Origin of the sequence: Acinetobacter qingfengensis, assembly GCF_008693185.1 — a bacterium.
Classification (GTDB): domain Bacteria; phylum Pseudomonadota; class Gammaproteobacteria; order Pseudomonadales; family Moraxellaceae; genus Acinetobacter; species Acinetobacter qingfengensis.
The window spans coordinates 1-115,343 of the sequence record NZ_VXKN01000006.1 but is presented as its reverse complement, the minus strand read 5'-3'; the positions used below and the strand labels follow the sequence as shown (position 1 = coordinate 115,343).

Here is a 115,343-nt window from a genome sequence, read left to right as displayed (position 1 = left end):
TGAAATGATACTGTTCCATTTTCTGCCATACGATAAATTCCGGATTCAGGCGCAGTAGTAATGATATCAACCTGATCTTCAGTGTATTTAATGACCAATTGACTCCAACTGTCGATAAACACTGGATCAGCCCAACGGGCATTTAATTCATTGACGTCCAGTTCATATTCTACACCAGAAAATTCCAGTAAATGAAATAGAAACAAAGGTGCATCAGCGTAGGCAAAAGCTACGTGATTGGTCATTGGACTAGCGCCACAAATTCTTGGATTCAATTCACCTAAATAAACTTCACCATCATCTTTATCAATCAGAAAGTCCAGATCAAAACAACCACGATACCCTTCTTCTTTTAACTGATTACCAAAACGGGAAGCCATTTCACGTGCTTTAGTGCGGATTGTTTCGGAAAATGCTTCTGGAAATATTTCATTACCACACCAGCCACCACGATAAGGGGTTAATTCAGGCTCACCGACAACTTCTGTCAACAATGGCCCAACCAGTGTACCTGAACGTGTAACACAGGCTTCCATGGTTGCACCACGGCAATTGATTCGTTTCATAATCTTGACTTCAGGATCGTTAATGATCTCATCGGCATGTTGATTAAACTCATCTTCGCTGGAAATAAAAAAGGTGGTGTGTCCTGAATCTCCAAACGCTGTCTGAACAACAAGATTTTCCCCCAAACCATGCATTTTTGCCAATTGTTGTAAATGTTGATAACTGTCTACTTTGGCCAAAACATTTGGTACGGAAGGAACACCTGCCTTGTTACCAATACGCACAGTTTCCATTTTATTGTCACATCGTGAACGTAAGGCTGCATCTGGAAACCAGACATCTATACCGATTTCTTTACATAATTGCTCGGTTTGTTCATCAAACATCAAAAAAACCGCAACTGGAGGTTGTTGTGATTTTTCTGCCAAATCAACAACAGATTTATGTTGTAGTAAATAATTATTAATATCCTCAATTGAAGTAAATTCATCATGATCTGTTTCTTTAGGCACAAATACGTTTGGATGACGTCCATCAAAACAATCAATATAGTTAATATATTTAAAGTTTCTAACCCATTGTTCCAGCCCTAACAAATTAAAATTTGTTGCACTGATAAAGTATATTGGCCGTTCATTACGATGAAACAATAACCTTAATTCAGAAATATTGCGTATTTTAGTCATAGATGCCTCATTAATGGCCATTGATTCTGGAGGATTGTCGCTGGGTATACATGCCGATGGCATGTTTTGGTCCTTTTTACCCAGTGTTCGAAACCATTCAAGGATTCTTTGTATCAAAGATTCTGTCCTGTCTATGATTTTTTATCAAAATCGTTTTTATACATTGATTAATACTTATTCCCATACTGGCCAATCACTGGCTGGTTGCGCCTGTGATAAGTCTTTTTCTGTGACATAAGATTGTGGTTGTGTAAATAAGCTATTATTTGCAACAGGTTTTTCCAATGTACCTAAAGTATGTAGATAGCTTTCTGTATGACTTCCTTTTTGATAAACATCAAATTGACAGACACGATCTCTAAAACTTTTAAGTGGTTGTCCCAAACCACGTATTCCCTTTTCTCGCTCATGGCGAACTTTTTCAAAATCTACTTCTATCGGCATAATTTCTGTACCATTGGCTGCCTGATGTAACACATAACCAGAAGGATCTACAATGATTGAACGACCAACACCGCCATCTCCAACGCCATTAATATCAAAGAAATAAACCTGATTTGTCGCCGCAGATGCCCGTGCAATTGCTAACTCTACATCTCGATCAATGGTGTCTGTCATGGTTGGATGAATAATGACTTCTGCGCCCATTGCCACCAATGTGCGTGTGGTTTCCGGAAACCACATGTCATAACAAATTGAAACACCAATTCTCCCCGCATTAGGTACATCAAAGACCACAAACTCATTACCGGAATTAATGCCAGCTTCATAGGGTAGAAATGGAAAAAGTTTACGAAAACGAGTCACCACTTCACCCTGAGGATTAATGACTGGTGCAGTGTTATAAACACCATCTTCCCGTTGTTCAAATAAAGAACCTGGAATAAGCCAAAGGCCAGTTTTTCGGGCAATTTCCTGCAATCGTTGTTCAGCATTTCCCGGCATAGGTTCTGCTTTAAATGGACTAGGACCTAATGCACATAATTCTGAAAATACCAGCATATTGACCCATGGAAAACGCTGTTTGATATGCTCGGCATATTGCGCCATGCGTGTAATATTTTCTTCGTAGGCTGATACAGCCATTTGCACACCTGCAATTGCGAATTTAGTCATATACTTAATCATCCTCTTGCAATTCATGTTTATGCAGGTATTGATCTATTCAATTGCCTTAATCAAATAGAAAAAAGCAATTGATATGCCAAACTCTTAGATTAAAACGATTAAATATCATCCATTTGGTTATAGATTGAAATTATTTATGGTGAAATATACTTTTCTTATTTTTGATAACAATAATAATTTACAATATTTCTAATAGGACTAATTGATTAAATAAAAATCTCTAAATCACAAATTGCATCATTTTAGTGCTTAATTATTTCTATATTGTTTTAAAACCAATCTAATTTAAATCTAAAAATTAAAATTATGTTCTTGTTTGAAGCAATAAATTTTTTCCCTCTAAAAAATGCATCTTATTTATTCATTGATTTTTTTAAGAAAATATTTATAGCACCCTGTTTTTATTTTGTCTTCTACACCAGAAGTTTAAGTGTCTTTATCAAAATGTCATAATCAAAAAAAGCCGAATACCATACAAGTATTCGGCTTTGAGAACAGAAAAACTACAGATTCATGTAAATTTTATGTTTGTTTATTACATACCACGTGCAGCACGTTTACGATCATTTTCACTTAAATAACGTTTACGGATACGAATTGATTTAGGTGTTACTTCAACCAATTCATCATCTTCAATAAATTCAAGTGCTTGCTCAAGTGTATATTCGATTGGTGGAACCAAAGTCAACGCATCATCTGTACCAGACGCACGCACGTTGGTTAATTGTTTTGCTTTAGTTGGGTTAACCACCATATCATCTGAACGGGAGTTGATACCAACGATCATGCCTTCATAAACTTCTAATTGAGGTTTCGCGAACAGACGACCACGATCTTGTAAACCAAACAATGCATAGCCCAAGCAAGTACCCTGAACCATAGAAATTAATACACCGTTTTGACGTTTAGCGACAGTACCTTGTTTCACAGGACCATAATGCGAAAAGCTTGAAGTCATAATTCCTGTACCAGAAGTCATGGTCAAGAATTCCGAACGGAAACCAATCAAACCACGTGATGGAACAGTCGCTTCAATACGGATACGACCTTTACCATCAACTTCCATATTGGTCATTTCACCTTTACGATGACCCATTTGTTCCATTACTGCACCCTGATGTTGTTCTTCTACATCAAAAGTAACATTTTCGTATGGCTCTTGTTTTTCACCATCAACTTCCTTGATGATCACTTGTGGACGTGAAACACCCATTTCAAAGCCTTCACGGCGCATGTTTTCGATCAAGACAGAAAGATGTAACTCACCACGACCAGATACTTTGAAACGATCAGGACTATCAGTATCTTCAACGCGAAGTGCAACATTATGAATCAATTCACGATCCAAACGCTCACGAATATTACGTGAAGTCACAAATTTACCTTCTTTACCAGCAAATGGTGAATTGTTTACTTGGAATGTCATGGATACAGTTGGTTCATCCACAGACAATGGAGGTAAAGCTTCAACATTTTTAGGATCACAAATGGTATCTGAAATATTAAGGGCATCAATACCTGTAATACATACGATGTCCCCAGCAGATGCTTCTTCAACATCAATACGCTCAAGTCCATGATAGCCCATAATTTTTAAGATACGGCCATTACGGGTTTTACCATCTTTATCAATGACGGTAACAGGTGTATTTAAAGTCACTGATCCACGTTGGATACGGCCAACACCAATCACACCCACAAAACTATTATAGTCAAGCGATGAAATTTGCATCTGGAAAGGACCGTCAACATCAACTGCTGGTGGTTCAACAATGTCAACAATTGTTTCGAACAATGGCGTCATGTCTTCAGCAAGTTCTTCTGGTGCCGGACCTGCAACACCGCGTAGACCTGATGCATAAACAATAGGGAAATCCAATTGTTCGTCTGTTGCACCAAGATTATCAAATAAATCAAATACCTGATCAATCACCCAGTCTGGACGTGCACTTGGTTTATCAACCTTGTTGATAATCACGATTGGTTTTAAACCACGAGCAAAGGCTTTTTGAGTCACAAAACGCGTTTGTGGCATTGGACCTTCTTGTGCATCAACCAGAAGTAACACGCAGTCAACCATAGACAATACACGCTCTACTTCGCCACCAAAGTCGGCGTGCCCCGGAGTATCAACGATATTAATACGATAGGTGGTATCGGTACGTTTATCCAACCAAGTAATGGCAGTGTTTTTGGCAAGAATGGTAATCCCACGCTCGCTCTCAAGCGCATTCGAGTCCATGACACGCTCAATCTCGCCTGCACGCTCACCAAGCGCACCAGACTGCTGTAAAAGTTTATCGACAAGTGTTGTTTTACCATGGTCAACGTGCGCAATGATTGCGATGTTGCGGAGATTTTTAATATCTGACATGAACGTGAATACTACTAAATGAAAAATTCTGAGGGCAAATTATACAGCAAAAAGCATAACGAGGGGTAGTGACAGTTTCACGACAATTTGATAACTTTTTTGCAAATCAATAGATTTTTACTTTGCCTGATCAAACTGAACGATTAGAATACAGCTCTTCTCCTCCCATCATGATTGATATGCCATGTCAGATCAAGATACAACTTTAAATTCAGCAAACAACCATGAACTGGTTTATGGAATTAATGATCGTCCAAAACCAGTGGCCGCATTTTTTGCCGCATTACAACATCTATTGGCAATTTTAGTTCCAATTGTTACTCCTGGTTTATTAATTTGTGGTGCATTAAATGTTCCCGCACATGAAACCACCATGATTTTATCCATGTCACTGGTCATTTCAGGAATTGCAACTTTTTTACAATGCAAACGCGTTGGACCATTTGGTGCTGGTTTATTGATTGTTCAAGGTACCAGTTTTAATTTTATTGGTCCGATTATGGCAATTGGTGGCACCATGATTGCCAATGGAACACCATATCAACAAGTAATGGCAGCAATTTTTGGTGTGGTAATTTGTGGCGCATTTATTGAAATGGGTGTTTCCCGTATTTTGCCATGGATTAAACGATTGATTACCCCTTTGGTTACTGGAATTGTCGTGCTATTGATCGGCCTCACACTAATTAAAGAGGGTTTGATCAGCATGGGGGGTGGTTATACTGCCATGGCAGATGGAACATTTGCCAATAGCGATAATCTCATTATGTCCTGTAGTGTTTTAGCCATTATTATTTTATTAAACCGATTGGCCTTTGTCTGGGTCAAAAGCGCTGCAATTTTATTGGCACTGGTAATTGGCTATATTCTTGCTGCTTTTATGGGACATCTGGATTTTTCTGCCTTACAGCAGGCACCAGTGTTTCAATCACCGACACCTTTACACTTTGGTTTGAGTTTTTCCTGGTCGTTGTTTATTCCACTTGCTTTTATTTATCTGGTGACCTCACTCGAAGCCATTGGTGATGTTACAGCAACCAGTAAAATTTCCAGAGAACCTGTTTCAGGTGAAACTTGGATGCAACGTATTAAAGGTGGCGTATTGGTCAATGGGGCAAACTCCTTACTGGCAGGAATCTTTAATACATTCCCAAGCTCAGTGTTTGCACAAAATAATGGTGTAATCCAGCTCACTGGTGTTGCCAGTCGTTATGTTGGAATCTGGATTGCAGCTTTATTAATCATTTTGGGCTTATTTCCAAAAATTGCCGGGATTATCCAAGCTGTCCCTCAGGCAGTTTTAGGCGGTGCCGTAATGGTCATGTTTGGTGCTGTTGCTGCATCTGGAATTAATATTCTTTCAGGAATTAAATTGGACCGCCGTGCTTTATTGATTATTGCTATTTCCTTAGGATTAGGTTTAGGAATTGCTCAGGTTCCTGATTTCTTGAAGCATCTTCCTCAGTTGATTCAAAATATTTTTAGTTCAGGTGTCGCTACTGGTGGTATTGCCGCACTTATTTTGAACATGTTACTTCCTGAACAAAAAACAGAAAATCCTTAACATTTACAGATAGAACCCACTTTCTAGTTTAATGATTGGAAAGCGTTTTATCATGAATACTTACCAGTCTGGAGATCAGTTATGGATGCAAAAAGTGAAGTTATTCTTCGTCAGGATCATGACTGGCTTGGGACAACCCTTTTGGTTAATCCGCCACAAGATATTTTAGCCACACATTTTCAACAGTCTTTGATCTGGACATGGAATTATGCAGATCATCATTATTTTACACATCAGAATTTTACCTCATATTTTGATATTGTCCCGCCACAACAAGCATTTCAGCAAATTATTATTTTTATTCCCAAAGCCAGACAACAGCTTCAATATGTATTAGATCAATGTGCTGCGCTACTACAACAAGGTCAACAAATTTTTCTTGTGGGAGAAAAAAAAGCCGGAATTGAAGGTGCAGCCAAACAATTGGCTGATTATGGCAAATATCTGAAATTAGATAGCGCACGACACTGCCAACTTTGGCAGCTTACTTTATGTAAAGAACATCATGCAAAACCATTACAGCATTGGATCAGCACCTATAGTCTTGATATTTTTCAACAACGTATCACAATTTGTGCTTTGCCGGGCGTATTTAGCCAGCAACATCTGGATATCGGTACTGCGGAATTATTACCCTACCTCTCTCAGGTTAAGTCTGGAGAAATTTTGGATTTTGGTTGCGGTGCTGGAATTATTTCTATCTTGCTGGCCATACAAAATACAAATAACTCAATGACTGCTGTAGATATTGATGCCTTTGCATTAGAATCCACGGCACGCACATTTGCAGAAAATGACCGCAGCACGCAATTAAAAACCATTGCAATTACAGATATTCAGGATATTCCTGAAAATTTTGATGCCATTGTAAGTAACCCGCCTTTTCATCAAGGGATTAAAACCCATTATCAGGCCAGTGAAAATTTATGTCAGTTTGCTTTTGATCGTCTTAAATCAAAAGGTGAATTATGGATTGTTGCCAACCGTTTTCTGAATTATGCCCCATTTATCGAACATCGCTTTGGGCATTGTCAGATTAAAACCGATCAAAACGGTTTTAAAGTACTTTATGCAAAAAAATAATCAGGCTTAGGACTATCTATGAGTGAAGTTTCAAATCAGCACCTTCAACGTCAATTAAGTGCTCGTCACTTAAACATGATCGCAATTGGCGGCTCAATAGGTACAGGTTTATTTCTGGCTTCTGGCTCAACTATTGCCAATGCAGGTCCTGGTGGCGCATTGCTTGCCTATGCTGTCATTGGAATAATGATTTACTTTTTAATGACCAGCCTGGGAGAACTTGCCACACATTATCCAAGTTCTGGAGCATTTTTTACCTATGGCAGCAAATACGTTGAAGAGGGTTTCGGTTTTGCGCTTGGCTGGAACTATTGGTATAACTGGGCCATTACCGTAGCTTTTGAGCTGGTAGCTGTTCAATTTATCATGAAATTCTGGTTTCCCGATATCCCTGGATTTTGGTGGAGCTTGATTTTTTTATGTATTATTTTTGGTATTAATGCCTTAACTGTTAAAGGTTTTGGGGAAAGTGAATTTTATTTTTCACTAATTAAAGTACTTGCGATTATTGTCTTTGTTGGACTAGGTATCTACATGATTATTCATATCATGAGTTCCGCTCCAGATCACATTCTCAAAAATTGGACACTTAAAGATGCGCCATTTGCAGGCGGTCTGCAAGCCATGATCGGCGTAGCCATGATTGCCGGTTTTTCTTTTCAGGGAACTGAAATGGTCGGTGTTGCTGCCGGTGAATCAAAAAATCCAGAAAAAACCATTCCTCTGGCCATTAAACAAATCTTCTGGCGAATTTTACTATTTTATATTCTATGTATTGCCATCATTGGAACACTGATTCCCTATGATGATCCATTACTACTAAAAGCAGCAGATAACAATGATATTTCACTTTCACCATTTACATTGCTGTATGAGAAAGCAGGGTTAGCATTTGCCGCCAGCGTAATGAATACCGTAATTCTAACCGCAGTGCTATCAGCAGGGAACTCTGGCATGTATTCATCAACCCGAATGTTATGGAATATGGCAAAAGAATGTCGTGCACCTAAAATTTTTGCAAAACTCGATCATCGTGGGGTTCCCATGAATGCTTTGTTCGCAACAACTATCATTGCTGCTTTTTGTTTACTTACCTATTTTGTCAGTGAAACAGAAATTTATTTCTGGTTACTCAATATGTCAGGCATGTGTGGATTCATTGTCTGGCTAGGAATCGCCATTTCACATTATCGTTTTCGTAAAGGCTATATTAAACAAGGCTATCGTTTGGAAGATTTGCCATACCGTGCCAAATTATTTCCATTTGGTCCATTGTTTGCGTTTGCACTATGTTTATTTATTACTCTAGGACAAAATTATCAGGCATTTATTTCTAATCAAATTGACTGGAAAGGTATCGTATCAACGTATATTACTATCCCAATGTTTCTGGCAGTTTGGCTAGCGTATCGAATCAAACATAAATCCCGCTTGATTAGCTATGCAGAAATGGATGTTACACCTTATAAAGACGATGATCAGTCACAATTACCTTCTTAATTATTTATGCCAATACTTACTGAATTACTCCAAAGGTAATTCAGTTGCAGGTACGGGTTTAGAAAAATAAAATCCCTGTATTTGCTGACAACCCAGCTTAGCTAAAATTTCAACTTGTTTAACATTTTCAACACCCTCAGCAGTTACAATCAGTCCCAATTTAGTTGCCAGTTCAATAATACTGGCTAAAATAATTTCCTGTTTATAATTCGACTCAACATCGACAATAAATCCACGATCAATTTTCAATTCATCTACAGGTAAATCCTTTAAATAAGAAAAACTTGAGTATCCTGTACCAAAATCATCAATTGCAATCAGAATACCCAACTCTCGAAGTCGTTTAAAATTCTGCACACTCTTATCAATTTTCCGCATTGCTGTGGTTTCAGTAACTTCAATCATTAAGTGTTTTGCCTGAATACCATATTTATTGATTACAGCACTTAATCGCTCCAATAAATATTGATGTTCAAATTGTAATGCGGAAAGATTAATCGATACCGGAAAATAATCCTTCTGTTCTTTTTCCCATTGCTGAATTTGTTTACAGGCCTGCTCCATTACCCAATAACCTACATCAATAATTAATCCGGTATTTTCTATAATTTCAATAAAATAATTTGGCCCGACAATACCAAGTTTTGGGTGCTGCCAACGAATCAATGCTTCTAGACCACTCAACACTCCTGCAGGTGTATATTTGGGTTGATAAAATAAAACAAACTGCCGATCAGCAACAGCCTTATTTAATTCATTTAATAATTGCGAACGCTCTTTAATCTTTTGAGTATCGATAGATGGATCATAAAAACTATAGCTATTACGCCCTTGATCTTTTGCTGCATACATTGCAATATCTGCATTAATCAACAATTCCTGCAAATTATTTCCATGTTCGGGATAAAGTGCAATTCCCATACTGGCTGAAATTTTAATTTCCTTATCGGCAATATAATAACTATGATGAATTTCACGTAATATTCGATTAGCAAGAATTTTTAAACGATCAATTCGTGTCACAGCCGTAATTAACAAAAACTCATCTCCGCCAAGATGAATAAAAGTCATATTCTTTAGCAAGACCTGATAAATACGCTCTACAACCTTTTGTAATAATTGATCACCAACTTGATGTCCATACGCATCATTTACAACCTTGAAATAATCTAAATCCAGATGTAAGAAAGCAATATGATTTCCTGCAATTAATATTTTTGGAACATTTTCATTCAAAAATGCCCGATTAGGCAGCTTAGTTAAATGGTTTTGTTGTATTGCTTTTTCTAATTGCTGATTAAGTGAATGTAATGCAATATCTTTTTCCTGAAGTCGACGTTCCAGTAAAGAAACAAAGATAATAATTGCACACACTAGACCAAGAATAAGAATGATACTAAATATAAAAATTGCATGATTTTGTATTGATGTTGGTAATTGAATATGGTCTACCCGAATAAATTCTACTGCAGACATGCCTAAATAATGCATACCAACGATACTCATCCCTAAAATTGAGGCAGTCAAAATTAGCATATATCGTGGAGAATCATTCGTAGTATGTTTGTATTTTGCTGAGAGAAAAAATGATAGTGTGGCACCACCAATCGCAATAAATACGGATAAGACAACAACAATTGGATCATAAGAAATTTTATAACCCGGAATATTCAGCCCCATCATACCAGTATAATGCATGCCAGAAATTCCTAATCCCAACAAAACAGCACCAATCATCAAACGAGGAAGTGATATTACTTGTCTGGAATTGAGCCACAATGCAAAAGTCGCTGCAATTGCTGCAATAAAATAAGAAATAATAGTAAACTGTATATCAAAGTAATAACCATCTGGGAAAGAGCAGGCCAGCATACCGATATAATGCATCAACCAAATTGCAAGCCCTAAAATCGCTCCACCACCCACCAGTATCCATTTTTCTGCTTTTTGATGAGGTTGCGTAAACATAAGTTGTCTAACAAGTAATGCTAGATAACATGCTACAATTGCAACAACAATTGAAATCAAAACCAACGGTATTGAGTATTCGATATGAATCATAAAATATCCGTACCAAGTTTAAGCATCATGTGTTAATCCGGACTCGATTAACTTACTCTAAAATTTCAAAAATATTTTCATCTTTTATCTAAGTTACTATAATAAAGTTCTGTTCTGAACTCTCCCTTGTATAAATAATGAAATACGCCTAATCTATAATTTGCTATATCAGAACATTCATGCATTTGAAGAACAGATAAAATGTACTCTTCATCAATTTTAGATCATATCGCTATTTTCAAAATATAACAGCAAATAAATTTTTTCTTTTAAATAAAAAAACCCATTGCATCATTTCTGATTCAACAGGTCTATTTTGATAAATTCAGGTTAATTATCTGTTACAAAAGCAATATTAGATAAACCTGCTTCTGTTGCATGCCCCATGACCTGAGCCACAGTATCATACTTTGCTTCTTTATCTGCCCGAAGTTGGATTGCTGGCTTTTCAGGGGATTGTGCTGCTTGCTGTAATTGTTGTGTTAACTGATCCATACTTACAACTGTACCATTAACTGCCACCTGATTATCTGCACTAATACTAATCGAAAATTCTTTTGGTGGCGGTGGCTGAATTTCAGCCGTAGTTTGTGGCAATGTCAATGGAATAGATGGATTCGCAACCGTTGCTGTCACCAAGAAGATGATCATTAATACCAGCATGATATCAATCAACGGAATGAGATTCATCTCCGTCATGCCTTGATTATCATCTTCTCCTAATGAGAATGCCATTATGCCTGACCTCCAGCATATTGAGTTTTACCATTCACTACAGCTTCTGCAACTGCTGATTTTTGATCCTGTAAAATAGTATCAATCAATAAACCATGTGCATAATCTTGTAGATCATTGGATAATGTACGATTTTGACGAACACAAATGTTATAAGCCAGTACTGCTGGAATCGCAACAGCCAGACCCAAACCGGTCATAATCAAAGCTTCACCCACAGGTGTAGCAACTTGTGCCAGGCCAGCCTGACCGCTACTACCTACCGCAACCAATGCATGGAAAATTCCCCAAACTGTACCGAATAAGCCGACAAATGGTGCAATTGAAGCGATCGTTCCCAAAACTGCTACACCTTTATCAGCTGCAGATTTTTCACGAGAAATCTGTTGTAATAGTGCTTGTTCAGCAGCAGATTTACGCTGATCATAAGTTAATGCACTGATTCGTGTTTTAAGGTTTTCAACCGCAGTTTGTAAATGCTGTTTTGCCTGTTGTTTAATTTGTTTGGTACCCAATAAACGGATCACAAAAAAAGTCCATGTCGTAATCGACATTGCAAGCAAGATAAAATACAGCGTTTTACTTACCGCATCTGCATGTTGCCAATACACTGAAAAGTTCATTATTCGAACTCCTTAATTCAAATATTTCGGTTTAGCCCTGCGGCTGATTATTGGATATGAATAGGAAGGTCTGCATACACAGGCACCCCAACACCACTAACAATATATGGATTAAAACTTGCTCTTCTCACCGCTCGTAACACTTCATTATCAATTCTGGAAACACCGCTACTTTTAATCAGTGTCACATTGGTAATCTTGCCTCGAGTATCAGCACTAATACGAACAACAACCGTACTACTATTCGCTCTATCCAGATCTGATTTTTGAATACTTGGCTTAGGGCGTGACTTCCAGCTAATTTCACCTTCAGAAATTTGACGTGGTGAAGTATCTACTGGTGGTTTTGTTTCCTTCGCAGGTTCTGAAGTCTTCTGAGGTGTTGTAACTTTGGTTTCAGATACAGTAGTAGAGCTCAACACTTTTGTTTCCGCTGGAGGCTGATCTACAACGGGTTTGTTCTGTACAGGCTGTTTAACCTGTTGAACTTTTGGTGGTGCTTTTGGTGGCTGAGGTCGTGGCTTCTCCACAATTTTAACTTTTTGTGGTTTAGGCGGCTCTTTAGGTTTTTCTGGCTGTTTTGGTTTTGGAAGCTCAGGTTTAGGCTCCACAATTTTTACAAAACGTACTTGTACGGGTTTAGGTGGTTCAATTGGACGTAATTCAATTGGCTTCATGTGTGCAAGCGCCCATAAAGCACCCACATGACCAACCAGCACAGCCGCAATCACAACAACCTTTTTGGTATTTGGTGTCGGATTGGGAGAAGATGCTACAGAAAGTTGACCCATTCGGGATATCCTAATTTGTAATGTCAAAATACTAAACTCATAATATATAAGTATAGCACTTAAAATTTTCGCCCATCATGATAAATGAGAAGTGTTTTCATTTTCAAGCTTTTTATTTATTTTTTTAAATCATAAAAAACGCAGTTTAGACTGCGTTTTTCGATAAAAGATTGCATTCAAAGAGATTATTTATTGAAAAACAACTGTTTTATTTCCATCAACAATAATTCGGTCTTCCAAATGCCATTTTACTGCACGAGCTAATACATTACGCTCAACATCTTCACCCATTTCACGTAATTGCTCTACTGTGCAATCATGGCTTACACGTTCAACGTCTTGCTCAATAATTGGCCCTTGATCCAGATCAGCAGTCACATAATGTGCTGTCGCACCGATCAATTTTACACCTTTTTCATACGCTTGTTTATAAGGGTTGGCACCCACAAACGCTGGTAAGAAGGAATGATGAATATTAATGATTTTCATTGGCCATTTGTTGACAAAATCCTCATTCAGAATTTGCATATAACGGGCAAGGACCAATAAATCATTTCCTTGCATTAATTCATCAATTCTTGCATAAGCTTCTACTTTATTGTCTTTATTCACAGGAACAACGGTAAACGGAATACCAAAATTCTCTACAGATTCCCTTAAATCTTCATGGTTTGAAATAACTTGTGTAATTTCACAAGGCAATGAACCACGAGCATGGCGCCATAATAACTCTAGTAAAGCATGGTCAACTTTGGAAACTAGAATACCGACTTTTTTGATATCACGTACACAGCTTAAATGCCATTGCATGGCATATTTTTCTGCAACATTTTTTTGAAATGTATCAATTAAAGCATCCTGACGAGTTTCCAGATGATCCAGCTCAAATTCAACACGCATGAAATAACGCCCACCTTGCGCCTCAGTTGCATATTGATCCAAAGCCGTAATGTTTGCACCTTGATGATATAAAAAACTCGATACCGCCTGCACAATGCCTGGGCGATCCTCACATGTAATCAACAAACGTGCTGTATTCACTGTAGACATATTCATTTTGCTTTAATTCACATCAATTTGAAAAACGCACTAGTTTACTCTTTTTTAGCTTAGATCGTTCTGATTTTTTCGTTATTGATTGACTTTAGCTCGGCAAGCTTCACAAAAAAATTAAAATTTTTGGTTCCTGCCATAAGTTGCTGATCATTTAAATGGCTTTCTTGAGTCAAATAAGGTGCTTCCAAAAATAAAATTTGTCGCAAGCCATACCACATCCAGCGCTCAGAGAGCTGTTCCTGTTTATTTAACCCGATTCCCTGCAAAAAATTCATCCAGTTAGTCAAAATTAACCAAATATTAATAATCAATGCCTCAATTTCTTCAGAAGAAATTCGCATTAATCCAGCAACAACAAAAGCTTCATAAATTCGTCTTGCCTGCAACATTACCTCAATCAAAAAATGCTGATATTTTTCTTTAAACTGTTCATTATAATCAAGAAGATACTGAACATCGCGATGCAAAAAACGATAATGCCATAACTGATGATTCAATTGCCGAAAATATTGAATTTTATCTTCACCAGTGACTTGACGATTTTCTGGAATTGCCAATACATTGAAAATACTCTGTTGATATTGCTGAAATAATGCATCAATAATCTGTTGTTTATTTCGATAATGGTAATACAAATTACCCGGACTCATTTGCAATGCTTCAGCAATATGATTGGTGGTCACCAAACGTTCGCCACGCAAATTAAACAACATCAAACTCACATCCAGAATTCGTTGTTTGGTTTTTGATGCTTTCACCAATATGATCCTTCCATATTTTTTTGCTAAGGTAGATGACACTGCTTAAAACTTGACTAATTAGAGCTTTTACTCTAAAAATAAATTTATCTTATCTTTTTCCTCATGGCAAACCATAATGAATAACTTAACTTCTCATCATTCAGAATCATCCATTATTACCCTGAATGCTCAAGTGTTAAATGATTTGCTAATTGAACAAAAACGAGCATATAACCGCTTACCCAATGCTTCTTACGCAGAAAGAATCAAGCGATTGTCTACCTTACAAAGAATTATTATTAAATATCAGGATGATTTTGCTACAGCAATTAATCAGGATTATGGTAACCGAGCAATTGGTGAAACAAAAATAGGCGAAGTCCTGACCTGCCTTGAACAGATCCAATACTATAAAAAGAATATCAAACAGTGGATGAAACCATCAAAACGCCATATCGCCCTAATCCATCAACCAGCAAAAGCTTGGGTTGAATATCAACCATTAGGTGTAATTGGCATTATTGCACCATGGAATTATCCCCTGCTTCTTTCTGTCGGCCCTTTAATTTGTGCCTTAGCAGCCGGCAACCACGCCATGCTAAAAATTTCCAGTGCGTCCTATAACTTTGGCAAACTACTAGAAAAAGCTTTAGCAGAAGCATTTCCCAAAGAATTGGTTTGTGTAATCAATGGTGGTGGTACAATTTCTGATGCCTTTAGCCATTTAGCCTTTGATAAAATTGTTTTTACTGGTTCAACAAGTGTAGGCAAAGTGATCATGCGCGCTGCATCGGATCATCTAGTGCCAGTAATTCTTGAACTTGGCGGGAAATCTCCTGCAATCATTCATCAGTCCATGTCATTACAGGATGCTGCACAACGCATTGTGGCAGGGAAATTATGGAATGCAGGGCAAACCTGTGTTGCGCCAGATTATTTATTTCTACCTCGTGGACAAAGTGCTGAATTTATCCAACATTACAAAAAATATGTTAAAGCGCTTTATCCTAGTCTAAAAGACAATCAGGATTACACCTCAATCATTAATGACAAACAATATTTGCGTTTACAGCATTATCTAGAGGATGCACAAAAAAATGGCGCACAAATTATTGAAATCAATCATGATAATTCAGATTTAAGTACAACTCGAAAAATTGCGCCAACACTCCTTACACATGTTTCATCCGATTTACAAATTATGCAAAATGAAATCTTTGGTCCGATTCTTCCACTGTTAGAATATGATACAATAGACGACGTAATTGAGTTTATTAATGCTCGTCCCCGCCCTTTGGCATTGTATTATTTTGATTACAATAAAGATCGGGCAAATTATGTTGCCAGTCATACCCACTCTGGGCACTTTGGTCATAATCAGGTGTTAACACATGTTGCACAGGACGACTTGCCTTTCGGTGGTGTAGGTGCATCAGGAATGGGAAAATATCATGGCCCTGAGGGTTTCGTCAGTTTTTCGCACGAACGCTCCATGATGTCCAACCCAAGATTTTATTCTCTGAAATATATCTTGCCACCTTTTAATAAATCAATTCACAACTTCCTGTATAAGACACTTTTAAAAAAGTGAGCTTTCTATAGGTTTTGATCATTATATAAACCATTAATCAGGTTTAATGATTGATTTAGGCGGGTGTACTTGTGTTTTAGCTCATTTTTTGGTATAAAACGCCCCTTGAATAAGTTCACCCAGTTTTACTTTTACTGATGAGCTTAACAATCGATTATTGTTTAGCTGAATCAATGGAGTTCACCATGTCTAAGGTTTGCCAAGTTACCGGCAAGCGTCCAATCGTTGGTAACAACGTTTCGCACGCAAACAACAAAACCAAGCGCCGGTTCGAGCCGAACCTGCACCATCACCGCTTTTGGTTAGAAAGCGAGAAACGCTTTGTTCGTTTACGCTTGTCTAGCAAAGGTATGCGTATTATCGACAAATTGGGCATTGAGAAGGTTGTTGCCGATCTTCGCGCTCAAGGTCAAAAGATCTAAGGAGTCATTGCCATGCGTGATAAGATTCGTCTAGTTTCAAGTGCTGGTACTGGTTATTTCTATACCACTACTAAAAACAAACGTACTATGCCGGAAAAAATGGAAATCAAAAAATTTGATCCAAAAATCCGTCAACACGTAATTTTTAAAGAAGCTAAAATCAAATAATTTTAGCTTTTGGAAAAAAGCGGCTCTTTGGAGTCGTTTTTTTTTGCCTATAATTTCACATATTTGTTAAACTTTAAAAATTAGAATATTGGCATTATTCATGCTTATATTATCCCCCCTTAACCCATTCTGATTAAGGAGATATCAGTGCCTCATGATGTAGATCTCATAATATTATTAGCTGTTGGTTTTGGTTTGGCGCTGATTTTTGGCTATATTGCTGCCCGCTTACGCCTCCCCCCTCTGATTGGTTATTTGATTGCTGGAGTTTTGATTAGTCCGAATACTCCAGGAGTTGTTGGAGACATCCATCTTGCCAATCAATTGGCTGAGCTTGGTGTAATGTTTTTAATGTTTGGCGTAGGCATGCATTTTTCACTCAATGATTTAATGCAGGTTCGTCGTATTGCCTTGCCTGGTGCCATTATACAAATTGCTGTAGCAACAGTATTGGGAATAGGGGTTACCATGCTATGGGGTTGGTCATTTGGATCGGCGCTAGTGTTTGGTTTAAGCTTATCCTGTGCTAGTACGGTTGTACTCCTAAAAGCTTTGGGCGATCGTGGTGTCCTTGATTCAGTTAATGGAAAAATTGCAGTAGGGTGGTTATTGGTTGAAGATCTGGTTATGGTACTGGTCTTAGTCTTATTACCAGCAACAGCAGTTTTATTGGGTGGTGAAGCACTGACCAATGGTCCCGATAGTTCAAGTAACATCTGGCTTACTTTAGGGATTACCTTATTAAAAGTTGCAGGCTTTATTGCATTTATGCTTATTATTGGTAAACGATTAGTGCCAATGATTATTCAGTTTGTAGCTCGTCTGGGTTCTCGGGAGTTATTTACACTGACTGTTGTGGCAGCAGCAGTATCGATTGCTTATGGCTCCTATGCCATCTTTGGTGTATCAATGGCTTTAGGAGCGTTTTTTGCCGGAATGGTGGTCAAGGAATCTGATTTTAGCCATCGTGCAGAAGAAGAAACGCTACCACTACGGGAAATTTTTTCAATTTTATTCTTTGTTTCCGTAGGGATGTTATTTGATCCAAGTATTTTAATTCAACAACCCGGACATATTATGGCTGTTGTTGCCATTATTATGATTGGTAAAACCATTGCTGCAATGGCACTGGTATTATTTTTCCGTTACCCTCTAAATACTGCATTAACCGTAGGTGCCAGCCTAGCTCAAATTGGAGAATTTTCTTTTATTCTCGCCACACTTGGCGTATCTCTAAAGTTACTTAGTCTTGATGCACAGAATCTGATTTTAGCTGGAGCGTTGATTTCAATTACATTAAATTCATTTGTATTTGCAGCAATAGAACCATTACAAAAATGGATTCGGGAACGTTCCTATCTGGCACGCTTACTAGAACGCAAAAGTGATCCACTGGCAATGCTACCGGATGAAGTCAGTCAAGATTATTTACGAGATCAGATTGTTATGGTCGGTTATGGTGAAACAGGACGCCGCATTGTCGAAACCTTACAGGCCAATCATGTCAAAGTCGTGATTGCTGAAGAAAACCGAGAGATTGTGGAAAATTTAAGGGAAAAAGGCGTTGCTGCGGTAAGTGGTTCTGCCACCGAACCTAGTGTTCTGATTCAAGCACATATTATGCACGCCCGTGCTTTGGTACTTTCTGGTTGTGATGCACTGGAAATCCATCAAATTGTTAATATTGCCAAACAACTTAACCCTTTATTGGAAATTATCCTAACCGCTGATTCTACAGAACAGGCACGTTTACTTCGAGAAGAAAATATCGGACCTGTATTTTTTGCAAAAGAAGAAATGGCAAAAAATATGAGTGAGCATATTCTGGAACAAATGCAACGTGCACATCATTTAACACATTAAATTGACCACTAAAAAGCACCTAAAAGTTATTGTCTTTAGGTGCTTTTGTTTATAAATTTTCAGTCAATTAATTTACAATCATAATGTGATATAAATCTTCAAGAAATTTTACCGCCAATTTACTTTTCAGCTATAAAACTCAGGTTTTTGATCAATCACTTGCGCATGCCATTTATTTGACTGTTGTTCCATTACAGCAAAAAAAGCGGCCTGTACCATATGTTGTGCAACAATACCTGTACTTTCTCCAAGCATTTGGCGTACTTCATCATTAAACTCAATTCTGACTATAGGTGCTTTGTCAGAACCAACTGCACGTAAAGCCAATGCACCATCTTCAAGTTGCACCAATTCCAGTACGGTTTCCTGAGTACCCAACAGGTCTTTCATCTCCTCAATTGACATACACAACCTCCCGCAATATCTCTATTGCCAAATTTGCACTTAATATAAGTCATATTAATGCAATCAAATAGACCAAATTTCAAGTGTTTGTCTGATAATGAGTTAAAATTCCACCATTTCATTACGAAAACCATCAATAAGGTGCACTAAATCTGCATGCCATTCGCGTAAAATTTGCGCATCAGGTAACCATGCCTGCGGACTTTGCGTCACCTTAATAATCAGATTGGAGGAAGTTTCATGTTCTGGTTCAGGTGCTGCCGGCTCAGGTGCATATTGGCACAAACGAAAAGCTCGATTAAGTTCCGCCAAAAAACCGTCCTGACTTAATTGTTTTAATACTTGCACCTCAGGAGAAACTTGCCCACGCTCTGCCATGTATTGCTCAATATTTTGCAAAGTGGGACGTAATTCTGTCAAACGGTAATAGCGCACCAATTCCTGCAAGAATGCCAATACTGCGCCTTGTAAATGAAATACTGCTGCTTCACGGTGTGCCTGCGCCTGCTGAACGTGTTCGGTTTTTTCTGATTGCTGGCATGCTAGACGGGCAAAATATAGTTTCTGATTGGTACGGTCGGCATGATAACGGGCAACACGGGACATCACAGTTCCTTAATCACAAATAATTTTCATGTTATTGTAAAATTATTAGTAATGATTAGATAGTGGCAAAATCAATCCCAATTTACACCAATTTCAGGTTTAGTGATTGTGGACTCTCGTTCAAAATTCCAGGTTCTTTGTCGCTGTTCACCACGTTGATGCAAGGTTTCTGTACAAAGTGACATCAGAAAATCACTTAAAAAATAACCTGTTACAACTCTGCCTTGTACATCAAGTTGATCCTTTACCCAGGTAAATAAATTTTGACGTGTAATAATAAGTTCGTTTTTTGCTCGTGTCAGTGCGACATAAAGTACTCGACGCTCTTCTTCTACCTCATCAAAATTGCCTTGTGATCTAGCATGTGGAAATTGTCCAACTGAAGCATTAGCAACATAACAAACTTCGCGTTCAGTTCCCTTAGCTGAATGGATAGTAATTAGTGTCACTACATCTTTGTCTTTTTCTCGTTCTACCTCACTATGGGAAATAGGTTCTAATATATATTCTTCAATAAAATCAGTGACATTACTATGTTTATCAGCCAATTGCATAACCAGTTCAAAATCACGCATCCGGCGTGACCAATCCTGATTACGATAATTATGTTCAAGCTGTGTTTGTAAAGCACTAAGTACGACTTGCAAACTTTGTTTTACCAAATGCTGAATTTGTATTAATTGCTCTAATGCCGATATAGCAATTGCTGGAACTTTACTGCTTTTTTTTAACTTTTGAATACATGCTGTTAAATCATCACATTGTAAAAATCCGGTAGCCATCCGACTTGCAGACACATCACCAATACCATTCCATAACGTTAAAAATCGCATCCATGCCAGCTCATCCTTATGGTTGGCGACAATACGCAAGACACTTAGCACATCTTTAACATGCGCAGATTCCAGTAATTTTACACCGCCAATAAACTGATAAGGAATATCAGCAGCAACCAATGCACTTTCAATCGTGCGCCCTGCAAAACCTGAACGTACCAAAATCATGTGTTGTTGCCATGCAGCACCTTTTTGATAACGTCTTTTCAGATTTTGTGCAATCCAATTGGCTTCTTCAAATTCATTGGCAAGGGTATGTAATTGTGGTTTAAGACCTGATCCTCGATGTGCAGTTAATTGTTTTTGATAATCCAGCGGGCTAATTTTTAACAACCAATTAGATACATCCAGAATTTCTTGTGTAGAGCGATAGTTTTTTGCCAGAGTCAAAATTTCAGCATCTGGTACACGCTGTTTAAACGCATGAATATTTTGAAAATCTGCACCACGAAAACCATAAATAGATTGTGCATCATCACCAACACAGAATAGATGGGCTTTACCAATAAATGGTTTAAGCAATGACCACTGCAAAGGATTGGTATCTTGCATTTCATCAACCAATAAATATTGACAGCGATAAAGCACTTGCTCCAGCAAAGCATCAGATTGATTCAAATATTTCGCAACATATTCTAGAATATCATCATAATCCAGATACCCACGCTCACGTTTTTGCTGTTCATAAGCTTTCATCACTGCCATAATGGCATCTTTAAAATCCATCATCTCAGGAAGATGTTTTATCAATGCCTCACTAAGTTTACATTGGGTATTGCGGGCAAACGAATAAACATCTAGTAATTGTGCAGCCTTAGGTAATTCAATGTCTTTTTGCTGACCACGTAATAAACGAAACATCAATAGTTGATCATCACGATCAATGACATTAAATTGCCCCAAATCAAATGCTTTGGCATAACGGCGTAAAATTCCCATACAAAAAGTATGAAAGGTAGAAGCTTTTAGTCCCTGTGATTGCGCTCCAAGATATTGCTCAACTCGTGTGATAATTTCACTGGCCGCACGGCGGGTAAATGTGACAATCTGAATTTGTTCAGGTGGCACACCCTGATTAATCAGATAAGCAGCACGAGCAACAATGGTTTTGGTTTTACCACAACCTGCCCCAGCCAATATCAGTGCATTTTGTGCAGTTGTGGTGGCTGCATTAAGTTGTTCAGGATTAAGTTCATCTAAAAGGCGCTGAATGGTCATGCAAATTGACTGGATATCATCTAAATTTTTTCAAGTTTAACATGCCTGAAGTCAGAAGATTGCATTGAATATAATACATGGGATGCCAGTCTATGTTGTATATCAACTAAAGGATGTTGAAATTCTTGCTGGAATTGCATACCTAAGCGCTGCATGAGTGTCCATGAAGGTCGGTTGCATTTTGCAGTAAATGCCATAATTTGACTAAACTTTAACTGATCAAATCCATATTGTAAAACTGCCTGAGCTGCCTCAAATGCTAAACCTTGATGCCAAAACATAGGCAAGAGCCGCCACGAAATTTCTACAGGACATATAAACGGTAAATCATAATGTGGATGATTTAATCCTACAAAACCAATAAATTGATGAGTATTTTTTAAAGTAACTTTGTATAAACCATATCCTTGTTGAACAAAACGCAACCTTAATTGAGCAAAAAACTGCTGATTCTGTGTTTTAGAAAGTGAATGTAAAAAATATTGCATGGCTTGTGCATCACTATTTAAAGCGTACAATGATTGCTCATCAGTATCTTGCCAAGATGTGAGTATTAATCTATTGGTTTCAATATTCATCAATCATTTAGCCATTATAACAATATATTTTTAGCACTATTTTACCTTTGTTTTGTAAAAAATAATGCAATTGATTAGGTAGTTTTATCAATATCTTCAAATATCAAATCATGTATTCTGTCATCAGTGAATCTATCGATAAAACAGTATATTTTGCATATTTTATTGTATTCTAATGATTATCTTTCCCCTTCCAAATCTACTACTAAAGGACATCTGATCATGCTTGAAGATGCAATCTTTAACAAAGTCACTATTAACTATATTGAATTTAATGTTCGTGACATCGAAAAAACTAAAACCTTTTATACACATTTAGGTTGGTCGTTTACAGATTACAGCAAAGACTATTGTGAGTTTGATTCAGGAAGTTTAAAAGGTGGCTTTACTCAGAATGATGACATTACTACACAAGGTGGTGCATTAATCATTCTATATACAGCACAATTAGAACAAACGCTTGAAATCATCAAATTAGCAGGTGGACGAATTATAAAAAATATTTTTGATTTTCCAGGTGGAAGACGTTTCCATTTCACTGATCCAGACGGATATGAATTAGCAATTTGGTCTGATCATTAAAATGAAATAGACATAAGCATTTCATGTATCACAAGTGATTTGATCAGCTAGACGATCAAATCACAACTTTGTTAATTTAATAAAAACGTCTACTCCATTACTCTTCTTTATTTATTGTAGTAGATACAGGCGGAATTGACTTAATCAAGCGAGCAACTGTCAAATAATAAATGCCCTGAAGTAATACATCAATTGCCAGAATTGCACCTAATATCCAAAAAGATGTAGTAAGATTTAATAAAATCAGCACACCAGCAATAAAAATTAATAAGCCGGATAAAAATGCCCATTTCCAGTTGGATATTTCCTTTAAGAACGTTGCATAAGCCATGCGTGCAGCACCAGCAAATAACAAAAACATTCCCATCAATGATGTTAATACAATCGCTGCTTTATTTGGTGAACTAAAAGCAAAGTACCCTGCCATGAAATAAAAAATACTAAATAATGCCCAGAGCCAGCGTGAATCTGACCTCAATAGGGTAAATGCAACTATAAGCTGCAACATACCAGCACACATCATCAAGATACCGAAAAAATATACAACCGATAAAGTTGCTAAAGGTAGCATCAAAAATAATGCAATTCCCGCCAGAATAAAACTAATGCCCAAGACAACATACCATTTACTTTCTGCGTGCAAATGCTTACGAATTAAATCATTACTAACTGTAATCATGATTATTCCCAAATATTTATTTTATATATTGTACGCAAAAGCTATCAAGAAAACAGAATTACTTACAAAATTTATGGTTTTATCCAACCAATTTCCTGTGCAGTCTGATTACGAACCACAATCTGATTTAAATGATCAGCCATTTTGCTCTGCTCTGCATTCCATGCTATCTTTCCGGACATTAATTCTGCACGATGTTGAGGATACAAAGGTTGTTGATCTGGATCAGCATAACCTTCTGGATAAATTGGTTGATTACTAATAAAATCATATTTATCAGTCGCACCAAATGCATGTAACATTTCATGTGCAATTACAATTTGATTCTGATCATGCTGCTGAGCAGATGCAAATAAATTTACTAATCCCACACGCCCTTTTTCCAGTGCTGTAGAATGTTGTAAGACAGAATGTGTTTTCATATCATAAAAATTAAGATAAAGCGATAAACTGGCTGGAGCATTAAAATTTTGCTGATAGCGCCATGCATAATAGCGAAATTTCAAACTCCATAACATGATTCCTAAAACTGATGATGAATTTGGTGCTTGTGGAGTCAATTGTTTAATTTCTGAACCCAACTTAAAATAGATTGTAATCGATTGGTGATATTGTTGGGCTTGTTGCTGTAAAAATTCAGAAATAGGTTGAAAATCTTGAACATCAAGCTGTTCAATATATTGTGCTGTTGTGATTGAACCATCTGCATTTATAGGATACAGCATAACAAAGATAGGATTTTTCCAGTTCTGATTTGAATCCTTCCAGGCATTCATGGCCACGATCGCCAATATTATTAATAAAATGACAACACGAATATTTTTCCAGAATTTAGACTTTTCTGATTGCAACACGATACTAGCCTTTGGTCATGAAATTATCATTTGATAGTAAAATTATAATCATGAGCAATTTATCTATTTTTTAATTATAAAAAGGTTCTACACGAATGTAGAACCTTTTATTAGCAATCCATAAGACTACTTCTGATATTTAATCTAACTTCGTTAGATTAAGCAGAAGCTTATTATTGCTGACCTGGTTGAACTACAACTGTTTTGCTACCAGTAATTGTAGCAAATACACGACGGTTCATTGCACGGCCTTCAGCTGTACTGTTGTCAGCAATTGGTTGATCCCATGCGAAACCTTGAGTTGTTAAACGATTTGCATCGATACCAAATTCGTTAACAAGAGACGCTTTAACTGAATTAGCACGAGCTAGAGATAAACGTTCGTTAAGTTTACGTGGACCAGTGTTATCAGTGTGACCATCAATTTGAGCAGTAGCATTTGGATATTCAACCAATTTTTCAGCTACTTTAGCAATTTCTGGTTTGTACTGTGGCTTGATGTTTGATTTATTCAAGTCAAAGAATACACGAAGTTCCATTTTAAGATTTTCAGTTACTTCTTTAGGTTCTTCAACTGGTTGAACTTCAACTGGAGGCTGAACTGGCTCAACTTCTACTACTGGAGCAGCAGGTTTCAAGTGACCGCCAAGTACGACTTGAAGTGCAGCAATACCCTGGTGATCCCAAGTGTTAAGATCGAAGTTGTTGGTAGCACGAGCTTCTGTACGAAGTGTCAAAGCATCGTTAAGTTGCCATAAAAGACCTAAACCAACGTTACCAATGGTATCTTTGGTAGAAACATCAAGATCTTTAGCTTCAAACTTAGACCAACCACCACCGATTAAAGCGTATGGTTTAACTTTGCTGTCGTAGTTACCAGTAAATACGTCAGAAGTTGCGATAAAGTTTAAGCTAACAGTTTGATGTTTACCATCAAATTTACCTGCTGGAGTTTCAACATCTGGTTTAGTTTGTTGATATTCAACTTCAGCTTGTAACCAAGGTGTTAATTCAGCACCGATTGCAGCACCTACAGAAAGATCATCTTTCACATCTGTAGAGTTGGTGGCACCTACCCAGCTACCGATTTGTTTATCAAAGTTTTCAGGGTACCAGTGATAACCTAACATTAACGGTGTAACCGTTACACCAGCGTTTGCAGCAGCGAAAGGAGCTGCAACTAACATTGCAAGCGCAATACGACTCATTTTCATGGAGTTCCTCCAGATTAACATTTTGTTGTTTAACTCAGCTTAAAACTTATTGTATGTACATAATGGATACAATGCTATCGGCTTTCAAGCTAATTTTTAGCAATTCTACAACTTGTGCATAAGAAAGCCAATAGTTCGTAACATTATTTGTCAATGATATTGACAAATTCACTTACAAATTTCGTTGTGATTTCGTAAATCAATCGTCAATATTAACCACTTTTTGATTTTAGTGATTTCTTTGGCAGTTTTCTACAAATTTTCATCAAGTTTTGTAAGTGCTAGACTTTTTTATGAAGAGTCATTATTCTACAAACTAATAATATTTATAGTAAAACAATGATGGAAAAGCATTTTTTACCTAATAAAAGCTGTAAGGGATTAACAATTACGGAACTACTTGTTTCTATTTTTATTACAAGTGCAATTGTGGTTTTAGCGATTCCACATTTTTCTTCTTTAATTGCAAATCTCGAAAGTAAAAAGACCATTACCTTTATCAATACTGTTTTAAATGACAGCAAACATCGTGCTTTTATTCATCATGATCGAATCGCAATTTGTGGTAGTCATGATCAGATCAGTTGCAGTGATGATGGTTGGAGTACAGGTTTATTGGTTTTTATTGATCAAAAATCACCGGATCGAATCAGGCAATCCGAGGAAACGATTTTGCATTACTATGCTCTAAATTTAAAACATGGTTCTTTATCGTGGAAAGGTGCAGCAGGTAGAAATCTTGTTTTTCAATCCGACTCAGGTTTACCCAGAGGTTCACAAGGCTCTTTTTTTTATTGTGCCAATGATGCAGTAAATTCCAGAAGATTGATTTTAAGCTACATGGGGAATACTCGCCATGAAACAATTCAACAATGTGAAGATTAAGTGATCAGATACAAAAATAAGGTATATTTATTCATACCTTATTTTCATTTTCTCAATGTTTATTCACCAGTTTGATAACCTGTTTGTTGCACCGCAACTGAAGCTTGATATGGATGAGTAAAATCATTTAATCCTGCAGCAGTTTCAGCAATATCTTTGTCGGCTTTAATCACAAAGCTATCAAAACCACAACGTTTTAAATAATTCAATACATCCTTAAAAATGTCCCCAATCGCACGCAATTCACCTTTAAATCCCTGACGACGCAATAAGGCAGCAAATGAATAGCCTCGGCCATCATTAAAACCTGCAAATTCAATAAAGATAGTATCCAATTGATCTAAAGGGAATTGATGATTTTCTGGTGAAACATCGACTGTAACATAAAGCGCTTTTTTACCAGAAATTTGCTGCAATTGATCCAATTGATCAGCAGTTAAAACCACGTCACCTTGAGGTAATTGACCATCTTCAGAAATAGGCTGATACGTATTCTGAAAAATGCTACCGTCTTTATACAATACAGCTAAGTCAAGATTAAGCATACGCTCTCTCCTTAAATGGTTTGATCCCCACTCGACGATAAGTATCAATAAACCGTTCACCTTCTTCACGAAGATCCAGATAGGTATTTAATAATTCTTCCACGACATCAGGAACAAGTTCTGCAGCAAAAGATGGCCCCAGAATATCTCCCAGAGAAGCATCATGATCAGCATTACCACCTAACATGATTTGATAAAATTCTTCACCTTTTTTGTCTACACCGAGAATACCGATATGACCAACATGATGATGACCACATGCATTCATACAGCCCGAAATATTTAAGTCCAGTTTACCAAGATTATAAATGGTATCCAGATCATTGAAACGGCGTGTAATGGCTTCAGAAATCGGGATAGATTTTGCATTTGCCAATGAACAGAAATCACCACCTGGACAGCAAATAATATCTGTCAAAAAGCCAATATGTGCCCGTGCAAGATTCGCGTTATCAAGTGTTTGCCATAGTTTAAAAATATCTTTTTGCGGGACATCAGCCAAGACAATATTTTGCTCATGAGTCGTTCTTAATTCGCCAAAGGTATATTGATCTGCCAAATCTGCAATAAAATTCATTTCTTCGGTAGTGATATCGCCCGGCGCAATACCTGCACGTTTCAGGTTAATGACCACAACACGATAGCCTTTCACTTTATGTTGATGCGTATTGACATTAAACCATTGTTTAAACTTTGGATATTGAGAAAATAAAGGTTCAAAGTCTTCATCTTCAAAATCTTGATAATCAAATGGTGTAAATTGTTGATCAAGACCTGCCAGTACATTAGCCTCAATGCGCAATTGATCCCGGATTTGAACGAATTCAGCTTCTACTTTTTCTGCAAAAACTTGTGGTGTTAATGCTTTAACCAGAATTTTGATACGCGCTTTATATTTATTATCACGGCGACCATGTAAGTTATACACACGTAAAACTGCTTCCAGATAGGCAATTAAATCTTCACGTGGTAAGAAATCACGAATAAAACTACCAATAACTGGTGTTCGCCCAAGACCACCGCCCACTTTAATCTTATAGCCAATCTCACCTGCTGCATTTTTTACAATGTAAACGCCAATATCATGAAATGATGTCGCTGCCCGGTCAGTTTCACTAAACGCAGATACAGCAATCTTAAATTTACGTGGTAAAAATGCGAACTCAGGGTGAAATGTACTCCACTGACGAATCAACTCGCAGGTTGGACGAGGATCTGTAATTTCACCTGCGATCACACCTGCATACTGATCTGTTGTTGTGTTACGAATACAGTTACCAGAAGTCTGAATGGCATGCATTTGTACTGAAGCCAGTTCCTGTAAAATATCAGGTACCTGTTCCAATGCTGGCCAGTTCAACTGGAAATTTTGGCGTGTTGATACATGTGCATAGCCACGATCATAATTCAGACTAATTTCAGCAATTTTTCGTAATTGTTTACTATTTAACAGCCCATAAGGTACAGCAATACGCAACATGGGTGCATAACGCTGTACATATAAACCATTTTGAAGACGTAAAGGACGATACTCATCCTCAGTAAGTTTTCCCGCTAAATAGCGTTCTGTCTGGTCACGAAACTGTGCAACTCGTTCATTGACGAGCTGTTGATCGAATTCGGTATAAGAATACATGGCGTAAGGCTAGTAAGAGTCATTCTAAAGGCTTGCAGAATATACCGTTTTTCATCATCAACAAAATGCTTTTTTTGTATAATTTAATTCGATTTTTTTGATAAGCATAGTCTGTCAATAAAAAAGCTGACCCAATGGATCAGCTTTATAATATTCAATATCCACTCTTCATTGATTAGAATGGCGCATCAATGTCCACAACACCGACAAGTTTGTGGTTCACAAACTCTTTAATGCCCAGACCAATCAATTCACGACCATAACCAGAGCGAGCAACACCACCAAATGGTAAGTCTGCTTTCACCATAGTTGGATGGTTAATATAAACCATACCAGTATAAATTTGTCTTGCTACTTTTACGCCACGATCATGATCTTGAGTAAAGACTGAACCACCCAAACCAAATGGCGAATCATTGGCAATACGAATTGCATCGGCCTCATCTTTAGCACGGTACAATTGTGTTACCGGGCCAAAAAACTCCCAATGACGAGCTTCGTTTTGTTCGTGCAAATTGGTCATTAATACTGGTTGAAAGAAAGCACCCTGCTCTGGAACTGCTGCACCAATAATTTCAACCTCTGCACCCGCTTCTACTGCTTTTGCAACTTGTTTTTTCAAATCATCAGCAGCTTTTTGGGAGGATAACGGTGCAAGTGTTGTTTCAGGATCCATTGGATCACCAGCTTTAAGTTTTGCAACGCCCTGTTTATACAGTTCAACAAACTTATCATAAATAGCATCTACAACAATAAGTCGTTTTGCAGAAACACAAACCTGACCTGCATTCCAGTGACGTCCCATGACTGCCCATTCAACTGTTTTTTCCAGATCGGCATCATCTAACACGACGAATGCATCAGCACCACCTAATTCCAGTGTAGATTTTTTTAATGCTTTACCTGCTGCACCAGCAACAATTGCTCCTGCTGTTTCAGAACCCGTTAATGCAACACCAATAACGCGTGGGTCATTCAATACCAATTCTGTGTGTTCATGTGCAAGATACAGATTTTTAAATGCACCTTGTGGTAATCCGGCTTCCAACATTAATTCTTCAAAAACATTGGCACTTTGTGGAACATTAGATGCATGTTTTAAAATAACAGTATTGCCTGCTGAAAGTTGCGGTGCAAGAATACGTGCAATTTGATAGAACGGAAAATTCCATGGTTCTACGGCAAGCAAAACGCCTTGTGGTTCATGATAAATTGTCGCTTCAATACCATTTGTGTCAGTTGACAATTTTTCTGGTGCCAATAATTGTTCTGCATTTTTTGCATAGTATTCAAAAATTTCAGCAGATAAAATTGTTTCCAGTTTTGCTTCTGTAAACAGTTTACCCATTTCAAGCGTCAAATATTGTGCATATTTATCGGTTTCTTTCCGTAAAATGCTTGCCGCTTTATTTAAAATTTCTGCACGTTGTGCAAAACTGGTTTCTTTCCATGACTGAAATGTTTGGTGCGCTTGATCAATCGCTGTAATGACTTGTTCTTCACTTGCATTCGCAAAAGTTTTTAATGTTTCACCAGTGTATGGATTGACTGTAGCATAAGCCATTTTTAACGTCCTTCTATCTATGATGTACTGTTCATGAATACATCAAGCTTGGTTAACGTTTATTTGTCTGATCTTTTGGATAATCTATTTTTCAAAAATGAAAAACAACAGACAACATAACGCAAGTTTGGTCAAATTTTTTAACAAATTTAGCTTCAACATTTAGCCTACTTTTTCCCTACTTTTATTGTTACGGTACAATATACATAAAAAAATGCTCGCCAAAGCGAGCATTCTAGGAGTTTACGGCTATAGTATTTTATTTTTGATCAGGTAATGCATAAGCAATCAGATAGTCTCCCATCTTTGTTCCAAATGAACCATGACCTCCAGCCATAATAACCAGATATTGTTTACCATTAATTTCGTAAGTCATTGGTGTAGCCTGACCACCTGCAGGTAATCGTGCTTCCCAAAGTTTGTCACCATTAGTTACATTATAGGCACGGATATAATTATCTTGTGTCGCTGCAACAAACATGACATTCCCTGCGGTAGAAATTGAGCCACCCAAACCTGGCACACCAATTTTTAATGGTGGTAGTTGAAACAAGTTTGGCAAGCTATCACGGATCGTACCAATACGTTTTTTCCATACAACCTGATGGGTGTTCAAATCAACACCTGCAACATAACCCCATGCTGGCTGCTTACAAGGTAAACCGATTGGTGACAGGAATGCTGAAATCTCTACACCATAAGGTACACCGTACATAGGTTGTACTCCTTGCTCAGTTCCGGCACCCTTAGCACCTTTGGCACGATTTGGATCTTCCGGAATGAGTCTGGAGATAAATGGTAAACCTATCGGGTTCATGACAGCCACCTGACGATCAGGGTTAACAGAAATACCGCCCCACTCAAATACACCTAAATTTCCTGGGAAAACGACTGTGCCATTTTCTGATGGCGGAGTATAAATACCATCATAGTTCAATTTTTTAAATTGAATACGGCAAACCAGTTGATCAAACATTGTTGCACCCCACATATCTTTATCTGTCAATTTTTGCTGCGGAGCGAGATCAAAATCAGAAAAAGGCTGTGTCGGTGAATAACGCTCACCTTTAGTTTGTGGGCCACGTTTTACAGTTTGTGGTACAGGTTTTTCGGTAATTGGTACAATTGCCTGACCATTACGGCGATCCAGTACAAAAACATTACCTGTTTTGGTGGTGACATAGACTGCTGGAATAGATTGGCCATCTTTATTAATATCCGCCAATGTCGGCTGAGAAGGTACATCCATATCCCATAAATCATGATGTGTGGTTTGGAAACTCCAGACCAATTTACCCGTACTTGCATTGATTGCCAAAACAGAGTTGGCATAGCGTTCTTTTAATTCAGTACGATCGCCTCCCCAGATATCAGGTGTTCCAACACCAGTAGGAATATAAGCAATATCCAGCTTACTGTCATAAGCCAATGGTGCCCATGCATTTGGTGAGTTATGGACAAAAGTTTGACCCGGTGCAGGTATTGCATTTGGATCTTCGGCACCCGTATCAAATACCCATAATAATTTACCAGTATTCACATCATAACCACGAATAACACCAGAAGGTTCTTTCGATGAATAGTTATCCGTTACAGAGCCAGCAATTACAATAGTGGTGCCAGTAACAACAGGAGGTGATGTTGGGTTATAACCGCCTGGATATGCAAACGGCATATCTTTTTGCAAATCGACTTCACCGTTTGTACCAAAATCACTACAACGCTGACCGTTATCGGCATTAACTGCAACAAGACGTCCATCATTTACAGGTAAAATAACCTTACGAGGACATTGAGTCGATGTAGATTTTTTAGATTCCAGACTTTTTGCAAATTCTGTTGTGTTATTAGCATCATGATAAGAAACGCCACGACAGGTTAAATGCTGAAAGGTTTTATCTGCTTTTAATTTTGGATCAAAACGCCATTTTTCCTTGCCTGTGGCAGGATCAAGTGCAATCAACCATTGATGTGTAGTACACATATACATGTTATTGCCGATTTTGATTGGTGTGACTTGATTAGTGGTTTCACCTGCATCATGACCTGTTTTGACATCACCTGTCCGAAATGTCCATGCCACTTTTAAATCTTTAACGTTACTATCATTAATCTGAGTTAGTGGTGAGTAACGCTGACCAGCCTGAGTACGGCCATAAGCAGGCCAATCCGCAGGTGCAACCCCCTCTATTACTGTTGCAGTTTGTGGCTGAACCTGCTTAATGCTGCCATTGATTTCCTGAGGATCGTTAAAGATTGAAAAGCCCAAAACAACAACTGCCAAAAGAAGAGTTGCTGATAAAAATATTTTTGATGATTTTGCCGAAACACTAAAGTCTGACGTTACTGCTGGCAATAATAACCACAAACCAACAAGACCAATAATATCCAATCGTGGTGCCAATGCCCAGAAGTCTGTTCCAACTTCCCAGATGGCCCATATTGTCGTTGCAAGCATTAATATTGCGTAAAGTGTAATGGCCAGATTAGAACGTTGCCCAAGCAAAATAGTGGTCACAAGTAAGATAATACCTGTCACAATGTAATACCAGGATCCTCCCAGAATGGCGAGATAAACACCACCACCCAATAAAACTGCGCCAAATAAAGCTATGAGAATAACTGTAATTTTGCGCAATCCTGAAGCTTTTTCAGGAAATGTCATAGCGCCACCTCATTGTTGTTATGTTCTGATAAAAATCATACTGGTTACCGTATGGTTTTTATCGACAAAATATATAAAAATTGTAATGAATTTTCATCACAATTTTTATTTCCAGTTAAAGCAAAACATCATTAGAATGCCGTGATAAATTTAATCCCACCGACCCAAGCATCATCATGATTTCGATCAATGCCGCCAATATGACTGACATATTGTAAATTTGGGCGCACGGTTAACCAATTTGTTGCATGAATTCCATAATAAATTTCTGCATTATATTCGGCATCCTTATTTACATTGGTCACAGCTTTATCATTTAAACCGATTCGGGCAACACCAATCGCCAATTCATCCCGTGGACGGTGATCGGTTAAACCTTTATATGCCAAAGCCAAGCTTTGAGAATCACTTTTTTCAGAAGAATCCTTATCAAAGAAGGCAAATTGTCCGATTAAAGATAAACCACGATCTTTGTTACCACTTACTGTGCTCAATTGTTGTTTAAATGACAACCATCCACCTTGAGCATGAGTGGTCTTATTAGTATTTAATTCGTCAACATCAGCCGTACTGTAATAATAGCCGACACGGTATTCACCAGGTAAACCATTTATGGCTGCTTGTGGTTGCCATACAACCTCTACAGGAATAACCGCACCTTTGGAACCATCTGTGCTTAAATTAAATCCTTTACCACGTTTTAAATTTTCGGGATTATATTCATAAACACCAACTTGGGCAAAGACATCCACCGCAATAGCATACTTCACTCGTGCTGCCCATTGGCTTACTGGCCAGTTATGAATCTGATCACCAGCACTCCAATTCCCCATCTGGTCTCCGCATAGCGCTAGATTCTGGAAATCACATGCAACAGCATTGAAATCCTCACTTTCACCAAATCGACCAACCTTGATATCCAAACGCCGATCTAGAAATTTTTTCTTGATCCAGAAATCTGTTAAGCGCCATGTCTGACCACGCCCGTATACTTCCTGTACAGAGCTTAACTGTCCATCCAAAGCAGAAGAATTATTTTTTAAATCATGACCATCACGCCAAGTCACCGCAACTTTAGCTTCGGTATCTTGCCATCCCAGAATTTTTTCCAGATTAAAATCTGCGCCCACAGCCAATTGCCCAGAATACGCTGTTTTATGACTAGCATCACGTGAAGCGTCTATCAAAGTAGCAGATTCGCCAGTATAACCAATATCAAAATGATAGCCTTGCTGTTCTAATGCACTACGTTCACCATTCCAGTCACCTAGCATCCACTGACTATTATAATCAAAGGCATCGGCAGTATGTCCAATTTGAGAGAAACCCGCTGTTGCCATACATATAGCAAACACTAATTGCGATACTTTTTTCATATTAGACCTCAATTTTCCTTGTCCGTTAAAAAGTCGGGTAGATTATGCTGTTTTTCTTATTAATGCATGATTATTTTGTTAAAAAGAGGTGCTATTGTCTATTTTATATAAATGATTTAATTCAATTGAACATAAAAAAACCAGCATAAGTTTAATATACTGGCTGCGATTTAAGTAATAAGCAAGCTAAAAAATTGCTTTGAACAAAAAGATAATGATCAATAATGCAACAATAGGGTTAATTAATTTAAATAATACAGAAGCTTCTACCGGCTCAACATTTGGGGCTGCAACATGTACAACTGGTTCATGGTGTTCATGATTTTGCTGATGGATCATTTGATTAAACTCCTTGGTAACCTGTGCCTGATCAAATTCAGGCTCAGGTTCAGATTCGACAACTTTATATTCAGGTTTATCAATTGTATCCCAAAACCAAGATTGAACCTGCTGTTGCATCCATAAAAATTGACCCTGCAATAACTCCTTTAAACCATCAATTTCTAAATTGGCATTTTGATCAAGCTGTTTTAGCTCGGTTAATAGCAAATGTGCTGTCTGTAAACCGGCACTCTGCATTTTTAAACGCTGATGATTAAAAAATGCATGTGCAACATCATGTTCCTGAATATTTTTCAGAGATTTTTTAGATAACCAGTCGTCTTCAACTTCATGAATCACTTCATATAATCTATCAGGTTTTTGCTCTGCAATATCCTGTAATTCAGCAAGATGCAATGCAATCAAATGTGTAATTAATTCATGGCGTTGGAGCTTGGTTTCATCAGTAAAGATACTTGGATGCTGCTGCTCTGCCTGTTGTACGATATAACTTAAAAAATCAAAAGCCATAATTTATCCTTAATTCATAAACCTTGCCAAAACCCCTATAAGCTCCTGATTTTCTCTTGCATCAAACGAATAACAGGAACGTGTAAGCAGCCAAATAATATTCTTAGTCCAATAAACGTAAACTTGGCTTTTTCTTACCCTCGGATTGTTCTGTCGTTACTTCTTGTTTTTGTTCAGGTAAAGCATCTTCTGTGGTTTCAAAATCCTGATATTCCAGTGGATCAAAAAATAAACCTTGACCATTTTCACGGCTATAAATACCTAAAACGGCTGACATCGGTACATAAACTTCTTGTGCCACACCACCAAATCTGGCACTAAAATGAATGGCGTCATTTTGTATTTGCAAATGATTAACTGCATGTGGTGCAATATTTAAGACAATCTGTCCATCTTTTATATATTGCTGTGGAACTTGCACAAATTTTTGTACAGCATCTACCAATAAATAAGGGGTTAACTGATTGTCACAAATCCACTCATAAATTGCACGGGCAAGATATGGTCGTGTTGGAGTCAATGCCGATTCAGTCATCTCTTTTTCCTTATCATTTCAACGTCTTTAAGATTTCAGTATAGCGTGTTTGTTCCATGACCGTTAGTGATTGTTGAAAACTGTCACGATTGAACACACGTTTGCAATACAATATTAACCCTTTACTATTTTTCATATTAATTCCCGATGTGAGTGTCAGTATACGCAACAACATTGGTGCTAGCGTACAATCCAAAATTGATAAATTTTCTGACATAAAATATGGATAATGCTGGAATAAAGGATTTAAACTGATCAAAATATCCTGTAATTCTTTTTTAGCGTGCTGTTGCTGCTGTGCATCCAGCGTATCCGGATGACGTAATAAAATATTGGCCAGACGAAACCAATCCTGCTCTATTCGCCAGATAAATTGTCTTTGTTGAGCTTTTTCAGCAGGCGCATCGGCATATAATCTTGACTGACGATAACGATCATCAATATATTCATTAATAATTGCTGTATTGAATAATTTAACTTGTGGGTCAACCAAAGTAGGTAGTGTTGCATAAGGATTAAGCTGACTTAAATCTTCTTCTGCATCTTCAATAAGAATTTGTCGATATTGAATCTTTTTTTCTGATAAAACAAAACGAACACTATGGCTATAGTGGTCATTGGGGTGACAATACAAAGTGATGCCATGATAAGGCGAAGTGTCAATAACAGACATAGATGTGATACGAATAAAAAGATCAAAAAATCAAGCATACAAGAAAGAGCTTAAAAAATCATGCAGATTATCTGTTAAAAGCCTTAAATCATCAGTAATTCATTCATTACACGCAACTAAGAGATTGGCTGAAAAGACAAAGTAATCATTTTATTCTGTTTATTCACAGAGTAAATTAAACGCTGTTGAAAGTGTCGAGCAAATAATTGCGTAAGATTTAGATACGGATCTTTAACGACATTACAGCCTTTGCCACCACCAGAACTCCGGCACATCCCCGCCATCACAATTTGTTTGATATCAGCAGTTTTTCTATATTGATCTGGTGCATATCGATCATCACTAAACTCAAGAATCATATCGCCTTGAGCATTAAAAAGCTGATTGAGCTGATAACTATCTTTTGCATTGAGATAATGTATTGTGGTTTTTATAAAGGAACGTTGAGAGTTCTGAAAATACATGGAAAGATAACCACTAAAATATGGATTGGAAGATTTTTGTATAACAGAGTCATCAAGTTTAAATTGATGTAATGCAATCCGTGCCAATGGCTCATACAAATACATTTGATCTGTATTCAAATAGACTTGCTGTGGTTGAAAAAATGACTTGGTAAAAGCAAAATTACCACTTTGATCAATAACATATAATTTATGATCAATTTCTATCGCAACCTGATATTTATTGGCCACAAATTCTTTTTGAAATACGCCCCATTGATACGCAAAGATTGCCGGAATAAATGAAAAAACCAGAATCAATAAAATAATGACTTTCCAGGATGACGCACGTTTAGATTTTTTAATATGCTGATTATTAGAAGAAGAAGGAATATAAGTCATAAGCAACTAGAAACGATCAAAACCATAAATTATCAAAAAACTATTTTTAATAACATAAGAGATTGTGAATTTTTCAATAAAAAAACCCTGAGAAATTTCAGGGTCTTTATCCAATTCGTAAACGAATTAACGTTTAGAGAATTGAGGGCGTTTACGTGCTTTACGAAGACCAAGTTTCTTACGTTCAACTTCACGAGCATCACGAGTAACAAAGCCAGCCTGACGTAGTGCAGGTTTTAAAGTTTCATCAGAAGCAATTAGCGCACGAGTAATACCGTGACGGATTGCGCCTGCCTGACCACCAATACCACCACCTTTTACAGTGATATAAAGGTCATATTTTCCAGTTGCTTCTAACAACTCAAGTGGTTGACGAACAACCATTTGTGCAGTTTCACGACCAAAGTATTCTTCTAGAGTACGGTTGTTGATTACCAACTTGCCTGAACCTGGAGATAAGAATACACGTGCAGTTGCGGTCTTACGGCGACCTGTACCATAATTTTGTGCCATGTGCTTTATCCCTTAGATGTCCAAAACTTGTGGCTGTTGTGCAGTGTGCGGATGTTCGCTACCTGCATACACTTTCATCTTCTTGATCATTGCATAACCAAGAGGACCTTTAGGTAACATACCTTTTACAGCACGTTCAATTACTTCAGCTGGTTTATGTGCAACTAATTTTTCAAAATTAGTTTCTTTTAAACCACCTGGGAATTCTGTATGGCGATAATATTTCTTATCAAGTGACTTTTTACCAGTTACTTGAACTTGCTCAGCATTAATAACGATGATGTAATCACCAGTATCGACATGCGGTGTATAAGTGGTTTTATGCTTACCACGTAAACGACGAGCAATTTCAGTCGCTAAACGACCAAGTGTTTTACCTGTTGCATCTACGACAAACCAGTCGTGTTGCACTTCAGCAGGCTTTGCACTGAGAGTTTTCATTCAATACTACCTATTATAGTTGGTTTGGGATACTCAAACCCCAAACGAAAAGGAGCGAAGATTATAGTTAATCTCCCTCAAAATTTCAAATAATATTTTGACTTAAACCTACATTTATAATGTAGCATGTTGATAGGTGCCATGTAATTGACGATACAACCCGGGAGTAACGCCTGTCCATTTTTTAAAGGCGCGATGGAACGTACTGGTTTCACTAAAACCAACTTGCTGAGCAACATCCTCTAGTGTTAATTCAGGGCGTAACAATAAGTGTATTGCAGCATCGCGGCGTAAAGCATCTTTAACTCCTTGATAACTTTTGCCTTCAGCAGCCAAGCGGCGACGTAAGGTTTGAGGTGATAAATACAACATTGAAGCAACATCATTTAATGTTGGCATTTCTTCACCAATCTGGCTTTTTAATACATCACGAATACGATTAGTCAATGAATTAGTGTTTTTAAACTTCACCAGTAACATTGCAGGTGCACTTTTTAAAAATTCTTCAAGCGTGTCTTCATTCTGACGAATTGGCAAATCCAGATAATCGGCAGCAAAGGTGATTTCTGTCCGGCTTACACCAAATTGCATCACCGGTGCAAAAAATAAGGCATCATATTCATCAGCATGCGCAGGACGTGCATAGTTAAAATGTACACGTTCCAAAGGTAATCTGCGTTCAATGAGCCATGAAGCCAAACCATGCCAGATCATCAAAATACCTTCTGTCATAAAATGATCGGGATCATCTTTTAATGAAATATTGGGAATCAAGCGTGCTTCATGTTTATCCCGCTCAAGGGTTACGGACCAGTCATCACTAAATAATCGATAAAATTCAGTGCAGCGCTCCAGTGCCTGTCCAAGTGTTTTACAATGAATAATAAGCTGACACATCATGGCAAATGTGCCTAATCGACGGGGTTGTTTACTAAATCCAACATGCTCGTCCTGAGTTACCAACCATAACATTCTGACGAATTTCACATATTGTTCTGGCGAGATTCTGGCTTTAGGCTGACGCAAGAGTTCTGCTTCTATTCCTACATGAGAAAGCAAAGTATCGATATCCAAACCTAAACGTTTCACCCCTGTTAATGCAGCATTAACAAAATGAATGCTGATTGTATCGCGGCTCATGTCCATGAAATTTCCCAAAATTAGTACAAGTGTTCACTGAAATGTTTTATATCATATTTCCATAAAATAAAATAGAAATTATCAAAGATGCTATTGACTTTTTTATTTCCAAACAAGATACATATTGGCAATATATTTTCATAGTAAGAATAAAAAAGCAGTTTTTTATCAAATAAATATATTAATTTTTACTTTTTTGATCTTGATAAAATAATATTGATTTTTAATGTTATGAATATTTTTATATACATTGACAATGTATAAGATCTTAAAGTTCCTAATAGCCTACACTTCTCCATGAATGAACCAAATAAAATTCAGACCATTCATGGATTAAATGAAATCATTACAAACACTTAAGCCATAGTATGAATGGTTTCTTTGAATCGCTTGAAAGCAAAATAAAAAAATACCAGACCAATTAAAAACATGCACAAAAATGGCTGCCATACCACTTCAATACCCGCACCTCTGAATAAAATTGCCTGCCCCATATCAACAAAATGTGTTGTTGGGGCAAAAAACATTATATTTTGAACGATATCCGGCATGTTTTCCCTCGGTGTGGTTCCACCGGATAACATTTGTAACGGCATCAGAATTAACACAATCAACAATCCAAATTGCGGCATGGACTTGGCCATAGTCGCCAAGAATATACCCATTGATGTTGTCGCAAACAAGGATAAAGCCGCCCCACAAATAAACAATGCAACAGAACCCTGCACAGGCACATCCAGCAATCCCATCACCACAAAATGCAGGGAAACAGATGCAGCAATCAACACCACCACGCCCATAGACCAGACTTTGGCCAGCATAATTTCAAAAACCGTCACCGGCATTACCAGCAAATGCTCGATGGTGCCGTGTTCTCTTTCCCGAATCAGTGCTGCACCCGTGAGAATGATAGAGAGCATGGTGACGTTATTGACAATTTGCATCAAAGAGCCAAACCATTTCTTTTCCAGTGCCGGATTAAACTGTGCCCGAAGTTCCAGTTCGACAGGCAAACTGCTGGTCGTACGGTAGCCTGCAACAAATTCGTTCACCTCGGATTGAATCATTTGCTGAATATAACCACTACCGGAAAATGCCTGCGTCATACGGGTTGCATCAACATTTAATTGTAAGGCTGAACTTTTACCTGCCAAAACATCACGTTGAAAATTTGCAGGTATATTCAAGGCAAACGTATATTGCCCTGCATCCATACCCTTATCCATCTCATTGATATTAATCATTTCCGGATAAGTAAAATAAGGCGGATAAAATGCAGATACAATACGCTGCGAAAGTGGTGACTGATCTTCATCAACAATGGCAATCGGTGCATTGTTAAGTGTTTCAGGCGTAGATGATGCAGAAGAATACACCGCAAAGGTAAAAATAAAAATGATCAGAAATAACATGGCAGGATCACGCCACAAACTCCATAATTCCTTGACGCCAAGCCGATAAATATTTTCAAGTTTTTTCCAGAACATTTTATTTCTCCTGCTTTTTTAGCAAGAAAATTGCTAATAACATAATGACCGGAACCGTCACCAACAATGACCAGACAGACTTATGTAAGTCATTAAAGAATAGTGCTTTATTAAATACACCCCGACTAATATCTACCATGTGCGTCGCCGGATACATTTGCCCGATCATTTGCCCACTTCCGGTTAAAGACGATACAGGGTCAATCAATCCAGAAAATTGTGTCGCAGGCAATAAAGTCCCCATCATTGCCACAAACATGGCAGCAATCTGACTATTGGTCATTGCAGATGCCACCAGCCCCATACCAGTGGCAATGGTGATATACAACACAGTTGCGACAGTGAGGGTAAAAAAACTTCCGGTAATGGGCACTTTGAAAATCGTCACAATAATCAGGCACATCAGAAAATAATTGAGCATTCCCAGTGCAATATAGGGCAATTGTTTACCGATCAAAAACTCGGTACGTGTGGTCGGGGTAACATATAGGTTGACGATTGAACCCAGTTCTTTTTCACGAACCACAGCCAATGCAGTCAACATGGCAGGAAACATCAGCAATAAAATAGGCAAGATTGCAGGCACCATCGACGGCAGACTCTGCATATCTGGGTTATAACGAAACCGTGTTTCAATATCAACCAGTGAGCTCAAATCAGATCCTGTACTGGCTTTGATTTGTTGTGCCAGCCATAACTGGTGAATACCCTGAACATAGCCCAATACTGTTTCTGCCCTTGCCGGCATGGAACCATCGATCCACGCACCGACTTTTACCGTTTCGCCACGGGCAATTTTCTGGGCAAAATCTGGTGGAATCTCAATCGCCAAAGCGATGTTGCCATTGCGCATACGCTGATCGATTTCCTGATAATCATTCAGGGGGGCTTTTTCGGAAAAATAGCGCGATCCGGACAAGCCCAGACTATAGCTTTGACTGAGCTGACTTTGATCCCGATCCAGTATGGCATAGCTAAGATCCTCGACATCCATGCTAATGCCAAAACCCATAACAAATAACAGAATAATCGAACCAATCAAGGCAATGGTTGCACGTATGGGATCACGTAGTAATTCAAGGCTTTCACGCCAGGCAAAACTAAATAAACGCTGCAAACTAAAACCACGCTGTTGAACAACAGTTGATGAATCATGCTGTCCTTCGATGATAGTCGTTTGCTGTTCAGTACTACTATTGTCAGTTCCAGCACCGGCATCAACAAGATAGCCGATAAATGCCTGCTCGAGTGTTTCGGCATGGCGTTTTTGCATTAACGCTGTCGGCGTATCACTGTCCAGCACTTTACCGGCATGCATCATCGACATCCGGTCACAGCGCATGGCTTCATTCATGAAATGTGTCGAAATAAAAATCGTCACCTTATCCTGTCTGGATAAATAGACCAGATGCCGCCAGAAATTATCACGGGCAATCGGATCAACACCTGAAGTCGGCTCATCCAGAATCAGGATTTCAGGTTGATGCACCATGGCAACTGCCAAAGATAAACGCTGTTTCACGCCAAGCGGTAACTGATCTGGCAAACTATGTGTCATCTCATGCAGATCAAAACGATCCAGCATTGCCTCAACACGTTCATCAATCTGTTCCGCAGGCACATGAAAAAGTTTGGCATGCAATACCAGATTTTGCAGCACAGTCAATTCGGTATATAAGGAAAAAGCCTGCGACATGTAGCCCACCTTGCGACGAATTTCAATATTTTCGCCCTCAACTTCATGTCCAAATAGCCATGCTTTTCCTTCTGATGCCGGTAACAATCCAGTCAACACCTTCATGGTGGTGGATTTACCACAACCATTTGAGCCCAGAAAACCAAAAATTTCACCACGCCGAATCTTAAAATTGACATGATCAACTGCGGTAAACTCTCCAAAACGCACCGTAAGCTGCTGCGCTTCAATGGCATAATCCTGCTCTGAATCATGCTGTAACGGTGGAATTTCAACGGGTTGATAACCCTGTTTTTTTTCTTCTGGCAAAAGTTGAATAAACGCATCTTCAAGATTGCTGGTTTGGGTTGTGCTTAACAATTCTACTGGCGTACCGGTTTGCAGCACCTTGCCATCATCTATCATCACCAGCCAGTCAAAACCCTGCGCTTCATCCATATATGCCGTGGCTACAATCACACTCATTTGTGGGCGAGTCACTCGAATTCGGTCTATCAATTGCCAAAACTGCGCCCGAGCCAATGGATCGACACCTGTGGTCGGCTCATCCAGAATCAAAAAATCAGGATCATGAATCAAGGCACAACATAAACTCAGCTTCTGTTTCATGCCACCAGACAGTTTCCCCGCTGGACGATCGAGAAAAGCATACAGACCGGTACTTTTGGTCAAATCATCAATACGCTGCCGTCGTTCTGCTGCATCATGACCGAACAGGCGAGCAAAAAACTGTAAATTTTCTTCAACAGACAATGTTTTATACAGATTTTTACCCAAACCTTGTGGCATATACGCAATACGTGGACACGCCTGTTCCCGATGATGACGATCTGCCATATCGCCATCCAGCACATTGACATTACCCTGTTGAATCACTCTTGCACCGGCCAGTAAAGATAAAAGGCTCGATTTACCGACACCGTCCGGGCCAATTAAGCCAATCATGCAATAGGCTGGAAATTCAAGACTGATGTCTTTAAGTGCCTGAACTTTTCCGTAACAAAGACTGACCTGTTCAACATGGGCAACAATCTGGTTTGAGGAGGATTGTTGCTGCATGATTATTTAGCCTCTTTTGCAAGTTGTTGTGGCCAAGCCTGTTCAGGGTCCAATTTAATCCAGGCCACACCGGGTAAGCCTGTTTTCACCTGTTTAATGTATTTATTCAATAAAGTCGGATCAATTTTGGCTTTGACCTTAAACATCAATTTTTGTCGTTCACTTTCAGTTTCAACAGTTTTTGGCGTAAATTGCGCTGTATCTGCAATATGTGAAACCCGTGCAGGAATCGCCGTACCCGGTGCGGCATCCAGTACGATACGAACCTCCGTACCCAGTGCTACACGTCCGGCCACTGTTTCAGGCAAGAAGAACGTCATATACACATCAGATAAATCAATCAAATTCATGACTTTACCACCGGCTGCAATCATCTCACCCGGCTGTGCAACACGATATTGCACCCTTGCTTTTAACGGAGATTTTAACTGGCTATCGTCAATATCTGACTGTATCCGTTCAATCGTGGCCTGAACTGCTTCCACATTGGATTTGGCACCGGTTACCTGTGCTTTGGCCGCAGCAATAGAGGCTTCCGCATTTGCAACTTGCGCTTTGGCTGCACTGATCGCAGTCATTGCACCTTGTGCAGTGCTTCGCTCATCATCCAGTTGCTGTTTGGATACCGCATTATCCTTTACCAAAATCTCGGTTCGAGCCAAACGCTTTTGTGCCGCTTGTAACTCGGTTTGCCGCTGTTCAACCACAGCCAGACTGGCAAGTTTGTCACTCTCACGCATGGCAACTTGTGCATTTGCAGTCACAATCGCATCTTTAGCCTGCTGCAATTGCGCCTGTGCTTCACGAAGTTGTGCTTCCAAAGCAGAAATTTTGATTTTTGCCAACACCTGACCCGCTTCTACAAAGTCGCCTTCATTGACATAAATTTCTTCCAGTTGACCTGATAACTTACTGGCAATGTCAATTTCTGTAGCCTCAATCCGCCCGTTGCCACTGATCAACCCGTCAGTATCCGGTTGATTAAAATGCTGCCAAACCATATATGCAATCAGAACAACCACAATCGCCACAGCAACCCATACAAATTTTTTCAGCTTGATCACACTTTTTCCCCATTATGAAATACGCTTTTGCTTTATTACATCAATACCTTAAATGTCTAATTGAGATTAAAACCAGTTCACCAAGGAAATCCCCAAACCCACATAGGTTGCACGATGGTTATAATCAATCAGGCTTTCACCATAACCATCAAAAATCTGGAAATGTCCCCGTAATGCACCAGATAAGGGAAATGCCCAGTCAAACTGCATGGCACCATGACTATCATCTCCACCTTTTAAACTATGGCGTAACATCAGTGAAAATTGATGTGAGTTCCATTTATAGTGTGCGGTTAAATCACCCCGACCTACATAATCTTCAATATCTGGATTTTCATCTTTAGAATCCGAGTTGGGAAGCCGATACCACGGACGCAACATCAACACAAAATTATCTTTCTCAAAACCCAGATTGAGTACCGCCCTATTCCAGCTACGGGAAAACGGATCGGATCTGCCATTCGACTGATGATTAAAACCAATCCCCAGTAATCTGCCATTTAAACCAAATAAATTATAATTGGTTCGTAATACCAACATCGCTTCAGGTTCATAATTGGTTTCCCGAAAAGGTCTGGAATCATCTTCATTGTAAACTTGCCAGCGTGAGGACTGGGTATAACCAATCCACACATCACCATTATCACCAAAGACGTTTTCCAAAGCCTTGGTTTTAAAAGAAAGCTGAAATTTTGCTTCGGTACTGGTCAAATCTTGCGGCACTGTTACCGTATTATCCGGATTAGGACTATGCGGTAACGCATTCTTATCCGACATCCACATCACTGGAAATAAATAAAGTGGTTGATAACCACGAAGCTGCCATGTTCCCAGTTTTGCCTGACTGGAAAGCTCCCAGCGTTGATCCAGTAAAGAGCTACTGGTATCAAAATCTATTTCTGGTTCCCGTAATAATGTTGTGAATGGTTTGGGCTGATCTATTTTATTTACTTCTTCAACATCAACTGGTTGCAGTATAGCGAACTGCTCTGCCTGCTGATCTAATTCTTTTTGTTGCATCGGTAATTTATAAAGCGCATCATAACAGGCGAGTCGGGCACTGTTAAACGTCAGCCCAACACATGCTTCCGCAGAAGTCGGTTTGGGCAAATAGTCTGGTATAACACTATCCGGTACGGCATAGCTATTGCTATGCCAACCAATTGCACAAATAGAAATAAATATGCCGGAATAAACCGATTGGGGCTTATACTTAATCTGCATCATAACCTCCTGAAGACATTTTATCTTCACGAAAGCCTGCATATTGGCTGACCAAAAACACCTGCACAGCAATCATTCTTTGTAATTGATCTTCGATCTTAAAATCCGGTTCCAATAACCATTGATTAAAAATCCCAATAGATTGCTGGACAATAAAGTTTATTATGAGCTCCAAATCAATTGTCGTTGGAATTTCACCTAATTCCTGTGCTTGTAATAACCAAACTCTGTGTTGTTCCCGCATTTTTCTGGATAATTGTAAAAACTCTTCTTTTACAATTGAATCGGACTCAAGGGCGTACGCCCATAATATGAACATTGCACGGTAATTCTCCGGATGGGTTTTAATACGGGAAATCGTATTCCTGACAAGAAAATGAAGTGTTTCCAAACCCTTTTTTTGGTTATTCACACTTCGCATATTGTCCAGACACCAGTTTTCCAGATACTTTAAAACACGTATCAGTAACTGGTTTTTTGATCCATAACGACGTGTGACCAAACCACGACTATAACCCGCTCGCTGACCAACAGCTTCTAAAGTAACGGCTTTAACCCCGCCTTCACAAAGCAACAAGATGGCTTGTTCTACCATTCGAATATCAGATTCAATTGCTCTTTGCTGCATTATTTCCCCAAAAAATCATCAATACATAAAATTTAATTATGACAATATTTATACTATTTTAAAAAGTTGTTAACAACAACTTTTTAACTCAACGATAGAAATAGATGTGCTATGCATGTTTATATTTTCTCTTCGATTTTTTTAATAAATAAATGTTTATAAAACAAAAATATTAAAATCAAATAGTTATATTTATTTTATGTATTTTACTTAAAGTAGATACCAGTTTTAATTAATAAAATACCAACAATACAAAATATTGATACGAAAAAGCCCGCTGGTAGCGAGCTTAAATCAAAACATAATCACTAAAGCCAATTAAGCTAAAAATTTGCGAGCATTACGGAACATGCGTAACCATGCACCATCTTCCTGCCAATCGTCCGGCTTCCATGAATGTTGCAAAGCACGAAAATTACGCTCTGGATGTGGCATCATAATTGTTGCACGGCCATCCTTAGATGTTACACCGGCAATGGCTTGTGGTGAACCATTCGGATTCAATGGATAATGCTGAGTAGCATTGCCTTGACTATCCACATAACGCAAAATTACTTGTGAATTGGCATTTAAATGATTCAATTGATCTTCACCGGCCACAACACGACCTTCGCCATGCGCTACTGCAATTGGTAAAATTGAACCCTGCATGTCTTCTAGTAATACGGAACGAGATTTTTCAATTTGCACATTCACACTACGTGCTTCAAACACTTCTGAAGTATTGCGATGAAAACGTGGCCAGTCTTCAGCACCCGGAATTAATGGCGCCAGTTGTGATAACATTTGACAGCCATTACAAACCCCTAAACTAAAGGTTTCTTGACGATGGAAGAATCGTTCGAATTGATCACGCAATTTAGCATTAAATAATACTGATTTTGCCCAACCTCCGCCGGCACCTAATACGTCGCCATAAGAGAATCCACCACATGCCACCAGACCCTCAAACTCATCCAGACTAATACGACCTGCAAGTAAATCACTCATGTGCACATCAATGGTATTAAAACCAACTTTATCAAAAGCTGCGGCCATTTCAATATGACCATTGACTCCTTGCTCACGCAGGATCGCCATATTAGGGCGGCGTAGATTCAAATAAGGCGCTTCAATTTCTTCATTTAAATCAAAAGTTGCCTGAGCAATAAGCCCTTGATGTTGCTGATTGCCAATTAAGGCAAATTCCTGATCTGCAGTGTCACTATTGTCACGTAAACGCTGAATTTGATGAGAAACTTCAGTCCACGCCTGTTGTAACTGCGCACGTTCAAAAGTCAAACCATTGACTGTAAGTCGATCATTACTATTCACCTGACCAACCACTACGATCATATCTTTTAAACTTGAATTGGTGAGCTCTGCCTGTAATATTTGCCAGTCATTCGCTTTAAGCTGTAACACCGCGCCAATTTCTTCTGCAAACAGACTGGCAATGCTTTGCTGATTTAATGCCACACCCAGACGGGAAGCAAACATCATTTCCGTTACCGTTGCCAGTAAACCACCATCACCAATATCATGATATGCCTGAATTAAACCACGATTATTCCAATCCTGAATTAAGGCAAAGAATTCTTTAACATCTTCAAAATCATCAACATCCGGTGCAGTATGACCAATGGCTTTATACACCTGTGTGAGAATTGAAGCCCCCAAACGGAATTGGCCTCGAGATAAATCGATACGAACCAATACACTATCTTCAATGGCTTTTAATTCAGGTGTTAACGTTTTACGGACATCATTAACTGGTGCAAATGCAGTAATAATCAAAGACATTGGCGAGGTTACCGATTTATCTTTTCCTTCATCCTGCCATGTGGTACGCATAGACAATGAGTCTTTACCAACTGGAATAGCAATACCCAATGCTGGACAGATTTCCATACCAACTGTTTTGACTGCTTCAAACAGTGCTTGATCTTCGCCTTTTTGCCCTGCTGCTGCCATCCAGTTCGCAGACATTTTAATGTCACTTAATTGCTCAATATTGGTCGAAGCAATATTGGTAATTGCTTCTGCTACTGCCAAACGTGCTGATGCAGCTGGATTCAATAATGCTACAGGTGGACGCTCTCCCATTGCCATGGCTTCGCCGGTAAAACCCTGTAAACTGGTAGTGGTCACCGCAGCATCTGCTACCGGCACTTGCCATCGGCCCACCATCTGATCACGTGCTACCATACCAGTAATCGAGCGATCGCCAATGGTAATTAGAAAGGATTTGGATGCTACAGTCGGATTTTTTAGAACACGGAAAATTGCATCCGTTAAATCAATAGCATTTTCATCAAAATCATTACCTTGACGCTCAGTACGATCATAGCTACGTTGCATACGAGGCGTACCACCCAGCATGACTTGCATTGGCATATCCACTGCCTTATTGTCAAACAGTGGATCTTCAACGGTTAAATGCCGAGCTTCTGTTGCTTCACCCAATACCGCAAATGGACAGCGCTCACGAGCACAAATAGATTCAAATAATTGCAGAGATTCCGGATGAATGGCCAATACGTAACGCTCCTGCGCTTCATTTGACCAGATTTCCATTGGACTCATGCCCGGTTCAAGTGATGGAATTTTACGAAGATTAAGAATAGCCCCAAGCTCATGATCATTGACCAGTTCCGGCATAGCATTCGAGATACCGCCTGCACCGACATCATGGACTGATACGATTGGGTTAAAATCTTCCATACGCCAGCAGCTATCAATCACTTCCTGACAACGGCGTTCCATTTCCGGATTTTCACGTTGTACTGATGCAAAATCCAGACTTTCACCCATCGTCCCACTATCGACTGATGATGCTGCACCACCGCCCAAACCAATCAGCATGGCCGGCCCCCCCAGAACAATTAATAAATCGCCGGGTTGAATGGCATCCTTTTCTACATGATCAGGACGGATATTGCCATAACCACCAGCAATCATAATTGGTTTGTGGAAACCTTTTACATCACCATTTACATTTTGCTCAAAGGTACGAAAATAACCGTTTAAATTTGGACGACCAAATTCATTGTTAAATGCCGCTCCGCCCAATGGCCCATCAATCATGATTTGTAATGGAGATGCCATACGACCCGGTTTACCATAATTGTCTTCCCACGGCTGTTCAAAGCCTGGAATATTCAAATTAGATACGGTAAAACCCGTTAAACCCGCTTTAGGCTTACCGCCACGACCAGTTGCACCTTCATCACGGATTTCACCACCCGAACCTGTTGCCGCGCCGGCAAATGGAGAAATTGCCGTAGGATGGTTATGCGTTTCCACTTTCATCAGGATATGTGCAGCCTGACTTTTATATTTATAAACAAAATGGCCATTTTCATCTGCTTTTGGATAAAAACGCATGGTGTCATAACCAACAATCACTGAAGCATTGTCTTTATAAGCGGACAATACATCTGTTGGCGATTCTTTATAAGTATTTTTAATCATCTGGAACAAAGATAATGGTTGTTTTTCACCATCAATTGTCCACTGTGCATTAAAGATTTTATGTCGGCAATGTTCTGAATTGGCCTGCGCAAACATCATCAATTCGATATCATGCGGATTACGCCCCAGCTTGGTAAATGCCTCTGTCAAATAATCAATTTCTTCATCAGAAAGTGCAAAGCCAAACTCACTGTTGGCTGTCACCAATGCTTGCTTACCTTGCCCTAAAATATCGATACTGTTAAGTGGCTTAGGTGCAGTTTCTACAAATAAAGCCTGTGCATCATCGAGCTTTACAAACACACTTTCGGTCATACGGTCATGCAATGCCAGTTTTAATGCCTGACTAATTTCGGATACACCTTTTAACGTATATAAAATACCTCGTTCCAAACGATGTATCGGGCTATTACAATTTTTAAAAATATCGGTCGCTTTGGATGACCATGGAGAAATGGTACCAATACGAGGTGTTACCAGAATTTGAATTTCATCTGTCGCCCCCTGACGCAATTCAAAAGTCTGACCATCATTTAATAGTTGTAATGCTGAATTTAACCGCCCTTCATCAAGCGCTTGATCAAACAAATAAACCCATTGGCTATCTATAGATTGAACAGAACTAATTGACTGTAGTTGAGTTAATAGTTGAGTTTTCTTAAATGCAGAATGTGCGGATGCACCGGCCACGATAAACATGTTGATTTTGGCTCCACGGGCAGGTCTTTTGAACCTTAGCGCAATGTAACTAGGATAAGATCGCATATTCTACTGTGAAAAGGCAAAATCAGCTAGACGCTAACCGATTTTTATCAACATTCAGACCAATGCCTCTCTTAAAACAACATGATCACTTGACAAGAGCGTAATAGTTAGCTTGATTTCATCACTTGTTTAAGTTTTTAATCAGATAGCACAAAATATCATTTATCAATGTAATTGCCTTTGTTTAAACGTCTTCCAGTATTACACGCTGTTCAATGGCTTCTGTTGCTTGTTTGAGGACATCTACAACTTTATTAATATTCATAAATTCCAGACGATTGCTTGACATTACCGCAGATAATGCCCACGGAGCATCTTTACTGGAAATTTTCAATGGGACAGAAATACTGGAGAAATTTGGACTCAATTCGCCTTTAGATACGTAAAACCCCTGCTTTTTAATGCTACGCATTTGCTGAATAAACTCGTCTGCTGAATGAGCAAATTTACTTTTTGCTAAATCTTCTGCCAAGAAATCATAATATTCCAATTGAATTTTCTTGGGTAAATACGCCAGAATAATTTTTGCAGATGAACCCGCAGACAAAACTCTTGGACATCCCCGTCCATATACCAGCGTTTCCACGTTTTTTACCGATTCGTGATGAATATCAATGCAATGTTGTCCATCTAGAGCCGTCAGTAAACATAACATTTCTGTACGTTTTACAATATCTTGCATAACAGGAATACTGACCTGTACCAATGGATCAGTCGTTCTGGAGATATAATCCAACACTGCAACCTTGGATCCCAACACATAATCACCCACATTATTGGTTGATTTTTTTAATAATCCTGTATCCACCAATTCCTTGAGATAACGATATCCCATCGGCTTGGATACCCCGAGTTCCTGACAAATCAAATCTACATTAATTACCGAACGATTAACGGAAAACAGGTCAAGTATCGTTAATATTTTTGCAAAACTAGAAACGCTCATCGCTAAAAACCTGAAAAAACTGCTGAAATTTAAGTCTGTGGACAGTTTATCCATGATCAGGATAAATTATTAGATTCCGTCACTATGATTTGCGACATTCCCACACATCCCACGAGAATTGTTAATTAAAGTTTACAATTACTCAAGCACAGATTAGTTATAACACAAAACATATCTTATCAGGATAATTTAACCCAATTTAATGGGATTGAATTTGTAAATATATCCACACTATTATCAAAATAAGATAATTTTTATTGACTATAGCAATATTATCAACCAAAATATCAACATATTCTTACAGCACAAATTTTTCTGTTTGTGTCATTGCTTTTATATTCTGCGCATCGATATGTTACTAACCAAACAATTACTGGCTTTTCGTCCAGATAGAACAGATCTGATTTTTGCCAGCAAGACTTTTTTTGCCGGCATGGTTGCGCTATATATTGCATTCAGGCTGGATTTGCCCTACCCAATGTGGGCAATCGGTACGGTGTTTATTCTCGCAAATCCGTATTCCGGCATGGTAAGCTCAAAAGCCTTATATCGCTTGATGGGTACTTTTTTCGGTGCAGCCATGGCTTTGCTCATGTTACCGCATCTAATCAATACACCATGGTTGTTTACGTTGATTATTGCAGCCTGGGTTGCTTTTTGTCTGTATATTTCCTTGCTGGATCGTACACCACGTAGTTATATGTTTATGTTGGCAGGTTATACCTGTGTCATGGTGGTAACCAATGCCATTAACAATATGAGTTCAACAACCTCAACTTACACCATGTTTGACATTGCCCTAGGGCGAGTTCTGGAAATCTCAGTTGCGGTAATTGTAACATCGGTGGTGTTTTCCAGTATTTTTCCACTACATATCGGCACTGCCATCCAAAAACGATTACAAAAAGCTTTTGACGAAACACAATCAGTATTTATTCGATTATTCAATGAAAAACAAAGTTCACGAAGTGCAGCAGATTTAATCTCTGCAATTAATCGTGATACCAATGATATCCATGGTTTGGCAGTACATTTGTCTTATGAAAAAGGACATCTTAAAGGCATGACCAAACCTTTACAGGAATTACTGCATCAATTTTCACTGGTATTCGTGAACTTGATTGCCATGTCACAGCGACTTACCCAACTGGATGAACTTGAACCACAAATACGTCAACAGTTGCAACCCATCATTCAGAATATTCTGGTATTTTTAAAACAAAAACCAGATATAACAATTCCTTCAATTCAAGTATTGCCTGAAAATTTTCATGAAGATTTTCAAATACTCATTGAACAAACTCATTCTCGACATGCACAAATTGTTCTGGAAAGTCTAAAAATGGATATTCGCCATTTTATTCAGAATATTTATACCGTGAAATTTATTTGGGAACTGATTCAAAAAGGCGAACGAAAATTACCGGACTTTATTACACCGTTAACCACGCACTATCCAAGTTTGCACCGTGATCATGGTGTGGCAGTGCGTGGTGGGTTAGCTGCGTTTTTTTCTGTTGCCATTGCATTCGCCATCTGGATTTATTCCGGCTGGCAATATGGTTATATGATGGCTCAAATGGCAGCAGTAGTGGCCTGTATTTTGACCGCACTGGATAACCCAATCCCAACGCTGAAAGTCTTTATGCGCGGAACGCTTTATGCAACCCTGATTGTATTTGTGTATTTATTTTTTATTCTTCCAGATGTAAAGGAATTCTGGCAATTGGCTATTGTGCTTGCACCAGTAATGATTTATTCCGTGTGTCTTATCCCACATCCACCATTAACTGGCTTGGGACTTCCCATATCAATCAATGTGATTATGGCATTAAATTTACAGAATCATTATCAAATTAGTCCAATTCCATCCATTGATGCCGCAATTGCCGGACTGATTGGTCCGATTATTCCAGTGCTAGCTTTATATTATATCCGAGCCATGTCGCCAGATATCACCGCACAACGCTTATTATCTGCACATTATCGCGCCATGTATGAAACACTGGATTTACCTTTTGGTTCACAATTAAAAATTCATGTACGGGGAATGTTGGATCGTTTAGGCTTGTTATCCAACAAAATGGTTCAGGATCAGCAAGTAAAAATACAAATTAATGAGGCATTAATTGAAACCAGTGCTGCCATTGATTTAACACGATTACAAGAATTGGCACAGCATCAGGATATACCTTTCGCCCTACATGAAGAGATTCAGCATTTACGACAAAAACTGTTTCAGGCATTTCAGCAACTTGAAAAAAATCCAATTCATCATCATGTTGATACACAGGCAATTTTCCAAAGTCTGGATAGAATAAGAGATTTATCTTTTTTACTGCAAAATCAGGACATTCAACACCGTCTATGGATGAGTATCAACAATGTACGCTACAGCATTTGTCACGCCTCAATGCAAGCGCATTTGCAAATACAAGCTACACCCCATAGAGAGAATACCGTATGAGTGAAGTTGATTTTTATGGATTATTGATTCCTATATTACTAATTCAGGGTATTCTGGCCTACATTTTATTTATCGTTAGCAATCGTATCATCGACAAATTACATAATCATGGCTGGATTATGTTCCCCAATATTTTTTATTTATGCTGGTACTTTGTATGCCTACTTGGCATACATGGTCTGTTTGTGTTCTTAAATTCAACCACATGAAAAAAGGTAAGCATATATGACGACGTCTTCATCCAAACCGGATTTAAAAACCTTCATGCGTCCACTCATTTTCATTGTGGTACTCATCATTGCTATTTTTACCATTCAGCATTTATGGAATTATTATAACAATGAACCCTGGACACGGGATGGTCGTGTACGTGCTGATGTCATCAACGTGGCCTCTGATGTTTCCGGGCTGGTGACAGAAATATTAGTACAGGACAATCAAAACGTAAAAAAAGGACAAATTCTGTTTAAGCTGGATACTTCACGCCAACAACTGGCGATTGAACAGGCACAATCGGATTTGGCTAAAGCACAAGCCAGTCTGGCACAATCTGAAGCCAATGTCGCTGCCGCACAAGCCAATATTGTCAAAAGTAAAGCTGATATCAAACTGGCTGATCGTAATGCGCAGCGTTATTCAACCTTAATGGATGGGGCAATTTCCAGACAGGAACAGGATCAAATGTTTGCCCAGCGTGATCAATCGCATGCCGAGTATCAACAAATGCTTGCTGCCTTGCAACAGGCCAATGCCAGCGTCAAACAACAAAAAGCCTCAGTGGTTGTAGCACAAAGTGCGCTTGATCTGGCCAAATTAAATGCACATCGCTCACAGGTTGTGGCACCAGAAGATGGCACATTATCCAATTTTTCATTGCGTGTCGGGAATTATGTACAGACCGGCCAAGCAATCGCTGCACTCATTGATCGTAAAAAAATGTATGTGGTGGGTTATTTCGAAGAAACCAAACTCAATAAAATCAATATTGGTGATCAAGCCAGTGTTGAATTAATGGGCGATTCTCATAAAATCAAAGGGCATGTACAAGGCATTGCCTCCGGCATTGAAGACCGTGAACGTAGCACAAGCTCGGGCTTATTAGCCAATGTCAATCCAACGTTTACCTGGGTACGTCTTGCCCAGCGTGTTCCAGTAAAAATTGTTCTGGATGAGGATCAAACTCATAATCTAGCTTTTGTTGCAGGCCGCACTGCCACTGTACATATTTTGGCAAAAAAAGATTAGGGTCTTTTGACATTTCAGTCATGTATTCGATTATGAACTAAAATGACATACACAAAATATGAAATGAAAGTAATAGTAACTCCTTTGCCAAGTTTCATAACAAAGTTTATGAAAGCTTTAGCCATAACCTTTCGGGACAGGGGCCTTAAAAACATCTTTATCCTTGCAACACAAACAAAGCCATGCAAGGTTTTTATCGCCATCATTTTTAATCTTCATTTGTACGTCAAACTATGTCGCAAATGACATGCATTCTTTATCAATTCGTGGCATGATGAAGGCAATATACCAAGATAAAAGTTAGACAAGATTAATCTATGACCGAAAAAATGAACTGGATCAGCTTATTTGCCGCATCACGACTTGGCAGTAAAAAAAGTACAAAAGAACAAGCACGCAGCCCATTCCATAAAGACTATGACCGTATTGTATTTTCACAAAGTTTTAGACAATTAAACCGAAAAACTCAAGTACATCCACTGACCCAACAAGATGGTATCCATACCCGCCTAACTCATTCTCTGGAAGTATCCTGCATCGGGCGTTCTCTCGGAATGTTGGCTGCAGAAAAAATTGAAAAACACTTGCCGGCATGGATCAGTCCCGCTGATGTTGGCGCCATCATTCAGGCAGCTTGTCTGGCACATGATATTGGCAATCCACCTTTTGGTCATGCTGGAGAATATGCCATTCGGGACTGGTTTGATCAGGCTTATTTAAGTCAATTATATGATTTTAGCGATGAGCAATGGGCAGATTTACGCCAGTTTGAAGGCAATGCCCAAGGATTAAGAATTTTATCGCGACTAGATTATCATCCTAATGACGGTGGCATGCGCTTAACGTATGCCACATTGGGTGCATACCTTAAATATCCTTGGTTAAGCCAATGTATTTCTGATCACGATGACTCACCCAATCATCTACGGCCAAAGTTCGGCTGTTATCGTAGTGAAAAAGAACTATTAAAACTCATCGCAGAACAACTTGGATTAATCCAGTACGGCGAATATCACTATTGCCGGCATCCATTGACTTATTTACTCGAAGCTGCGGATGATATTTGTTATGCACTGATTGATCTTGAAGACGGCATTATTTTAAACATGTTGAGTTATGAAGAGGTTGAACCGCTTTTTATCAATCTAATTGCAGATTATGGTTTACCTGAAGAACTTGGCAAAAAAACCACTTGGCAGCAAAAAATTGCAGCCTTACGTGGGCGGGTCATGAAGCGTCTGGTAGATGAAGTCACCAATGCTTTTGCTTACCATCACGAACAATTATTGACAGGCCAATTACCATACGGCTTATTGCATTATTGTAGCCCGGATATTGCACAAGGTATTCAGGCTGCCAAAGATTTAGCTCGGGAAAAAATCTTTAATCATCGCAGTAAAGCTGATCTGGAACTTTTAGCACATGCCAGTCTGGAGCATCTTCTGGATGCCTTTATTCCACTGACTAATCCCAAGCGCCAAATCAGTTTTAAAGAACAGCGTTTGCTGGTAATTCTTAACAGTTTAGGCGTGCAATTTGCCGATGATCATTTTCATAATGTCATGCAGGTACTAGATGTGATCAGTAAATTTTCTGATCATCAGGCTTATGCGATTGCACAGGAATTACAAGGCAATAAAATCGGATTACTTTAAATTTTAAAAGAAAACATTCTTATCAATGACTTATTATGCAAACCACCCATAAGACATTAGTACAGCAATTAACATTGATCATTGAAAACTCAGCTTGGTTTATGCCAGCTCTTCGTATTGGCCGAGATATGAATTTCTCTTCATGGTGCATTGGTGCCGGTGCAGTCCGCAATCTAGTCTGGGATCATTTACATCATTATGAACAACCGTCTTATCTTAGTGATATTGATTTGGTTTATTTTGATGCCGAGGAAAACTTGTCTATTGAACAACAGCATCAAAAACGTATTACTGAAAAATCACCAGATTTTTCATGGGAAATTACCAATCAGGCTTTTGTGCATCTCTGGTTTGAACAATATTTTGGTCATCCTGTTGCACCATTACATTCATTACAGGATGCGATTTCAACATGGCCGGAGTATGCTACAAGCGTAGGAGTATTTCTTACACCGGAAGATCAACTTGAAATTATTGCCCCTTATGGATTGGATGATCTGTTTGCCATGCAAATCCGTCGCAACCCGAAAAGAGTCAGCGTTGAAACTTATCGGCAACGTATTCTGAGCAAATGCTACAATCAACGTTGGCCGAAAGTTAAAGTTTTTCCGGAATAAACAATTTGATGGATTTAAATTCCACAATGTCACGTTATCATTAACCAAATTTTATGAAATTATCACTATGATTGGCTCTCTTACAGGTGAAGTACAATATCTTGAAGTACCCACCGTTATTTTAAATGTCTCCGGTATCGGTTATGAAATCGATACGCCACTTTCAACTTTTTGTCAGTTACAAAAAGGGCAAACTGTAACGTTATGGACGCATTTTGTAGTACGTGAAGATGCACAGCAATTATATGGTTTCTCCGAAATTCAGGACAAAATTATTTTTCGTACTCTACTAAAGGTCAATGGTATTGGTGCAAAAATGGCGTTGGCTATTCTCTCCAGTTTAAGTGTAGACATGCTCATTCACACCATTGAACATGAAGATATTAATACCCTGATCAAAGTCCCGGGAATCGGTAAAAAAACTGCTGAACGCTTGATTATTGAGTTAAGGGATCGCTTCAAAGCTTTGGGTAAATCATCTGCCACATCTGCCACACCAAGTCTGGAACGTCTGCAATTATTGCCAGATTCACCTGTCACGGAAGCAGAAGCTGCCTTGATTGCTTTAGGTTATAAACCAATTGAAGCACAAAAAGCAGTTTCTGCGGTAAAAGGTGACTTTACAGAAAGTGCAGAACTGATCCGTGCTGCACTAAAATCCATGATGAAATAATGAGATAAAGATCATCTATGCAAGATCGTCTAATCAGTGGTACTGAAAAACCCGAAGATCATTTTGATCGTGCCATCCGCCCGACTTCACTGGCTGATTATGTCGGTCAACCCGTTGTTTGTGAACAGATGGAAATTTTTATTGGTGCTGCCCGTGGTCGTGGCGAAGCACTGGATCATACCCTAATTTTTGGTCCGCCCGGATTGGGGAAAACCACGCTGGCCAATATCATTGCACGGGAAATGGGTGGCAATTTAAAATCTACCTCAGGTCCTGTACTTGAACGTGCAGGTGATTTAGCCGCCATGCTGACCAATCTGGAAGAAGGTGATGTACTGTTTATCGATGAAATTCACCGTCTTTCTCCAGTCATTGAAGAGATTCTCTACCCAGCAATGGAAGACTATCAACTTGATATTATGATTGGTGAAGGGCCGGCTGCTCGCTCAATTAAACTGGATTTACCTCCGTTTACCCTTGTAGCAGCAACAACTCGTGCAGGATTACTCACTTCACCTTTACGGGATCGTTTTGGCATCGTACAACGTCTGGAATTTTATTCAGTTGCCGATTTATCCAGCATCGTGGCACGTTCTGCCCGACTGATGGATGTTCCTATGACAGAAGATGGTGCATTAGAAATTGCCAGACGTTCCCGTGGTACGCCTCGAATTGCCAACCGTTTATTACGCCGAGTACGCGATTATGCACAGGTTAAAGGTACCGGGGAAATTACCCAAGAAATGGCTCAGCGCGCACTGGATATGTTGAATGTGGATAAAGATGGCTTAGATACACTAGATCGCCGCTATTTATCCATGTTATTAGAACGCTTTGATGGCGGCCCGGCAGGTGTTGAGGCACTGGCAGCAGCCATGGCTGAAGACAGTGGCACACTTGAGGATGTCATTGAACCATACCTGATCCAACAAGGTTATGTTATGCGCACTGCACGAGGCCGAATTGCAACCAATCAGGCCTATTTACAATTTGGCTTAACACCTCCTGAACCCAAAAATTAAACCTATTGATGGTTTTTTCTGGTTAAAGTCAGATAAAACGTCTGACTTTGACCTACAGGCAAAATGATCGGCTGACCAATTTGCCCACATTCAACACATACAAATTTCTGCCAAGCATCTTCCGCTACATCATTTAAACGTTTGGTTTTCTCAATCCACGGATTCCAGACCACACTACTTTTAGCCTGTAAACTATCAATAGTAATCACTGTGTCTTGATCCAGAATTTGATATTGCCCACAAGCAACTGGATAAATCCGATCCGTTTCCTGTGAAATATTAATCACATGATTTTCCTGAAAAAATTTTGTTTCAGGTAACAACTGATCAATAAATTGTGTATGTTCAAACCCTGAAATTTGAATATTTTGAATATGTGTAATAGAAAAATAGCTGTGCCATGCAAATGTAAAATCAAAGGGCTTCTGATCAAGATTTTTTACTTCCAGTGCAATCTCCAATGTGGTACCACAAAAAATTGTCATCTGTAATTCAAAAGCATAATCCCAGTATTGTCGGGTATATGCATCATCTTTTAAGATAAATTGCAGAGTATGTCCAGTCTGTTCATCAAAAGTGATCTGTTGTAAATGCCAGATTAGATTACGAGCAAAACCATGTGCAGGATAACTTTTTTGTTGTGGATGTGCGCCAAACCATGGAAAACATAGCGGAATACCGCCACGAATGGCTTTTTGTCCATTAAATTGATTTTTTTCAGATAACCATAATAATTCAGTGCGCGATTTTAGTTGCGGATTTTTTTGCCGATAATACAAAACCTGTGCACCCTGACAGGCAATTTGTGCCTGACAAAATGCATTATCGACATTGATAAGATCAAACGCTGTTTCACCGTGTGAATTGACTTGTTGTAAATGTATACCCGGCAGATTGGACATAAATTCTCTCTTGAATATCTTGTGATTTAAGTTTAAATGATCTGTGCTTTGAACACTTGTGCCATTTGAGCAAATTTTCATTATGTTAAACTTTCAGCCCCTGACCTAAGGCCAGACTCAGTACGTAAATAAAGCATACTGAACTGCTATCTTTTATTTTTATCAAGTTTTTTCTCATCTGTAGTGACAATGGACCATATCATGGCAAATTATTTTACCTTTCCCATCCGTGTTTATATTGAAGATACCGATGCTGGCGGGATTGTCTATCATGCCAATCATATTCGTTACATGGAACGTACCCGTACCGAATGGTTGCGTGCAGCAGGAATTGATCATTACTGGCATCAAACCGATTATAATTTCGTTGTCCGTGAGATTTCTGTTAAATATCTTAAACCTATTTTAATGGATGACTTGCTTACTGTTACCGCTCGTGTAATTTCTTGCAAATCTGCATCATTTACCTTGCAGCAGGAAATTTATCGTGGTGAAATACTTTTGGCTTCAGGTGAAGTGGTTCTGGCCTGTCTTGGTAACGACATGCGCCCACGTAAATTACCTGATCAACTTAAATCCATGATTCTTGAACAACTCCAAGAAAACTAAATTTTTGGTACATTTCGCTATGCCAGCTGCAACTACTGAACAATCTTTAAATGTAATAAGCTTAATTTTACACGCAGGTGTGGTCGTTCAATTGGTCATGTTTGCATTATTACTGGCATCGCTTTATAGCTGGTATCTGATTGCCAGACTATCCATCGGCTTCAAAAAGGCCGGTCAACAGGATCAACAATTTAATAAAATTTTCTGGTCAGGTGCTGAACTCGCAACCTTATTCAAAAATGCCCAAACCAAGCCTAATCGTGAAGGTTTAGAAAATATTTTTCATGATGGTTATAGTGAATATCACAAATTACAGAAACGTCAGGCAAATCTACAACAAAGTCTTGACGGCACAGAACGTATTTTGCGCGTCAGCCTTTCCCGCGAACAAGCTGGTCTGGAACATGGATTAAGTGCACTAGCCAGTATTGGCTCAGTAGCACCTTATGTCGGATTGTTTGGTACGGTGTGGGGAATCATGACGGCATTTATTGGTTTATCCAGCGCAGAACAGGTGACGCTTGCCACTGTAGCACCGGGTATTGCGGAGGCACTCATTGCAACAGCGATTGGTTTATTTGCAGCAATTCCAGCGGTACTAGCCTTTAACCATTTTACGGCAAAAGGCGAGTCACTTTATGAAAATCGGGCATTATTTGCCGAAGAAATGAGCGCACGTTTACAGCGTCAAACGTTGGCACCTGAATTGGAAGACTGATCATGGCACGTCAATCCGTTCGTTTCGCCCGTATAAAAAAACCACTCAAAAGTGACATGAATGTCGTGCCGTATATCGATGTTATGTTGGTATTGCTGGTAATTTTCATGGTGACCGCCCCCATGATTACCAGTACAGTAAATGTTGATTTGCCTAAAGTCCATCAACAAGATCAAACAGGTCAAAATGCTCCCGCCCTTTATATCGTGAGCATTGATAAAGATGGGAAGTTTTTCCTCAAACAACAAAATCAGCAACGCGAACAATTAAGCCTGGCAGAAATTGAAAAAATATTGATTGCTGCACACCAAGAAAATCCCGACATTAATGTCATGATTGAAGGCGACCAAAGTGTTGCTTATGGTCAAGTAATGCAGCTTATGTCTAACCTTCAACAGGCTGGCCTGACTCAAGTCGGTCTGGTTACTCAACCTCTAAAATAGATTGAAATCTGGTTATGCATCTACAACAGAAACAGTTTAAACAAAAACCCCTCGCCATTGCATTTACTGTCGGTATACATGCAATCGTATTGGGTACTTTGTATTTTTTTGCCGATGCACAACTACCAAAACCACCAGAACCTTTAAAGACTGTACTTATCAGCCCTGAACAGCTTGAGCAGTTACAACAACCACCTCAAGAACTTACACAAGCTCCGGCAGAAACAGAAGCGCCTACGACTCAAGCCAATGAAATCGCTGAAACGCCAGAACAAATTCATCCTGTTCCTGATCAACCCAATCCAGAATTAATTAAACAGCAACAACTTGCGGAAGCTCAACAACAAGAAGCGGCCAAAGCTCAACAAGAAGCTCAGCAACGTGCTGCGGAAGCTGCTAAAGCGAAAGCTGAAGCTGCTAAAATTGCTGATGCTAAAGCCCGTCAACAAGCCGAACAGGCTGCAAAAGAAAAAGAACAAGCTGCAAAAAAAGCGCAAGTTGAAGCAGCCCGTAAAGCGGCTGACGCTAAAGCTGCTCAGGCACGTAAAGACGCTGATGCTAAAAAAGCGGCTGACGCTAAAGCTGCACAAGCACGTAAAGAGGCTGATGCCAAAAAAGCTGCTGATGCTAAAGCTGCACAAGCACGTAAAGACGCCGATGCTAAAAAAGCGGCTGACGCTAAAGCTGCACAAGCACGTAAAGAGGCTGATGCTAAAAAAGCGGCTGATGCTAAAGCTGCACAAGCACGTAAAGACGCTGATGCTAAAAAAGCGGCTGACGCTAAAGCTGCACAAGCACGTAAAGATGCTGACGCAAAAAAAGCGGCTGATGCTAAAGCTGCACAAGCACGTAAAGATGCTGACGCAAAAAAAGCGGCTGATGCTAAAGCTGCACAAGTACGTAAAGACGCTGATGCTAAAAAAGCGGCTGATGCTAAAGCTGCACAAGCACGTAAAGACGCTGATGCTAAAAAAGCGGCTGACGCTAAAGCTGCACAAGCACGTAAAGACGCTGATGCTAAAAAAGCGGCTGACGCTAAAGCTGCACAAGCACGTAAAGATGCTGACGCCAAAGCTACCGCAGAGAAAAAAGCTGCTGAATCTGCAGCAAACAACAAAGCACAAGCACGTAAGATAGCCTCAGACGCTAAAGCTAAATTCTCACAAAAAATTTATGGTGCATGGAATCCACCAACAGATGGTTCAGGTAAAACAGTCGGTGTTCGTTTTACACTCAGTGCATCAGGCAGCGTTGTGTCTTTCCGTGTCACAAAATCCAGTGGTGATGCAAATGTAGATGCGTCGATTAAGCAAGCAGTTTATGCAGCAGCCCCTTATCCTATGCCCGATGATCCTGATGCACGTTTAGCTGCACGTGAAGTCACATCAAATTTTAGGGTAAAATAAATGTTGTTAATTGATTTATCACATTTGTCTCTACCACATTTTCTTTTGTAGTTTGCTTATAATTTTTTACATTGTGAACATAGATTTTATTGTCTAGCTCTGCTACAAAAGTGCCATATTTCAATTTATTGCAGAATTCTTGTGATGAAGTCATTAAAGTTAAAACATTTGGCCTTGGCACTATTGCTTTCCGGCAGTCCATTATTTATACAATCTGCTTTTGCACAATTACATCTGGAAATCGAAAAAGCTCCAGAACATGCACCACAAATCGCCATTGTGCCATTTAACAATGACAATACTATTTTCCCTATCGTAAACAGTGATCTTAACCGTTCGGGACGATTCAGCAGTACAACCAGCAATTTACCAGCAACACCCAATTCTCCTAGCCAAATGAATGTGTCAGTATGGAAAAATGCAGGTATTCCTTATGTTGTAATGGGTCAAACTACCCAATTACCTGATGGAAACTTTCAAATTCGTTATCAACTCTTCGACACTGACAAACAACAATGGTTACTCAACGAACAAATTACAGCACCGGCTAACCGTTTGCGACAAGCAGCCCATTTAATTAGTGATGCAATTTATCAAGCACTTACAGGCATTCAAGGCGATTTTAGCGGACGTATCGCCTATGTTCTACGTAACCAGAAAAATCCGGCTGAGCGCTATACTTTACAGATTGCTGACACAGATGGTGCTGAACCAAAGACTATTCTTACCTCACCAGAACCTATTCTTTCTCCGGCATGGACACCCGATGCCAAAAAAATCGCTTATGTATCATTTGAAACCAAACGACCGGCTATTTACTTACAAGATCTCGCCACAGGACAACGGCAATTACTGACCAGCTTTAAAGGCTTAAATGGTGCTCCGAGTTTTTCACCAGATGGCCAAAATATGCTATTTACAGCATCGATGGACGGCAATCCGGAAGTTTACCAGTTAAATCTCAATAACAAACAGGTTACTCGTCTGACACGTGATAATGCCATTGATACCGAAGCACGTTATACTCCTGATGGTAAAGCATTTATTTTTACTTCGGATCGTGGTGGTTCAGCACAAATCTACCGCTATAACTTTGCTGATAACGCCATCAAACGGATAACATTTAATGGTGCATTTAACGCACGTGGCTCTATTAGTGCTGATGGGAAAAAACTTGCCTTAGTTCACCGTCCATCAGGCAATAGCTATAAAGTTGCCTTAATGGATTTAAGTTCTGGTATATTCAGTATTCTTACTCCGACTTCTCTAGACGAATCTCCAAGCTTTTCACCAAATGGACAAATGGTGGTTTATGCTACTCGTGAAGGTAATCGAGGATTACTGTCTGTCATGTCTGTTGATGGACGCTTCCGCATGAATTTGCCAAGCGAAGATGGTGAAGTTAGAGAACCAGCATGGGCACCAAAATAACACTGCAAGATAAGATACGTTATAAACATCCATAAGGAGGATGATTGCAATGCATTATAAATTGTTACTTTTACCTGTGGTACTAGGCGCATTGATCATGACTGGCTGTGCAAGTCGTAAACCTGCCACAGAACCTACCGTCATCAATAATGGAAGTACGGTAAACAATACCGGTGCCAACACTTCCGCACTTAATGACCCCTATGCCAATATTGATCAACGTGGTGGATCAGCGGCTGGTGTCACTGATGCAAACCGCCCTTTTCTGGCAAAACGTGTTGTGCATTTTGACTATGACAGCAGCAATATTTCCAATGAAGACTATCAAACCTTACAAGCACATGCACAATATCTGGTTGCCAATGCCAGTTCCCGTGTTGCGTTAGTCGGTCATACAGATGAACGTGGTACACGTGAATACAACATGGCACTTGGTGAACGTCGTGCAAAATCTGTTGCTGCATTTTTATTATCAAATGGCGTTAATCAAAACCAACTGGAAACTGTGAGCTATGGTAAGGAACAGCCGGTAAATCTGGGTCATGATGAAAATGCGTGGCGTGAAAATCGCCGGGTAGAAATTAACTATGAAGCTGTACCACCTCTACTAAGCACCAAGCGTTAATTCATCTCAAAAACTAAAAAGTAGCTCAATTGAAGCTACTTTTTTCGTCTGTCTGTTCTGGATCAACCGGCAACATTGATTCAATCATATCATGCTTATTAAATGTTTTATATTCAGATTTGACTTCATAGGCTTGCCAAGCTTGTTGCATGGTTTCTTTTTCAATCGGCTCAACTGTTGTTTCTTCAATTTCAGTTGGCATCTTGTCAAATGTCATCTTCGTCATATATACACTCCCTGATCCTCGTACCATCTTAAATTTAAAACTAGCATGACCGAAAAAAAGTGCAAGGGGTGTTGCGTGTTTATTGTATCGAAATAACACAATTTTTCAGAGGTCTAATGCATTTTTATTCCGATTATGTCTTATACTAGCCACATCAAAATTTTGGAGTTTTTTCTATGTCAAATGTTTCACTGGGACAATTCTTAAAGCAATCAACGCATTTGACTGAAAATTTATCTCAACTTATTGAAACTATAGCAAATACTTGTAAAACAATTGACTTAGCTTTACAAAAAGGTGCACTTGCCGGTGTTTTAGGCAGTGCAGAACATGAAAATGTTCAGGGAGAAACACAAAAAAAATTAGATGTGATTTCTAATGATTTACTGGTCGATGCCCTTACCCAACACTCATCTGTTGCAGCTATAGCGTCAGAAGAGCTGGACGATATGACCCCTGCTCAACAAAATGGTGAATTTTTAGTTTTATTTGATCCCCTGGATGGTTCAAGCAATATTGATATCAATATGTGTGTAGGCACAATTTTTTCGATTTTAAAAGCCTCCGAAAATACAGCAACCACAGCTGATTTTTTCCAAAAAGGTGCTGATCAGGTTGCTGCTGGTTACGTGATGTATGGTCCATCCACCATGTTGGTCTTCACAACAGGCCAAGGCGTACACATGTTTACACTAGATCCGGAACAACATGAATTTTATCTTACCGTTGATGGTGTAAAAATTCCAGAACAAACTCAGGAGTTTGCCATTAATTCCTCCAATCAACGTCATTGGGAAGCACCCGTCAAACGTTACATTAATGAATTACTCGAAGGTACAACCGGTGTTCGTGGTAAAGACTTTAATATGCGCTGGGTAGCCTGTATGGTTGGTGACGTCCACCGTATTCTGACACGTGGTGGTATTTTTATGTACCCTTATGACAGCAAGGATCCTCAAAAAGCTGGTCGTTTACGTTTAATGTATGAAGCCAATCCATTAGGACTTATTGTAGAACAGGCCGGTGGTAAAATTTCTACAGGACGTCAGGACATTTTAACCATTGTCCCAGAAGGCCTGCATCAACGGATTCCGGTTATTCTTGGTGCAAAAGCTGAAGTGGATCGTCTGGTTGATTATCATCAAGCCTAGAACCATCAAGATAACGCCTGTTATAATATGACTTTTGCGAGTAAAAGAATGCAGCAATTTATTCAGTCCAAAGAGAATCCAAAACTCAAACATTTACGTGGACTGATTGAGCAACCTTCTACTCGTAAAAAGCATGCACAGACCATTCTGGAAGGTGCACACCTCATCGAAAGTTATCTCAATAGCAAACAACAACCACAAAGTGTTTTCATTACAGAAACCGGATTACAACACCCTGAAAATCAGATAGCACTTACTCAAATTAACTGTCCTGTTTTTATTTTACCTGAGCAAATTTATAAAAGCCTAAGTACACTCACTCAGGCCACGCCTTTAATGGCGATCATTCAGCAACCTGAATCCGATGCACACTGGAAATCTACGCTAGACACTTTAATTCTTGATCATATCCAAGATCCGGGTAATGTTGGGACATTATTGCGTTCTGCTGCGGCTGTAGGTGTACGACAAATTATTGCCACAAAAGGCACTGCAAGTCTATGGTCACCTCGTGTCTTGCGTGCAGCAATGGGCGCACATTTCACCCTGAATTTATTTGAAAATGCCGATTACCACGATATTTTAAATACTTTCAATATCCCGATTCTCGCAACAAGTTCTCATCGCCCGACCAGTATTTACAATATAGATTTAACTCAGCCTTTAGTCTGGATATTAGGTAATGAAGGGCAAGGCGTACATCCTGTTTTACTTGAACAGGCCAAAGCTGTTACTATTCCTCAACCTGGTGGTCAGGAATCATTAAATGTTGCCATTGCCGGATCAGTTTGTTTATTTGAAATGATGCGACAACGTCTTTTAAAATAAACAGATTTTGTTAACTTTATCCGTATTTGTGTTAGAAATTTTCTTATTTGATTTATTTTACTTTAAACTGGTAAAAATTATTCTTTTTTTGTCAACCGGATTGAGTTTCTCAACGTTATATAGATAGTTGATTCAATCAAGGTTGGCGCATGACAGGACTTTCCATTTCAATGGATCTTTCGCCCAAGACGAAAAACTCTTCGCATTCTTCTCAACAAAAAGATGCAACTTTAAGTCTTGAAAAACGTTTACAGCTCTTTATGCAAGAGATAAGTGGTCGTGCGTTAGTAATGATGGAAAATGCGTGTCAAGGTCAACAGGATGTTGCCATGGATTTGGTGCAGGAAGCATTTATCTCCCTACACCAGAATTATTCCGATAAACCGACTGAAGAATGGTATCCACTGTTTTATACCATACTGAATCATAAACTTATGGATTGGCGGCGAAAGGAAGCAAGGCGCTCGCAACGTTTTGGTTGGCTTAAACTCAATCCAATTGCAGATGAAGATGATCAGGAATTTGATATTGCAGATCAAAATCAAATCGAACCAAGTACACAATTGCTGAATGATCTTACTTATGATGAGATTTATGCAGCAATACAGGCACTACCCGTACGCCAACAACAAGCTTTTATGTTGCGTGCATGGGAAGGATTTGATACTGCAACAACGGCCAAAATTATGGATTGCAGCGAAGGTAGTGTAAAAACCCACTATCACCGTGCAATACAAAGTTTAAAATCAACCTTAGCACATTTGAATTCAGATGATTGAGGTTCAATGCTATGCATGACAATCAGCTTAAAGAAAAAATAATTGAAACACTTAACCAGAAAGCACAGGATCATCAACATCGCCATACCGTCATTGATGGTGTGTATGCTCGTCTGGAAGAGAAACGACATCACAGATTCAATCGTTGGGGAGTTACAGGATTTGCTTTAGCAGCAGCAATTACTGGTATCGTCATTGTTCCAAATGATGTAATGCAAAAAAATGTTCAACCACAGCAAGTAAATGTCAATTCTCAGAAATTAACCCCTCAATTGGCAGATGATTTGGAAATGTTGCTTGTCATGGGTGAGGATAACAAACATGGCAGTTAAGACGCATTATGCTCTTTTGATTACTGCATTATTTGGTTTTACTGCGGTTAGCTATGCGGGTATGGAGCGTTTCTGGACACTCTCCGGGGATGATACTGAAGCACAATTAAGTGAATGTAAAAATCTGGATAAAACCCAGCAACAACAGCTTATACAAGCATATCAAGCCATGCGTGATGATCAGCAAAAACTGGATTTAAAAAAACGTATGGAATGGTTTTGTGGATTGTCTGAGCAGGAGCAGCAGAAAATGCGCCTAGCTTGGCAAAACCTCAGTAGTAAAGAACGCAATCATTTAAAGAAACAATTTGATTCGACTACTGATCCGATCAAAAGAGAGCAATTGCGGCAACAACTTATTACACAGTATGGCAGCATTGAATAAACAATAGAGGTGTTGCCATTACCTCACCTCTATCAATTTAAGTAATAGTAATCATTAATTAGCTTTTACTATATTCATCAATTAAAGCAAAAATTTGTTTGAGCTTAGCAACAGACAATTTAATTTGCTCACCTTTAAGCAATTGCTCCAGACGCTCCAGTGTTTGCAACAATGAAGCTGTTTTCTGAGGACCATTAATTAATAAATAATCAATAATCTGGCGATCAAACTGCCAGCCTCGCCTTAACATGACTGCCTTTAACAAAGCCTGACGATCATTAAATTGCTGTCCATTGGGAATACGAATACTCACAGCTTGAGTTAATCTGGATTGGAGATCTGGAAACTGTAAACGCAATTCAGTTGGTGCAAATCTGGAAGAAAAGACCAATTGCCCTGTTCCTTCATAATTCAGATTAATCAGATGAAAAATCGCCTTTTGCCATTGAATCATACCATTAATGGCTTCGATATCATCCAAAGCAACCAGATCATACATATCCAATGCCTGAATTGCTTCCACTGGTGCATCAAGTAATTCCAGCAAAGAAACTTTAATTGCTGTTTTTCCAACATCAAGATAAGAATCGCAAATTGCACTCAACAAATGCGATTTTCCGGTTCCGGCTTCGCCATAAATATAGAATTGTTTAATTAAACCTGTGTGTAACTGACGAATATTATCAATAACAGGCGCCCAGCTAGGTCCTGCAAAATCACTGATTTTTGCATCCAGATGAGGTTCTATATCCAGCTGTAATTGACGCATCTCAATAAAACCTCATGAAAATGTAGTATAGATAATGATGTTATTCATCCTTTTTGACTATTTGCGCTGACTCAGTTTTATGTTGTTCATCAGTACTACATTCTATATTGACCTGCTTCTCATCCGAAACATGAACATCAATATTCACAGTACCATCTGTAGTTGCAACAGATTTCGCACCATACCATGTACTTTTTTCATAGCTATCCCGTAAGTGTCTTAATAATACTACAATAATTGCAGCAACGGGTAATGCGATTAACATGCCTACAAAACCAAATAATTGAGCGCCAGCCAACACGGCAAAAACTACGGCAACTGGTGACAAACCGATTTTATCTCCGAGCAAAAATGGCTGTAATACATAGCCTTCTATGGCCTGCCCAATCATAAAGACCATACCGACTAAAGCCAATTGCACCCAATCCACACCAAACTGTAAAAAAGTTGCAACAACCGCAGCAATAATACCAATTGCAAAGCCCAAATAAGGAATAATACTGGCCAAACCAGCAACAATTCCAATAATTAAACCAACATGCAAGCCAATTAATTGCAACCCCACAGCATAAACCAATCCTAATAAGATCATCACCAAAAACTGACCTTTGACAAATGCACCCAGCACCTCATGACATTCTTTGGCAATTTGGATGACATTCGATTCCATTGGTCGAGGAATCATGCGTTGCATGTGATGCAACATTTTTTCCCAATCCAGTAAAAAGTAAAAAGTAATAATTGGCACTAACACCAACGTTCCACCAATTTGTATAAAGTTTAATCCAGATTGTGCCAAACGTAAGACAATATCCTGAATATTATTTACACTATAATTGGTCTGAATATAATCCATAATTGATTTAGAAATTTCATCAGTATTCACTTCCATCGGTTCCAGATTAAATGTTGAGGAAGCCCATGGTAAAAATGTTTCATTAATCCAATGAATCATTTCCGGAATATGATCGCGAGCATACAATAATTGTGCCCACGCCATTGGTACGATATACCAGCCAATTAAAATCATCACCACAATAATGGCAACAAACACAAAACTAATCGATAACCAGCGCGGTAAACCAATTTTTTGTAGCTTTGCAACAATAGGGCTGAATAAATAAGCAATAAAAAATGCAATGACAAACGGAATGACAACAGGTGACAATAAATAAATCACCCAGAAAAATAGCACCATTCCAGCCAGAATAAATATTCTTCTCAATACTGGATCACGCATACTTCATTATCCTGTTCTTTTTCGATAATTAATTTCTTTGCAAAATGCAAATATTTTAAGAAAAGATACCATTTTGCTGGAGAAAAATCACAAGAGTTTTGTAGGGTCTATAGACATTTGATCTGTAAATCTAATAATCAACAACGTCCTGTATCTTTACTGAGCCTATCTCATACCACATTAGCAGGCAACAAAATCTATTTATCAACTGTCCATAAACCTGTGATTCAGGTATAATCTGGCGCCAATGCAGAAACATCACTGAATCACTTATGAGCAATTCAACTTCTAATACTGGTTTAAGCTATAAAGATGCTGGAGTCGATATCGAAGCTGGCGATCTGCTGGTCGAACGAATTAAATCTGTAGCAAAACGTACAACTCGCCCGGAAGTTATGGGTGGCTTAGGTGGTTTTGGCGCATTATGTAAAATTCCAAAAGGTTATGAAGAACCTGTGTTGGTTTCAGGCACAGATGGTGTTGGTACTAAACTCAGATTAGCATTACAACTCAATAAACACGATACAATTGGACAAGATCTTGTTGCAATGTGCGTCAATGATTTATTGGTGACAGGTGCAGAACCACTATTCTTTCTGGACTACTATGCAACTGGACATTTGAATGTAGATGTTGCAGCCAATGTTGTTAGCGGAATTGGAGCAGGATGTGAACTTGCAGGATGTGCATTAGTCGGTGGCGAAACTGCCGAAATGCCAGGCATGTATGAAGGCGAAGATTATGATCTTGCGGGATTTGCTGTAGGCGTTGTCGAACACAGTAAAATTATTGACGGATCAAAAGTCAAAGCTGGTGATATCCTGATTGGCCTTGCATCCAGTGGTGCTCATTCAAATGGCTACTCATTGGTTCGTAAAATTATTGATGTTAAGAATATTGATCTCAATACCCAACTTGATGGTAAGTCATTAAGTGATGTTGTCATGGAACCAACCCGCATTTACGTAAAGCCTGTACTTGAACTTTGCAAACAAGTAGATGTACATGCTATGGCACATATTACCGGTGGTGGTTTACCGGGTAATGTACCACGCGTACTTCCAGATGGTTTACGTGCCCGTATTGATGAAACTTCATGGCAATGGCCGACATTGTTTAGCTTTCTACAACAACAAGGTCAGGTTGAGCAATTTGAAATGTATCGTACGTTTAACTGCGGCGTGGGCATGATCATTGCGATTGATGCCAATGATGCAGATCAAGCAATTGAAGTATTAAGCCAACAAGGCGAAACTGCATGGAAAATTGGAGTAATTGAAGCTGATGCAGCATCTGTAAAAGATGCAGATGAAAAAATTCGAGTAGTATTTGCTTAAATTATGCGTATTGCAGTTTTAGTTTCTGGAAATGGCAGTAATTTACAAGCATTAATTGATGCCAAGCTTTCAGGTAAAATCGTAGGGGTGTTGAGCAATAAAGCCAATGCCTTTGCAATTGATCGCGCCAAACAGGCCAATATTTCAACTGCCATCATTTCTCATCAGGACTTTCCAGATAGAGAAAGCTTTGATGAACAAATGCATGAACAATTAATTGCGTGGGAGGTTGATTTGGTCATCCTCGCTGGTTTTATGCGTATTCTAACCAGTAACTTTGTCAAAAAATGGCAAGGTAAGATGATTAACATTCACCCTTCTTTATTGCCTGCCTATAAAGGTATGCATACACATCAGCGTGTCTTAAATACCGGGGATACCCTACATGGGTGTACTGTTCATTTTGTAACAGCAGAACTTGATGCGGGTCAGGCAATTGCGCAAGGTAGTTTACAGGTACTTGCTCATGATACTGCTCACTCTTTGGCACAAAAGGTACACCACCTAGAACATTTTATCTATCCATTAGTTGTGGAATGGTTATGCTCAGGACAATTATATCTAAAAAATAATACTGTAATTTTTAATGCATCACCACTTTATCGTCCTTTATGCTTTAGCAATCCATAATATTGATTGCTAAAGGTTTTACCAGACTAGATTAATTCTTAACCATAAAGCCGCAAAAAACACAATAGGTATTTTTTACCACTTAGTTTTTTTTAAAAATAATTTATTATCAACAAATTAAATCAAATCTCCATTTTTTCTACAAAAACTATGGGTTTTTGAAAGAGATACCGTTATATTAATCTCATAGATTCGTATATCTATCACTAAGATTGGTGATTTTTGCCAATTTTGGTAGGGATTATTCAACTCACTTGTTCATGGATTGATGACAATGAAAATCAAAACTCTATCTATAGCGATTGCATGTGCCTTACCGATGTCAGGAGCGTTTGCTGCAGCTCTTGACCGCTCAGGTCAGTCCATTTCTCCATTTTTACAATCAGGCAATTACTTTGAAGTAGGCGGTGCTGTACTTGACCCAACCGTTGAAGGTAAAGATACCTCAGGTAATGATACGGGTGATATGGCCAAAAGCTATCATCAGCTCAATACAGCTATAAAAATCCAGCCAACTGAACATTTCTCTTTTGGTTTGATTTATGATCAACCCTTTGGTGCAAATGCTGAATACTCTGGAAACAGTAACTTTGTTTCTAAACCAACCGATGCAGTTTTACCAAGCTCTATTACCAGCTCTTTACCCTCTTCAGTGTCTGGTGTCGTTTCACAAATTAATAGTAATCAGGCTCTAAGTACAATTACAGGTAACTCACAAGTCACAGGCGATACAAAAGTTTCTGTAACTAGTCACAATCTTTCATTGGTATTAGGTTTTCAGCCAAATGAGAACTGGAATTTTTATGCTGGACCTGTTTATCAAACCATTAAAGGTACTGTGAATTTACGTGGCAGCACCTATAGTCTATACAATGGTTACGATGCTAATTTTAAAGAAGATGGTAGTTGGGGTTGGTTAGCGGGTTTTGCCTATCAAATTCCTGAAATTGCTCTAAAAGCATCTTTAACTTATCGTTCCGAAATTGACCATGAGATGACAACGAATGAAAATGTCCCTCTAGCATCGTCTCTAGGTTCATTATCTTCAACAATATCTGCAATTAGCCCAACATTAGGTGCCGGAGTTGCTCAATTTACCGCAGCGACAAGTGAACAAGGCAAAACCAAAATTACGACACCACAATCTGTCAATCTAGATTTACAGACTGGTATTATGGAAAATACTATTGCCTTTGCAAATATTCGCTGGGTAAACTGGAAAAATTTCTCTATCCGTCCTTATCAATTTGGTAAAGTTTCTGAAGTAGTAACTCAAATTGCAGCAGGTTCGTCTAAAGGCTTTAATCTTGTTGATTACTCCAAAGATCAATGGAGCGTTACTGCTGGTGTAGGTCGTAAATTTAGCGAAAAATGGTCAGGCACAGCTTCTGTTGGCTGGGACAGCGGTGCAGGTAATCCTGTAACCACACTTGGCCCAACTGAAGGTTACTGGAATGTGGGTCTAGGCGCACAATATAGCCCTGCTGCTAATTACTTCGTAGCCGGTGGTATAAAATACTTCTGGCTAGGTGATGCTGATGCACAAACAGGTGCACATACTGCCGCAGGAGAATTCTCTGATGGTCATGCAATTGTTTATGGTTTAAAACTCGGTTATCGCTTCTAATCTATTTTTTCCATCCATTAAAACAGGGCAACAATATGCCCTGTTTTCTTATCAATATCTTTTACTCTAATCTTTTAATTGTTTATATAAAATCCTCAACAAATATTTTCGTACAACAATAACGCTTATTCCAGAATTGCTTTATCATGATGCTATTGAAATAGTATCTCGTCAGGTAGGCAAATCCCAACTTGATTTTTTATACAAATAGGTAAAGTTCTTATGAGTTTAGATCTAGATCGTATTAATGCAGAATATGGTGATGATGCAGAACAATTAATTAAATGGGCATTAAGTTTAAATGAAAAAGCCATTGTAACCACAAATTTCCGCCCATTTGAGGCAGTGATTCTCCATCTGCTCACTCAGGTTAAACCTGATATTCAGGTGGTTTGGATGGACAATGGTTATAATACTGAAACAACTTATCGCTATGTTGATGAAATTACCCAACGTTTAAATCTCAATCTTCTAACCTATTTACCCAGACGCTCCCGGGCACACCGTGAAGCACTAGAAGGACCTGTACCAGCACTTGATGATCCAAAACATGAAGCATTTACTACTGAAGTTAAACTAGAACCATTTGAACGTGCATTACGTGAAACTGCGCCAAAAATCTGGTTTACAGCATTACGTGCAACGGATACAGCGGTACGTGCTGGTATGGATCCAGTCAGCATCAATCCAGACGGATTAATTAAAGTTGCACCATTACTTAAATGGACAGCCAAAGATTTATGGGAATACATGCAGAAACACAATCTTCCTGATAATGAAGATTACTATGACCCGACCAAAGGTGAAGAACATCGCGAATGTGGCTTACACCTGAGTCACTGATCGTATTTCAATCAGACTATTCGAGGAGTGTCCATGATGCTCCTTTCTTATTTTCTCAATCATTCATTTAATTCACTTTGGTTGAATATTCAGTCTATTCTAAAATATGCTAAAGTAGTTGAAGAAACGGATTAGAAACACAATATACGGATAGCACCAGGCATTAAGGCAAGAGTACATGCGACCATTAAATCCCATAGATTTTATTTTTTTATCTCTTGAAAAAAGACAGCAACCTATGCACGTCGCAGGTTTATTTTTATTTAAATTGCCTGACAATGCCTCACCAACTTTTGTTCACGATTTGGTTCAGGATATTCGTCAATCTAAAGCCATTCCAATACCACCATTTAATCAAGTATTAAACGGCCTCCTTTGGGATACTGATGAAGAATTTGATCTAGATCATCATTTCAGACATATTTCACTGCCTGCCCCAGGACGTATTCGTGAGTTATTGACCTATATTTCACAGGAACATAGCACCTTAATTGATCGTGCTAAACCACTATGGATGTGCCATGTTATTGAAGGGATCGAAGATAATCGATTTGCCATGTATTTTAAAATTCACCATGCCATGGTTGATGGTGTGGCTGGCATGCGCTTAATTGAAAAATCCCTGTCCCATTCTCCTGATGAAAGTTCAATTGTTCCACCGTGGTGTGTACATCAAAATCAATTAAAGCGTCCTGAACCGAATACCAGAAACACATTAAAACATATTTATCAACTGACTCGTTCCCAATTTAAGGCACTTCCTGCAGTATTTAAAGAGTTATCTCAGGCTTTAACTCAGGAACGAGGTAAGCATCCAGACTATGTATCTACCTCACAGGCACCTGCCAGCATTTTAAATCAACGAGTAAGTTCATCCAGACGATTTGCTGCACAATCCTTTGAGTTACAAAGATTGCGCCTGATTGCCAAAGCATTAAATGCCACCTTAAATGATATTATTCTTGCAATATGTGCTGGTGCAATTCGAGCTTATTTGATTACACTTAATCAATTACCAAAACGCCCACTGATTGCGATGGTTCCAGCTTCCATCCGTACAGATGATTCTGATCATGGTAATCAGATCACCATGATTCTAGCCAATTTAGCAACGCATAAAAGTAATGCATTAGATCGTCTGGCAACCATACAAGGCAGCATGCAGCATACCAAAAATCGCTTTAAACGCATGACAACTCAACAAATTCTTAATTACAGTGCTTTGGTGTATGGACCTGCAGGTATCAATATTTTATCAGGGCTAATGCCAAAATATCAGGCTTTTAATCTGGTCATTTCCAATGTTCCGGGACCAAGTGAGCCGCTATACTGGAATGGTGCCATGCTGGATGCACTTTATCCTGTATCCATTGTACTGGATGGTCAGGCGCTCAATATTACCATGACTAGCTATCTGGATAAACTGGAAGTTGGAATTACTGCATGTCGACAAGCAATTCCCAGAGTACAATCTTTACTCGGTTTACTGGAAGATGAAATTCAAACTTTTGAACAATATGTGGCTCAGACACTAGAGCATGTTGAGCTTTGATCTTTACAATAAAAATAGGGCGTAAATGTCTTAATTTGAAGCCTAAGTTTAATATGTCATTAATACTTAACTTACGTCTAAATTAGAAGCATAAAAATTGGGCAAGTTACCTTGCCCTGCGCTTTATTGATTTGACGAAGATACAAGTCATCAAAACTTCCATCCTCTGTTCAAGTTTTTGCCATTATTTTTTTAGGCATGGCTTTTAATTATTACTCTTTAGAATAAATACGGAATGCTGTATAGATTATTTTACATTCACATTTTATTTCTTCTAACTCATGCTGATTCTTACTGAATTATCCAAAATCTAAGCGATACAATTTCCATAAAACCATCATACATACAACCTTTGTCATGGAGAATATCAGAAAATATTTTTTATTTTCATCATTTCAATCCACAATTCAGGTTGTGATTATTTTTTACAGCGTGCCAATAATTGACTGCATGCGTGACGAATCATTTCTTTCGTAACTTTTACTTCTTCGCCTGAGTCTGCAATCATATAGCAACGATTAAGTTGAGTTAATTCCATTGCTTTCACACCTGTTCTTAAAAAAGCTTTTGCACCCATAATATTTCACCTCTTGGCTGAAACTATCACCATGAACGATGATAATTGGCTATGTCTTGATGATGGATACAGTATTAAAAACTCTAGCAAAAAAGTAAAATTTCAGATGTAACAAAGGATTGAATAAATCCTGTTACAGGTTGATAGTTTTTGCTAACTCAAAATGATGTCGTACTGCTCTTGAGTGTATAAATTTTCAACCTGAAACTTGATTACACGATCTATAAAATGCTCCAAATCCGCGACAGCAGGCGCTTCTGTGGTTAAGAGTCGGTCAATTACAGAGGGATGTGCAACAATCGTATAAGAACGCTGTGATTCGTAAGCTCTTGCATATCGTAGAATTTCCCGAAAGATTTCGTAACATACTGTCTCGGCTGTTTTTACATATCCTCGACCTTGACAGGTTGGGCAAGACTCACATAACAGATGTTCCAGTGATTCGCGAGTACGCTTACGGGTCATTTCTACTAAACCCAATTCAGAAACCTGAGTGATTTTCGTTTTGGCATGATCTCGCTCGAGCATTTTTTCCAGTAGCTTCATGACTTCTTCACGATGCTCAGCTTCTTGCATGTCAATAAAATCAATGATGATAATGCCACCAAGATTACGCAAACGTAGTTGTCTTGAGATGGTTTGTGTTGCTTCCAAATTGGTTTTAAACACCGTATCCTCAAGTGAACGACCACCTACATACGAACCAGTATTGACATCAATTGTTGTCATGGCTTCTGTCTGGTCAATCATTAGATAGCCGCCAGATTTTAATTCAACGCGGGTGCGCAAGGCTTTCTGAAGATCATCTTCTACATTGTATAAATCAAATAAAGGTTTTTCACCAGGATAATGTAATAAACGACTACGGATTGCAGGTACAAACTCGTCTACAAATTCCTGTAGTTTATGAAAAACTTCACGAGAATCGACATAAATTTTTGCCGTATCTTCACTAACTAAATCACGTATCACACGTTGCGGTAATGGTAATTCTTCAAAGATTAAAGCCGTTGCTTCGACTTGTTTTTGTTTCCGCTGAATATATTCCCAGAGTTTGGCAAGATACGCTATATCCTGTCCAAGTTCTTGTTCACTGATTCCTTCAGCAGCAGTTCGAACAATCAAACTTCCCGGTAATTTATGCTGTTCCTGCAAGGCTTCAATTAAACTTCTTAAACGGGTACGCTCTTCCTCTAATTCAATTCGCTGTGAAACACCAGTATGATTACCATAAGGCATCAAAACCAGATAACGTGAAGGGATGGAAAGATCTGTGGTAAGACGTGCACCTTTTGAACCCAGCATGTCTTTCATCACCTGTACAGGAATGACTTGCCCAGGATAAAGCACTTCAAAGATATTTGGTGCAGCTTGTGATCTTGACCACACCATATCATTCAAGTGTAAGAATGCGGTACGGGATTGTCCTATATCCACAAATGCTGCCTGCATGCCGGGCAATACTCGCACCACTTTTCCATTATAAATATTGCCCACTAACCCACGTTTTGCTGACCGTTCAACGAATAATTCATTGACCGTACCATTTTCAATTAATGCAACGCGGCATTCCATGGGCGTAATATTAATTAATAATTCTTCCGCCATACTGAACCCAAAGTTTAATAAAATTCTTTATACTGATTTAGAGGCACAGAATTGCGCTTGCTTTAGTAGTTGTAATGTTTCAAAAAGCGGCAATCCCACCACATTGGAATAACTTCCTTCCATACGCTTCACCCATGCGGCTGCACGGCCCTGAATGGCATATCCACCAGCTTTATCCAGAGGCTCACCAGTTTGCCAATAGGCCAGCATCTCTTCATCAGTTAAATCTTTAAATAAAATATCTGTTGTGACTGTATCATGCCAGCACTGGCTTGCATAGGCGATCACGATTGTTGTTTTCACTTGATGTAATCGACCGGATAATTTCTGCCACATGTACAAAGCATGCTGTTGATGCTCGGGTTTTCCCAATATTTCCGAATCGACTGTGACTGTAGTATCTGCTGCAATCACTATTGCATCAGGTTGTTGTTTAGCAATTGTTTGAGCTTTTGCCATAGCAATACGCTGGATATATTGCTCAACCTTTTCATTGAGCAAAGGAGTTTCATTAATATTGGCAATCTGTATAGAGAAATCTAGTCCAACTTGTTGTAACAGGTCTTTGCGGCGTGGTGATTGCGAAGCAAGAATTATGCGGCACGCCATTTTTTTAATCCATAATAGATAACAGGCCAGATTAGAATACTACTTAAGAGGGGTGACCAATGCCTGATTACTGCGATTTCTTCACCAGACATGACCAAAATCAGCCATAAAAACAGCAAATATGCCACTTCTACCATATAGGCAATCAACCATAGATTTGCAACAGTCATGATACGTTTTTCACGTGTTAAATAACGACTGACAAAGGCAATACTGATAAAACACAGAGCATTTACGCCTAGAGGCATTTCCATCAATAAATCAGTAAATATGCCCAACACAAAAGCAAACCAGACACCACACCATGCTGGCTGACACATAATCCAGAACAACATAACCAAAAGCATGATGCTAGGACGCCATGCACTCAAATCGTAAGGTAAAGGATAGATCATCAACACCGAAGCAAGCATTACTGAAAAAATAATCGCCCACAATGGATCTTTACTTTGAAAGTTTTCTTTTTTAGCGAGCTGCATTCGGTTGCTCCTCAGCCAACCCTTGTGAAAATAACACCACAACATTATGTCCACTGGCTAACTGTGCAGCCGGTTTCACCATAATTTGTGCAAATTCACCAGAATGATGGCGTTGAATAGCACTGACTGTTCCAACCAAATATCCGGCTGGATAACGGGCACCTAAACCTGAGCTATAAATATGATCACCAACTTTTACATCCGCACTGGATGGTACATAATCCATATCCAGTTCAGCATAGTCGCCTTTTCCGGAAACAATTGCCCGCATACCAGTACGCTCTATACGCACGGAAATCGAACTGTCTTTATCAGACAACAACATGACTCTGGCACTATTTGGATAGACGCTGATAATTTGTCCCATAATGCCTTGATCATCAAGCACTGTCTGACCTTGTTGCAAATGATCATTACTACCTTTATTAATGACGACAACATGCACCAGAGGATTAGCATCCACACCAACAATTTCTGCAATTAAGACCCGCCCATCCACAATGAGCGGTGTATTCATCAAACCTCTTAAACGGGTATTTTCAGCAGATAATTCAGAAAATTTCTGTAACCGTACCTGAGCCTGTAATAATTCTGCTCGTAAAGCAGTATTTTCACGGCGCAAATCCTGCTCCGACTGAACCTGTAAACGTAACCAGTCGCCCGAAACAACAGGATAATTCGCCATTTGATAAATCGGGAAATAAGCTGTTTTCAGTACATCACGCATAGGTTGTACAACTTGCGGAAAACGCCAGTTAATAAACATTGCAACAAAACATACAACCAGTGCCAGAATAAACGAACGAAATGACGGTGGCTGCCGTGTAAGCAGGGTTTGCACAGCCTACATTCCCCTAAAATTATTCAATGAATAGCATTTCATGATTCGGGTTATCAAAGTATTCCAATACTTTACCACCACCACGTGCGACACAAGTCAATGGGTCTTCAGCCACAACAACTGGTAATCCGGTTTCGTTTGCCAGTAATTTATCTAGATTACGCAATAATGCACCGCCACCAGTTAATACGATACCACGCTCAGCAATATCCGCAGACAATTCCGGTGGTGTCTGCTCTAATGCAGTTTTCACAGAACTAACAATATTTTGTAATGGATCACTGATTGCAGATAAAACTTCTTCTGAATTCATGACAAAAGAACGAGGGACACCTTCTGCAAGGTTACGACCACGAACTTCAATTTCATTTACTGTACCGTCAGCATAAGCCATACCAACTTCTTTTTTGATACGTTCGGCTGTTGTTTCACCAATCACACAACCATGTGCTTTACGAGCATAGTTGATAATATGTTCATCAAACATATCACCACCCACACGTAAGGAATCAGAATATACGCAGCCTTGCAGGGAGATAATAGCAATTTCTGTTGTACCACCACCAATATCTACAACCATGGAACCACAGGCTTGCTCAACCGGCATACCGGCGCCTATGGCAGCGGCCATAGGCTCTTCAATCAAACGAACTTCCTGAGCACCTGCATTATATACAGCCTCACGAATCACCCGGCGTTCAACCAGTGTAGATTTGCAAGGAACACAAACCACAACTTTTGGATGATTAGGCAATAAACCGCGTTCATTTACTTTCGTAATAAATTGGTGCAACATGGTTTCTGTGACTTCTATATCTGCAATTACCCCATCCTTCATTGGACGGATTGCTGCAATATTGGCCGGCGTACGACCCAGCATTTGTTTTGCATCTTCACCAACTGCCGCAACAATTTTTTGCGAACCACTTTGGCGAATTGCTACTACAGTGGGTTCATTTAAAATAATTCCACGATCAGGCGCATAAATCAGCGTATTTGCAGTGCCTAAATCAATGGCTAAATTTGGTGAAAACCAGCCAAAAAGTCGTTTTAAAAAAATCACGGGCGTTCTCAGTGTAATCAAGTGACGATTCAAGACCGCAACTTTAACGAAATGTGATGATTTGAACAAGTCAATCGCTTATCATATCACACGATATTTTGAAATTTTTTGATAATGAATTAGGTGATGGTATGTCTTCATCGGATGCACAGCAATCTACAGATTTAAATGCACAAACCATAACAGGCATTGCGAACCTGGCTAAACTTTCGCTGAATGATGCGCAATCTACTGAATATGCAACAAGTTTAACTAAGATCCTAAAAATGATGGATACACTGAAAACTTTTGATACCGAAGATGTTGCACCATTAAAAAGTCCTTTTGACCATCCACAACCGCTACGTGAGGATAAAGTTACAGAAAGTAACCATCGTGGCCAATATCAGGCTGTTGCACCCGCAACTCAAGATGGTCTTTATCTCGTTCCTCGCGTTATCGAGTAATTACTAACCACCTCACATCGCTATATAAAATTTTAACCTTATAGATTTTGATTATGACCGACTTACATCGTTTATCCATTCGAGAGTTATCAGAAGGTCTGACTTCTGGTCAATTTTCATCTCGTGAACTAACGCAGCATTATTTAAATCGTATTGAAAAAATTGATGCTCATATAAATAGCTATATTACGGTAAGCAAAGAACAAGCTTTGATTGAAGCTGATGCAGCTGATCATGCATTAAAATCAGGCCATGCCACTGCTCTTACTGGAATTCCACTGGCACATAAAGATATTTTCTGCACCCAAGGAATTAAAACTTCTGCCGGATCCAAAATGCTGGATAATTTTATCTCACCTTATGATGCTACAGTTGTTAGCAAAGCCAAGGTTGCAGGTCTGGTCACTCTCGGTAAAGTGAACATGGACGAATTTGCCATGGGCTCTGCCACCGAAAATTCCTATTACGGTGCGACCAAGAATCCCTGGAATCTTGAACATGTTCCCGGTGGGTCATCTGGTGGTTCTGCTGCCGCAATTGCTGCCGACCTTGCACCATTTGCAACAGGTACAGACACTGGTGGTTCAATTCGTCAACCCGCATCATTTTGTGGTCTAACTGGTTTAAAACCAACTTATGGTCGTGTATCTCGTTTTGGTATGATTGCCTTTGCTTCATCACTGGATCAGGGCGGACCTATGGCTCGTTCCGCAGAAGACTGCGCATACTTAATGAATGTGATGGCTGGCCATGATGACAAAGATTCAACCTCTGTCGATAAAGATGTTGACGATTATGTTGCCAGTTTGAATCAGACTCAACTAAAAGGCTTACGTATTGGTATTCCAAAACAATATTTTAATGTTCAGGGTTTAGATATCGATGTTCGCAAACAGGTCGAAACTTCATTAAAACAACTTGAAACTCTGGGTGCCATTCTCGTTGAGATTGATTTGTCCATGGTAGACGCTTACGTACCTACTTATTACCTGATTGCCCCTGCTGAAGCCTCATCTAACCTGTCACGTTATGATGGTGTACGCTATGGCTATCGCTGTGATCATCCTGCGGATCTAAATGACTTATATAGACGTTCTCGTTCTGAAGGATTTGGGGCTGAAGTACAGCGCCGTATCCTGATCGGAACCTATGCGCTGTCTGCTGGTTATTACGATGCCTATTATGTCAAAGCACAAAAAGTTCGCCGCCTTATTCAACAGGACTTTTTAAAAGCTTTTGAACAAGTAGATGTGATTGCTGCACCATCGGCGCCGACCACCGCCTACAAAATTGGTGCACAGCTTGATCCAGTTGATGTCTATCTTGGTGATATTTACACACTTGCCGTTAACCTTGCCGGCTTACCAGCAATTAATGCACCAGTAGGTCTGGATAGTAAAAATCTACCTGTAGGTCTGCAACTAATCGGGCAATATTGGTCTGAAGCACAATTATTGTCAATTGTACATCAATACCAGCAAACAACTGACTTCCATACTCAACGTGCAGCAATTGCTGAGGAGAATGCGTAATGGCTGACGTTCAACATCAAACGCAAAAATTAAAACTTGTGGATGGTTGGGAGATTGTGATTGGTCTAGAAATTCACACCCAGCTCAATACCAATTCGAAGATTTTTTCTGGTTCCAGTATCGAATTTGGTGCAGAACCAAACACACAGGCAAGTTTAGTTGATTTGGCAATGCCCGGCGTATTACCTGTACTTAATGCCGAAGTTGTGAATAAAGCCATTCGTTTTGGTTTGGGAATTAATGCCGAAATTGACCGTGCATCAGTTTTTGCCCGTAAAAACTACTTTTACCCAGACTTACCCAAAGGCTATCAAATCAGCCAAATGGATAACCCAATTGTGGGTAAAGGCTTTGTGGATATTCATCTTGAAGATGGAACCAGCAAACGTGTTGGTGTGACTCGTGCACATTTGGAAGAAGATGCCGGCAAATCTTTACATGAAGATTTCGCAGGGATGACAGGCATTGACTTAAACCGTGCCGGCACACCACTTCTGGAAATTGTATCCGAACCAGACATGCGTTCTACGGAAGAAGCTGTGGCTTATGTACGAACCATTCATACACTGGTACGCTGGCTGGGTATTTCTGATGGAAACATGGCCGAAGGTTCTTTCCGTTGCGACTGTAATGTATCCATTCGCCGCCCTGGTGATGAATTTGGTACACGTTGCGAACTCAAGAACATTAACTCATTTCGCTTTATCGAAAAAGCCATTGATGTCGAAATCGAACGCCAAATCGATATTTTGGAAAGTGGTGGCCGTATCGTGCAAGAAACCCGTTTGTTTGACCCAAACAAAATGGAAACTCGTTCCATGCGCTCCAAGGAAGAAGCGAATGATTACCGCTACTTTCCTGACCCTGATTTGTTACCCGTTCATATTTCCGAACAACAAATCGAGGCTATTCGTAGTGAATTACCGGAACTTCCTACTGCGCGCCGTGAACGTTTTATCAATGACTATCAATTACCAGAATATGATGCCCGTGTCCTCACGATGAGCCGAGAATTGGCCGACTTTTTTGAAGCAGTTGTTCAGGCGGCAGGCGGAGAAAAACATGCCAAATTAGCTGCTAACTGGGTGATGGGTGAATTCTCTGGTGCACTAAACAAAGCAAGTCTAGAGATCCAAGACTCACCTTTGTCTGCACAACAACTTGGTGGAATGATTGCTCGTATCGTAGATAACACCATTAGTGGTAAGATTGCAAAACAAGTCTTTGGATTCATGTGGGAATCACAAGGTCAATCTGCTGATACCATTATTACAGAAAAAGGTTTGAAGCAAGAAACCGATACTGGTGCCATCGAAGCCATTATCAAGGAAGTACTTGCTGCCAATGAAAAAATGGTCGAAGAGTACAAATCCGGTAAAGAAAAAGCCTTTAATGGTTTAGTTGGTCAGGTAATGAAAGCGTCTCGTGGTAAAGCTAACCCGGCCCAAGTCAACGAATTAATGAAGAAGTTGATTGGGTAATTTATCTTTATGTATTAAGGGTAGGATGTCCTGATAAATGCATCCTGCCTTTTCAAGATATTATTCAATTCATATATAATATATTGAGCAAATCAAAATAATCACATATAGATTTATATAAGCCCTATAACCCCAATTTCCCCAAAATATCTGGTGTTAAAAAAGTCATCGCCACTTTATTCAAATCAATATAACGTAATGTTCCTTGTAGCTGCTGACGTACGGCAGGATCCTTAATAATATCTTCGCCGGCTTGACGTCCCAATTCCTGAAAACTATCTGCCACAGCTTGTACACCATCAGTTTGAATTACTGCTTTGGTTTGTGCAGCGCATTGTTCTACAATGACTCGCTGCAATACTTGAGCAAGTTTCTGATCAAGTTGATTTTTTTGCTCAACTGTCACATGACTTAAAGCCTTTAGATCGGGATGAGCAGATAGCGCAACATAAGTCCACTGTAAAACAGTCGTTTTATCGCTGGCTGTAGTTGCTTGAAGCAAGCAATTGCTCAGTTGATCTACATTTGGACTAGCTGTAGTCACTTGGGTAGCACCTAACATTGCCATCATAAAGCAACCACCTAGACGTACCATCCGACCACCTGTTATTTTATAAATAAATTCTAGCATCTTTATTATTTCTCAAAAGGCATAATATTATTTGTATCACATCATTTAATGATTCGCATGTTATGACTATGTAATCAAAATTAATCTTGTCCGTGAAAATTCCAGGCTTCAGGAATGTCAGGCTGAGTTGGTATATGCGTTAGATCAATATTGATCACTCGATTGCCCTGATGTGATTTTTGCTGCGAATCTGATGCTGGAGATAACTTTAAATTATAATGGTAGCGGAACTGCCATTGCATCGGATTAATTGGACGAATATCCAGTGTCAATTGATCCTCATCATGGCAATTTCCGTCTGATGTTGCATAATCCCGTTCTGAAAAACAGGCACGAATAATACGATTAAAACTAAACGGATAATTATTAATTAAGGATTTAAGCTGCCCATCCGTGCGCAACCCATAAAAACTAGCTCTTTCAATATGTGCACCACCCTCTGAATATGTCTCTGAATATTCATCAATCCGTGCAATGGCATAGCGTTGCTGTGCCACAGGAAAAAGTTTGGGATAAATATAATGAGATACGCTTGCAAATTCATCATTTTCAGGTATAGATATCTCCCATTGTTGTTGTAATTTAAGTTGATGATGCTGTTGTTTGAACTGTACTATTTTATTTTGACTTAATATCCAAAGCTCTCCATGATCAACCGCTATACTAAGTAAAGTGGACTTTTCATGACATAATGATGCAAGATTTTTACATACTTGTTGTTGTACCAATGGCGATAACTGATTGGATTTAAAATCCAGTATTTTCAATGGTGCAGCATTTAAGCCTGTAATCGTTAATACACCAATAAAAGCAATCAATGCATAATGATATTTTCTAAATTTTTCTATCATGATATTTATTTCCTTGTAAAAATTAAGGTATTTTTTTATGACAATTTAGATTTTTAATTTTAGAGGTCTATCCAATTTAGATGAATATCATCACAATATATAATGGTTTAAGGACATTATTGCTATTATTTTAAGGTTTAGATGTAAAAAATCTAATAAATATTTTACACCATTGGTCTTATGAAAGGTCTGCATTCACAGCAAGGGCAACACCGGCACAAAACAGAATTACATAGAATGCGAACCAGAAAATCATTCTTTTGAATGCTTTATCCGAAATGGAACTATCAGCATATTTTTGCGGTTTTTCAGAATTTTTATCAGTCATTTTAGTAATCTCGTCAATATCATGACAATCATTATGTTCAATTTAATCTCAAAACCATAGATACACTTTTACCATAAATCACTATAACAGTTTAAAAAATGATTTACATTTCTTATGATTTTTCCTAATCTGTTATACTTAAACCCATGATAATTTATATTTTAGAGATTTTTAATCTTAATTCTAATATGCATAAATTTTGACAATCAGCTTAGCGAATGGAACAATTACATGATATTTAATCAAATTGTTCCATTCTACTTAGACCCAGATGACTAAATACCTATATTAGACAATCTTAACAATTCATAAATATTGTCAGATTCTAGATTAGCTAAATCATACTTCATGCTATTTATAGAACAATGATTACTCTCTATATCCGTATTTTATTTTAAAATCGATTCAAATGCTTTTAAACGCTTATAAATCGACAACATTTCTATAATCGATTTCCATGAACTAATCAAATATTGAAAAGATTCACGAACTTTATCAAAGATTCCGCCAATCTGATTAATCAGCCCTAATGTTAATTTTCCTGCGGCAATAGATGGAAACAATACAATTAAACCATAAAGTACATCAAGCTGTGCATACCATGTAGCTACCATATTAAAATAAGCATAATGAAAATAAAGCTTAAAATAATTTTTACGCACTCTAGAAAATAATTCTTTTAATGTTGGAGGTGCGGCACGATCCGCATGATCTTCACCATAAACCAGTTCCTTACGATAAGCTGCTTCTACCTTTTGGTTATTAAATTCCAAACCAGGTAATTTGATACCGACCACCAGAAGCAATACTGTACCAAAAACCGCCCATATAATTGCTGCCCATACTAAAGAATGCTCAATGTATCCGACAACTGGAAGTTCTGGTACATATTTAGACAACGTAAATAAAATGGGTAAAAAAGCAATCAGCGTCATAATTGCCTTAATTAATTCAACACCCAAATTTTCCATAATCGTTGCAAAACGCATGGTATCTTCTTGTACACGCTGTGATGCACCCTCTACATGGCGCAATTGATCCCAATATTGCACATAATATTCATTCATTGCTGTACGCCAACGAAACACCCAATGGCTCACAAAAAAGGAATTCACCACCGCTAAGGTCACCGCAACCATGGCAATATACAAAAAGGTTAAAGTTTCTTGATAAAGCTGGGAAATGTCTCCACCATTGTTAGTCAACATCTTCTGGATCAAATCCCAGAATGGAACATACCAGGCGTTAAGAGCAACACTGACCTGCACACCAAACCAGATATTAAACAAAATAAAGCCAGAACCCCAAATTGCCCAGTTTAACCATTTATGTGGTGCAATCATTTTCCAGAATAACCAAAAAATTGCCGTGGAAAGAAAAAACCAAACATAGAACCATAAAGCTGAAGCTTGCCAAAAACGACTTACGCCAATAATGGCTTCCGCATCAGCATACCCCTGTGCAAAACCAAAAAATTCACCCCATGATTTCCCCCCGCTATACCAAAGCCCAATATTTAGAATCAACCAAAAGATTACACTCAATAAAAACCAACGAGGTTTAGGAAAAAATGACTTGAACATAGGGTTAAAAATCCTTGAATATCAATCCACTAATACAGTGAAATTCTTAAACCAACATAATGTAAGCCAATCATAAGGAGATTTAAACGCTATTTTTTAGTTTTAAGATGTAACGCTGTATTGTTTTGCATATTTTTGTAATAGAAAAGACAAAATTTAGTCAATATTTGCTGTAATCCGTCCTTCTCATATTATTCTATTAAATATTTAATACCGTTCTTTCCTGATGATTTCATTTCATACATTAAACGATCTGCATCAACGATTGCTTCTTCAATCGAAGTATAATTATCCAGCATAACCAAACCAAAACTAGCAGTAATCTGAATATGGTATGTCTGAATATAGAACGGATGGCTTGTTAATTTACGTTGAATATTCTCTAAAATCTTTTTAGCATGCATTAAATCAACATTCTGGATTATACCGACAAACTCCTCTCCCCCCATTCGAACTAAAATATCACGGTAGCGTAATTCTGACTTGATACAATGTACAAAGCTTTGTAATACCTCATCACCCACCTGATGTCCATATTGATCATTCACTTTTTTAAAATCATCAATATCACAAATAAATAATGCACAACGCCCCTTACCACCTGGTGTTAAATATTGTTTTGAATGATCCAAAAAATAACGTCTATTCGCAATTCCAGTTAAGGGATCTAATCCTCGTTCTTTTTCTAACTGCACAACCAGATCCTGAATATTACAACCCACAATAACACTTAAAATAGTAAAGCAGAATAATAAGGTATTAAATTGTGTTAACACCCAAAATAAAGACTGCGATGACTCAGCAAAATCTACACCATGTAATGCTTCATAATACAAATAACTTTGTCTGATTATTAAAAGAATAATATTAACTGTATAAATGATGCGCAAAATATGATCTAGTTGATGTTTTGGTTTTGCTCGCCAGATTTTTTTTATTGGTATAAGGTAAAGTGTAATTAATGATAGACCAATAATGATGACTCTTAATACTCGTTGCTCTTGTATGAGTGAAAAATAAAATACACCAATCTCTGCAAACAAGACAATGATAATCCAGCATATATAATTTGACTTAATAGCAAAGCGTTGTGAAATTGCCATGACCACATTAATCACTGACAATAAATAACCCAGACAAATTAGCCATGCCCAGTAATGTAATTGTGCTACCGGCACTACACTCTGCATCAGCAAAGTTATTCCCACTAAAAAAATTGAAGCTGATAGCCAACCTAGTTTATTCTTCAATGGTTTAATAACAGATAAACACAGAGAAATAAAACTTAATAAAATAAGAAAGCACGGTACGAGTAATATGTAATAATTTTTTGCTTCTAAAATCATAGAAAACAATGATAACCCCGACTAAATATACTGGCAAAATGATGATTTTGTTTCATTCAGCTTGTTTATAATTATCCTTATATTGATCGGACTATTCTTGCTATTTAAACTTATTTTAATTCGATGTTCAATAAAAAATTCACCCTGAATGAGAGTGAATTTTTATCATACTTTAATGCATATTACTAAATTACATAGAGCAACGTTATTTCTGTCATCATGTTTATACAGAATTATTCAGTTTCCATCAATTCCGGGCTCATACCTACTGTATTAAAGCCAGCATCAACATAAAGAATTTCACCTGTAATTCCTGAAGCCCAAGGTGAACATAGAAATAACGCAGCATTGCCCACTTCCTCAATAGTAACATTACGTTTCAGTGGGGCTGTTTTTTCGTTGGCATCTAACATTTTACGAAATGATTTAATACCACTTGCTGCCAATGTACGAATTGGACCAGCAGAAATTGCATTTACACGAATCCCTTCTTTACCTAGGCTAGAAGCCAAATAACGAACACCAGCTTCAAGTGATGCTTTCGCCATACCCATTACATTGTAATTTGGCAATACACGCTCAGACCCTTGATAAGTCAATGTTAATAAACAGCCTTGACGTGCCGCCAATAATGGACGTGCTGCACGGGCCATTGCAACAAAACTATATGCACTAATATCATGTGCAATTTTATAGCCTTCACGACTAGTCGCTTCTGTAAAATCACCATCTAAAGTTTCTGCCGGAGCAAAACCAATCGAATGCACCACACCATCAAGGCCATCCCAATGCTTGGCTAAATCTGCGAAAGTTTGTTCAATCTGAGCATCATCTGCAACATCACAGGCAAAGACCAAATCCGAACCAAGTTGTGCAGCAAATTCGTCAACACGTTTTTTCATTTTGTCATTTGGATAGGTAAATGCAAGTTCGGCACCTTCACGATGTAAGGCATGAGCAATACCGTAGGCAATTGATAATTTGCTGGCAATACCGGCAACCAGAAAACGTTTTCCTGCTAATAATCCTTGGCTCATATTCTAGCTTCTCAATCAATATAAAAACTGCTTCATCATGCCGTGTTCCCCAGACACTGTAAAGGTTGAAATCTTCCAAAATAACATCGCCCTGCAAATGCAGGGCGATGATTGATTAAATAAAAATAGCTTTTAAATCATTTATGTTTAGTCATCACTTAACAAACCAATTAAGCGGAGGAATGACACATACATCCAGACCAGTGTTGCCAACAAGGCAATACTACACACCCATTCAAAGTTTTTTGGTGCACCATTGGCAGCACCACTTTCAATCAAATCAAAATCCAGAATCAAATTAAGAGAAGCAACAATGGCAACAAATGCAGCAAAACCGATACCCAGCCATGTACTTTCAAATAGTCCAGGAATGGTACTTTTAAATGCCAATACCATAATCCATTGCACTACAAAAACCAGTAAAATGGCAATCGAGGCAGAAATTACCACGGATTTAAACTTTTCTGTCGCACGAACCACACCTGTACGATATAGCACGAACATCGTAACAGCCGTTGCAAATGTGGCCAATAAAGCCTGTGAAGCAATCCCTGAATATTTCATTTCAAAAAACAGAGAAACACCGCCCAAGAATACACCTTCAAAAAGTGCATAGGGTATAGCCAGTGCTGGTGCAGTATTCGGTTTAAATGTGGTGATCATCGCCAATATAAAGGAACCTACGGCACCCACAAAAAAACCTGCCATTGCGATATTAAAAGCGCCGGTTAAATTACAATAAATATAAAAGGCGACACCAACCACCGCAGCAACAATGGTCAACAAAATTGACTTCTGTACAGCGCCTTCTACCGTCATCGGCTGGCTAAAATTAGCCTGAACCGATACACGTGAAAGAATGGGGTTATTGCTTTGCATCTTCGTCTTGTCCCATAAAAAGTTTTAGATTAATTGTCTGACTTCTAATACACCATAAATTGGTGAGAAAATTCTCAACTGGCATTACATTGTAATCTGTTTAAATATAGCCGTATGTATATTTTAGTTATAAAAATACAGTAATTGATCATTAATTTGTATAAAAAAGCCAGAAAAATCTGACTTTTTATATTGTATTTAATACATTCACATTTCTAACTATTATTACTCAATACGAAAAAAATATTCCCGATAATATTTTAATTCACGAATAGAGTCACGAATATCGTCTAGTGCCAAATGAGATGCCTCTTTTTTCAGACCCGACATAATTTCTGGGCGCCAGCGCTTTGCCAATTCCTTAACAGAAGATACATCTAGATTGCGATAATGAAAATATTGCTCAAGTTCAGGCATCAAACGGTGCATAAAACGGCGATCCTGGCAAATTGAATTCCCACACATTGGAGAAATTTTTGGATTAACCCATTTTTTTAGAAAATTAATGGTTTGTAACTCTGCATCCTGCGCAGTAAGCTGACTTCTACGGACACGTTCGATTAATCCTGATTGTCCATGTTGGCGAGTATTCCATTCATCCATGGCATTTAATATCTGGTCACTCTGATGCACAGCCAGTACCGGACCCTCTGCCAATACATTCAGTTGATCATCGGTAATAATAGTGGCAACTTCAATAATCTGGTCTTTATCTGTATCAAGACCTGTCATTTCCAAATCAATCCAAATTAAACGTGTATCTGCTGTACTACTCATGAAATAGTCTTACTTATCCTGTTATTTAACGCTCTATAGTAGCAAAAAAAATAGCACTAGACTGTAAATATACATCTGCTTCATGCTATTTTTACAGTTCTTGTTTTATGGTCCGATTTGAGAGCGCATGGCATTAATCCGCAAACGCCGCTTAACTGAACAACAGCAACGACGTATTGAAAAACAGCAGCAACATCGACAACAGGAATTCGATACACTTCTAGATATAGAAGGTCTAATTGTTCAACATTATGGGCGACAGCTTGAAGTACAAGTTTGCTCATTGCCTAAACACATGCCTGAAAAACCTGTCGCTATGGAAAATGAACCAGATGCATTCTGGCGACCTATCCAATTAGGGGAAATCTGGCGTTGCCATACCCGTACCAATCTTGACGCATTGGTTACCGGAGATCGTGTGACATGGCAAGCAGACCCAAATACCGGATTAGGCGTGATCACTGCATTACATCCTCGCCAGTCTTTACTTAGCCGACCTGACCGTTATCATAAACTAAAACCTGTCGCTGCAAATGTTGATTTAATTGTGATTGTTTTTGCTGCCACGCCAGAACCTTCACCCATGCTGATTGATCGTTATCTTGTTGCTTGCCAAACTGCAAATATTTTACCATTATTGGTTTTAAATAAAGCTGATCTGATACAGGAAAATGATCATATCTCAATACTATTAAAAGAATATCAATCTCTAGGTTATGCTGCCTGTATAACACAAGCCAGTACAACAACGAACAACCCTCATCATCCCCAGCAGTTAATGGCACTGATGCAGCACAAAACTGTCGTGTTTGTTGGACAATCTGGTGTAGGCAAAAGTTCACTCATTAATACGTTAATTCCCGATGCCGCACAAAAAACCAATATTATTTCCGAAAACTCAGCACTAGGACAACACACCACAACATCTACCCGCTTAATTCAACTGAATCAGGATACTGCAATCATTGATTCTCCAGGAATTCGTGAATTTGGATTATGGCATCTCACCGCACAAAATATTTACGCTGGTTTTCCTGAATTTCAGCCATTTTATGGACTCTGTCAATTTCGTAATTGTACACATCAGCATGAAAAAAAATGTGCATTACGTGATGCCGCAACACAAGGCTTGGTATTGCAGCGCCGTCTGGATAGCATGAATCGTTTGTTAAGCGAACTGGAAGATGCATAAAAATCATCACTGCAATCAATTTTACCCTTGAAGTTGGCTTTTTCATCGCTATATATGGGTTATACTATGTTCGGTTTTAAATCTAGATATTAAGGTGAAATGTGGAACGTTGGTTAGAATTCATGGGTAATCACCCAATCTTATTTGGTGTACTTGGGGTATTGATTGTCCTGTTTTTTGTACTTGAAAGTCGCCGTAACGGACGTAAAATTTCACCGCAGGCTCTGGGTATTTTAACCAAGGCACAAAATGCACAATTAATTGATTTACGTGACGGTAAAGATTTTAAACAAGGACATATTAGTGGTAGCCGTAATATTCCTTATAGTCAATTAGACAAGCACATTGAAGAATTGAAAGCTTATGATCGCCCGCTGATTTTTATCTGCAATATGGGTCAGGTGGCTGGTTCTGCCTTACAAAAAGTTGGTCATCATGATAGCTATCGTCTGGATGGCGGCATTATCAACTGGAAAGGACAAAATCTTCCACTGGTCAAATCACAAAAATAACGAGAGTATCTTATGACTACAAATGTTACAGTCTATTCGACCACAGTATGCCCTTACTGTATTCGGGCGAAGCAACTTCTTGAACGCAAAGGCATTGCTTATAAAGAAGTTAATCTCTCCCAAGAAGCACCTGAGGTACGTATTGAATTAATGCAACGTACCAACCATCGTACTGTTCCACAAATTTTTATCAATGATCAATTCATTGGTGGTTTTGATCAACTTTATGCTTTAGAGCGTGAAGGTAAGCTAGACCAACTACTTAATAACTAACTTTTCTAATCCAAAACACTAAGGAACACACAATGAGCGAAGAACAACAAGCCGCACAACCACAACTTGCGCTTGAACGTATTTATTTAAAAGATGTTTCTTTTGAAGTTCCAGGGGCACAAGTCTTCACTAAAGAATGGCAACCTGAGCTTAATATTAATTTGTCATCTGCTGCCGAACAACTTGATCCGACACATTACGAAGTATCTCTAAAAGTTGTTGTCACTGCAAACAACGCAACTGAAACTGCGTTTATTGTTGATGTCACTCAAGCAGGAATCTTTCTATTAGATGGTGTCGAACAAGAACGTTTACCTTATGTTTTAGGTGCATATTGTCCGAATATTTTATTTCCATTCCTGCGTGAAGCAGTCAATGACTTGGTAAGCAAAGGCAGCTTCCCACAATTATTATTAAGTCCAATCAACTTTGATGCTGAATTTGAATCCAATATGCAACGTTTGACAGAACAAGCGGATGCGGCTGGTCAGGCCTAGATTATTTTAATACACGCACAACCACAGTTTTTACTGTGGTTTCTTTTTATCTGAATTATACTTTTTAATACTCATGTTTAATTTGCCTGTTTATGTCAATGATTAGTCGCAGCTTATTATTTATTCTTGGCACAATCCTGTTTTTGAATGGCTTTGTTCTGATCCTAATGGGTAAAATCCATTTGGGTACGATTTTACCCTTGTTAATTGGTATAATTTTTTTATGCCATGGTTTTACTTGGTCGTGGCTACAAACTTATTTACGTTCACATCCAGCTTTAAGAAATTTTTGGTGCGGAATCTGGATATTATTTTTTCTCTGGTGCATCACTTTTTTTGGCTTTGTCATGCTGGTTGCACAAAAAATTAGTGATCATCATCGTTTTATCCAGCCTCCAAAAGCAATTATTGTTCTAGGTTCCGGTGTTCAAGGTGACCAACCTAGTCCAACCCTTGCCAAACGACTTGATACCGCAGCAACCATCGCGCAGCAATACTCAGATATTCCGATAATCGTCAGCGGCGGGCTGGGTTTTTCTGAACATTATAGTGAAGCTGAAGTCATGGCGAACTATCTACATCATCAATATCAAATTCCATTACAGCGTATAGTACAAGAAAATCAAAGTACCAGCACTGACCTTAACTTCAGAAATAGTCAGATGATTCTAAGTAGATATCAGCTTGATTTATCTTCACCAATTGCTGTAGTTACCAGTGATTTTCATACCGTTAGAGCCGCAGCAATTGCCAAGCAACAGGGTTATCAACATGTTGAGATGATTAGCGCGCCTACACCCAAGGCAACAAGCTTTAATGTCTGGTTAAGAGAATATTTTGCCTATATTAGTGGTTGGATACTTAACGAATATTAAATCATGTGCCAGATTTCTGGCACATTGTATTACGATCCAGCTAATGCTTTGGCAATCGAGTCAACCAGCTGCATGGCAATGTCTTTTTTAGCTGCTTTTTCCAATATACGCTGTGGTAAATGGTATTGTTCGGCAAAAAATACCGTCATGGCATTTTCATCAGAAGCAAAACCGATATCACTTCTTGACACGTCATTACAAGCGATCATATCCAGTTTTTTGGCTTTTAATTTTGCTTTCGCATATTCTTCAATATTTTGTGTTTCTGCAGCGAAACCAACCATAAATGGCCGCTGTTGTTGCTGTGCAATCGTTGCAACAATATCAGGATTTTTGATTAAGCTTACTGTTAGCTCATCTCCTGCTTTTTTGATTTTATGTTCTGCTACGTGTGCTACACGGTAATCTGCAACAGCGGCGGTAGCAATAAAAACATCACAGGCTTCAACCAGTTGCAGACTCGCTTCTAACATTTCCTGAGCCGTTTGTATCTGGATACGCTGCACACCATTGGGTGTATTCAAACTTACGGGGCCGGAAATCAAAGTTACTTTTGCTCCAGCAGCATAACAAGCTTCTGCAATTGCAAATCCCATTTTCCCTGTACTATGGTTAGAAATATAGCGCACAGGGTCGATCAGTTCACGTGTAGGCCCAGCCGTAATCACAACATTTTTTCCAGCCAGTAATCCAAACTTTTCAGAAATATCGCGCTCAGCCTGAGCAAAGAAATCATTTACTGCAGCTGCAATCTGTTCAGGTTCTGCCAGACGTCCCAAACCGACATCACCACATGCCTGTTCACCAGCTTCCGGCATAACAATATGAACACCATCTTCAACCAGTGTTGTTAAATTCCGTTGTGTCGATTTGGCAGCCCACATTTGTTGATTCATCGCTGGTGCAACCCATACAGGTGCTTTACTGGCCAGATAAATAGTACTCAGTAAATCATCAGCTAGACCATTGGCACATTTGGCAATACTGTCACAGCTTGCCGGTGCAATCAGTAATAAATCTGCCCAGCGAGCCAGTTCAATATGACCCATACCAGATTCTGCTTCAGCATCCAGCAATTCAGTATGCACCGGATATCCGGATAAAGCCTGAAAAGTCAACGGAGTAATAAAGGCTTGTGCGCCATGGCTCATCACCACACGGACATCAAAACCATAATCCTTTAAACGACGAACTAAAATCGCACTTTTATAGGCAGCGATTCCACCTGTAACACCCAGCACAATACGGCGAGTTTGTAGGGCTTTGGCTTCTAGCTTCATTACAATCCCTGGTTCTTGCAATGGCGCTCACAATAACATTAAATACCTTCAAGCCCAAGTAATTACTAAACAAGCCACATTACTTTTTTTATCAATGCCAAATTTATTCACAAGATATAAATAATTGTGTTATAGGTTAATTTTTTCTAAGCTTTTAATTATTTCAGCGAAATTTACAATACGAATATGAGCAACCCAATTAAACACTGGCCAACACAGGAACGTCCTCGGGAACGTTTATTATCGCAAGGTGCTGATGCGCTTTCAGATGCAGAATTATTGGCAATTTTTTTACGCACAGGCTATCAACAACACAGTGCTGTGAGTTTAGCCAGACAATTATTAACTCATTTTGGTGGACTTAGACAAATCTTGGATGCCAGTATTGACGAACTCACCGAATTTAAAGGTATCGGTTCCAGTAAGTATGCATTGTTATTGGCAAGTAAAGCCTTGGCTCAGCGTTATTTACAGCAACAACTTGAACTCAGCGCCAATTTACAGAATTCGACACTGATTATTGATTTTCTAAAATCAAAATTACGCAGTGAACGACAAGAACTTTTTGCAGTTTTATTGCTGGATCAACATTGTCAATTACTTGAATTTGAAATTTTATTTCGAGGTACATTTCAACAATGTTCGGTATCTACTCAGGACATTGTCCGCTTTGCTTTACAAAAAAAGGCCTTTCATTTGATTGCTGTTCATAATCATCCTCAAGGTCATGCTTTGCCTTCACCAGAAGATTTGACTTTTACTGATAAACTCAGCTCGGCGTGCCAATTACTGGATTTACACTTGGCGGATCATTTTATTATCAGTCACAATGATTATTTCTCCTTTGCTGAACAGGGAATTCTAGCCAAGGCAAAAGCATGATAATATCTATTCACTTACTCCTGATCGATTGACATATTCGAGAACCCATGATCGTTCGTCATACTACCAATACATTTAAAATGTTATTTTCATGGCGGGGAACTTTATTACCCAAAATTCTACCGCCACTGGGGTTTGTGATGCTGCTCTCTACAATTATTGGTGGCCTGGAATATAACAATATCTATCATTTCCCTGAATTACCACTGATGGCCTTTACTCTTATTGGTCTTGTCTTATCCATTTTTTTAGGCTTCAAAAATGGTGCTTGTTATGATCGCTGGTGGGAAGCCAGAAAACTTTGGGGCATATTAATCGCAACCTCACGACATCTCGATCGTGATTGCCGTATCCTGACACAGGCAAGGCGTGAGCGTGCAATTGAACAAGTGATTGTATTTGCGAATGTATTACGGGATCGCTTACGTCAACAGACTAATCAACCTGCTGCATTAAATGAAGTGATTGGCATGAGTGAAGCACAATTACGACAGCTCTATCAGCATGTCAATGTACCACAATATACTTTAAGTCTGATTCAATGGGAATTTATGCAGGCATTAAAGGAAGGTGAAATTTCTGATATCTGTTATGCACAGCTTAATCAACACGTACATGAATTAAGTTTAATGCATACAGGTTGTGACCGTATTGCAACCACACCGATTCCTTTTGCCTATTCTGTGCTGCTTAACCGTACTGTTTATGGATTTTGTATCTTATTACCATTTAGCTTAGGTGCATTATTAGGCTTAGCAACACCTCTTGTGGTCGGATTACTGGCTTATACTTTTTTGGGTCTTGATGCATTAAGTACAGAAATAGAAGAACCTTTTGGCACACAAAGCAATGATTTACCACTAGACTCCATGGTGCGTAATATAGAAATTGACTTACTAAGTAGTCTTGGCCGCCCCACACCACCGCCTATCCAAGCAGAAGATCACAATTTGCTATAGAATTTTTTGATCACTACATTATGATGGCTGGTTTCATCTTGATGTAATCTCCCATGAAATTCTGGCAATCATTAAAAAATCTAAAACTTAGCCTGAATAGCTATCTTGCTGTTGCTTCTTGTTGGTTAGGGCTAGCACTAAATTATCGATTATTTGAACACTTATCCGAACTGTCTGCCTTTCAGGGCATTTGGCTATATTTATTTAATCTGGGCATGGGTTTTTTGCTTATCGGTTACATGTATCTCTGTTTAACCCTTCTGTTATGGCATTGGAATGCAAAGTGGTTATTGGGAATTATCTTAATCATTGCCAGTTTAAGTAGCTATTTCTGTAATAGTTTGGGGATCGGTATCGATGCCTTACAATTGCAAAATGCTTTACAAACCAATCATAGTGAAGCCTTTGATTTATTAAGCCCTGATTTTGCACTCTGGCTCATTTTATTGGTGATACTTCCAGTCGCACTCTTTAGTCTAATTCAAATTAAAAAAACATCATTTAAAAATCTTATCGTGAGTAAAATGCTTTCTATTTTGCTCATATTATCTTGTAGTGCCGTCATCATTTTTAGTTATTACCTAGAACTATCATCAATTTTTCGTGGGCATCGAGAGTTACGTAATTTTATCAGTCCTCAGAATACCATTCATGCGATCTGGTCTTACCATAAAAAATTGAGTCATCAAAGCAAAGGACCTATTGCCAATTATGGTACTGATGCATCTCACAATACCAACTATACTGCTAAGCATCCTCCTAAACTCATGGTGTTGGTTGTCGGTGAAACTGCTCGTGCAGAAAGTTTTTCATTAAATGGTTATTCAAAAAACACCAATCCTGAGTTAAGCCAATTACCGATTATTAACTTTCAGCACGTTACATCCTGTGGAACCGAAACGGCAGTATCTGTGCCCTGTATGTTTTCAGGTATGCCAAGACTTAATTATGATGAAAGAACAGCTTATACCAGAGAGAATTTACTGGATGTATTAAAACGTGCCGGATACCACGTCACTTGGATTGACAATGATTCTGGCTGTAAGGATGTTTGTGATCGTGTTCATAATTATGTCATTCCAACAGCACTCCAACAAAAATACTGTCAGGATGGTGAATGCCTTGACCAAATTTTAGTGGAATCATTACAGCTTTATTTGAAACAAATTCCAATAGATGATCAACAACCACAAATTATTGTTTTACATCAAATCGGCAGTCATGGACCAGCATATTACAAACGTACACCTGCAAATTTTCAGCACTTTCAACCAATATGTAACACCAATAATATTCAGGATTGTTCACGGGAATCCTTAATCAATGTCTATGACAATACCATTATTTATACAGATCATGTATTAGCGAGTATTATTCACGTTCTGGAAAATGATCCTCATCATTACCAAAGTATGTTGTGGTATTTATCTGATCATGGCGAATCTACTGGAGAACATGGTTTATATCTACATGGCGCACCTTATTTTATGGCACCAAACCAGCAAACACATATCCCAATGATAATGTGGTTATCACAGCGCTGGAAAACCAATAATCCAGATCATGAAAATTGCCTAAATCGACAAACTCAGCAGGCTTTAAGTCAGGATAACTTATTTCCAACGCTATTAAGCTTACTGGATGTCGATAGTCATATTAAAAATCCTACATTGGATATGTTACAACAATGTCAGCAGCATCCATAAAAAAACCACCGATATCATCAAATATCTGTGGTTCTAGCTTTAACTCAAGTCCGTGATTATTTCACGGCATCGCCCCAGGCAGGAATAACAGCTTGCATCAATGGCTTAAGCAATTTTAGCGAACAAGCAAAGACCTGACCATTATGGAATGATTCTTGCCCACCACGAGCATCAACGACGGTTCCGCCTGCTTCACGTACCAATAACTCACCAGCAGCCAGATCCCAAGGTTTTAAATTCACTTCAAAATAACCATCAAAACGACCGGCAGCGACATAAGCTAAATCCAGTGCAGCAGAACCACCACGGCGGATATTGGCACCAGCTTTAGTGACAGCAAGCAATGAGGCAAAGTGTTGTTCAGCATAAGACACCACTTCTTCACCACGTAATGCTTTAAACGGATGACCTACTGCCAAAAAACTATTATCAAGCGTATCACGAATATTAACCCGAATACGGCGCTGATTTAACATGGCACCACGACCACGACTAGCAGAAAATAACTCATCACGCACAGGATCATAAATGACCCCGTGTTGTGTTACGCCTTTATGTTGAACTGCAATTGAAATACAAAAATGTGGGAAACCATTAATAAAATTTTGAGTACCATCTAAAGGATCAATCACCCAGCACCAATCTGCATCGTGACCTTTACCTTCTTGAAAACCAAACTCTTCACCAAGATAACTATGATTTTTGTAACTACGTTTTAGGGTATCAATGGTGAGCTGTTCAATATAGCGATCCACCCGAGTAACTGGTCCATCAATGCCTTTTTCTTCAATTTGTAAATCGAGCATGTGACGATTTTTATGTGCTTTTAAAAGCTCCTGACCAACAATTTGTGCTGCACGAGCAGCCATGACCACCATAGGTTCCATGGATCACCTAACCCTAATAACGAAATTTGATAAAGAATAATGCGTATAGCTTGTCTATTCTAACAAATTTCAGCATCTATGGTCATTAAATTTTTAAGTTATTATGCATGAGCAATAAATGGCTGAGGTTTTTTTAAAGCCTGCCAATACTGTAAAATTTGCTGCAAAATTCCTCGTTCATCCAGTCCAACACTGGCAAGCATTTGCTGATGTGTTGCCTGATGGAGAAATGAATCTGGTAAACCAATATTACAGACAGGAATTTGTTTTTGATGCTGAGCAAGCCATTCATTTACTGCGCTTCCTGCACCAGCCATCACCGCATGCTCTTCAACTGTCACCAATAACTGACTATCAGCAATACAATGTGCAATCATTTGCCCATCAAGTGGTTTGACATAACGCATATTCACCACACGCACATTCATTTCAAATTGCTGATACAGCTGTTTTGCAACGTCCAGTGCAGGATATACCCGACTACCGAAAGCCAAAATACTGATTCGCTCTACATCATGACCATATTCAGCCACAACTTCAGCTTGACCTATCGGCAATTCTGTCAACTGTTGCTGAATTTCTACCCCAACACCGGTTCCTCGAGGATAGCGTACTGCTGCCGGTCCGTGGTACAAATATGCAGTATGTAACATTTGCCGACATTCATTTTCGTCTTTTGGCGCCATAATTACTAGATTTGGCACTGTACGCATATAAGCATAATCGTAGGCACCGGCATGTGTTGGACCATCTTCACCGACCAAACCGGCACGGTCAATTCCAAAAGTCACATCCAGATTCTGTAATGCTACATCATGAATTAACTGATCGTAACCACGCTGTAAGAATGTTGAATAAATTGCAACGACTGGTTTTAGACCTTCGCAGGCCATACCTGCAGCCAAAGTAACTGCATGCTGCTCTGCAATTGCTACATCAAAAAAACGATCTTTAAATTCCTGAGCAAATTTAACCATTCCAGAGCCTTCGCACATGGCTGGTGTAATTGCCAATAAACGTGAATCCTGTTTGGCTTCATCACACAACCAGTCACCAAAAACATCGGAATATTTTTTAAGTTTTTTTATTGGTGTTTTTACTGGAGATAAATTAACTTTAGCAATTGCATGGTAAGTAATCGGATCAGCTTCTGCTGGTGCGAAGCCCTTACCTTTTTTAGTATATACATGAATCAAACGTGGTCCTTTACGCTTTTTCACAGCCTGTAGTACTTGAATGAGATGTTCGATATTATGCCCATCAAAAGGTCCATAATATTCAAAACCAATCGCCTTAAACAGGTTGTCTGCAGCATCTGTTGCTGCTTCATGCAATCTTGAAGTATAACTCCACTCAGGATGTGGCAATACTTCTGCCTCGCCTTGTATATTCAAGGTCACAAAATGACCACTTTGCCAAATTGCTGCCAGATGTTTGGCAAAACCACCTGTACTTTGCGATATAGACATATCATTGTCATTCAATACAACCATCATATCGGCATGATGGGCAACAGCATCATTCATCGCTTCAAATGCCATTCCGGCAGTCATGGCACCATCACCTACTACTGCAACAATTTCTCTTGATTGTTGTTGGTAGCGTGATGCTAGCGACATTCCTAACCCAGCAGAAATCGCCGTAGATGAATGCCCAACACCAAAAGTATCATATTCAGATTCTTCTCTTGCAGGAAATGCAGCTAAGCCGTCTTTGGCACGAATTCGGGTTAAAGCCTCTCGTCTACCTGTCAAAGCTTTATGTGCATAAGCCTGATGACCAACATCCCATAATAAGCGATCATAAGGTGTATTTAGACAATAATGCAGGGCAATAGTTAATTCGACAACACCCAGATTTGCACCAAAATGACCACCACTTTGCCCTGCTGCATACAGTAAAAATAAACGTAATTCATCCGCCAGCGTTTTTAACTGCCTTACAGATAGCAGACGCAATTGTGCGGGATAATCTACGCTATCTAATAGAGGAGTATTCGGACGTTGTGTAGGAATCTCTGTATACAACATGTGGACGAAGCCTTCGATATACCTTGCAATTTCAGCTAGGAAAGTTGATGTCATGTCATGACGGCATCATTGTGTAACCACCATAACGAAAACTGCAATTTAAATTGCAAAGTAGCAAAAAAGAATAGTGAATTATCCTGAATCTTCACTGTATTTATCAACCTTTATTATGGGCTTTATACAAAAAAGATCATGAGATTGCACAAAATATGCTAAGCAATTCTAGTAACTTTAACACATTACGCTATACTTAATCGTTGTTTTTAATGCATTGATGAGTATTTTACCGTGTCAATTGAATTTGTGGCTAGCTCAAATCTTCCTACCGCTCATGGCGATTTTAAGATCAGCGTATTTCAGGATCCCGTGACAGGAGAAGAACACGTTGCGCTTTCAAAAGGACTGGAATTACCCAATCCAAATCCTGCTTTGGTTCGTATTCACTCAGAATGCCTTACTGGTGATGCATTTGCCTCATTAAAATGCGATTGTGGTCCGCAATTGCATGCAACAATGGAACTTATTCAGAAAGAAGGCCGAGGTGCGATTTTGTACTTACGTCAGGAAGGCCGAGGTATTGGTCTCACTAATAAAATTCGTGCCTATGCTTTACAGGATCAAGGACATGACACCGTAGATGCCAATCTGTTACTTAATCTTCCTGCTGATGCACGCCGTTACGATATGTGTAATATCATGCTACAACATCTTGGAATCGAAAAAGTTAAATTAATTACAAACAATCCACTTAAAATCGAAGCATTAAAATCTCTTGGCATTAATGTTAGTGAAAGAGTGCCTTTGGTCGTTGGTGTAAACCCCCTAAACGAGCAATATTTAAAGACTAAAAAAGAACGTATGGATCACATGTACTGATATCAGATATATTATATTGGTGCTATACAATATAAATAGATTGAATAACAAACTTTAAAAGCACTTTTTGCAATATAGAAGAGTGTCGGTAATCTCAATCAATTTTTAAAAAAGTATAGAAAAAACCCTTACTTTTTTTATGCATTTATGCTTTGATGTATTGTAATTAATCATAACAAAGGTGATTCAATATGCAACACCCTACTTCTGCTGACATTCAACGTGTGCGTGAATTTTTATTAGATCTACAGGCACGGATTTGTGCAGGACTAGAACAACAGGAACAAGCTGGTGGTGGGAATGCAAAATTTATTATAGATGATTGGCAACGTCATGAAGGTGGCGGTGGACGTTCCCGTATTCTACAAGAAGGTGTTGTAATTGAAAAAGGTGGTGTGATGTTCTCCCACATTGACATTGCACAATTGCCACCATCAGCAACCGAACGTCATCCAGAACTTGCTGGAACACAGGCGCAAGCATTAGGGGTTTCATTAGTCATTCATCCCAAAAATCCGAATGTTCCCACATCACATGCTAACGTACGTTTATTCGTAGCACAAAAAGAAGGACAAAAACCAATCTGGTGGTTTGGTGGAGGTTTTGACCTAACACCTTTCTATGCCAATGATGAAGATTGTACTGCTTGGCATCAAAAAGCACATGATCTGTGCGAACCGTTTGGTGATGATGTGTATGATCGTCATAAAAAATGGTGTGATGATTATTTCTATCTAAAACATCGTGATGAACAACGTGGTATTGGTGGTCTGTTTTTTGATGATTTAAATGAATGGGACTTTGAAACTTGCTTTAAATATATACAGGCTGTGGGCAATGGCTATCTGGAAGCAATTTTACCAATCTTCCAAAAAAATCAGGATAAACCTTATACCGATGAACAACGTGAATTTCAGCTTTATCGTCGTGGGCGTTATGTAGAATTTAACCTTATCTATGATCGGGGTACAATTTTTGGTTTACAATCCGGTGGACGCACAGAATCAATTCTTGTAAGTTTGCCGAATCTAGTATCATGGGCGTATCGCAAAGAGTGGGATGAACATTCTGCTGAAAAACGTTTGACCGATTATTATCTAAAACCAAGAAACTGGTTGAGTTTGAATATCCAGTAATTTATTGCTATCGCCAAAATTTTGGATAAGGTTTTGGCGTTTTTCTTAGAGAGAATAATCACTTCTAATAATGTCTAAATTACATTTTTACCATTACATGATAATTGGATTAAATTATTATAAAAACTAAAATGACCATGTAAAAACTGTCTGATCGTGAATAATAACAATACGTTCTAGTTGATCAAAGGTTTTTTCTACAACAGATTTGGTTGGTATATTACATATATTACCAACATACGCCATTGTATCTTTAAAATCATATCGTGTGATTCTAATTTCAATTTCGGTCATAAATACATCCACTCCTTCTTTTCCTACTTTATTTAGATTCTTCAAATATACATTCTCAGAGATATTTAAGATAATCAGAAAAGCGATATATTTACCCTCTCTTGCAAGTGCTGTAATTTCTGCATTTCTGGCAAATTGAATAAAATTATCAATTGCTTGTTGTGGTGTAAACAAAAATCCTAGAGCCATACCCACTTCCCTCTACACAATACACGCTGTTTTGCTTTTTTCAATTTCACTACATAATCAAACATTAATTTTTATTTAAAAATTAAACCCCTACATTTTTCAAATATAACAAAACACAAACTTAATTAAAAAATCCTAAAATGGGATTATTCTAAAATAGGATAAAAATGTCAAGTCACTTTCAACAGTCTTGACGTCGACATGAAGACGATTTATCAACAACGTTATCAAATCTTGATAGATTGCTTAATTGCAGCAAGAAAGCAAGCCAGAATGACACAGACTCAAATTGCACATCAATTAGGTAAACCTCAATCGTATATTGCAAAAATTGAAGGTAAAGATAGAAAACTTGACATCATAGAATATATTGAAATTTGTGAGGCATTAAATATCCAACCGTCTGAAGTACTAAAAATCATTGAAAAATAATATGTAATTATAGAAAAACTTGCTTATCTTTCATAAATCCGCATAATTTTTATCATCTGGATGTCTTACGAAATTTCTTGTTTTCTGTAATGATATGATGCATAACAAGTAAATGAAAGAATCACTTCTTCTTTCGTAAGTTGCTAAATTAATATCAAACTTTAAATGATACAGCGTATTATGATCAAAAAATTTGCCGTAGTGGGTAATCCAATTGCACACTCTCGCTCTCCGGAACTACATTTAGCCTTCGCTCAAAAAACAGCGATTAATCTTAATTATGAAAAAATTCTTGCACCGTTAGATGGTTTTGCGAAAACAGTAACAGAATTCTTTAAACATGGTGGTTGTGGCTTAAATATTACTGTTCCATTTAAAGAACAAGCGTTTGCTCTATGTGATGTTCTTACCGAACGCGCCCAAATTGCCAAGGCTGTAAATACGCTGTGGATGCAGGATGGGCAACTTTACGGGGATAATACCGATGGTCAAGGTTTGGTTATTGCTCTGCAAGCACAGGGATGGCAACTATCTAAAAGTAAAATCCTAATTCTGGGTGCGGGTGGCGCCACACGTGGCGTAATCTATCCTTTGGCTCAAGCTGGTGTTGCACATATTACGATTGCTAATCGCACTTTGGTCCGTGCACAACAACTAATTACGGATGTCAAGCCATTTACACCAGCACTCTCTCTATCCGCCATTGCATTAGATCAATTACAAGGTGAATTTAATATAGTCATTAATGCTACATCTGCGAGTTTATCTGGTGAACCTTTAAAACTTCCTGAAACTTTACAATTTCAAGCCGCTTATGAAATGGCCTATGGCAAAGCATCAAGTTTCATTGAACAAGTAAAAGAACAAAATTTACCCGTTGCAGATGGTTGGTCAATGTTAGTCGGCCAAGCAGCCGAATCTTTTAAACGATGGAATGGGTGTTCCCCTGATATTCAGGATCTTTTATTTCAAACACCTACAGTATAAAAAAGCCTAAATACCCTAATCAATTAAGAGTTAAACAAACTTTTAAAACATTTCATCTGATTTCATTCATTGCGAAATCAGATGAATATTTAATGCTTATTTCTTTAAAAATAATTGATACACTTGCTTATAGGCCTTAGCATTCAAATCATCTAATTGCCCGCTATTAAGAGTTTTTAATCTTTGTGTATCAATTGTTTGTGTTTTTAAATCTTGTGCAGCGATTTCACCAATTGTATTTGCAAAGATTTTAGACTGTTTCTGGTAATTTTCATTATCCGAAACCCCATAGTCTTGCTGATCTAATTTTTCATACAAATTCGCAAAAATTTGAGCATTGGTTTTACCCTGTTTGCGTAATTTTAGAAAATCATTATGTAGTTGGCGTTCTTGATATGCCTTATGAACAATATCCTCAATACTGTACGCAAGGTAAGTAGGAATATAGTAATTCGTCACAGCATCTGTACCCAGTTGTTGTGAATATTTTTGTTGTTGGGCAGTCAACGGCCATTTTTTATCTTTGGCCACGCTAAATGCTTCCACATCAACAGCAAGTTGTAAATCCTTCATATCTTGAGTATTTTCAGGCTGTTCATCTCCTTCCAGCAACATACCATACAGTAATACAGTACGATATGTTTCAAATGCACTTTGATTTTTACTCACTAGATTTTGGGCTAAGCGTTCATAGCGTTGCTGGTTACCCCATGTCTTACTATTATCGTCCTTGGAAGATGTATCTTTCGATAATTTTTCACCAAGTTTTAAAATACTTTGATCATTTGCTGCTTGATCAAATGGGACAGCTTCTTTTAAAGCTTTTTGATCAATTTTGGCAGAACCATAACTATGAATGTTCATATCAAATTGACCAGAGAAGTTTTTGATCCCTAGCTGTTCCAAACCTTTAAAATCATAGTTCATTTGAGAACGAATTAAACGCCCTTTTGCATCCAATACGATGTCATTGGTAAATTCATTCCCTAATAAGAGTTGTAATTCCTCTGAACCTGATTTTGCCGCCTGAATTAAAGCGTTATAAGCTTGTGGATTATCCAATACAATTTTTTGTAATTGCTTGGCAGTAATTAATTGATCAGATTTATACTGATCAAATGCTTTTAATGCTGCGAAATACTGGAGATAAATATCATCAGTGGCATCTGGCTTGGCTTCCACACCAGAATCGTGATCTACTGCTTCGTCTATATTTTCTTCATCTAAATCCAGTGAAGAAATAGCTGTAGTTAGTCGTAGATAGGCTTGATCTGCATCATTCTGCTCATGTAATACAGCATCAGTAAGTTTATCCGTATTGACAGCCCCGGTAATTGGCTGACCGGTTTTCATTAACTGGGTTAGGTTAAAATCAAGAGGAGTTTTTCCATCTCCCAAAACCAAAGTTTTTTTCAAATAATTCTGATTCAAATAGAAAAACAAACTGTATTGTGCCATCAATTCCTGATAGGTAGAGTGATAACGGATCTTTTGTACACCGCCAGCCTGTTTATCTTGTGCAGATAATGCAATATGTTGGTAATCATTTTCTTGCGCCAAAGCAGCATTAGTCAACAAATACTCACGTAAAAATTGTAGTAAGGGTTTAGTATCCACATTTGCTTTTGCTAAAAAATCTGCATAATCAAAAACGATATATCGACCATCATATTTTGGATCGGTTGTAATAGGTGACAATGCTGAAATATCTGCATAAGCCTTAGAATTATTCAGATCCAGTGCCAAAGGAAAAACCATCCAGCCTTGTGCATTTTTTGCCTGATAACCAAATTTAGGATTTAAACTGAGTTGGCCATGCTTAAGGTCAACTACCCCATCAAAACTCATATAATAACGCTGCATAAATACCTGTATGACTTTATTCAGACGTTCTGATTTTGTATCGGAAGATGTTTCAGTACCTTTTTCCAGACCTTCACGCATCCACTGACGCTCAATTTCTGTCAAATTATTTTGCTGTGGAAATGCCTGAGCAAATAATTGCAATCGCTGCTGACGATCCACATTTTGTTCAGTTGAAACATTATTTTTTGTATCGGGTTGTAGTTCTGCATTAAAACGTATTTTTCCGTCGAATGCATAACTTTGTTTAGATACCAGTTGTTCATAGCCGTGATAAACCTGTTGGTTTAATGCAACTTTTTGTTGATTAATCGATTGACTTGCACAGCCCACCATACCCAAGCTCAATAATGCAAATGTTAATATTTTAAGTTTCATTGACGCACCATATTTTAGAATTAAATTATCCTGTTGCCATTATTCTTTAAAAGAAAAAGCAGCATAAAACATAAATAAATTAACATAATAATTCTATTGTAATTGTGTTGCTATTCGCCTTTCTGACAATAGTTTTATGCGCTATTATCAATGTTATTCACATCAAAATATGAATAATGAAAAAGTATAAATGAATAATGATTAGATAGGACGCTACCATGCCAGTATATAAAGCCCCATTACGTGACATCCGTTTTCTAATGAATGAAGTGTTTGATTTCTCATCACACTACAAGACATTATCCAATAGCGATCTGGTTGATGCCGACACAATTGACATGATTTTAGAAGGCGCCGCAGATTTTTGTGAAAATACCTTGTCACCACTTTATCAATCTGGCGACAGTGAAGGCTGTCATTGGAATAATGGCGATGTGACCACGCCTAAAGGTTATAAAGAAGCTTATGATCAATTCGTTCAGGGAGGCTGGCAAGGCTTATCCTATCCTGAACAATACGGTGGACAAGGTTTACCGTTATCATTAAACATCATCAAATCCGAGATGATGGGAACGGCAAATTGGTCATTCACCATGTACCCCGGTTTAAGTATGGGATGTATGAATACCATCCTGGAATTTGGTACAGAACAACAAAAAAACACCTATATGCCTCATCTTGTTGCCGGCACATGGAGTGGCACTATGTGCCTGACAGAACCACAATGTGGTACAGATTTAGGACAAGTCAAAACCAAAGCAGAACCTCAATCAAATGGTCACTATAAAATATCAGGTACAAAAATCTTTATTTCTGCCGGTGAACATGATCTGACCGAAAATATTGTTCACATCGTATTGGCACGACTACCCGATGCACCAAAAGGAACAAAAGGAATTTCCCTATTTATTGTACCTAAATTTTTACCAACAGAAGATGGCCAAATTGGCGAACGTAATGCGGTAAATTGTGGTTCTATCGAACATAAAATGGGAATCAAAGCATCTGCAACAGCCGTACTGAACTTTGAAGAAGCAACAGGATTCCTGATTGGAGAACCCAATAAAGGCTTACATGCCATGTTCACTTTCATGAATACAGCCCGCTTAGGAACAGCCGTTCAAGGCGTTGCCCATGCTGAACTTTCTTTTCAAGGTGCATTACCTTATGCACGGGAACGCTTATCCATGCGAGCATTATCCGGAAAAAAAGATCCAGATAAAGTCGCCGATGCCATTATCCATCATGCCGATGTACGCCGTATGCTATTAACCCAAAAAGCTATTGCTGAAGGCGGACGTGCCATGATTTATTACACGGCACAAATTGCTGATAAAATGTCTGATGCCCTGGCACAGGGTGATCAAGCCAAATATCAAGAGTTAGATGCAACCCTTGGATTTTATACTCCGATTTTGAAAGGCTTTCTTACCGAAATGGGCTTTGAATCGGCAAATCAAGGAGTACAAGTTTTTGGCGGACACGGTTATATTAAGGAATGGGGAATGGAGCAAATCGTGCGAGATGCACGAATTGCCACACTGTATGAAGGAACCACCGGTGTTCAAGCTTTAGATTTACTTGGACGCAAAGTATTAATCGGTACTCGTGGTAAAATTATTGCTACATATACAAGTGAAATTCTTAAATTTTGTGGACAACATGCCCGAAACAAATATTTACGTCGTTTCGTCTGGGATCTGACAAAAATCTGTACGCAATGGGGATTATTAACAACACGTATCTGGCTAACAGCCCGAAAAGACCGTGACATTGTTTCCAGTGCCAGTGTAGATTATCTCATGTTTTCAGGCTATGCCATGATGGCTTACTTCTGGGCACAACAAGCAGCGGTTGCTTCAGATAAAATCGAAAAAGGTGATGGTAAGGAAAGTATCGACTTTTATAAAGCAAAACTCAAAGTTGCTAATTTTTACTTTGATCGATTGCTACCCCGCTCACAAGGACATGCTGAAGCCATGATGAATCCTTCACGTGGTCTAACTTCTCTAAAATCTGAACATTTTAGTTTTGATTATTAAACATACCCAAATTGTTATCTTCATTTCATTAGATTCCCCGGCTTACAGGGGAGTTTAGTGAAACTACTTAGTTCCCAATAATCATTAAAAAAGATGCCTTGTAGTTAATTATAATAATGTATAAAAATACAAAACATTTTGATTTTATTTCTATTCAAGAAATTTCATTAGAAATCTAAATTTTGGGTTAATCACAGCACTGTGATGCCTGATTTTTTACCATTTTGGAATTGGTTTGTTATATATTTCAATGATCGACTCGATTTATTTAATTCATATTTTTATCAAATCATTGGTGTTCTTTGGCAGTTCTCATATTACACAACATGAAAGATCTCTTGCTATTCGCAATATTTATTAGTGCCAGTTTTATGGGATCTGTGATATATGCGCAATAAATTACAAAAAATTCAACCCACTCCAAGTCCTAAATTTTCTGCATTACTTTTCACTTTTTATGCAATTACACAATTATTGAGACCATGGCTTACTTAATCATTTACTCAATTCTGTGAAACACTTTTAATTAGTTTTTCAATTGGGCTAATCGCATTATTAATGTGGGGTTTTATCTAGAGGTGGAAAATCTCAAAAATTTGAGTCTGATTTTATTACTTTGGAGCATCCATACTTATTATGTATATGCGAATTTATAGTGATCCATTACAATACACTATCTTGATTATTTAAGAGTATTGTCATTGGATCAAAGAACTTCAGGGCTACAAAGAGGTTTGAAAAACCGACACATTCAGCTCATTGCCATGGGTGGCGCAATTGGAACAGGATTATTTCTAGGATCTGCTGATATTATTAAATCAGCTGGACCTTCAATTATTCTAGGCTATGCGATTGGAGGTTTAATCGTTTTCTTAATCATGCGTCAATTAGGTGAAATGATCGTTGAAGAACCTGTTGCAGGCTCTTTTAGTCATTTTGCCTATAAATATTGGGGGAAATTTCCCGGATTTTTGACTGGTTGGAATTATTGGATTTTGTATGTGCTGGTTGCAATGTCTGAACTTACAGCCATTGGCAAATATATTAATTACTGGTGGCCTGATATTCCGGTCTGGGTATCAGCATTAATTTTTTTCCTATTTGTCACCCTTATTAATCTGACTAATGTAAAAATTTACGGTGAATCTGAATTTTGGCTCGCCATTATTAAAGTTTCTGCGGTCATTGCCATGATTATTTTTGGCTTATTTCTAGTTTTTAACCCAGCACAAGACTCCAATGCATCTTTTAGTAATTTATGGGCACATGGTGGCTTCTTTCCAAATGGATTTGAGGGTCTTTTTTACATGCTGGCATTCCTGATGTTCGCATTTGGAGGAATTGAACTAATCGGTATGGCTGCAGCCGAAGCGGATAACCCACAAAAAACCATCCCAAGAGCAATCAATCAGGTCATATTCCGTGTACTCGTCTTTTATGTAGGAGCATTAACAGTTCTACTCTCTTTAGTCCCATGGAATCAACTAAATCTTGGTAGTGGTAGTTTAGATAAAAGTCCATTTGTAATGATTTTTAGTCAGCTGGGAATTAACTGGGCGGCACATCTCCTTAACTTCATTATTTTAACCGCAGCACTTTCTGTATATAACAGCGGCATGTTTGCCAATAGTCGTATGCTTTATAGCCTCGCAAAACAAGGGAATGCTCCCAAATTATTCGCAAAAACCAGTACCAAAGGTGTACCCGTACCCGCTGTATTACTCTCTGCCATATTAATTTTTGGTTGCGTATTATTAAATTATTTTGTTCCAGAAAAAGCACTTGGACATCTTATGTATATTGTTGTGGGCGCATTAGTTTTAAACTGGGCAATGATTTCTCTTACCCATTTAAAATATAAGAAGTTTATAAATGCCAATAATATCAAGACTCATTATCCAGCTTTATTTTCGCCTCTAAGCAATTATTTTGTACTGGCATTTATCGCTTTGATTTTATATATCATGTGGACACAGGGATTCAAAGAATCTGTCATCATGATTCCTATATGGATTATCTTAATGTTTATCTTATTTAAAATATTAAATCCAAAAGCTGATTAAACATTCAACATTCTTTTCATTTATAAGAAGTTATTTCTTTGGAATGACTTTTTTTTCTTATCGTTTTACGTTACATTTAACAGCACTTTGCGCTTATAGCTTAACTGGATAGAGCAGTTGCCTCCTAAGCAACCGACGTGGGTTCGAGTCCCGCTGAGCGCACAACCTAATTTATAAGAATAAAAAATGATATATTTTTCCAAATTTTGAAAAATACAAAAACAAAAAGTTAACTATTAGATAATCCCAAATATTTTAATAAAAACTCACCTATAAAGACATATATACTCAATTTATTTTAAAACTATAAATAAGAAATCAATAGATACAATGAATGGTTTCACATGGAAGAACTAAAATATCGATCATGTTATCTGGAATCATATGCAAGGCTGAGGGAGTATTTAAAATATGGATTTTATTTGGATAAAAGAAGAACCCCCGGCAGGATGACTACCGGGGGTTAGAATAATGAGCTGGCGATGACTTACTCTCACATGGGTAACCCCACACTACCATCAGCGCGAAGAGGTTTCACTTCTGAGTTCGGTAAG

At 38.6% G+C, this 115,343-nt stretch carries 107 protein-coding genes, 1 tRNA gene and 1 rRNA gene (1 of these 109 running past the window's edge); 50 read left to right on the top strand and 59 right to left on the bottom strand.

Annotated elements, in window-relative coordinates; genetic code table 11:
* From F4V57_RS09455 to typA, 3 genes are all read right to left on the bottom strand, one after another.
* A protein-coding gene (locus tag F4V57_RS09455; protein ID WP_228268230.1) for a biotin carboxylase crosses the window boundary here: on the bottom strand, positions 1–1,193 show its 5' portion. It extends 262 nt beyond the left edge of the window; only the first 1,193 of its 1,455 coding nucleotides appear in the window; its start codon is at positions 1,191–1,193; its stop codon lies beyond the left edge, outside the window.
* Positions 1,194–1,367: 174 nt separating this feature from the next.
* Positions 1,368–2,309, bottom strand: a complete 942-nt coding sequence (locus F4V57_RS09450) for a carbon-nitrogen hydrolase family protein (RefSeq protein WP_070068489.1) — start codon at positions 2,307–2,309, stop codon at positions 1,368–1,370.
* A 547-nt stretch (positions 2,310–2,856) separates the two neighbouring features.
* Positions 2,857–4,695: a translational GTPase TypA gene (gene typA, locus F4V57_RS09445; RefSeq protein ID WP_070068490.1), complete on the bottom strand. Its 1,839-nt coding sequence runs from the start codon at positions 4,693–4,695 to the stop codon at positions 2,857–2,859.
* 184 nt (positions 4,696–4,879) lie between these two features.
* On the opposite strand from typA, the gene F4V57_RS09440 reads away from it, so the two are divergent.
* The 3 genes from F4V57_RS09440 to F4V57_RS09430 all read left to right on the top strand — a co-directional run bounded on the left by F4V57_RS09440 (position 4,880) and on the right by F4V57_RS09430 (position 8,842).
* Entirely contained in the window at positions 4,880–6,259 is a 1,380-nt protein-coding gene (locus F4V57_RS09440) for a uracil-xanthine permease family protein (RefSeq protein WP_070068491.1), read from the top strand.
* 81 nt (positions 6,260–6,340) lie between these two features.
* A complete protein-coding gene (locus tag F4V57_RS09435; protein WP_070068492.1) occupies positions 6,341–7,342 on the top strand; it encodes a class I SAM-dependent methyltransferase in 1,002 nt (333 codons plus the stop codon).
* Between the two features lie 18 nt (positions 7,343–7,360).
* Positions 7,361–8,842: an amino acid permease gene (locus tag F4V57_RS09430; protein ID WP_070068493.1), complete on the top strand. Its 1,482-nt coding sequence runs from the start codon at positions 7,361–7,363 to the stop codon at positions 8,840–8,842.
* Positions 8,843–8,866: 24 nt separating this feature from the next.
* Here the strand turns inward: F4V57_RS09430 and F4V57_RS09425 are convergent, their stop codons facing one another.
* The 6 genes from F4V57_RS09425 to F4V57_RS09400 all read right to left on the bottom strand — a co-directional run bounded on the left by F4V57_RS09425 (position 8,867) and on the right by F4V57_RS09400 (position 14,875).
* Positions 8,867–10,903, bottom strand: coding sequence for a bifunctional diguanylate cyclase/phosphodiesterase (locus tag F4V57_RS09425; protein WP_070068494.1), 2,037 nt, complete (start codon positions 10,901–10,903; stop codon positions 8,867–8,869).
* Between the two features lie 330 nt (positions 10,904–11,233).
* Positions 11,234–11,638, bottom strand: coding sequence for an ExbD/TolR family protein (locus tag F4V57_RS09420; RefSeq protein WP_070068495.1), 405 nt, complete (start codon positions 11,636–11,638; stop codon positions 11,234–11,236).
* Positions 11,638–12,261: a MotA/TolQ/ExbB proton channel family protein gene (locus tag F4V57_RS09415; protein WP_070068496.1), complete on the bottom strand. Its 624-nt coding sequence runs from the start codon at positions 12,259–12,261 to the stop codon at positions 11,638–11,640. Before F4V57_RS09415 ends, F4V57_RS09420 begins: the two co-directional genes overlap by 1 nt.
* A 47-nt stretch (positions 12,262–12,308) precedes the next feature.
* A complete protein-coding gene (locus F4V57_RS09410) occupies positions 12,309–13,052 on the bottom strand; it encodes an energy transducer TonB (RefSeq protein WP_070068497.1) in 744 nt (247 codons plus the stop codon).
* Between the two features lie 189 nt (positions 13,053–13,241).
* Positions 13,242–14,108, bottom strand: a complete 867-nt coding sequence (gene purU, locus F4V57_RS09405; RefSeq protein WP_070068498.1) for a formyltetrahydrofolate deformylase — start codon at positions 14,106–14,108, stop codon at positions 13,242–13,244.
* A gap of 53 nt (positions 14,109–14,161) precedes the next feature.
* Positions 14,162–14,875 (bottom strand): TetR/AcrR family transcriptional regulator, encoded by a 714-nt coding sequence (locus tag F4V57_RS09400; RefSeq protein ID WP_171257510.1) that lies wholly within the window; start codon positions 14,873–14,875, stop codon positions 14,162–14,164.
* Positions 14,876–14,984: 109 nt separating this feature from the next.
* Here F4V57_RS09400 and F4V57_RS09395 point away from each other — a divergent pair, with 109 nt between their 5' ends.
* From F4V57_RS09395 to F4V57_RS09380, 4 genes are all read left to right on the top strand, one after another.
* Positions 14,985–16,439, top strand: coding sequence for a coniferyl aldehyde dehydrogenase (locus tag F4V57_RS09395; RefSeq protein WP_070068499.1), 1,455 nt, complete (start codon positions 14,985–14,987; stop codon positions 16,437–16,439).
* A gap of 185 nt (positions 16,440–16,624) precedes the next feature.
* Positions 16,625–16,861, top strand: a complete 237-nt coding sequence (gene rpmB / locus F4V57_RS09390; RefSeq protein WP_070068500.1) for a 50S ribosomal protein L28 — start codon at positions 16,625–16,627, stop codon at positions 16,859–16,861.
* Between the two features lie 12 nt (positions 16,862–16,873).
* Positions 16,874–17,029 carry a 50S ribosomal protein L33 gene (gene rpmG / locus F4V57_RS09385; RefSeq protein ID WP_001205031.1) on the top strand — a complete coding sequence of 52 codons (156 nt, stop codon included), beginning with the start codon at positions 16,874–16,876 and terminating at the stop codon, positions 17,027–17,029.
* Between the two features lie 147 nt (positions 17,030–17,176).
* Complete coding sequence (locus F4V57_RS09380) at positions 17,177–18,892, top strand: cation:proton antiporter (protein WP_070068501.1); 1,716 nt, start codon at positions 17,177–17,179, stop codon at positions 18,890–18,892.
* Between the two features lie 126 nt (positions 18,893–19,018).
* On the opposite strand, the gene F4V57_RS09375 is transcribed toward F4V57_RS09380, so the two are convergent.
* From F4V57_RS09375 to F4V57_RS09360, 4 genes are all read right to left on the bottom strand, one after another.
* Positions 19,019–19,297: a hypothetical protein gene (locus F4V57_RS09375; RefSeq protein ID WP_070068502.1), complete on the bottom strand. Its 279-nt coding sequence runs from the start codon at positions 19,295–19,297 to the stop codon at positions 19,019–19,021.
* 102 nt (positions 19,298–19,399) lie between these two features.
* Positions 19,400–19,903 carry a DUF6586 family protein gene (locus F4V57_RS09370; protein ID WP_070068503.1) on the bottom strand — a complete coding sequence of 168 codons (504 nt, stop codon included), beginning with the start codon at positions 19,901–19,903 and terminating at the stop codon, positions 19,400–19,402.
* A 71-nt stretch (positions 19,904–19,974) separates the two neighbouring features.
* A complete protein-coding gene (locus F4V57_RS09365) occupies positions 19,975–21,957 on the bottom strand; it encodes an ATP-dependent helicase (protein WP_070068504.1) in 1,983 nt (660 codons plus the stop codon).
* 20 nt (positions 21,958–21,977) lie between these two features.
* Positions 21,978–22,535 (bottom strand): GNAT family N-acetyltransferase, encoded by a 558-nt coding sequence (locus tag F4V57_RS09360; RefSeq protein WP_070068505.1) that lies wholly within the window; start codon positions 22,533–22,535, stop codon positions 21,978–21,980.
* A gap of 222 nt (positions 22,536–22,757) precedes the next feature.
* Between F4V57_RS09360 and F4V57_RS09355 the strand changes: the two genes are divergently transcribed.
* Complete coding sequence (locus F4V57_RS09355; protein WP_070068506.1) at positions 22,758–23,117, top strand: VOC family protein; 360 nt, start codon at positions 22,758–22,760, stop codon at positions 23,115–23,117.
* Between the two features lie 97 nt (positions 23,118–23,214).
* Here F4V57_RS09355 and F4V57_RS09350 read toward each other — a convergent pair whose 3' ends face one another.
* The 3 genes from F4V57_RS09350 to omp38 form a co-directional block, all read right to left on the bottom strand.
* A complete protein-coding gene (locus tag F4V57_RS09350) occupies positions 23,215–23,796 on the bottom strand; it encodes an HdeD family acid-resistance protein (RefSeq protein WP_070068507.1) in 582 nt (193 codons plus the stop codon).
* Between the two features lie 71 nt (positions 23,797–23,867).
* Positions 23,868–24,572: a hypothetical protein gene (locus F4V57_RS09345; RefSeq protein WP_070068605.1), complete on the bottom strand. Its 705-nt coding sequence runs from the start codon at positions 24,570–24,572 to the stop codon at positions 23,868–23,870.
* 251 nt (positions 24,573–24,823) lie between these two features.
* Positions 24,824–25,864 carry an outer membrane protein Omp38 gene (gene omp38 / locus F4V57_RS09340; protein ID WP_070068508.1) on the bottom strand — a complete coding sequence of 347 codons (1,041 nt, stop codon included), beginning with the start codon at positions 25,862–25,864 and terminating at the stop codon, positions 24,824–24,826.
* Positions 25,865–26,206: 342 nt separating this feature from the next.
* Between omp38 and F4V57_RS09335 the strand changes: the two genes are divergently transcribed.
* The gene (locus F4V57_RS09335; protein WP_070068606.1) at positions 26,207–26,749 is read left to right on the top strand and encodes a pilus assembly FimT family protein; all 543 of its coding nucleotides are present in this window, start codon (positions 26,207–26,209) and stop codon (positions 26,747–26,749) included.
* Positions 26,750–26,808: 59 nt separating this feature from the next.
* Here F4V57_RS09335 and F4V57_RS09330 read toward each other — a convergent pair whose 3' ends face one another.
* The 19 genes from F4V57_RS09330 to F4V57_RS09240 all read right to left on the bottom strand — a co-directional run bounded on the left by F4V57_RS09330 (position 26,809) and on the right by F4V57_RS09240 (position 51,856).
* Positions 26,809–27,294 (bottom strand): DUF934 domain-containing protein, encoded by a 486-nt coding sequence (locus F4V57_RS09330; protein WP_070068509.1) that lies wholly within the window; start codon positions 27,292–27,294, stop codon positions 26,809–26,811.
* Entirely contained in the window at positions 27,287–28,930 is a 1,644-nt protein-coding gene (locus F4V57_RS09325; RefSeq protein ID WP_070068510.1) for a nitrite/sulfite reductase, read from the bottom strand. Before F4V57_RS09325 ends, F4V57_RS09330 begins: the two co-directional genes overlap by 8 nt.
* 175 nt (positions 28,931–29,105) lie before the next feature.
* The gene (locus F4V57_RS09320) at positions 29,106–30,494 is read right to left on the bottom strand and encodes an NAD-dependent succinate-semialdehyde dehydrogenase (RefSeq protein WP_070068511.1); all 1,389 of its coding nucleotides are present in this window, start codon (positions 30,492–30,494) and stop codon (positions 29,106–29,108) included.
* A gap of 259 nt (positions 30,495–30,753) precedes the next feature.
* On the bottom strand, positions 30,754–33,159 hold the full coding sequence (locus tag F4V57_RS09315) for a glucose/quinate/shikimate family membrane-bound PQQ-dependent dehydrogenase (protein ID WP_070068512.1): 2,406 nt from the start codon (positions 33,157–33,159) through the stop codon (positions 30,754–30,756).
* Between the two features lie 131 nt (positions 33,160–33,290).
* Entirely contained in the window at positions 33,291–34,535 is a 1,245-nt protein-coding gene (locus F4V57_RS09310) for a carbohydrate porin (RefSeq protein WP_081409129.1), read from the bottom strand.
* Positions 34,536–34,721: 186 nt separating this feature from the next.
* Positions 34,722–35,387, bottom strand: coding sequence for a hypothetical protein (locus F4V57_RS09305; RefSeq protein WP_070068513.1), 666 nt, complete (start codon positions 35,385–35,387; stop codon positions 34,722–34,724).
* 103 nt (positions 35,388–35,490) lie between these two features.
* Complete coding sequence (locus F4V57_RS09300) at positions 35,491–35,922, bottom strand: ClpXP protease specificity-enhancing factor (protein WP_070068514.1); 432 nt, start codon at positions 35,920–35,922, stop codon at positions 35,491–35,493.
* A gap of 13 nt (positions 35,923–35,935) precedes the next feature.
* Positions 35,936–36,595 (bottom strand): glutathione S-transferase N-terminal domain-containing protein, encoded by a 660-nt coding sequence (locus F4V57_RS09295; RefSeq protein ID WP_070068515.1) that lies wholly within the window; start codon positions 36,593–36,595, stop codon positions 35,936–35,938.
* A gap of 116 nt (positions 36,596–36,711) precedes the next feature.
* A complete protein-coding gene (locus tag F4V57_RS09290) occupies positions 36,712–37,440 on the bottom strand; it encodes a hypothetical protein (protein WP_070068516.1) in 729 nt (242 codons plus the stop codon).
* Positions 37,441–37,566: 126 nt separating this feature from the next.
* Positions 37,567–37,953 (bottom strand): 30S ribosomal protein S9, encoded by a 387-nt coding sequence (gene rpsI, locus F4V57_RS09285; protein ID WP_070068517.1) that lies wholly within the window; start codon positions 37,951–37,953, stop codon positions 37,567–37,569.
* Between the two features lie 12 nt (positions 37,954–37,965).
* Positions 37,966–38,394 carry a 50S ribosomal protein L13 gene (gene rplM / locus F4V57_RS09280; RefSeq protein ID WP_070068518.1) on the bottom strand — a complete coding sequence of 143 codons (429 nt, stop codon included), beginning with the start codon at positions 38,392–38,394 and terminating at the stop codon, positions 37,966–37,968.
* Positions 38,395–38,508: 114 nt separating this feature from the next.
* On the bottom strand, positions 38,509–39,534 hold the full coding sequence (locus F4V57_RS09275; protein WP_070068608.1) for an AraC family transcriptional regulator: 1,026 nt from the start codon (positions 39,532–39,534) through the stop codon (positions 38,509–38,511).
* 356 nt (positions 39,535–39,890) lie between these two features.
* Entirely contained in the window at positions 39,891–41,021 is a 1,131-nt protein-coding gene (locus tag F4V57_RS09270; RefSeq protein ID WP_070068519.1) for an ABC transporter permease, read from the bottom strand.
* Between the two features lies 1 nt (position 41,022).
* Positions 41,023–43,779: a ribosome-associated ATPase/putative transporter RbbA gene (gene rbbA, locus F4V57_RS09265; RefSeq protein ID WP_407642999.1), complete on the bottom strand. Its 2,757-nt coding sequence runs from the start codon at positions 43,777–43,779 to the stop codon at positions 41,023–41,025.
* The gene (locus tag F4V57_RS09260) at positions 43,779–44,840 is read right to left on the bottom strand and encodes an HlyD family secretion protein (RefSeq protein WP_228268229.1); all 1,062 of its coding nucleotides are present in this window, start codon (positions 44,838–44,840) and stop codon (positions 43,779–43,781) included. Before F4V57_RS09260 ends, rbbA begins: the two co-directional genes overlap by 1 nt.
* A 66-nt stretch (positions 44,841–44,906) precedes the next feature.
* Positions 44,907–46,064, bottom strand: coding sequence for a phospholipase A (locus F4V57_RS09255; protein ID WP_070068521.1), 1,158 nt, complete (start codon positions 46,062–46,064; stop codon positions 44,907–44,909).
* Positions 46,054–46,692: a TetR/AcrR family transcriptional regulator gene (locus tag F4V57_RS09250; RefSeq protein ID WP_070068522.1), complete on the bottom strand. Its 639-nt coding sequence runs from the start codon at positions 46,690–46,692 to the stop codon at positions 46,054–46,056. Before F4V57_RS09250 ends, F4V57_RS09255 begins: the two co-directional genes overlap by 11 nt.
* Before the next feature lie 318 nt (positions 46,693–47,010).
* Positions 47,011–50,844 carry a phosphoribosylformylglycinamidine synthase gene (purL, locus tag F4V57_RS09245; RefSeq protein ID WP_070068523.1) on the bottom strand — a complete coding sequence of 1,278 codons (3,834 nt, stop codon included), beginning with the start codon at positions 50,842–50,844 and terminating at the stop codon, positions 47,011–47,013.
* 250 nt (positions 50,845–51,094) lie between these two features.
* Positions 51,095–51,856, bottom strand: coding sequence for an IclR family transcriptional regulator (locus F4V57_RS09240; RefSeq protein WP_070068524.1), 762 nt, complete (start codon positions 51,854–51,856; stop codon positions 51,095–51,097).
* Positions 51,857–52,208: 352 nt separating this feature from the next.
* On the opposite strand from F4V57_RS09240, the gene F4V57_RS09235 reads away from it, so the two are divergent.
* The 7 genes from F4V57_RS09235 (at position 52,209) to ruvB (ending at position 59,535) form a co-directional block, all read left to right on the top strand.
* Positions 52,209–54,323: an FUSC family protein gene (locus tag F4V57_RS09235; RefSeq protein WP_070068525.1), complete on the top strand. Its 2,115-nt coding sequence runs from the start codon at positions 52,209–52,211 to the stop codon at positions 54,321–54,323.
* Positions 54,320–54,532 carry a DUF1656 domain-containing protein gene (locus F4V57_RS09230; protein ID WP_070068526.1) on the top strand — a complete coding sequence of 71 codons (213 nt, stop codon included), beginning with the start codon at positions 54,320–54,322 and terminating at the stop codon, positions 54,530–54,532. Before F4V57_RS09235 ends, F4V57_RS09230 begins: the two co-directional genes overlap by 4 nt.
* 16 nt (positions 54,533–54,548) lie before the next feature.
* Positions 54,549–55,568, top strand: coding sequence for an HlyD family secretion protein (locus tag F4V57_RS09225; RefSeq protein WP_070068527.1), 1,020 nt, complete (start codon positions 54,549–54,551; stop codon positions 55,566–55,568).
* A gap of 317 nt (positions 55,569–55,885) precedes the next feature.
* Positions 55,886–57,223, top strand: a complete 1,338-nt coding sequence (locus tag F4V57_RS09220; RefSeq protein ID WP_070068529.1) for a deoxyguanosinetriphosphate triphosphohydrolase — start codon at positions 55,886–55,888, stop codon at positions 57,221–57,223.
* Positions 57,224–57,258: 35 nt separating this feature from the next.
* Entirely contained in the window at positions 57,259–57,840 is a 582-nt protein-coding gene (locus F4V57_RS09215) for a nucleotidyltransferase family protein (protein WP_070068530.1), read from the top strand.
* Positions 57,841–57,907: 67 nt separating this feature from the next.
* A complete protein-coding gene (gene ruvA, locus F4V57_RS09210; protein WP_070068531.1) occupies positions 57,908–58,513 on the top strand; it encodes a Holliday junction branch migration protein RuvA in 606 nt (201 codons plus the stop codon).
* A 17-nt stretch (positions 58,514–58,530) separates the two neighbouring features.
* Positions 58,531–59,535, top strand: a complete 1,005-nt coding sequence (gene ruvB / locus F4V57_RS09205; RefSeq protein ID WP_070068532.1) for a Holliday junction branch migration DNA helicase RuvB — start codon at positions 58,531–58,533, stop codon at positions 59,533–59,535.
* Positions 59,536–59,537: 2 nt separating this feature from the next.
* Here ruvB and F4V57_RS09200 read toward each other — a convergent pair whose 3' ends face one another.
* Positions 59,538–60,437: a D-hexose-6-phosphate mutarotase gene (locus F4V57_RS09200; protein ID WP_070068533.1), complete on the bottom strand. Its 900-nt coding sequence runs from the start codon at positions 60,435–60,437 to the stop codon at positions 59,538–59,540.
* Positions 60,438–60,638: 201 nt separating this feature from the next.
* Here F4V57_RS09200 and ybgC point away from each other — a divergent pair, with 201 nt between their 5' ends.
* The 6 genes from ybgC to pal all read left to right on the top strand — a co-directional run bounded on the left by ybgC (position 60,639) and on the right by pal (position 65,669).
* On the top strand, positions 60,639–61,046 hold the full coding sequence (gene ybgC, locus F4V57_RS09195) for a tol-pal system-associated acyl-CoA thioesterase (protein ID WP_070068534.1): 408 nt from the start codon (positions 60,639–60,641) through the stop codon (positions 61,044–61,046).
* A 19-nt stretch (positions 61,047–61,065) separates the two neighbouring features.
* A complete protein-coding gene (tolQ, locus tag F4V57_RS09190; RefSeq protein WP_070068535.1) occupies positions 61,066–61,764 on the top strand; it encodes a protein TolQ in 699 nt (232 codons plus the stop codon).
* Entirely contained in the window at positions 61,764–62,207 is a 444-nt protein-coding gene (gene tolR / locus F4V57_RS09185) for a protein TolR (protein ID WP_141729194.1), read from the top strand. Before tolQ ends, tolR begins: the two co-directional genes overlap by 1 nt.
* Before the next feature lie 14 nt (positions 62,208–62,221).
* A complete protein-coding gene (gene tolA / locus F4V57_RS09180) occupies positions 62,222–63,613 on the top strand; it encodes a cell envelope integrity protein TolA (protein WP_070068537.1) in 1,392 nt (463 codons plus the stop codon).
* A 144-nt stretch (positions 63,614–63,757) separates the two neighbouring features.
* Complete coding sequence (gene tolB, locus F4V57_RS09175) at positions 63,758–65,044, top strand: Tol-Pal system beta propeller repeat protein TolB (protein ID WP_070068538.1); 1,287 nt, start codon at positions 63,758–63,760, stop codon at positions 65,042–65,044.
* Between the two features lie 40 nt (positions 65,045–65,084).
* Positions 65,085–65,669: a peptidoglycan-associated lipoprotein Pal gene (pal, locus tag F4V57_RS09170; protein ID WP_070068539.1), complete on the top strand. Its 585-nt coding sequence runs from the start codon at positions 65,085–65,087 to the stop codon at positions 65,667–65,669.
* Between the two features lie 25 nt (positions 65,670–65,694).
* On the opposite strand, the gene F4V57_RS09165 is transcribed toward pal, so the two are convergent.
* Positions 65,695–65,895: an NF038105 family protein gene (locus F4V57_RS09165; protein WP_070068540.1), complete on the bottom strand. Its 201-nt coding sequence runs from the start codon at positions 65,893–65,895 to the stop codon at positions 65,695–65,697.
* A gap of 176 nt (positions 65,896–66,071) precedes the next feature.
* Between F4V57_RS09165 and F4V57_RS09160 the strand changes: the two genes are divergently transcribed.
* The 5 genes from F4V57_RS09160 to F4V57_RS09140 all read left to right on the top strand — a co-directional run bounded on the left by F4V57_RS09160 (position 66,072) and on the right by F4V57_RS09140 (position 69,370).
* Positions 66,072–67,046 carry a class 1 fructose-bisphosphatase gene (locus F4V57_RS09160; protein ID WP_070068541.1) on the top strand — a complete coding sequence of 325 codons (975 nt, stop codon included), beginning with the start codon at positions 66,072–66,074 and terminating at the stop codon, positions 67,044–67,046.
* Positions 67,047–67,094: 48 nt separating this feature from the next.
* Entirely contained in the window at positions 67,095–67,874 is a 780-nt protein-coding gene (locus F4V57_RS09155) for a TrmH family RNA methyltransferase (RefSeq protein ID WP_070068542.1), read from the top strand.
* 149 nt (positions 67,875–68,023) lie between these two features.
* Entirely contained in the window at positions 68,024–68,653 is a 630-nt protein-coding gene (locus F4V57_RS09150) for an RNA polymerase sigma factor (protein ID WP_081409132.1), read from the top strand.
* An 11-nt stretch (positions 68,654–68,664) separates the two neighbouring features.
* Positions 68,665–68,985, top strand: coding sequence for a hypothetical protein (locus tag F4V57_RS09145; RefSeq protein WP_070068544.1), 321 nt, complete (start codon positions 68,665–68,667; stop codon positions 68,983–68,985).
* Positions 68,975–69,370 (top strand): hypothetical protein, encoded by a 396-nt coding sequence (locus F4V57_RS09140; RefSeq protein WP_070068545.1) that lies wholly within the window; start codon positions 68,975–68,977, stop codon positions 69,368–69,370. Before F4V57_RS09145 ends, F4V57_RS09140 begins: the two co-directional genes overlap by 11 nt.
* 58 nt (positions 69,371–69,428) lie before the next feature.
* Here F4V57_RS09140 and F4V57_RS09135 read toward each other — a convergent pair whose 3' ends face one another.
* Together F4V57_RS09135 and F4V57_RS09130 are read right to left on the bottom strand one after the other, a co-directional pair.
* Complete coding sequence (locus F4V57_RS09135; RefSeq protein WP_070068546.1) at positions 69,429–70,139, bottom strand: DnaA ATPase domain-containing protein; 711 nt, start codon at positions 70,137–70,139, stop codon at positions 69,429–69,431.
* Positions 70,140–70,179: 40 nt separating this feature from the next.
* Positions 70,180–71,379, bottom strand: coding sequence for an AI-2E family transporter (locus F4V57_RS09130; RefSeq protein ID WP_070068547.1), 1,200 nt, complete (start codon positions 71,377–71,379; stop codon positions 70,180–70,182).
* A gap of 272 nt (positions 71,380–71,651) precedes the next feature.
* On the opposite strand from F4V57_RS09130, the gene purM reads away from it, so the two are divergent.
* From purM to F4V57_RS09105, 5 genes are all read left to right on the top strand, one after another.
* Positions 71,652–72,716 (top strand): phosphoribosylformylglycinamidine cyclo-ligase, encoded by a 1,065-nt coding sequence (purM, locus tag F4V57_RS09125; RefSeq protein ID WP_070068548.1) that lies wholly within the window; start codon positions 71,652–71,654, stop codon positions 72,714–72,716.
* Positions 72,717–72,719: 3 nt separating this feature from the next.
* On the top strand, positions 72,720–73,346 hold the full coding sequence (purN, locus tag F4V57_RS09120) for a phosphoribosylglycinamide formyltransferase (RefSeq protein ID WP_070068549.1): 627 nt from the start codon (positions 72,720–72,722) through the stop codon (positions 73,344–73,346).
* 274 nt (positions 73,347–73,620) lie between these two features.
* Positions 73,621–74,973, top strand: coding sequence for an OmpP1/FadL family transporter (locus F4V57_RS09115; RefSeq protein ID WP_070068550.1), 1,353 nt, complete (start codon positions 73,621–73,623; stop codon positions 74,971–74,973).
* 222 nt (positions 74,974–75,195) lie between these two features.
* Positions 75,196–75,816, top strand: a complete 621-nt coding sequence (locus tag F4V57_RS09110; RefSeq protein ID WP_070068551.1) for a phosphoadenosine phosphosulfate reductase domain-containing protein — start codon at positions 75,196–75,198, stop codon at positions 75,814–75,816.
* Positions 75,817–75,994: 178 nt separating this feature from the next.
* Positions 75,995–77,368: a WS/DGAT/MGAT family O-acyltransferase gene (locus F4V57_RS09105; protein ID WP_070068552.1), complete on the top strand. Its 1,374-nt coding sequence runs from the start codon at positions 75,995–75,997 to the stop codon at positions 77,366–77,368.
* Positions 77,369–77,786: 418 nt separating this feature from the next.
* Here F4V57_RS09105 and F4V57_RS14780 read toward each other — a convergent pair whose 3' ends face one another.
* The 6 genes from F4V57_RS14780 to F4V57_RS09080 form a co-directional block, all read right to left on the bottom strand.
* Positions 77,787–77,945, bottom strand: coding sequence for a PA1571 family protein (locus F4V57_RS14780; protein ID WP_171257505.1), 159 nt, complete (start codon positions 77,943–77,945; stop codon positions 77,787–77,789).
* Between the two features lie 153 nt (positions 77,946–78,098).
* Positions 78,099–79,553 carry a ribonuclease G gene (rng, locus tag F4V57_RS09100; protein WP_070068553.1) on the bottom strand — a complete coding sequence of 485 codons (1,455 nt, stop codon included), beginning with the start codon at positions 79,551–79,553 and terminating at the stop codon, positions 78,099–78,101.
* Between the two features lie 27 nt (positions 79,554–79,580).
* Positions 79,581–80,162, bottom strand: coding sequence for a Maf family protein (locus F4V57_RS09095; RefSeq protein WP_070068554.1), 582 nt, complete (start codon positions 80,160–80,162; stop codon positions 79,581–79,583).
* A complete protein-coding gene (mreD, locus tag F4V57_RS09090; protein WP_070068555.1) occupies positions 80,147–80,641 on the bottom strand; it encodes a rod shape-determining protein MreD in 495 nt (164 codons plus the stop codon). The genes F4V57_RS09095 and mreD overlap by 16 nt, the downstream gene beginning before the upstream one ends.
* A complete protein-coding gene (gene mreC, locus F4V57_RS09085) occupies positions 80,628–81,482 on the bottom strand; it encodes a rod shape-determining protein MreC (protein ID WP_070068556.1) in 855 nt (284 codons plus the stop codon). The genes mreD and mreC overlap by 14 nt, the downstream gene beginning before the upstream one ends.
* Positions 81,483–81,501: 19 nt before the next feature.
* Positions 81,502–82,542: a rod shape-determining protein gene (locus tag F4V57_RS09080; RefSeq protein WP_070068610.1), complete on the bottom strand. Its 1,041-nt coding sequence runs from the start codon at positions 82,540–82,542 to the stop codon at positions 81,502–81,504.
* Positions 82,543–82,676: 134 nt separating this feature from the next.
* Here F4V57_RS09080 and gatC point away from each other — a divergent pair, with 134 nt between their 5' ends.
* The 3 genes from gatC to gatB are packed head-to-tail and all read left to right on the top strand — an operon-like array spanning position 82,677 to position 86,004.
* On the top strand, positions 82,677–82,991 hold the full coding sequence (gene gatC / locus F4V57_RS09075; protein ID WP_070068557.1) for an Asp-tRNA(Asn)/Glu-tRNA(Gln) amidotransferase subunit GatC: 315 nt from the start codon (positions 82,677–82,679) through the stop codon (positions 82,989–82,991).
* Between the two features lie 53 nt (positions 82,992–83,044).
* Positions 83,045–84,523, top strand: coding sequence for an Asp-tRNA(Asn)/Glu-tRNA(Gln) amidotransferase subunit GatA (gatA, locus tag F4V57_RS09070; protein ID WP_070068558.1), 1,479 nt, complete (start codon positions 83,045–83,047; stop codon positions 84,521–84,523).
* Positions 84,523–86,004, top strand: a complete 1,482-nt coding sequence (gatB, locus tag F4V57_RS09065) for an Asp-tRNA(Asn)/Glu-tRNA(Gln) amidotransferase subunit GatB (protein ID WP_070068559.1) — start codon at positions 84,523–84,525, stop codon at positions 86,002–86,004. The genes gatA and gatB overlap by 1 nt, the downstream gene beginning before the upstream one ends.
* A gap of 124 nt (positions 86,005–86,128) precedes the next feature.
* Here gatB and F4V57_RS09060 read toward each other — a convergent pair whose 3' ends face one another.
* The 8 genes from F4V57_RS09060 to orn form a co-directional block, all read right to left on the bottom strand.
* Positions 86,129–86,599, bottom strand: a complete 471-nt coding sequence (locus F4V57_RS09060; RefSeq protein ID WP_141729197.1) for a hypothetical protein — start codon at positions 86,597–86,599, stop codon at positions 86,129–86,131.
* A gap of 116 nt (positions 86,600–86,715) precedes the next feature.
* The gene (locus tag F4V57_RS09055) at positions 86,716–87,486 is read right to left on the bottom strand and encodes a hypothetical protein (RefSeq protein ID WP_070068561.1); all 771 of its coding nucleotides are present in this window, start codon (positions 87,484–87,486) and stop codon (positions 86,716–86,718) included.
* A 178-nt stretch (positions 87,487–87,664) separates the two neighbouring features.
* Positions 87,665–87,814 carry a hypothetical protein gene (locus F4V57_RS14775; protein ID WP_171257506.1) on the bottom strand — a complete coding sequence of 50 codons (150 nt, stop codon included), beginning with the start codon at positions 87,812–87,814 and terminating at the stop codon, positions 87,665–87,667.
* 389 nt (positions 87,815–88,203) lie between these two features.
* Entirely contained in the window at positions 88,204–89,397 is a 1,194-nt protein-coding gene (gene sbmA, locus F4V57_RS09050; RefSeq protein WP_070068562.1) for a peptide antibiotic transporter SbmA, read from the bottom strand.
* 191 nt (positions 89,398–89,588) lie between these two features.
* Positions 89,589–90,587 carry a GGDEF domain-containing protein gene (locus F4V57_RS09045; protein WP_171257507.1) on the bottom strand — a complete coding sequence of 333 codons (999 nt, stop codon included), beginning with the start codon at positions 90,585–90,587 and terminating at the stop codon, positions 89,589–89,591.
* A gap of 389 nt (positions 90,588–90,976) precedes the next feature.
* Positions 90,977–91,780: an enoyl-ACP reductase FabI gene (locus F4V57_RS09040; protein ID WP_070068564.1), complete on the bottom strand. Its 804-nt coding sequence runs from the start codon at positions 91,778–91,780 to the stop codon at positions 90,977–90,979.
* A gap of 147 nt (positions 91,781–91,927) precedes the next feature.
* Positions 91,928–92,659 carry a Bax inhibitor-1/YccA family protein gene (locus F4V57_RS09035; RefSeq protein ID WP_070068565.1) on the bottom strand — a complete coding sequence of 244 codons (732 nt, stop codon included), beginning with the start codon at positions 92,657–92,659 and terminating at the stop codon, positions 91,928–91,930.
* A gap of 225 nt (positions 92,660–92,884) precedes the next feature.
* Positions 92,885–93,436, bottom strand: a complete 552-nt coding sequence (gene orn, locus F4V57_RS09030; RefSeq protein WP_070068566.1) for an oligoribonuclease — start codon at positions 93,434–93,436, stop codon at positions 92,885–92,887.
* A 127-nt stretch (positions 93,437–93,563) separates the two neighbouring features.
* Here orn and rsgA point away from each other — a divergent pair, with 127 nt between their 5' ends.
* The 5 genes from rsgA to F4V57_RS09005 all read left to right on the top strand — a co-directional run bounded on the left by rsgA (position 93,564) and on the right by F4V57_RS09005 (position 96,785).
* Positions 93,564–94,628 (top strand): ribosome small subunit-dependent GTPase A, encoded by a 1,065-nt coding sequence (rsgA, locus tag F4V57_RS09025; RefSeq protein ID WP_070068567.1) that lies wholly within the window; start codon positions 93,564–93,566, stop codon positions 94,626–94,628.
* 101 nt (positions 94,629–94,729) lie between these two features.
* The gene (locus F4V57_RS09020) at positions 94,730–95,140 is read left to right on the top strand and encodes a rhodanese-like domain-containing protein (protein ID WP_070068568.1); all 411 of its coding nucleotides are present in this window, start codon (positions 94,730–94,732) and stop codon (positions 95,138–95,140) included.
* Between the two features lie 12 nt (positions 95,141–95,152).
* Positions 95,153–95,413, top strand: coding sequence for a glutaredoxin 3 (grxC, locus tag F4V57_RS09015; RefSeq protein WP_070068569.1), 261 nt, complete (start codon positions 95,153–95,155; stop codon positions 95,411–95,413).
* 32 nt (positions 95,414–95,445) lie between these two features.
* Positions 95,446–95,910, top strand: a complete 465-nt coding sequence (gene secB, locus F4V57_RS09010) for a protein-export chaperone SecB (RefSeq protein ID WP_070068570.1) — start codon at positions 95,446–95,448, stop codon at positions 95,908–95,910.
* Between the two features lie 92 nt (positions 95,911–96,002).
* Complete coding sequence (locus F4V57_RS09005) at positions 96,003–96,785, top strand: YdcF family protein (protein WP_070068571.1); 783 nt, start codon at positions 96,003–96,005, stop codon at positions 96,783–96,785.
* Between the two features lie 29 nt (positions 96,786–96,814).
* Here the strand turns inward: F4V57_RS09005 and coaBC are convergent, their stop codons facing one another.
* A complete protein-coding gene (coaBC, locus tag F4V57_RS09000; protein ID WP_070068572.1) occupies positions 96,815–98,065 on the bottom strand; it encodes a bifunctional phosphopantothenoylcysteine decarboxylase/phosphopantothenate--cysteine ligase CoaBC in 1,251 nt (416 codons plus the stop codon).
* 186 nt (positions 98,066–98,251) lie between these two features.
* Here coaBC and radC point away from each other — a divergent pair, with 186 nt between their 5' ends.
* Genes radC through F4V57_RS08985 form a run of 3 tightly spaced genes read left to right on the top strand, consistent with a single transcriptional unit; the run spans position 98,252 to position 101,612 of the window.
* A complete protein-coding gene (radC, locus tag F4V57_RS08995; RefSeq protein ID WP_070068573.1) occupies positions 98,252–98,947 on the top strand; it encodes a RadC family protein in 696 nt (231 codons plus the stop codon).
* Positions 98,948–98,994: 47 nt separating this feature from the next.
* Complete coding sequence (locus F4V57_RS08990) at positions 98,995–99,906, top strand: bestrophin family protein (RefSeq protein WP_070068574.1); 912 nt, start codon at positions 98,995–98,997, stop codon at positions 99,904–99,906.
* Between the two features lie 53 nt (positions 99,907–99,959).
* Positions 99,960–101,612 carry a phosphoethanolamine transferase gene (locus F4V57_RS08985; RefSeq protein WP_070068575.1) on the top strand — a complete coding sequence of 551 codons (1,653 nt, stop codon included), beginning with the start codon at positions 99,960–99,962 and terminating at the stop codon, positions 101,610–101,612.
* Positions 101,613–101,668: 56 nt separating this feature from the next.
* Here F4V57_RS08985 and F4V57_RS08980 read toward each other — a convergent pair whose 3' ends face one another.
* On the bottom strand, positions 101,669–102,499 hold the full coding sequence (locus F4V57_RS08980) for an inositol monophosphatase family protein (RefSeq protein WP_070068576.1): 831 nt from the start codon (positions 102,497–102,499) through the stop codon (positions 101,669–101,671).
* 101 nt (positions 102,500–102,600) lie between these two features.
* Complete coding sequence (dxs, locus tag F4V57_RS08975) at positions 102,601–104,529, bottom strand: 1-deoxy-D-xylulose-5-phosphate synthase (protein ID WP_070068577.1); 1,929 nt, start codon at positions 104,527–104,529, stop codon at positions 102,601–102,603.
* Between the two features lie 288 nt (positions 104,530–104,817).
* Here dxs and ribA point away from each other — a divergent pair, with 288 nt between their 5' ends.
* Positions 104,818–105,405: a GTP cyclohydrolase II gene (gene ribA / locus F4V57_RS08970; protein ID WP_070068578.1), complete on the top strand. Its 588-nt coding sequence runs from the start codon at positions 104,818–104,820 to the stop codon at positions 105,403–105,405.
* 191 nt (positions 105,406–105,596) lie between these two features.
* On the top strand, positions 105,597–106,541 hold the full coding sequence (gene hemF / locus F4V57_RS08965) for an oxygen-dependent coproporphyrinogen oxidase (protein WP_070068579.1): 945 nt from the start codon (positions 105,597–105,599) through the stop codon (positions 106,539–106,541).
* Positions 106,542–106,667: 126 nt separating this feature from the next.
* Here the strand turns inward: hemF and F4V57_RS08960 are convergent, their stop codons facing one another.
* Positions 106,668–107,024 carry a hypothetical protein gene (locus F4V57_RS08960; RefSeq protein WP_070068580.1) on the bottom strand — a complete coding sequence of 119 codons (357 nt, stop codon included), beginning with the start codon at positions 107,022–107,024 and terminating at the stop codon, positions 106,668–106,670.
* A gap of 201 nt (positions 107,025–107,225) precedes the next feature.
* On the opposite strand from F4V57_RS08960, the gene F4V57_RS08955 reads away from it, so the two are divergent.
* Together F4V57_RS08955 and aroE are read left to right on the top strand one after the other, a co-directional pair.
* A complete protein-coding gene (locus F4V57_RS08955; protein ID WP_070068581.1) occupies positions 107,226–107,456 on the top strand; it encodes a helix-turn-helix domain-containing protein in 231 nt (76 codons plus the stop codon).
* Positions 107,457–107,636: 180 nt separating this feature from the next.
* Positions 107,637–108,443 carry a shikimate dehydrogenase gene (gene aroE / locus F4V57_RS08950; RefSeq protein WP_070068582.1) on the top strand — a complete coding sequence of 269 codons (807 nt, stop codon included), beginning with the start codon at positions 107,637–107,639 and terminating at the stop codon, positions 108,441–108,443.
* 96 nt (positions 108,444–108,539) lie between these two features.
* On the opposite strand, the gene F4V57_RS08945 is transcribed toward aroE, so the two are convergent.
* A complete protein-coding gene (locus F4V57_RS08945; RefSeq protein WP_070068583.1) occupies positions 108,540–110,684 on the bottom strand; it encodes a hypothetical protein in 2,145 nt (714 codons plus the stop codon).
* 218 nt (positions 110,685–110,902) lie between these two features.
* On the opposite strand from F4V57_RS08945, the gene F4V57_RS08940 reads away from it, so the two are divergent.
* The 3 genes from F4V57_RS08940 to F4V57_RS08930 all read left to right on the top strand — a co-directional run bounded on the left by F4V57_RS08940 (position 110,903) and on the right by F4V57_RS08930 (position 114,951).
* On the top strand, positions 110,903–112,726 hold the full coding sequence (locus tag F4V57_RS08940) for an acyl-CoA dehydrogenase C-terminal domain-containing protein (RefSeq protein WP_070068584.1): 1,824 nt from the start codon (positions 110,903–110,905) through the stop codon (positions 112,724–112,726).
* A 701-nt stretch (positions 112,727–113,427) separates the two neighbouring features.
* Positions 113,428–114,789, top strand: a complete 1,362-nt coding sequence (locus F4V57_RS08935) for an amino acid permease (RefSeq protein ID WP_070068585.1) — start codon at positions 113,428–113,430, stop codon at positions 114,787–114,789.
* Positions 114,790–114,878: 89 nt separating this feature from the next.
* Positions 114,879–114,951, top strand: a tRNA-Arg gene (locus F4V57_RS08930).
* Between the two features lie 312 nt (positions 114,952–115,263).
* Here the strand turns inward: F4V57_RS08930 and rrf are convergent.
* Positions 115,264–115,343 (bottom strand): 5S ribosomal RNA (rrf, locus tag F4V57_RS15130); the annotation flags it as partial.

Excerpts from the sequence above, each read along its gene's own strand:
- purN (WP_070068549.1), top strand. The coding sequence starts at position 72,720 with ATGCGTATTGCAGTTTTAGTTTCTGGAAATGGCAGTAATTTACAAGCA.
- sbmA (WP_070068562.1), bottom strand. The coding sequence starts at position 89,397 with ATGTTCAAGTCATTTTTTCCTAAACCTCGTTGGTTTTTATTGAGTGTA.
- coaBC (WP_070068572.1), bottom strand. The coding sequence starts at position 98,065 with ATGAAGCTAGAAGCCAAAGCCCTACAAACTCGCCGTATTGTGCTGGGT.
- F4V57_RS09275 (WP_070068608.1), bottom strand. The coding sequence starts at position 39,534 with ATGAGCCGCGATACAATCAGCATTCATTTTGTTAATGCTGCATTAACA.
- F4V57_RS09295 (WP_070068515.1), bottom strand. The coding sequence starts at position 36,595 with ATGTCTGTTATTGACACTTCGCCTTATCATGGCATCACTTTGTATTGT.
- F4V57_RS09140 (WP_070068545.1), top strand. The coding sequence starts at position 68,975 with ATGGCAGTTAAGACGCATTATGCTCTTTTGATTACTGCATTATTTGGT.
- rplM (WP_070068518.1), bottom strand. The coding sequence starts at position 38,394 with ATGAAAACTCTCAGTGCAAAGCCTGCTGAAGTGCAACACGACTGGTTT.
- F4V57_RS09250 (WP_070068522.1), bottom strand. The coding sequence starts at position 46,692 with ATGCAGCAAAGAGCAATTGAATCTGATATTCGAATGGTAGAACAAGCC.
- F4V57_RS08985 (WP_070068575.1), top strand. The coding sequence starts at position 99,960 with ATGAAATTCTGGCAATCATTAAAAAATCTAAAACTTAGCCTGAATAGC.
- mreD (WP_070068555.1), bottom strand. The coding sequence starts at position 80,641 with ATGCAGCTCGCTAAAAAAGAAAACTTTCAAAGTAAAGATCCATTGTGG.
- radC (WP_070068573.1), top strand. The coding sequence starts at position 98,252 with ATGAGCAACCCAATTAAACACTGGCCAACACAGGAACGTCCTCGGGAA.
- typA (WP_070068490.1), bottom strand. The coding sequence starts at position 4,695 with ATGTCAGATATTAAAAATCTCCGCAACATCGCAATCATTGCGCACGTT.
- aroE (WP_070068582.1), top strand. The coding sequence starts at position 107,637 with ATGATCAAAAAATTTGCCGTAGTGGGTAATCCAATTGCACACTCTCGC.
- F4V57_RS08945 (WP_070068583.1), bottom strand. The coding sequence starts at position 110,684 with ATGAAACTTAAAATATTAACATTTGCATTATTGAGCTTGGGTATGGTG.
- F4V57_RS08960 (WP_070068580.1), bottom strand. The coding sequence starts at position 107,024 with ATGGCTCTAGGATTTTTGTTTACACCACAACAAGCAATTGATAATTTT.
- F4V57_RS09395 (WP_070068499.1), top strand. The coding sequence starts at position 14,985 with ATGAATAACTTAACTTCTCATCATTCAGAATCATCCATTATTACCCTG.
- F4V57_RS08980 (WP_070068576.1), bottom strand. The coding sequence starts at position 102,499 with ATGGAACCTATGGTGGTCATGGCTGCTCGTGCAGCACAAATTGTTGGT.
- purM (WP_070068548.1), top strand. The coding sequence starts at position 71,652 with ATGAGCAATTCAACTTCTAATACTGGTTTAAGCTATAAAGATGCTGGA.
- F4V57_RS09430 (WP_070068493.1), top strand. The coding sequence starts at position 7,361 with ATGAGTGAAGTTTCAAATCAGCACCTTCAACGTCAATTAAGTGCTCGT.
- F4V57_RS09270 (WP_070068519.1), bottom strand. The coding sequence starts at position 41,021 with ATGTTCTGGAAAAAACTTGAAAATATTTATCGGCTTGGCGTCAAGGAA.
- F4V57_RS09165 (WP_070068540.1), bottom strand. The coding sequence starts at position 65,895 with ATGACGAAGATGACATTTGACAAGATGCCAACTGAAATTGAAGAAACA.
- F4V57_RS09290 (WP_070068516.1), bottom strand. The coding sequence starts at position 37,440 with ATGACTTATATTCCTTCTTCTTCTAATAATCAGCATATTAAAAAATCT.
- F4V57_RS09240 (WP_070068524.1), bottom strand. The coding sequence starts at position 51,856 with ATGAGCGTTTCTAGTTTTGCAAAAATATTAACGATACTTGACCTGTTT.
- F4V57_RS09045 (WP_171257507.1), bottom strand. The coding sequence starts at position 90,587 with ATGCAGAGTGTAGTGCCGGTAGCACAATTACATTACTGGGCATGGCTA.
- F4V57_RS09040 (WP_070068564.1), bottom strand. The coding sequence starts at position 91,780 with ATGAGCCAAGGATTATTAGCAGGAAAACGTTTTCTGGTTGCCGGTATT.
- F4V57_RS09225 (WP_070068527.1), top strand. The coding sequence starts at position 54,549 with ATGACGACGTCTTCATCCAAACCGGATTTAAAAACCTTCATGCGTCCA.
- F4V57_RS09215 (WP_070068530.1), top strand. The coding sequence starts at position 57,259 with ATGCAAACCACCCATAAGACATTAGTACAGCAATTAACATTGATCATT.
- F4V57_RS09365 (WP_070068504.1), bottom strand. The coding sequence starts at position 21,957 with ATGACCATTCAGCGCCTTTTAGATGAACTTAATCCTGAACAACTTAAT.
- F4V57_RS09310 (WP_081409129.1), bottom strand. The coding sequence starts at position 34,535 with ATGAAAAAAGTATCGCAATTAGTGTTTGCTATATGTATGGCAACAGCG.
- F4V57_RS09105 (WP_070068552.1), top strand. The coding sequence starts at position 75,995 with ATGCGACCATTAAATCCCATAGATTTTATTTTTTTATCTCTTGAAAAA.
- F4V57_RS09145 (WP_070068544.1), top strand. The coding sequence starts at position 68,665 with ATGCATGACAATCAGCTTAAAGAAAAAATAATTGAAACACTTAACCAG.
- F4V57_RS09360 (WP_070068505.1), bottom strand. The coding sequence starts at position 22,535 with ATGAATATTGAAACCAATAGATTAATACTCACATCTTGGCAAGATACT.
- tolA (WP_070068537.1), top strand. The coding sequence starts at position 62,222 with ATGCATCTACAACAGAAACAGTTTAAACAAAAACCCCTCGCCATTGCA.
- F4V57_RS09370 (WP_070068503.1), bottom strand. The coding sequence starts at position 19,903 with ATGTCCCGTGTTGCCCGTTATCATGCCGACCGTACCAATCAGAAACTA.
- purU (WP_070068498.1), bottom strand. The coding sequence starts at position 14,108 with ATGAATATGTCTACAGTGAATACAGCACGTTTGTTGATTACATGTGAG.
- orn (WP_070068566.1), bottom strand. The coding sequence starts at position 93,436 with ATGAGTAGTACAGCAGATACACGTTTAATTTGGATTGATTTGGAAATG.
- F4V57_RS09300 (WP_070068514.1), bottom strand. The coding sequence starts at position 35,922 with ATGACTGAATCGGCATTGACTCCAACACGACCATATCTTGCCCGTGCA.
- F4V57_RS09035 (WP_070068565.1), bottom strand. The coding sequence starts at position 92,659 with ATGCAAAGCAATAACCCCATTCTTTCACGTGTATCGGTTCAGGCTAAT.
- F4V57_RS09415 (WP_070068496.1), bottom strand. The coding sequence starts at position 12,261 with ATGAACTTTTCAGTGTATTGGCAACATGCAGATGCGGTAAGTAAAACG.
- secB (WP_070068570.1), top strand. The coding sequence starts at position 95,446 with ATGAGCGAAGAACAACAAGCCGCACAACCACAACTTGCGCTTGAACGT.
- rsgA (WP_070068567.1), top strand. The coding sequence starts at position 93,564 with ATGGCATTAATCCGCAAACGCCGCTTAACTGAACAACAGCAACGACGT.
- F4V57_RS09305 (WP_070068513.1), bottom strand. The coding sequence starts at position 35,387 with ATGGCTTTTGATTTTTTAAGTTATATCGTACAACAGGCAGAGCAGCAG.
- F4V57_RS09410 (WP_070068497.1), bottom strand. The coding sequence starts at position 13,052 with ATGGGTCAACTTTCTGTAGCATCTTCTCCCAATCCGACACCAAATACC.
- F4V57_RS09315 (WP_070068512.1), bottom strand. The coding sequence starts at position 33,159 with ATGACATTTCCTGAAAAAGCTTCAGGATTGCGCAAAATTACAGTTATT.
- F4V57_RS08990 (WP_070068574.1), top strand. The coding sequence starts at position 98,995 with ATGATCGTTCGTCATACTACCAATACATTTAAAATGTTATTTTCATGG.
- dxs (WP_070068577.1), bottom strand. The coding sequence starts at position 104,529 with ATGTTGTATACAGAGATTCCTACACAACGTCCGAATACTCCTCTATTA.
- F4V57_RS09055 (WP_070068561.1), bottom strand. The coding sequence starts at position 87,486 with ATGATAGAAAAATTTAGAAAATATCATTATGCATTGATTGCTTTTATT.
- F4V57_RS09320 (WP_070068511.1), bottom strand. The coding sequence starts at position 30,494 with ATGGCTTATGCTACAGTCAATCCATACACTGGTGAAACATTAAAAACT.
- F4V57_RS09220 (WP_070068529.1), top strand. The coding sequence starts at position 55,886 with ATGACCGAAAAAATGAACTGGATCAGCTTATTTGCCGCATCACGACTT.
- F4V57_RS09230 (WP_070068526.1), top strand. The coding sequence starts at position 54,320 with ATGAGTGAAGTTGATTTTTATGGATTATTGATTCCTATATTACTAATT.
- F4V57_RS09335 (WP_070068606.1), top strand. The coding sequence starts at position 26,207 with ATGGAAAAGCATTTTTTACCTAATAAAAGCTGTAAGGGATTAACAATT.
- F4V57_RS09435 (WP_070068492.1), top strand. The coding sequence starts at position 6,341 with ATGGATGCAAAAAGTGAAGTTATTCTTCGTCAGGATCATGACTGGCTT.
- F4V57_RS09325 (WP_070068510.1), bottom strand. The coding sequence starts at position 28,930 with ATGTATTCTTATACCGAATTCGATCAACAGCTCGTCAATGAACGAGTT.
- F4V57_RS09450 (WP_070068489.1), bottom strand. The coding sequence starts at position 2,309 with ATGACTAAATTCGCAATTGCAGGTGTGCAAATGGCTGTATCAGCCTAC.
- F4V57_RS09440 (WP_070068491.1), top strand. The coding sequence starts at position 4,880 with ATGTCAGATCAAGATACAACTTTAAATTCAGCAAACAACCATGAACTG.
- F4V57_RS09375 (WP_070068502.1), bottom strand. The coding sequence starts at position 19,297 with ATGTCAATTGAGGAGATGAAAGACCTGTTGGGTACTCAGGAAACCGTA.
- F4V57_RS09135 (WP_070068546.1), bottom strand. The coding sequence starts at position 70,139 with ATGCGTCAATTACAGCTGGATATAGAACCTCATCTGGATGCAAAAATC.
- F4V57_RS09420 (WP_070068495.1), bottom strand. The coding sequence starts at position 11,638 with ATGGCATTCTCATTAGGAGAAGATGATAATCAAGGCATGACGGAGATG.
- gatA (WP_070068558.1), top strand. The coding sequence starts at position 83,045 with ATGACCGACTTACATCGTTTATCCATTCGAGAGTTATCAGAAGGTCTG.
- F4V57_RS09425 (WP_070068494.1), bottom strand. The coding sequence starts at position 10,903 with ATGATTCATATCGAATACTCAATACCGTTGGTTTTGATTTCAATTGTT.
- F4V57_RS09110 (WP_070068551.1), top strand. The coding sequence starts at position 75,196 with ATGAGTTTAGATCTAGATCGTATTAATGCAGAATATGGTGATGATGCA.
- F4V57_RS09355 (WP_070068506.1), top strand. The coding sequence starts at position 22,758 with ATGCTTGAAGATGCAATCTTTAACAAAGTCACTATTAACTATATTGAA.
- F4V57_RS09155 (WP_070068542.1), top strand. The coding sequence starts at position 67,095 with ATGCAGCAATTTATTCAGTCCAAAGAGAATCCAAAACTCAAACATTTA.
- ybgC (WP_070068534.1), top strand. The coding sequence starts at position 60,639 with ATGGCAAATTATTTTACCTTTCCCATCCGTGTTTATATTGAAGATACC.
- F4V57_RS09150 (WP_081409132.1), top strand. The coding sequence starts at position 68,024 with ATGACAGGACTTTCCATTTCAATGGATCTTTCGCCCAAGACGAAAAAC.
- gatC (WP_070068557.1), top strand. The coding sequence starts at position 82,677 with ATGTCTTCATCGGATGCACAGCAATCTACAGATTTAAATGCACAAACC.
- F4V57_RS09095 (WP_070068554.1), bottom strand. The coding sequence starts at position 80,162 with ATGGCGTGCCGCATAATTCTTGCTTCGCAATCACCACGCCGCAAAGAC.
- omp38 (WP_070068508.1), bottom strand. The coding sequence starts at position 25,864 with ATGAAAATGAGTCGTATTGCGCTTGCAATGTTAGTTGCAGCTCCTTTC.
- grxC (WP_070068569.1), top strand. The coding sequence starts at position 95,153 with ATGACTACAAATGTTACAGTCTATTCGACCACAGTATGCCCTTACTGT.
- F4V57_RS14775 (WP_171257506.1), bottom strand. The coding sequence starts at position 87,814 with ATGACTGATAAAAATTCTGAAAAACCGCAAAAATATGCTGATAGTTCC.
- gatB (WP_070068559.1), top strand. The coding sequence starts at position 84,523 with ATGGCTGACGTTCAACATCAAACGCAAAAATTAAAACTTGTGGATGGT.
- purL (WP_070068523.1), bottom strand. The coding sequence starts at position 50,844 with ATGTTTATCGTGGCCGGTGCATCCGCACATTCTGCATTTAAGAAAACT.
- pal (WP_070068539.1), top strand. The coding sequence starts at position 65,085 with ATGATTGCAATGCATTATAAATTGTTACTTTTACCTGTGGTACTAGGC.
- rng (WP_070068553.1), bottom strand. The coding sequence starts at position 79,553 with ATGGCGGAAGAATTATTAATTAATATTACGCCCATGGAATGCCGCGTT.
- F4V57_RS09200 (WP_070068533.1), bottom strand. The coding sequence starts at position 60,437 with ATGTCCAATCTGCCGGGTATACATTTACAACAAGTCAATTCACACGGT.
- F4V57_RS09345 (WP_070068605.1), bottom strand. The coding sequence starts at position 24,572 with ATGAATGCCTGGAAGGATTCAAATCAGAACTGGAAAAATCCTATCTTT.
- F4V57_RS09235 (WP_070068525.1), top strand. The coding sequence starts at position 52,209 with ATGTTACTAACCAAACAATTACTGGCTTTTCGTCCAGATAGAACAGAT.
- F4V57_RS09130 (WP_070068547.1), bottom strand. The coding sequence starts at position 71,379 with ATGCGTGATCCAGTATTGAGAAGAATATTTATTCTGGCTGGAATGGTG.
- F4V57_RS09005 (WP_070068571.1), top strand. The coding sequence starts at position 96,003 with ATGTCAATGATTAGTCGCAGCTTATTATTTATTCTTGGCACAATCCTG.
- ruvA (WP_070068531.1), top strand. The coding sequence starts at position 57,908 with ATGATTGGCTCTCTTACAGGTGAAGTACAATATCTTGAAGTACCCACC.
- rpmB (WP_070068500.1), top strand. The coding sequence starts at position 16,625 with ATGTCTAAGGTTTGCCAAGTTACCGGCAAGCGTCCAATCGTTGGTAAC.
- F4V57_RS09255 (WP_070068521.1), bottom strand. The coding sequence starts at position 46,064 with ATGCAGATTAAGTATAAGCCCCAATCGGTTTATTCCGGCATATTTATT.
- F4V57_RS14780 (WP_171257505.1), bottom strand. The coding sequence starts at position 77,945 with ATGGGTGCAAAAGCTTTTTTAAGAACAGGTGTGAAAGCAATGGAATTA.
- F4V57_RS09330 (WP_070068509.1), bottom strand. The coding sequence starts at position 27,294 with ATGCTTAATCTTGACTTAGCTGTATTGTATAAAGACGGTAGCATTTTT.
- F4V57_RS09060 (WP_141729197.1), bottom strand. The coding sequence starts at position 86,599 with ATGGTACGTCTAGGTGGTTGCTTTATGATGGCAATGTTAGGTGCTACC.
- rpsI (WP_070068517.1), bottom strand. The coding sequence starts at position 37,953 with ATGGCACAAAATTATGGTACAGGTCGCCGTAAGACCGCAACTGCACGT.
- tolQ (WP_070068535.1), top strand. The coding sequence starts at position 61,066 with ATGCCAGCTGCAACTACTGAACAATCTTTAAATGTAATAAGCTTAATT.
- F4V57_RS09160 (WP_070068541.1), top strand. The coding sequence starts at position 66,072 with ATGTCAAATGTTTCACTGGGACAATTCTTAAAGCAATCAACGCATTTG.
- tolB (WP_070068538.1), top strand. The coding sequence starts at position 63,758 with ATGAAGTCATTAAAGTTAAAACATTTGGCCTTGGCACTATTGCTTTCC.
- hemF (WP_070068579.1), top strand. The coding sequence starts at position 105,597 with ATGCAACACCCTACTTCTGCTGACATTCAACGTGTGCGTGAATTTTTA.
- F4V57_RS08955 (WP_070068581.1), top strand. The coding sequence starts at position 107,226 with ATGAAGACGATTTATCAACAACGTTATCAAATCTTGATAGATTGCTTA.
- ruvB (WP_070068532.1), top strand. The coding sequence starts at position 58,531 with ATGCAAGATCGTCTAATCAGTGGTACTGAAAAACCCGAAGATCATTTT.
- F4V57_RS09115 (WP_070068550.1), top strand. The coding sequence starts at position 73,621 with ATGAAAATCAAAACTCTATCTATAGCGATTGCATGTGCCTTACCGATG.
- rpmG (WP_001205031.1), top strand. The coding sequence starts at position 16,874 with ATGCGTGATAAGATTCGTCTAGTTTCAAGTGCTGGTACTGGTTATTTC.
- F4V57_RS09350 (WP_070068507.1), bottom strand. The coding sequence starts at position 23,796 with ATGATTACAGTTAGTAATGATTTAATTCGTAAGCATTTGCACGCAGAA.
- F4V57_RS08940 (WP_070068584.1), top strand. The coding sequence starts at position 110,903 with ATGCCAGTATATAAAGCCCCATTACGTGACATCCGTTTTCTAATGAAT.